The 102,686-nt window shown below is 72.4% G+C and carries 88 protein-coding genes, 1 tRNA gene and 1 pseudogene; 47 read left to right on the top strand and 43 right to left on the bottom strand.

The window, feature by feature from the left end:
* On the bottom strand, positions 1 to 2,211 hold a 2,211-nt coding region (locus tag IG84_RS0129680), incomplete at its 3' end, for a homocysteine S-methyltransferase family protein (RefSeq protein ID WP_031063664.1).
* A gap of 320 nt (positions 2,212 to 2,531) precedes the next feature.
* Between IG84_RS0129680 and IG84_RS0129675 the strand changes: the two genes are divergently transcribed.
* From IG84_RS0129675 to IG84_RS0129645, 7 genes are all read left to right on the top strand, one after another.
* Positions 2,532 to 3,296 carry an IclR family transcriptional regulator gene (locus IG84_RS0129675; RefSeq protein ID WP_031063662.1) on the top strand — a complete coding sequence of 255 codons (765 nt, stop codon included), beginning with the start codon at positions 2,532 to 2,534 and terminating at the stop codon, positions 3,294 to 3,296.
* 236 nt (positions 3,297 to 3,532) lie between these two features.
* Complete coding sequence (locus tag IG84_RS0129670) at positions 3,533 to 4,321, top strand: MIP/aquaporin family protein (RefSeq protein WP_031063660.1); 789 nt, start codon at positions 3,533 to 3,535, stop codon at positions 4,319 to 4,321.
* A 70-nt stretch (positions 4,322 to 4,391) separates the two neighbouring features.
* The gene (glpK, locus tag IG84_RS0129665; protein ID WP_031063657.1) at positions 4,392 to 5,918 is read left to right on the top strand and encodes a glycerol kinase GlpK; all 1,527 of its coding nucleotides are present in this window, start codon (positions 4,392 to 4,394) and stop codon (positions 5,916 to 5,918) included.
* Between the two features lie 3 nt (positions 5,919 to 5,921).
* Positions 5,922 to 7,535, top strand: coding sequence for a glycerol-3-phosphate dehydrogenase/oxidase (locus IG84_RS0129660; RefSeq protein WP_031063653.1), 1,614 nt, complete (start codon positions 5,922 to 5,924; stop codon positions 7,533 to 7,535).
* A 163-nt stretch (positions 7,536 to 7,698) separates the two neighbouring features.
* Entirely contained in the window at positions 7,699 to 8,370 is a 672-nt protein-coding gene (locus IG84_RS0129655; protein ID WP_031063649.1) for a FadR/GntR family transcriptional regulator, read from the top strand.
* Between the two features lie 366 nt (positions 8,371 to 8,736).
* Positions 8,737 to 9,888, top strand: a complete 1,152-nt coding sequence (locus tag IG84_RS0129650) for a PAC2 family protein (RefSeq protein WP_078649517.1) — start codon at positions 8,737 to 8,739, stop codon at positions 9,886 to 9,888.
* Positions 9,889 to 10,258: 370 nt separating this feature from the next.
* Positions 10,259 to 12,001: a S8 family peptidase gene (locus tag IG84_RS0129645; RefSeq protein ID WP_031063644.1), complete on the top strand. Its 1,743-nt coding sequence runs from the start codon at positions 10,259 to 10,261 to the stop codon at positions 11,999 to 12,001.
* 11 nt (positions 12,002 to 12,012) lie between these two features.
* On the opposite strand, the gene IG84_RS42415 is transcribed toward IG84_RS0129645, so the two are convergent.
* Positions 12,013 to 12,462 carry a hypothetical protein gene (locus IG84_RS42415; RefSeq protein ID WP_157848955.1) on the bottom strand — a complete coding sequence of 150 codons (450 nt, stop codon included), beginning with the start codon at positions 12,460 to 12,462 and terminating at the stop codon, positions 12,013 to 12,015.
* Here IG84_RS42415 and IG84_RS42410 point away from each other — a divergent pair.
* Positions 12,430 to 12,687, top strand: coding sequence for a hypothetical protein (locus tag IG84_RS42410; RefSeq protein WP_157848954.1), 258 nt, complete (start codon positions 12,430 to 12,432; stop codon positions 12,685 to 12,687). The genes IG84_RS42415 and IG84_RS42410 overlap by 33 nt on opposite strands.
* 112 nt (positions 12,688 to 12,799) lie before the next feature.
* On the opposite strand, the gene mshC is transcribed toward IG84_RS42410, so the two are convergent.
* The 4 genes from mshC to IG84_RS0129620 all read right to left on the bottom strand — a co-directional run bounded on the left by mshC (position 12,800) and on the right by IG84_RS0129620 (position 16,345).
* Positions 12,800 to 14,029, bottom strand: coding sequence for a cysteine--1-D-myo-inosityl 2-amino-2-deoxy-alpha-D-glucopyranoside ligase (gene mshC / locus IG84_RS0129635; RefSeq protein WP_031063637.1), 1,230 nt, complete (start codon positions 14,027 to 14,029; stop codon positions 12,800 to 12,802).
* 119 nt (positions 14,030 to 14,148) lie between these two features.
* Complete coding sequence (locus IG84_RS0129630; protein WP_031063634.1) at positions 14,149 to 14,985, bottom strand: SCO1664 family protein; 837 nt, start codon at positions 14,983 to 14,985, stop codon at positions 14,149 to 14,151.
* Positions 14,949 to 15,539, bottom strand: a complete 591-nt coding sequence (locus IG84_RS0129625; RefSeq protein ID WP_030252096.1) for a DUF3090 domain-containing protein — start codon at positions 15,537 to 15,539, stop codon at positions 14,949 to 14,951. Before IG84_RS0129625 ends, IG84_RS0129630 begins: the two co-directional genes overlap by 37 nt.
* 107 nt (positions 15,540 to 15,646) lie before the next feature.
* Positions 15,647 to 16,345 carry a histidine phosphatase family protein gene (locus IG84_RS0129620; RefSeq protein WP_031063631.1) on the bottom strand — a complete coding sequence of 233 codons (699 nt, stop codon included), beginning with the start codon at positions 16,343 to 16,345 and terminating at the stop codon, positions 15,647 to 15,649.
* 110 nt (positions 16,346 to 16,455) lie between these two features.
* Between IG84_RS0129620 and corA the strand changes: the two genes are divergently transcribed.
* A complete protein-coding gene (corA, locus tag IG84_RS0129615) occupies positions 16,456 to 17,466 on the top strand; it encodes a magnesium/cobalt transporter CorA (RefSeq protein ID WP_031063628.1) in 1,011 nt (336 codons plus the stop codon).
* A gap of 81 nt (positions 17,467 to 17,547) precedes the next feature.
* On the opposite strand, the gene IG84_RS0129610 is transcribed toward corA, so the two are convergent.
* Both IG84_RS0129610 and IG84_RS0129605 read right to left on the bottom strand, forming a co-directional pair.
* Positions 17,548 to 18,336: a hypothetical protein gene (locus IG84_RS0129610; protein ID WP_031063625.1), complete on the bottom strand. Its 789-nt coding sequence runs from the start codon at positions 18,334 to 18,336 to the stop codon at positions 17,548 to 17,550.
* 273 nt (positions 18,337 to 18,609) lie between these two features.
* Complete coding sequence (locus IG84_RS0129605) at positions 18,610 to 19,665, bottom strand: LLM class F420-dependent oxidoreductase (RefSeq protein ID WP_031063622.1); 1,056 nt, start codon at positions 19,663 to 19,665, stop codon at positions 18,610 to 18,612.
* Positions 19,666 to 19,822: 157 nt separating this feature from the next.
* Here IG84_RS0129605 and IG84_RS0129600 point away from each other — a divergent pair, with 157 nt between their 5' ends.
* Positions 19,823 to 20,806: an aldo/keto reductase gene (locus tag IG84_RS0129600; protein WP_031063619.1), complete on the top strand. Its 984-nt coding sequence runs from the start codon at positions 19,823 to 19,825 to the stop codon at positions 20,804 to 20,806.
* Positions 20,803 to 23,481 carry a helix-hairpin-helix domain-containing protein gene (locus tag IG84_RS38280; protein ID WP_078649515.1) on the top strand — a complete coding sequence of 893 codons (2,679 nt, stop codon included), beginning with the start codon at positions 20,803 to 20,805 and terminating at the stop codon, positions 23,479 to 23,481. The genes IG84_RS0129600 and IG84_RS38280 overlap by 4 nt, the downstream gene beginning before the upstream one ends.
* 105 nt (positions 23,482 to 23,586) lie before the next feature.
* Here the strand turns inward: IG84_RS38280 and IG84_RS0129585 are convergent, their stop codons facing one another.
* Positions 23,587 to 24,474: a hypothetical protein gene (locus IG84_RS0129585; protein ID WP_078649513.1), complete on the bottom strand. Its 888-nt coding sequence runs from the start codon at positions 24,472 to 24,474 to the stop codon at positions 23,587 to 23,589.
* Positions 24,475 to 24,521: 47 nt separating this feature from the next.
* Between IG84_RS0129585 and IG84_RS0129580 the strand changes: the two genes are divergently transcribed.
* Entirely contained in the window at positions 24,522 to 24,710 is a 189-nt protein-coding gene (locus tag IG84_RS0129580) for a DUF5703 family protein (protein ID WP_030252120.1), read from the top strand.
* Between the two features lie 238 nt (positions 24,711 to 24,948).
* Here the strand turns inward: IG84_RS0129580 and IG84_RS0129575 are convergent, their stop codons facing one another.
* The 3 genes from IG84_RS0129575 to IG84_RS0129565 all read right to left on the bottom strand — a co-directional run bounded on the left by IG84_RS0129575 (position 24,949) and on the right by IG84_RS0129565 (position 27,764).
* On the bottom strand, positions 24,949 to 25,818 hold the full coding sequence (locus IG84_RS0129575; protein WP_031063611.1) for a chaplin: 870 nt from the start codon (positions 25,816 to 25,818) through the stop codon (positions 24,949 to 24,951).
* A 172-nt stretch (positions 25,819 to 25,990) separates the two neighbouring features.
* Positions 25,991 to 26,224, bottom strand: a complete 234-nt coding sequence (gene chpH, locus IG84_RS0129570) for a chaplin ChpH (protein ID WP_031063609.1) — start codon at positions 26,222 to 26,224, stop codon at positions 25,991 to 25,993.
* Between the two features lie 193 nt (positions 26,225 to 26,417).
* Entirely contained in the window at positions 26,418 to 27,764 is a 1,347-nt protein-coding gene (locus tag IG84_RS0129565) for a M20/M25/M40 family metallo-hydrolase (RefSeq protein ID WP_031063607.1), read from the bottom strand.
* Between the two features lie 250 nt (positions 27,765 to 28,014).
* Between IG84_RS0129565 and IG84_RS0129560 the strand changes: the two genes are divergently transcribed.
* Positions 28,015 to 28,102, top strand: a tRNA-Leu gene (locus tag IG84_RS0129560).
* Between the two features lie 158 nt (positions 28,103 to 28,260).
* Positions 28,261 to 28,965 (top strand): HAD family hydrolase, encoded by a 705-nt coding sequence (locus tag IG84_RS0129555; RefSeq protein WP_031063606.1) that lies wholly within the window; start codon positions 28,261 to 28,263, stop codon positions 28,963 to 28,965.
* Between the two features lie 33 nt (positions 28,966 to 28,998).
* Here the strand turns inward: IG84_RS0129555 and IG84_RS0129550 are convergent, their stop codons facing one another.
* Positions 28,999 to 30,639, bottom strand: coding sequence for an ABC-F family ATP-binding cassette domain-containing protein (locus IG84_RS0129550; RefSeq protein WP_031063605.1), 1,641 nt, complete (start codon positions 30,637 to 30,639; stop codon positions 28,999 to 29,001).
* A gap of 385 nt (positions 30,640 to 31,024) precedes the next feature.
* Positions 31,025 to 32,425 carry a cytochrome P450 gene (locus tag IG84_RS0129545; RefSeq protein ID WP_031063604.1) on the bottom strand — a complete coding sequence of 467 codons (1,401 nt, stop codon included), beginning with the start codon at positions 32,423 to 32,425 and terminating at the stop codon, positions 31,025 to 31,027.
* A 101-nt stretch (positions 32,426 to 32,526) separates the two neighbouring features.
* Between IG84_RS0129545 and IG84_RS0129540 the strand changes: the two genes are divergently transcribed.
* On the top strand, positions 32,527 to 32,928 hold the full coding sequence (locus IG84_RS0129540) for a hypothetical protein (protein ID WP_031063603.1): 402 nt from the start codon (positions 32,527 to 32,529) through the stop codon (positions 32,926 to 32,928).
* On the opposite strand, the gene IG84_RS0129535 is transcribed toward IG84_RS0129540, so the two are convergent.
* Both IG84_RS0129535 and IG84_RS0129530 read right to left on the bottom strand, forming a co-directional pair.
* The gene (locus IG84_RS0129535; protein ID WP_051862568.1) at positions 32,906 to 34,474 is read right to left on the bottom strand and encodes an APC family permease; all 1,569 of its coding nucleotides are present in this window, start codon (positions 34,472 to 34,474) and stop codon (positions 32,906 to 32,908) included. The genes IG84_RS0129540 and IG84_RS0129535 overlap by 23 nt on opposite strands.
* Before the next feature lie 30 nt (positions 34,475 to 34,504).
* Positions 34,505 to 35,488 carry a hypothetical protein gene (locus tag IG84_RS0129530; protein WP_031063601.1) on the bottom strand — a complete coding sequence of 328 codons (984 nt, stop codon included), beginning with the start codon at positions 35,486 to 35,488 and terminating at the stop codon, positions 34,505 to 34,507.
* 305 nt (positions 35,489 to 35,793) lie between these two features.
* Here IG84_RS0129530 and IG84_RS0129525 point away from each other — a divergent pair, with 305 nt between their 5' ends.
* The 5 genes from IG84_RS0129525 (at position 35,794) to IG84_RS0129505 (ending at position 38,676) form a co-directional block, all read left to right on the top strand.
* Positions 35,794 to 36,450, top strand: coding sequence for a TetR/AcrR family transcriptional regulator (locus IG84_RS0129525; RefSeq protein ID WP_031063599.1), 657 nt, complete (start codon positions 35,794 to 35,796; stop codon positions 36,448 to 36,450).
* Positions 36,447 to 37,211, top strand: coding sequence for a glucose 1-dehydrogenase (locus IG84_RS0129520; protein WP_031063598.1), 765 nt, complete (start codon positions 36,447 to 36,449; stop codon positions 37,209 to 37,211). The genes IG84_RS0129525 and IG84_RS0129520 overlap by 4 nt, the downstream gene beginning before the upstream one ends.
* A 65-nt stretch (positions 37,212 to 37,276) precedes the next feature.
* Complete coding sequence (locus IG84_RS0129515) at positions 37,277 to 37,843, top strand: NUDIX hydrolase (protein ID WP_031063596.1); 567 nt, start codon at positions 37,277 to 37,279, stop codon at positions 37,841 to 37,843.
* A gap of 10 nt (positions 37,844 to 37,853) precedes the next feature.
* Positions 37,854 to 38,264 (top strand): YidH family protein, encoded by a 411-nt coding sequence (locus IG84_RS0129510; protein WP_107053989.1) that lies wholly within the window; start codon positions 37,854 to 37,856, stop codon positions 38,262 to 38,264.
* Between the two features lie 67 nt (positions 38,265 to 38,331).
* On the top strand, positions 38,332 to 38,676 hold the full coding sequence (locus IG84_RS0129505; protein ID WP_031063591.1) for a DUF202 domain-containing protein: 345 nt from the start codon (positions 38,332 to 38,334) through the stop codon (positions 38,674 to 38,676).
* Positions 38,677 to 38,719: 43 nt separating this feature from the next.
* Here the strand turns inward: IG84_RS0129505 and IG84_RS0129500 are convergent, their stop codons facing one another.
* Complete coding sequence (locus IG84_RS0129500) at positions 38,720 to 39,535, bottom strand: alpha/beta fold hydrolase (protein ID WP_031063590.1); 816 nt, start codon at positions 39,533 to 39,535, stop codon at positions 38,720 to 38,722.
* 186 nt (positions 39,536 to 39,721) lie between these two features.
* On the opposite strand from IG84_RS0129500, the gene IG84_RS0129495 reads away from it, so the two are divergent.
* Together IG84_RS0129495 and IG84_RS0129490 are read left to right on the top strand one after the other, a co-directional pair.
* The gene (locus IG84_RS0129495) at positions 39,722 to 40,762 is read left to right on the top strand and encodes a phosphotransferase family protein (RefSeq protein ID WP_031063587.1); all 1,041 of its coding nucleotides are present in this window, start codon (positions 39,722 to 39,724) and stop codon (positions 40,760 to 40,762) included.
* A gap of 8 nt (positions 40,763 to 40,770) precedes the next feature.
* A complete protein-coding gene (locus tag IG84_RS0129490) occupies positions 40,771 to 41,985 on the top strand; it encodes an acyl-CoA dehydrogenase (protein WP_031063586.1) in 1,215 nt (404 codons plus the stop codon).
* Positions 41,986 to 42,132: 147 nt separating this feature from the next.
* On the opposite strand, the gene IG84_RS0129485 is transcribed toward IG84_RS0129490, so the two are convergent.
* From IG84_RS0129485 to IG84_RS0129475, 3 genes are all read right to left on the bottom strand, one after another.
* On the bottom strand, positions 42,133 to 42,726 hold the full coding sequence (locus tag IG84_RS0129485; protein WP_031063583.1) for a TetR/AcrR family transcriptional regulator: 594 nt from the start codon (positions 42,724 to 42,726) through the stop codon (positions 42,133 to 42,135).
* 47 nt (positions 42,727 to 42,773) lie between these two features.
* Entirely contained in the window at positions 42,774 to 44,432 is a 1,659-nt protein-coding gene (locus tag IG84_RS0129480; RefSeq protein ID WP_031063581.1) for an AMP-binding protein, read from the bottom strand.
* 111 nt (positions 44,433 to 44,543) lie between these two features.
* A complete protein-coding gene (locus IG84_RS0129475; protein ID WP_245659640.1) occupies positions 44,544 to 45,317 on the bottom strand; it encodes an SDR family oxidoreductase in 774 nt (257 codons plus the stop codon).
* Between the two features lie 161 nt (positions 45,318 to 45,478).
* Here IG84_RS0129475 and IG84_RS0129470 point away from each other — a divergent pair, with 161 nt between their 5' ends.
* From IG84_RS0129470 to IG84_RS0129460, 3 genes are all read left to right on the top strand, one after another.
* The gene (locus tag IG84_RS0129470; protein WP_031063575.1) at positions 45,479 to 46,744 is read left to right on the top strand and encodes an exo-beta-N-acetylmuramidase NamZ family protein; all 1,266 of its coding nucleotides are present in this window, start codon (positions 45,479 to 45,481) and stop codon (positions 46,742 to 46,744) included.
* Positions 46,745 to 46,827: 83 nt separating this feature from the next.
* Positions 46,828 to 48,159: an MFS transporter gene (locus IG84_RS0129465; RefSeq protein WP_031063572.1), complete on the top strand. Its 1,332-nt coding sequence runs from the start codon at positions 46,828 to 46,830 to the stop codon at positions 48,157 to 48,159.
* 98 nt (positions 48,160 to 48,257) lie between these two features.
* Positions 48,258 to 49,589, top strand: a complete 1,332-nt coding sequence (locus IG84_RS0129460; protein WP_031063569.1) for a hypothetical protein — start codon at positions 48,258 to 48,260, stop codon at positions 49,587 to 49,589.
* 72 nt (positions 49,590 to 49,661) lie between these two features.
* Here IG84_RS0129460 and IG84_RS0129455 read toward each other — a convergent pair whose 3' ends face one another.
* Positions 49,662 to 52,484 (bottom strand): penicillin acylase family protein, encoded by a 2,823-nt coding sequence (locus tag IG84_RS0129455; protein ID WP_031063566.1) that lies wholly within the window; start codon positions 52,482 to 52,484, stop codon positions 49,662 to 49,664.
* A 222-nt stretch (positions 52,485 to 52,706) separates the two neighbouring features.
* Here IG84_RS0129455 and IG84_RS0129450 point away from each other — a divergent pair, with 222 nt between their 5' ends.
* The 3 genes from IG84_RS0129450 to IG84_RS43010 all read left to right on the top strand — a co-directional run bounded on the left by IG84_RS0129450 (position 52,707) and on the right by IG84_RS43010 (position 55,012).
* Complete coding sequence (locus IG84_RS0129450; protein ID WP_031063563.1) at positions 52,707 to 53,318, top strand: hypothetical protein; 612 nt, start codon at positions 52,707 to 52,709, stop codon at positions 53,316 to 53,318.
* Positions 53,319 to 53,537: 219 nt separating this feature from the next.
* A complete protein-coding gene (locus tag IG84_RS0129445; RefSeq protein ID WP_031063560.1) occupies positions 53,538 to 54,902 on the top strand; it encodes an L-lactate MFS transporter in 1,365 nt (454 codons plus the stop codon).
* Positions 54,899 to 55,012, top strand: a complete 114-nt coding sequence (locus IG84_RS43010) for an MFS transporter small subunit (protein WP_417828981.1) — start codon at positions 54,899 to 54,901, stop codon at positions 55,010 to 55,012. Before IG84_RS0129445 ends, IG84_RS43010 begins: the two co-directional genes overlap by 4 nt.
* 6 nt (positions 55,013 to 55,018) lie before the next feature.
* Here the strand turns inward: IG84_RS43010 and soxR are convergent, their stop codons facing one another.
* On the bottom strand, positions 55,019 to 55,510 hold the full coding sequence (soxR, locus tag IG84_RS0129435; RefSeq protein ID WP_031063557.1) for a redox-sensitive transcriptional activator SoxR: 492 nt from the start codon (positions 55,508 to 55,510) through the stop codon (positions 55,019 to 55,021).
* Positions 55,511 to 55,610: 100 nt separating this feature from the next.
* On the opposite strand from soxR, the gene IG84_RS0129430 reads away from it, so the two are divergent.
* A complete protein-coding gene (locus tag IG84_RS0129430) occupies positions 55,611 to 56,072 on the top strand; it encodes a MaoC family dehydratase (protein ID WP_031063555.1) in 462 nt (153 codons plus the stop codon).
* Positions 56,073 to 56,106: 34 nt separating this feature from the next.
* Here the strand turns inward: IG84_RS0129430 and IG84_RS0129425 are convergent, their stop codons facing one another.
* Complete coding sequence (locus tag IG84_RS0129425) at positions 56,107 to 56,730, bottom strand: TetR/AcrR family transcriptional regulator (RefSeq protein ID WP_031063552.1); 624 nt, start codon at positions 56,728 to 56,730, stop codon at positions 56,107 to 56,109.
* A gap of 126 nt (positions 56,731 to 56,856) precedes the next feature.
* On the bottom strand, positions 56,857 to 58,044 hold the full coding sequence (locus IG84_RS0129420) for an acyl-CoA dehydrogenase family protein (protein WP_031063548.1): 1,188 nt from the start codon (positions 58,042 to 58,044) through the stop codon (positions 56,857 to 56,859).
* Positions 58,045 to 58,158: 114 nt separating this feature from the next.
* Between IG84_RS0129420 and IG84_RS0129415 the strand changes: the two genes are divergently transcribed.
* Together IG84_RS0129415 and IG84_RS0129410 are read left to right on the top strand one after the other, a co-directional pair.
* Positions 58,159 to 58,791, top strand: a complete 633-nt coding sequence (locus tag IG84_RS0129415; protein WP_031063546.1) for a TetR/AcrR family transcriptional regulator — start codon at positions 58,159 to 58,161, stop codon at positions 58,789 to 58,791.
* A 103-nt stretch (positions 58,792 to 58,894) separates the two neighbouring features.
* Complete coding sequence (locus IG84_RS0129410) at positions 58,895 to 59,899, top strand: urea transporter (RefSeq protein WP_245659639.1); 1,005 nt, start codon at positions 58,895 to 58,897, stop codon at positions 59,897 to 59,899.
* Here the strand turns inward: IG84_RS0129410 and IG84_RS0129405 are convergent.
* The 6 genes from IG84_RS0129405 to IG84_RS0129380 form a co-directional block, all read right to left on the bottom strand.
* Positions 59,874 to 61,259, bottom strand: coding sequence for an MFS transporter (locus IG84_RS0129405; RefSeq protein WP_031063539.1), 1,386 nt, complete (start codon positions 61,257 to 61,259; stop codon positions 59,874 to 59,876). The two genes, IG84_RS0129410 and IG84_RS0129405, sit on opposite strands and share 26 nt — an antisense overlap.
* Positions 61,260 to 61,474: 215 nt before the next feature.
* Positions 61,475 to 62,572 (bottom strand): Zn-dependent alcohol dehydrogenase, encoded by a 1,098-nt coding sequence (locus IG84_RS0129400; protein WP_031063536.1) that lies wholly within the window; start codon positions 62,570 to 62,572, stop codon positions 61,475 to 61,477.
* A 91-nt stretch (positions 62,573 to 62,663) separates the two neighbouring features.
* Positions 62,664 to 64,082 (bottom strand): aldehyde dehydrogenase family protein, encoded by a 1,419-nt coding sequence (locus IG84_RS0129395; protein WP_031063534.1) that lies wholly within the window; start codon positions 64,080 to 64,082, stop codon positions 62,664 to 62,666.
* 102 nt (positions 64,083 to 64,184) lie between these two features.
* Positions 64,185 to 65,465 carry an MFS transporter gene (locus IG84_RS0129390; protein WP_051862565.1) on the bottom strand — a complete coding sequence of 427 codons (1,281 nt, stop codon included), beginning with the start codon at positions 65,463 to 65,465 and terminating at the stop codon, positions 64,185 to 64,187.
* Between the two features lie 3 nt (positions 65,466 to 65,468).
* A complete protein-coding gene (locus IG84_RS0129385; protein WP_031063528.1) occupies positions 65,469 to 66,905 on the bottom strand; it encodes a CitMHS family transporter in 1,437 nt (478 codons plus the stop codon).
* A gap of 148 nt (positions 66,906 to 67,053) precedes the next feature.
* The gene (locus IG84_RS0129380; protein ID WP_031063524.1) at positions 67,054 to 67,668 is read right to left on the bottom strand and encodes a TetR/AcrR family transcriptional regulator; all 615 of its coding nucleotides are present in this window, start codon (positions 67,666 to 67,668) and stop codon (positions 67,054 to 67,056) included.
* A 121-nt stretch (positions 67,669 to 67,789) separates the two neighbouring features.
* Between IG84_RS0129380 and hmgA the strand changes: the two genes are divergently transcribed.
* From hmgA to IG84_RS0129365, 3 genes are all read left to right on the top strand, one after another.
* Positions 67,790 to 69,157, top strand: coding sequence for a homogentisate 1,2-dioxygenase (gene hmgA / locus IG84_RS0129375; protein ID WP_051862563.1), 1,368 nt, complete (start codon positions 67,790 to 67,792; stop codon positions 69,155 to 69,157).
* 12 nt (positions 69,158 to 69,169) lie between these two features.
* Positions 69,170 to 69,919 carry a GntR family transcriptional regulator gene (locus IG84_RS0129370; protein WP_031063518.1) on the top strand — a complete coding sequence of 250 codons (750 nt, stop codon included), beginning with the start codon at positions 69,170 to 69,172 and terminating at the stop codon, positions 69,917 to 69,919.
* A gap of 84 nt (positions 69,920 to 70,003) precedes the next feature.
* Positions 70,004 to 71,212, top strand: coding sequence for a type ISP restriction/modification enzyme (locus IG84_RS0129365; RefSeq protein WP_031063516.1), 1,209 nt, complete (start codon positions 70,004 to 70,006; stop codon positions 71,210 to 71,212).
* 21 nt (positions 71,213 to 71,233) lie between these two features.
* Here the strand turns inward: IG84_RS0129365 and IG84_RS0129360 are convergent, their stop codons facing one another.
* Both IG84_RS0129360 and IG84_RS0129355 read right to left on the bottom strand, forming a co-directional pair.
* On the bottom strand, positions 71,234 to 72,979 hold the full coding sequence (locus IG84_RS0129360; protein WP_031063513.1) for an amidohydrolase: 1,746 nt from the start codon (positions 72,977 to 72,979) through the stop codon (positions 71,234 to 71,236).
* Positions 72,980 to 73,357: 378 nt separating this feature from the next.
* On the bottom strand, positions 73,358 to 73,618 hold the full coding sequence (locus IG84_RS0129355; RefSeq protein ID WP_030252229.1) for a hypothetical protein: 261 nt from the start codon (positions 73,616 to 73,618) through the stop codon (positions 73,358 to 73,360).
* A 342-nt stretch (positions 73,619 to 73,960) separates the two neighbouring features.
* Here IG84_RS0129355 and IG84_RS0129350 point away from each other — a divergent pair, with 342 nt between their 5' ends.
* On the top strand, positions 73,961 to 75,832 hold the full coding sequence (locus tag IG84_RS0129350; RefSeq protein ID WP_063761865.1) for a serine/threonine-protein kinase: 1,872 nt from the start codon (positions 73,961 to 73,963) through the stop codon (positions 75,830 to 75,832).
* Here the strand turns inward: IG84_RS0129350 and IG84_RS0129345 are convergent.
* Positions 75,802 to 76,608 (bottom strand): SGNH/GDSL hydrolase family protein, encoded by an 807-nt coding sequence (locus tag IG84_RS0129345; protein WP_031063509.1) that lies wholly within the window; start codon positions 76,606 to 76,608, stop codon positions 75,802 to 75,804. The two genes, IG84_RS0129350 and IG84_RS0129345, sit on opposite strands and share 31 nt — an antisense overlap.
* Before the next feature lie 302 nt (positions 76,609 to 76,910).
* On the opposite strand from IG84_RS0129345, the gene IG84_RS0129340 reads away from it, so the two are divergent.
* The 7 genes from IG84_RS0129340 (at position 76,911) to IG84_RS0129310 (ending at position 86,973) form a co-directional block, all read left to right on the top strand.
* Positions 76,911 to 78,146, top strand: coding sequence for a S8 family peptidase (locus IG84_RS0129340; protein WP_031063507.1), 1,236 nt, complete (start codon positions 76,911 to 76,913; stop codon positions 78,144 to 78,146).
* Positions 78,147 to 78,384: 238 nt separating this feature from the next.
* Entirely contained in the window at positions 78,385 to 78,798 is a 414-nt protein-coding gene (locus IG84_RS0129335; protein WP_037800988.1) for a hypothetical protein, read from the top strand.
* Positions 78,799 to 78,800: 2 nt separating this feature from the next.
* On the top strand, positions 78,801 to 79,943 hold the full coding sequence (locus IG84_RS0129330) for a GNAT family N-acetyltransferase (protein WP_031063503.1): 1,143 nt from the start codon (positions 78,801 to 78,803) through the stop codon (positions 79,941 to 79,943).
* A 315-nt stretch (positions 79,944 to 80,258) separates the two neighbouring features.
* The gene (locus tag IG84_RS0129325) at positions 80,259 to 81,071 is read left to right on the top strand and encodes a glycosyltransferase family 2 protein (protein ID WP_031063501.1); all 813 of its coding nucleotides are present in this window, start codon (positions 80,259 to 80,261) and stop codon (positions 81,069 to 81,071) included.
* Positions 81,068 to 82,177, top strand: a complete 1,110-nt coding sequence (locus IG84_RS0129320; protein WP_245659638.1) for a glycosyltransferase family 2 protein — start codon at positions 81,068 to 81,070, stop codon at positions 82,175 to 82,177. Before IG84_RS0129325 ends, IG84_RS0129320 begins: the two co-directional genes overlap by 4 nt.
* Positions 82,174 to 82,989, top strand: coding sequence for a polysaccharide deacetylase family protein (locus tag IG84_RS0129315; protein ID WP_031063494.1), 816 nt, complete (start codon positions 82,174 to 82,176; stop codon positions 82,987 to 82,989). Before IG84_RS0129320 ends, IG84_RS0129315 begins: the two co-directional genes overlap by 4 nt.
* A gap of 84 nt (positions 82,990 to 83,073) precedes the next feature.
* The gene (locus IG84_RS0129310; protein ID WP_031063490.1) at positions 83,074 to 86,973 is read left to right on the top strand and encodes a lipopolysaccharide biosynthesis protein; all 3,900 of its coding nucleotides are present in this window, start codon (positions 83,074 to 83,076) and stop codon (positions 86,971 to 86,973) included.
* Between the two features lie 88 nt (positions 86,974 to 87,061).
* Here IG84_RS0129310 and IG84_RS0129305 read toward each other — a convergent pair whose 3' ends face one another.
* The gene (locus tag IG84_RS0129305; RefSeq protein WP_078649512.1) at positions 87,062 to 88,447 is read right to left on the bottom strand and encodes a GH39 family glycosyl hydrolase; all 1,386 of its coding nucleotides are present in this window, start codon (positions 88,445 to 88,447) and stop codon (positions 87,062 to 87,064) included.
* A gap of 182 nt (positions 88,448 to 88,629) precedes the next feature.
* Between IG84_RS0129305 and IG84_RS0129300 the strand changes: the two genes are divergently transcribed.
* Entirely contained in the window at positions 88,630 to 89,742 is a 1,113-nt protein-coding gene (locus tag IG84_RS0129300; RefSeq protein ID WP_031063483.1) for a DUF5925 domain-containing protein, read from the top strand.
* Positions 89,743 to 89,973: 231 nt separating this feature from the next.
* On the opposite strand, the gene IG84_RS0129295 is transcribed toward IG84_RS0129300, so the two are convergent.
* From IG84_RS0129295 to IG84_RS0129265, 7 genes are all read right to left on the bottom strand, one after another.
* Complete coding sequence (locus tag IG84_RS0129295) at positions 89,974 to 90,936, bottom strand: pirin family protein (protein WP_031063480.1); 963 nt, start codon at positions 90,934 to 90,936, stop codon at positions 89,974 to 89,976.
* An 18-nt stretch (positions 90,937 to 90,954) separates the two neighbouring features.
* Positions 90,955 to 91,737 carry a dimethylargininase gene (gene ddaH, locus IG84_RS0129290; RefSeq protein ID WP_031063476.1) on the bottom strand — a complete coding sequence of 261 codons (783 nt, stop codon included), beginning with the start codon at positions 91,735 to 91,737 and terminating at the stop codon, positions 90,955 to 90,957.
* Positions 91,738 to 91,911: 174 nt separating this feature from the next.
* On the bottom strand, positions 91,912 to 92,301 hold the full coding sequence (locus tag IG84_RS0129285; protein ID WP_031063472.1) for a GntR family transcriptional regulator: 390 nt from the start codon (positions 92,299 to 92,301) through the stop codon (positions 91,912 to 91,914).
* Positions 92,302 to 92,669: 368 nt separating this feature from the next.
* Positions 92,670 to 93,833 carry a methyltransferase domain-containing protein gene (locus IG84_RS0129280; RefSeq protein WP_245659636.1) on the bottom strand — a complete coding sequence of 388 codons (1,164 nt, stop codon included), beginning with the start codon at positions 93,831 to 93,833 and terminating at the stop codon, positions 92,670 to 92,672.
* Positions 93,834 to 93,976: 143 nt separating this feature from the next.
* Positions 93,977 to 95,479, bottom strand: coding sequence for a tripartite tricarboxylate transporter permease (locus tag IG84_RS0129275; protein WP_031063465.1), 1,503 nt, complete (start codon positions 95,477 to 95,479; stop codon positions 93,977 to 93,979).
* A 3-nt stretch (positions 95,480 to 95,482) separates the two neighbouring features.
* Complete coding sequence (locus tag IG84_RS0129270; protein ID WP_031063462.1) at positions 95,483 to 96,022, bottom strand: tripartite tricarboxylate transporter TctB family protein; 540 nt, start codon at positions 96,020 to 96,022, stop codon at positions 95,483 to 95,485.
* Positions 96,019 to 97,002: a Bug family tripartite tricarboxylate transporter substrate binding protein gene (locus IG84_RS0129265; RefSeq protein WP_031063459.1), complete on the bottom strand. Its 984-nt coding sequence runs from the start codon at positions 97,000 to 97,002 to the stop codon at positions 96,019 to 96,021. The genes IG84_RS0129270 and IG84_RS0129265 overlap by 4 nt, the downstream gene beginning before the upstream one ends.
* Before the next feature lie 152 nt (positions 97,003 to 97,154).
* On the opposite strand from IG84_RS0129265, the gene IG84_RS0129260 reads away from it, so the two are divergent.
* Together IG84_RS0129260 and IG84_RS0129255 are read left to right on the top strand one after the other, a co-directional pair.
* Complete coding sequence (locus IG84_RS0129260) at positions 97,155 to 97,829, top strand: response regulator (protein WP_031063456.1); 675 nt, start codon at positions 97,155 to 97,157, stop codon at positions 97,827 to 97,829.
* 179 nt (positions 97,830 to 98,008) lie between these two features.
* Positions 98,009 to 98,986: a lytic polysaccharide monooxygenase gene (locus IG84_RS0129255; protein ID WP_031063453.1), complete on the top strand. Its 978-nt coding sequence runs from the start codon at positions 98,009 to 98,011 to the stop codon at positions 98,984 to 98,986.
* Between the two features lie 73 nt (positions 98,987 to 99,059).
* On the opposite strand, the gene IG84_RS0129250 is transcribed toward IG84_RS0129255, so the two are convergent.
* Positions 99,060 to 99,947, bottom strand: coding sequence for an esterase/lipase family protein (locus IG84_RS0129250; RefSeq protein ID WP_031063451.1), 888 nt, complete (start codon positions 99,945 to 99,947; stop codon positions 99,060 to 99,062).
* Between the two features lie 370 nt (positions 99,948 to 100,317).
* Between IG84_RS0129250 and IG84_RS0129245 the strand changes: the two genes are divergently transcribed.
* Entirely contained in the window at positions 100,318 to 100,929 is a 612-nt protein-coding gene (locus tag IG84_RS0129245) for a pyridoxamine 5'-phosphate oxidase family protein (RefSeq protein WP_031063449.1), read from the top strand.
* On the opposite strand, the gene IG84_RS0129240 is transcribed toward IG84_RS0129245, so the two are convergent.
* Positions 100,905 to 102,080: a DNA polymerase Y family protein gene (locus tag IG84_RS0129240; RefSeq protein ID WP_051862560.1), complete on the bottom strand. Its 1,176-nt coding sequence runs from the start codon at positions 102,078 to 102,080 to the stop codon at positions 100,905 to 100,907. The genes IG84_RS0129245 and IG84_RS0129240 overlap by 25 nt on opposite strands.
* A gap of 96 nt (positions 102,081 to 102,176) precedes the next feature.
* Between IG84_RS0129240 and IG84_RS41275 the strand changes: the two are divergent.
* Positions 102,177 to 102,686: pseudogene (locus IG84_RS41275) on the top strand (hypothetical protein); the annotation flags it as partial.

Genomic DNA, 102,686 nt, shown 5'->3' with positions numbered 1-102,686 from the left:
GATGGTGCCCTTGCCCTCGTCGCCCTCGACCTTCTCCATGTGCGGCTCCAGGTAGGCCACCGCGGTCTTCATGACCTCGGCGGACTGGAGCACGAACGGAAGCTGCATCTGTCCGGAACCGAACAGCTCACCGACCACCTTCATGCCCGCCAGGAGGGTGTCGTTGACGATGTCCAGGGCCGGGCGCTCGGCGAGCGCCGCGTCCAGGTCCTCCTCCAGGCCGTTCTTCTCGCCGTCGATGATGCGGCGCTGCAGGCGCTCCTCCAGCGGCAGGGCCGCCAGCTCCTCGGCAGCGCCCGCCTTCAGCGACTTGGCCGTGGCGCCCTCGAAGAGCTCCATCAGCTTCTGCAGCGGGTCGTAGCCCTCTTCGCGGCGGTCGTAGATCAGGTCCAGGGCGACCTTGACCTGCTCCTCGTCGAAGCGCGCGATCGGCAGGATCTTGGACGCGTGCACGATCGCGGAGTCCAGGCCCGCCTTGACGCACTCATCGAGGAAGACCGAGTTCAGCACGATGCGCGCGGCCGGGTTCAGGCCGAAGGAGATGTTGGACAGGCCCAGCGTGGTCTGCACGTCCGGGTGGCGCCGCTTCAGCTCCCGGATCGCCTCGATCGTGGCGATGCCGTCCTTGCGGGACTCCTCCTGACCGGTGCAGATGGTGAAGGTCAGGGTGTCGATGAGGATGTCGGACTCGCGGATGCCCCAGTTGCCGGTGAGGTCGGCGATGATCCGCTCGGCCACGGCCACCTTGTGCTCGGGCGTACGGGCCTGGCCCTCCTCGTCGATGGTCAGCGCGATCAGCGCGGCGCCGTGCTCCTTCGCGAGCGCGGTGACCTTGGCGAAGCGGGACTCCGGGCCGTCGCCGTCCTCGTAGTTCACCGAGTTGATGACCGCGCGGCCGCCCAGCTTCTCCAGGCCGGCCTCGATGACGGGCACCTCGGTGGAGTCCAGCACGATCGGCAGGGTCGAGGCGGTGGCGAAGCGGCCTGCCAGCTCCTCCATGTCGGCGACGCCGTCCCGGCCGACGTAGTCCACGCACAGGTCGAGCATGTGCGCGCCCTCGCGGATCTGGTCCCGGGCCATCTCCACACAGTCGTCCCACCGGCCCTCCAGCATCGCCTCGCGGAACTTCTTCGAACCGTTGGCGTTCGTCCGCTCACCGATCGCCAGGTACGAGGTGTCCTGGCGGAAGGGGACGGTCTGGTAGAGCGAGGCGGCGCCCGGCTCGGGGCGGGGCTGGCGCTCGGTCGGGGCCGCGCCGCGGACCCGCTCCACGACCTGGCGCAGGTGCTCGGGCGTCGTACCGCAGCAGCCGCCCACGAGGGACAGGCCGTACTCGCCGACGAAGGTCTCCTGCGCGTCGGCCAGCTCGCCCGGGGTCAGCGGGTAGTGCGCGCCGTCCTTGCCCAGGACCGGCAGGCCGGCGTTGGGCATGCAGGAGATCGGGACGCGGGAGTGGCGGGCGAGGTAGCGCAGGTGCTCGCTCATCTCGGCCGGGCCGGTGGCGCAGTTCAGGCCGATCATGTCGATGCCCAGCGGCTCCAGGGCCGTCAGCGCGGCGCCGATCTCGGAGCCCAGCAGCATGGTGCCGGTGGTCTCGACGGTGACGGAGCAGATGACCGGCAGGTTCGTCCCGGTGGCGTCCAGGGCGCGGCGGGCGCCGAGGATGGCGGCCTTGGTCTGCAGCAGGTCCTGGGTGGTCTCCACCAGGAGCGCGTCGGCGCCGCCCGCGATCATGCCCTCGGCGTTCTGCTGGTAGGCGTCGCGCAGGGTGCGGTACGGGGCGTGCCCGAGGGTGGGCAGCTTGGTGCCGGGGCCCATGGAGCCCAGCACCCAGCGCTGCTGCCCGGTCTTCTCGGTGAACTCGTCCGCGACCTCGCGGGCGATGCGGGCGCCGGACTCGGACAGCTCGTACACCCGCTCGGGGATGTCGTACTCGCCGAGCGCCGCGTGGTTCGCGCCGAAGGTGTTGGTCTCGACGCAGTCGACGCCCACCTCGAAGTACTCCGCGTGCACGGAGCGGACGATGTCGGGGCGGGTGATGTTGAGGATCTCGTTGCAGCCCTCGAGCTGCTGGAAGTCGTCCAGGGTGGGGTCCTGGGCCTGGAGCATGGTGCCCATGGCTCCGTCGGCGACCACGACGCGCGAGGCGAGGGCCTCACGGAAGGCGTCGATGCGGGCTGCGGGTGTCGTCGTGGGCGTATGCGAGGCCATGGAGCTGCTCCCGTGGTTGCGACGGCTGTCGGCTTTGCGCCTTCCGGTACGACGGCGCACCGGGCCAGGGTAGCTGGCGGGAACCATCCGGCGACGGGTGTCCCACGGCGTGGGACGGCACGGCACCCGTACGGCCCGGTGGCGGTCGCTCGTACGGCCCGGTGGGCGGCACCGTACGGGGCGGTGCGGAGCCGGACGGGTGGTGCGTGGGCCGTCCGGCCGTGGCGTGATCATGGAGCGATGCGCGGCCCACTCCGCCCGGGTCGGCATCGACCGATATCGTTTGGCATTGTCGAACCGCTCTTCCCGGAGGTTGCTCCATGGCACGGACCATTCAGTCGCTGGAGCGCGCCGCGGCCATGCTGCGGCTGCTGGCCGGCGGCGAACGGCGCCTGGGGCTGTCCGACATCGCCTCGTCGCTGGATCTGGCCAAGGGCACGGCCCACGGAATCCTGCGCACCCTCCAGCAGGAGGGCTTCGTGGAGCAGGACGCGACCTCGGGCCGGTACCAGCTCGGCGCGGAGCTGCTGCGGCTGGGCAACAGCTATCTGGACGTGCACGAGCTGCGGGCGCGCGCCCTCGTATGGACCGACGACCTGGCCCGTTCCACCGGCGAGAGCGCCTACCTGGGCGTGCTGCACCAGCAGGGCGTACTGATCGTCCACCACGTCTTCCGGCCCGACGACAGCCGGCAGGTGCTGGAGGTGGGGGCCATGCAGCCGCTGCACAGTACGGCGCTGGGCAAGGTGCTCTCCGCGTACGACCCGGTGGCGCACAGCGAGGCGGTGGAGAGCGCCCGGGAGGCGTTCACCGCGCAGACGCTCACGGACCTGGAGGACTTCGAGGCCGTGCTGGATCTCACCCGCGCCCGGGGCTGGGCCGCGGACGTGGAGGAGACCTGGGAGGGCGTGGCGTCGGTGGCCGCGCCCATCCATGACCGGCGGCGGATGCCGGTGGGCGCGGTGGGCATCACCGGCGCCGTGGAGCGGGTGCGGCGGGACGGGGAGCTGCGCCCGGAGATCGTCGCCGCGGTGCGGGACTGCGCACGGGCCGTCTCAAGGGATCTTGGCGCCCAGCGCTTCTAACCGTTTTGTCCGCTCTTTCCGCTTAGGTTTTCCCTCACAGAACCCTTGACGGGCTACTGGGCGTAAACAAAACTGCCGTTCGTCGGTCGGCATTGTCGAACGTCATACGACGATTGTCGTATGGTGGGCAGTGCCGGATCGCCGACAACGCCCTCACCGAGGGCTCGCACCACCGGAGGGACCCGGGGTACGGCGCATCTCGGTGTCCATCTGGACGAAGGACAAAGGAGTCGCGGGTGTCCAGCTCCGACATCTTCATCAGCGAAACCATCGGTACCGCTGTGCTGATCCTGCTGGGCGGTGGCGTGTGCGCCGCCGTCACTTTCAAGCGCTCGAAGGCGTACGAGGCCGGCTGGGTGGCCATCGCCTTCGGGTGGGGGTTCGCCGTCCTCACCGGCGCGTACATCGCCGCCAAGTCCGGCGCGCACCTGAACCCCGCCGTCACGGTCGGCCTGGCCATCCAGGGCGGCATCGAGTGGAGCCAGGTCCCGGTCTACTTCGCCGGTGAGCTGCTCGGCGCGATGATCGGCGCGGTCTGCGTGTGGCTCGCCTACTACGGCCAGTTCCGGGCCCACCTCACGGACCCGGAGGTCATCACTCCCCCGAAGGGTGAGGAGGGTCTCGTCGACCAGGCCCAGGCCCCCAAGGCCGGTCCGGTGCTCGGCGTCTTCTCCACGGGCCCGGAGATCCGGAACGCGTGGCAGAACCTCGTCACCGAGATCATCGCCACCATCGTGCTCGTGCTGGCGATCCTGACCCTGGGCCTGAGCGACGACGGCAAGGGCGTCGGCCCGATCGGCAGCCTCCTGGTCGCCTTCGTGGTCGTCGGCATCGGCCTCTCGCTGGGCGGCCCGACCGGCTACGCCATCAACCCGGTCCGCGACCTCGGCCCGCGCATCGTCCACGCGCTGCTGCCGCTGCCCAACAAGGGCGGTTCGGACTGGGGGTACGCCTGGATCCCCGTGGCCGGGCCGCTGATCGGCGGCGCGATCGCGGGCGGCATCTACCAGCTCGCGTTCGCCTGAGCCGCCGAAGCCGAAGCCGAAGCCGCCGAAAGAGCCGCACTCCCCCACCGCACCTCCTGGAGCACACACCATGAGCGACACCCACACCACCGGCCCGTTCATCGCGGCCATCGACCAGGGCACGACCTCCAGCCGCTGCATCGTCTTCGACCGCGACGGCCGCATCGTCTCGGTCGACCAGAAGGAACACGAGCAGATCTTCCCCAAGCCCGGCTGGGTCGAACACGACGCCACCGAGATCTGGGCGAACGTCCAGCAGGTCGTGGCCGGCGCGATCGAGAAGGCCGGCATCACCTCCGCCGACGTCAAGGCCATCGGCATCACCAACCAGCGCGAGACCACGCTGCTCTGGGACAAGCACACGGGTGAGCCGGTCCACAACGCCATCGTCTGGCAGGACACCCGCACCGACGCGCTCTGCCGGGAGCTGGGCCGCAACGTCGGCCAGGACCGCTTCCGCCGCGAGACCGGCCTCCCCCTCGCCTCGTACTTCGCCGGGCCGAAGATCCGCTGGCTGCTGGACAACGTCGAGGGCCTGCGCGAGCGCGCCGAGGCCGGCGACATCCTCTTCGGCACCATGGACTCCTGGGTCATCTGGAACCTCACCGGCGGCGTCAACGGCGGCAAGCACGTCACCGACGTCACCAACGCCTCCCGCACGATGCTGATGAACCTGCGCACCCTCCAGTGGGAGCCCAAGATCCTCAGCTCCATGGGCATCCCCGCCGAGGTCCTGCCGGAGATCAGGTCCTCCGCCGAGGTGTACGGCGAGACCACGTCCGGCGTGCTCGCCGGAGTACCGGTCGCCTCCGCGCTCGGCGACCAGCAGGCGGCCCTCTTCGGCCAGACCTGCTTCGCCAGCGGCGAGGCCAAGTCCACGTACGGCACCGGCACCTTCATGCTGATGAACACCGGCAGCGAGCCGGTCAACTCCTACAACGGCCTGCTGACCACCGTCGGCTACCGCATCGGCAACGAGACCCCGGTCTACGCCCTGGAAGGCTCCATCGCCGTCACCGGCTCCCTGGTGCAGTGGATGCGCGACCAGATGGGCCTGATCAACTCCGCCGCCGAGATCGAGACCCTGGCCTCCACGGTCGAGGACAACGGCGGCGCCTACTTCGTACCGGCCTTCTCCGGCCTGTTCGCCCCCTACTGGCGCTCGGACGCGCGCGGTGTCATCGCGGGCCTGACCCGCTACGTCACCAAGGCGCACATCGCCCGCGCCGTGCTCGAGGCCACCGCCTGGCAGACCCGCGAGATCACCGACGCCATGACCAAGGACTCCGGCGTCGAGCTGACCGCACTGAAGGTCGACGGCGGCATGACCTCCAACAACCTGCTGATGCAGACGATCTCGGACTTCCTGGACGCGCCCGTGGTGCGCCCGATGGTCGCCGAGACCACCTGCCTCGGCGCTGCCTACGCGGCCGGCCTGGCCGTGGGCTTCTGGTCCGGCACCGACGAACTGCGCGCCAACTGGCGGCGGGCCGCCGAATGGACCCCCCGCATGGACGCGGCCACCCGTGACCGCGAGTACAAGAGCTGGCTCAAGGCCGTCGAGCGGACCATGGGCTGGATCGAGGACGAGGAGTAAGACATGAGCACCCTGCAGAGCGTCCCGGCACTCGGGACGCACCCGGCCGACGGTTCGCACCCGAGCCGCGCCGAGACCCGGGAGCGGCTCGACAAGGCGACCTACGACCTCCTGGTGATCGGCGGCGGCATCCTGGGCATCTCCACCGCCTGGCACGCCGCGCAGTCGGGACTGCGGGTGGCCCTGGTGGACGCCGGCGACTTCGCCGGCGCCACCTCCTCCGCCTCCTCCAAGCTGCTCCACGGCGGCCTGCGCTACCTGCAGACCGGCGCGGTGAAGCTGGTGGCGGAGAACCACTTCGAGCGTCGCGCCGTCTCCCGCCAGGTCGCCCCGCACCTGTCGAACCCGCTGACCTTCTACCTGCCGGTCTACAAGGGCGGTCCGCACGGCGCGGCCAAGCTCGGCGCGGGCGTCTTCGCCTACTCCGCGCTCTCCGCGTTCGGCGACGGCGTCGGCCACGTCATCAGCCCGGCCAAGGCCCAGCGCGACGTGCCGGAGCTGCGCACGGAGAACCTCAAGGCCGTGGCCGTCTACGGCGACGACCAGATGAACGACGCGCGGATGGCGCTGATGACGGTCCGCGCGGCCGTCGCGGCGGGCGCGACCGTACTGAACCACGCCGAGGTCACCGGGCTGCGCTTCACGCAGGGCCGGGTCACCGGCGCTGACCTCAAGGACCGTACCGACGGCACCGAGTTCGGCGTCAACGCCCGCCTGGTGCTCAACGCCACCGGCCCGTGGGTCGACCACCTCCGGAAGATGGAGGACGCGAACGCGGCGCCGTCCATCCGCCTCTCCAAGGGCGCGCACCTGGTCCTCAAGCGCACCTCCCCCTGGAAGGCCGCGCTCGCGACCCCGATCGACAAGTACCGCATCACCTTCGCGCTGCCGTGGGAGGACCAGCTTCTGCTGGGCACCACCGACGAGGAGTACGAGGGCGACCCGGCGGATGTGTCGGTCACCGAGAAGGACATCAAGCAGATCCTGGACGAGGCCGCGTTCTCCGTCCGCGACCAGCAGCTCGACCGCGACCTGATCACGTACTCCTTCGCGGGGCTGCGGGTGCTGCCGGGCGGCCCCGGCGATACCTCCAAGGCCAAGCGCGAGACGGTCGTGACCGAGGGCAGCGGCGGCATGCTGTCGGTGGCCGGAGGCAAGTGGACGACGTTCCGGCACATCGGACGTACGGTCATGAACAAGCTCGCCGCGCTGCCCGGGCACCCGCTCGGCGAGGACCTGGAGCCGATCTCCGAGCTGCCGAAGAAGCTGCCGCTGCCGGGCATCGCCAACCCGCAGGCGGTCGCGCACCGGCTGCTGGTCGACGGCGGTACGCCGGGCCCGCGGATGTCCGCCGACACCGCCCGCCACCTGGCCACCCACTACGGCTCGCTGTCCTTCGACATCGCCCGGCTGGCGAATGAGGACCCGGCGCTGGCCGAGCGCATCCACCCCGAAGCGCCCGAGATCTGGGCGCAGGTGGTGTACGCGCGGGACCACGAGTGGGCCGAGACCGCGGACGACGTGCTGCGCCGCCGTACGACGCTGACGATCCGGGGCCTGGCCACGGACGACGTCCGCGCGAAGGTCGAGGACGTGCTGTCGGCACGCAAGAGCTGAGTCCGGAGGGCCGGGGGGCCCTGCCGGCCGGCGCAGGGGCGGGATTCCGGGGTACCGGAGTCCCGCCCTTCGGCGTTCGCACGCCATAATGGCTGCACTCCAGACATCCGATGTCTGTGGGCAGTTTTCGGGCTTTCAGGCGTTCCGAGCGGGGAGGTCGGCCATGGCGGTCACGGACGAGGCCATCGAGAAGATCAAGGGCATGATCGTCTCCGGCGCGCTGCGCCCCGGTGACCGGCTGCCCAAGGAGAGCGAGCTCGCCGCCGAGCTGGGACTGTCCCGCAACTCCCTGCGCGAGGCGGTCCGCGCGCTGGCCCTGATCCGCATCCTGGACGTGCGCCAGGGCGACGGCACGTACGTCACGAGCCTGGACCCGAAGCTGCTGCTGGAGGCGATGAGCTTCGTGGTGGACTTCCACCGCGACGACACCGTCCTGGAGTTCCTGGCCGTCCGCCGCATCCTGGAGCCGGCCGCCACCGCGCTGGCCACGGCCCGGATCGCGCCCGCCGAGCTGGACGCGCTGGACGCGCAGCTCGACGCGCTCGGGACGGCGCCCTCGGTGGAGGACCTGGTCGCGTGCGACCTGGAGTTCCACCGCGCCGTCGTGGCCGCGTCCGGCAACTCCGTGCTCTGCTCGCTGCTGGACGGCCTCTCCGGGCCGACCACGCGTGCCCGCATCTGGCGCGGGCTGACCCAGAAGGACGCGGTGACCCGCACCCTGACCGAGCACCGCGCGATCCTCGGCGCGCTGCGGGCCCGGGACGCGGAGGCCGCGCGCGCCTGGGCGACGGTCCACATCGCCAGCGTGGAGCAGTGGCTGCGGGCGTCGCTGTGACGACACTGTGACGGCAGCAGTCCGGTGAGGCCCGCGGGCCGCCGCGGGGGCGGTCCGTGAGCCGCGGAAACCGGACGTCGTGCCGGGCGGCCGGACGGCGCCGCAGGGCCCGCGGCGAGGCCGGTCCGGGCGGTGGCACGGAGGGACATCCGATCTGTCCCGCACTCCGATGTATGGACCCCGCTGCTTCGCCATCCCCCAGGTCGCGCCCGGCAGTTGACAGGGACAGATCGGATGAATGAGGACTCGTTAGTGCAGAGGGGCTGCGTTCGGGTACCACGGACGCCGTAGGCTGGGAGCGCACGGAACGGGAACTGCAACCGGCGGCCGCCGACGAGGGGCCGACCGGCCGGAAGGAGGCGCTGGGTGATCGAGCTGGAGGGGGTGCCCGAGCTGATCGATCCGGTCATGGTGGCCGCGTTCGAAGGCTGGAACGACGCCGGCGACGCCGCCTCCGCCGCGGTCGCGCACCTTGACCGGGAGTGGAAGGGCGAGGTCTTCGCCGCGCTGGACGCCGAGGACTACTACGACTTCCAGGTGAACCGGCCCACCGTCTTCCTGGAGGACGGCGTCCGCAAGATCACCTGGCCCACGACCCGGCTGTCCGTCGTCCGGGTGGGCGGCGAGAAGCCGCGCGACCTGGTGCTGGTCCGCGGCATCGAGCCCAGCATGCGCTGGCGGTCCTTCTGCAACGAGATCCTGGGCTTCGCGCACGAGCTGGGCGTGGAGATGCTGGTGGTACTGGGCGCGCTGCTCGGCGACACCCCGCACACCCGCCCGGTCCCGGTCAGCGGCGTCACCTCCGACGCGGACCTGGCGCGCACGATGGACCTGGAGGAGAGCAAGTACGAGGGTCCCACGGGCATCGTCGGCATCCTGCAGGAGGCGTGCACGCACGCCGGGGTGCCCGCGGTGAGCCTGTGGGCGGCCGTGCCGCACTACGTCTCGCAGCCGCCCAACCCCAAGGCGACGCTGGCCCTGCTCAACCGCCTGGAGGACCTGCTGGACCTGCGCATCCCGCTCGGCGAGCTGAGCGAGGACGCGCGGGCGTGGCAGCTCGGCGTGGACCAGCTCGCGGCCGAGGACAGCGAGGTCGCCGAGTACGTCCAGTCGCTGGAGGAGGCCCGGGACACCGCCGAACTGCCGGAGGCGTCGGGCGAGGCGATCGCGCGGGAATTCGAGCGCTATCTGCGGCGGCGGGACCCGCAGGCCGGGCCGGGCCTGGCGACCGACGGCGGCGAGGGCTCCTACCTGCGCGACTCCCCCAGCGGCCGGACCCGCCCGCCCAAGCCGCCGAAGGCGGAGGGCGGCGGCCAGGGGCCGGCCCGCGGCACGGAGGACGGCCCCGGGAAGCAGGGCGGCAAGTCCGGCGAGACCCCTGGGGGAACGGACACTCCGGAAACGCCCGGTGAGGCCGCTCCGGCGCCGCCGGACACCCCGGAAACGACCGGGGAGGCGGGCCCGGCGGCGCCGTCGGACCGGCCGGACTCCCCGGACGGCGATTCCTCGGAGGACTGACCGAAACGGAGCGGGGCGGTGCTGCGGCACCGCCCCGCTTCGTCGTTCCCGCCGCGCGACGGGTGGCGTGCGGGCACTTCCGCCTCACCCCACCGCGTACGCCTCCGTAGTGTTTGACCTGCTTGACAGCACGTCATCGCTTTCCGGTCGATTTGCCCACGGTTCCCATTCGACCGGATTCCAAACGTAGGGGGGGTCCCCGGGGTGGACGGGGGCGAGCGGAGGTAGCAGGGTGACGCTCCGAAGCCCCGGCGACACCGCGCCGCAACATCCGGTACACATTCGGCGTTACGCGGCGCGGGCCGTGCCGGGAGCAGGGCACGGAGCGGCAAGGGCACGGAGCAGCACCCCGAAGGGAGCGGTCCCAGCGATGACCGATCAGGCACCTCCCGGTTCGGGCCCCGGCATGGCGGGCCCCGGACCTGACGGAGCGGGATTCACCTACCAAGGAGCCGAACCGGAGCTGATCGTCGTCGCGCGGGCCGAGCCCGGACTCCGCGCCGGCGCGGGCGGCGTTCGGTCGGCCTCCGGTGCGGACATCTCCGCGCTGGAGATGTTCCTCAGCGACCAGCAGCTCTCTCTGGAGCCGCTGTTCGGGAGTGAGGAGCGGATACGGGCGGCCATGCCGCAGGAGCCGTCGGAGGGCACCGGCGCGCTCCCCGACCTCTCGCTCTTCTACCGGGTACGGGGCGGTGACACCCGGGCAGTGGAGCTGACGGCCCGGCTCTCCGCCCTCCCGGAGATCGAGACGGCGTACCTCAAGCCGGGCGCCGTGCCCGCCACTTCGGCGGCGCGCGGTCCGGAGGAGCAGGGGCGGAAGGAGGGCGCGCCCGCGACGCCCGACTTCACCGGCCGCCAGGGTCACCTGGGCGCCGCGCCCGAGGGCGTGAACGCCGTATGGGCGTGGCAGCGGCAGGGCGGTGACGGCGAGGGCGTAACGATCGTCGACGTCGAGGGCGCCTGGCAGTTGGGCCACGAGGACCTGGCGGAGCGGCTCGCCGGCATCGTGGTCGGCTCCCCGATCCAGGACCTGGCCTGGCGCAACCACGGCACGGCCGTCCTCGGTGTCATCGGGGGCGACCGCAACGACAGGGGCGTGGTGGGCGTCGCGCCCGGCGCGGTGACCGCCGCGGCCTCCATCCAGGGCATCGGTTCGGCGGCGGCGATCCACGCGGCGGCCGAGCGGCTCTCGCGCGGTGACATCCTGCTGATCGAACTCCACCGGCCGGGGCCCCGGTTCGACTACGAGCACCGGGACGACCAGCGCGGCTACATCGCGCTGGAGTGGTGGCCGGACGACTTCGCGGCGATCCGCTGGGCGACCGCGAAGGGCGTCGTCGTGGTGGAGGCAGCCGGCAACGGCGCGGAGAGCCTGGACGACGCGCTGTACGAGCGCCGTCCCGACCGCTTCCCGCAGTGGTGGCGCAACCCCTTCAACCCCTCCAACCAGTCGTCCGGCGCGATCCTGGTCGGCGCGGGCGCCCCGCCGCCCGGCACTCACGGCCGTGATCACGGCCCGGACCGGTCGCGGCTGGCGTTCTCCAACTACGGCACGCGGCTGGACGCCCAGGGCTGGGGCCGCGAGGTCACCACGACCGGTGGTTTCTGGGACCGGCCCGGCGACCTGCAGGGCGGTACGGAGGAGATCGCCTGGTACACGGACAGCTTCTCGGGAACCTCATCGGCCTCCCCCGTCGTGGTCGGCGCGCTGGCGTCGCTGCAGGGCATGCTCAAGGCCGCGGGTGCGGACCCGATGAATCCCGAGCAGGCGCGCGAGGTGCTGCGGACCACCGGGTCCCCGCAGCAGGACGCGCCGGGCCGGCCGGCCTCCCAGCGGATCGGCAACCGGCCCGACATCAGGGCGGCAGTGACGCACCTGGTGCCCTCCTCGGTCGGCTCCGGCCAGGCCGAGCGGTACTGGGACGAACTGATCCCCTACCCCCGAGAACTCCCTCCGCGGCTCCGGCTCTTCGTGGCCGGTGCCTGGCGGAACCTGAACCGCCCCGCGCCCGAGGTGCGGCAAGCGGTGCACTCCGCCTTCGCGGGGGGACGGCCCGACGTACGTGTGTGGTACTCCGACGACGAGGTCGTCGGCCTGGTCATCACAGGCTGAAGAGCTGGTCGTCACCGGCTGAAGCACACCCACAAGTCAGGGAAGGCAGCACTCTTATGACCACTCAGATGAACCCCCTCGCCCAGCTCTCTCAGCTCGGCCAGCAGGGCCCCAGCACGTCCCCGTTCGGCCAGCAGGGCATGGGCCAGCAGCAGCCGCAGCAGCAGCAGCCTTTCGGCCAGCAGCAGCAGCCCTTCGGCCAGCAGGGCATGGGCCAGCAGCAGCAGCCGTTCGGCCAGCAGATGCAGCCGTTCCAGCAGCAGGGCCAGGGCATGCTCGAGCAGCTCCAGCAGCTCGGTCAGCAGCAGCCGTTCCAGCAGCTCCTGCAGCAGTTCGGGCAGGGCCAGCAGGGCCAGATGGGCCAGCAGCAGGAGCAGCAGCAGGAGCAGCAGGTCCTGCAGCAGGTGCAGCAGGCCACGCAGGCCGCGGTGCAGCAGATCGCGCAGCAGGTGCAGACCCACCAGGCCGGCGTCGCGACCGCCTACATCGCCGTCCCGCAGCCCCTGCAGGGCCACCCGCAGGCGATCTACCTGATCATCAACGGTCAGGTCCGCGTGCTGACGCACCCGGTCCAGAGCACCTTCGACCTGGTCCAGGACGCGTTCGCCTACCGTCAGAAGGTCGTCGGTATCTGGGACCAGCAGACCCCGCACATCCTCCGTGCGATCCACGTCCGCAACTTCTGACCAGCGGACCGGATGGCCGCAGGGTGACCGCTGACCGGTGACCCGCGCGCGCAACGAGCGGGGCGCTTCCTCCTCGGAGGAAGCGCCCCGTTATCTGTGTCGGATCAGTGGGTCACAGCGCCACGCCGAGCAGCGCGTCCACGGTCCGGGAGACCAGGCCGGGCGCGCCCTCGTCCGTACCGCCGCCGGCCTGCTGCCGCTCGGCCCAGCGGTCGACGGCGGCGAGCGCGGCCGGCGAGTCCAGGTCGTCGGCGAGCGCCTCGCGGACCTCCTCGACGAGCGCGTCGGCGGACGGGCCGTCGGGGCGGGAGACCGCGGCGCGCCAGCGGGCGAGCCGGTCCACCGCGTCCTGCAGGACCTGGTCGGTCCACTCCCAGTCGGCGCGGTAGTGGTGGGCCAGCAGGGCGAGCCGGATGGCGGCCGGGTCGGTGCCGTCCCGGCGCACCTTGGAGACGAAGACGAGGTTGCCCTTGGACTTGGACATCTTCTCGCCGTGCAGGGCGACCATCCCGGCGTGCACGTACGCCTTGGCGAAGGGGTGCTCACCGGTCAGCGCCTGGGCGTGCGAGGCGCCCATCTCGTGGTGCGGGAAGGCCAGGTCGGACCCGCCGCCCTGCACGTCGAAGCCCATGCCCAGGTGGTCCAGGGCGATGGCGACGCACTCGATGTGCCAGCCGGGGCGGCCCCGGCCGAGCGAGCCGCCGTCCCAGCTCGGCTCGCCGTCGCGGGCCGCCATCCACAGCATCGGGTCCAGCGGGTTCTTCTTGCCCGGGCGCTCCGGGTCGCCGCCGCGCTCGGCGGACAGCAGCCGCATCGCCTCTGCGTCGAGGTTCGAGACCTCGCCGAAGTGCGGGTCGGACTCGACGGAGAAGTACACGTCACCGTCGAGCTCGTACGCGGCGCCCGCGTCGCGGAGGCGCTCCACCAGCGGCACGATGCCCGGTATGGCCTCGACGGCGCCGATGTAGTGCTGCGGGGGCAGCATCCGCAGGGCGGTCATGTCCTCGCGGAAGAGGGCGGTCTCCCGCTCGGCGAGCGCGGTCCAGTCGTCGCCGGTGGCCACGGCCCGCTCCAGCAGCGGATCGTCGACGTCGGTGACGTTCTGCACGTAGTGGACCTGTCGCTTCGTGTCGAGCCACACGCGCTGAACGAGGTCGAACGCGTTGTAGGTCGCCGCGTGCCCCATGTGGGTCGCGTCGTACGGCGTGATGCCGCAGACGTAGATACGGGCGACGGGACCGGGGGCGAGGGTCACCCGTCCGCCGGTCGCGGTGTCGTGGATCCTCAGGTCGCGGCCCTGGCCGGGCAGGGCGGGGACCTCAGAAGCGGGCCATGCATGCATGCCTTGAGCCTAACCGGACGCAGGTTCCGGATACGAACCGGAGTGTGGGTCTTGGCCGGAAAGGCCCTCTTGAGTCTTCGGCCCGGCCGTGCATCACCGGGCTGACCTGTTCAGCCTTGTCACACCGGCGGCCAGGGAATCGGCGGCCATTCCCCGCTGGGCTGCGGATGTGTGCCGGAGCTCAGCATGGTGGCGATCCGCTCGCGCAGTGCGGCGATCTCCTCGCCGGTGAGACATTCGGCCAGTCGGGCGGCGAGCGGCTCTCCGTCGGCGGTCTCCTCGGCCAGCCGCTTGAGCACCGCGAGGGCCTCCTCGGTCAGCGGCTCGCCCGCCCAGCCCCACAGGAGGGTGCGCAGCCGGTCCTCCGCGTGGAAGGTGACGCCGTGGTCGATGGCGTACACGCGGCCGTCGGCGGTCGGCAGCAGGTGCCCGCCCTTGCGGTCGCCGTTGTTGATCACCGCGTCCAGGACGGCGAGCCGGCGCAGCCGCGGATCGTCGGCGTGCACCAGGAGCGCGGTACGCCCCTCGCCGACCTGTGCGAAGCCGACGGCCTTCCAGCCGGGCCCCGGCTCCTCGTCCTCGATCAGCGCCAGCAGCTCGGGGCTGTCGTCCTCGCCGGACGCCCCGATCCACTCCTGGACCATGCCGCGCCCGTACGGGCCGTCGCGCAGCACGGTGGGCGGGACGAGGTCCCAGCCGGTCGCCCGGGAGATCTCGTACGCGGCGACCTCGCGCTGGGCGAGCGTGCCGTCGGGGAAGTCCCACAGCGGGCGCTCCCCCGCGACCGGCTTGTACACGCACGCTCCGGACCAGCCGTCGTGCTCGACGGTGCAGTACAGGACGGCGTTGGACGCCTCGCGGACCCGGCCGCGCACGGTGAGCTCGCCGTGCCGGAGGTGCTCCTCCAGCTCGGCGGGCGTCAGGCGTCCCGCCGGTATCCGTTCTGGCGCGGACATACGTGTCCCTCCGGGTCGAGCGGCAGGCTGCACAGCGGGCACGGCGGACGGCCGGCGTTCACGACCTCCAGGGCGCGCTTGGCGAAGGCGCGTGCCATGGTGCCGGTGAGCCGGACGCGGAGCATCGGGGGGCCGTTCTCGTCGTCCTGGAGCAGCCGCTCCTCGGCCTCGGCGAGGTCCTCGTCGTTGTCGGCGTCCAGCTCGACCAGCGCCTGCGCCTCGACGATCATGCGTTCCTCGTCGCCGTCCCAGGCCAGCGCCATGGTGCCGACGCGGAACTCCTCCTCCACCGGGCTCTCCAGCGGCGCGGTGTCGGAGATCTCCGAGGGGGCGACGGCCGGGACCGGGGCGTTGCCGCCGCTGCGGCGCACCACCTCGTCCAGCAGCTCGTCCATGCGCTCGGCGAGCGCGGCGACCTGGGTCTTCTCCAGCGCGACGCTGGTGGTGCGCCCGGCCGCTGTGGCCTGGAGGTAAAAACTGCGACGGCCAGGCAGCCCGACCGTGCCGGCCACGAAGCGGTCCGGCGCGTCGTAGAAGAACACCTGACGGGACAAGGTCCTGCTCCGATTGACTCGACTGCGGGGATCTGTGGTCACGGGATACGGATCACAGGATTGGCGTGGTGGGCAGCGCCGTCGCACCACCCTACTGCGCCTGCTGATCACGATGCTCCCGCGCCACCGCCGATCGCCGCGTCGCGCTCCGCCGCGGCGCCGGAGCCGTCCTCCTTGGGCGCCAGCGAGCCGAGGTCGCCGGTGTCGCCGAGCCGCACGAGGTACGGGCGCAGCGGGGTGTAGCGGACGGCCGTCACCGAGCAGGGCTCGACGGACACCCGCTGGAAGAGATCCAGATGCATGCCGAGGGCGTCCGCGACGAGGGACTTGATGATGTCCCCGTGCGAGCACATCACGTACACCGCCTCGGAGCCGTGCTCGTCCTCGATGCGCGCGTTCCAGGCGCGGACCGCGTCGACGGCACGATTCTGCATGGTGCGCATGGTCTCGCCGCCGGGGAAGCCGGCCGCGGAGGGGTGCTGCTGGACGGTCCGCATCAGCGGCTCGTCGGCCAGCTCGGCGAGCTTGCGCCCCGACCAGTCGCCGTAGTCGCACTCGTTGATGCCGTCCTCCGTGTGCAGCGGCAGTCCCGGGCGGGCCGCCAGCAACGGAGCCAGCGTCTCCCGGCAGCGCTGGAGGGGGCTGGACACCGCCGCGACGAGCGGCACGGCGGCGAGCCGGCCGGGCAGCGCGGCGGCCTGCGCAGCGCCGCGCTCGTCCAGGGCGACGCCGGGCGTGCGCCCCGCGAGGACGCCGGACGTGTTGGCGGTGGAGCGGCCGTGCCGTACGAGGAGCAGCGTGGGCATGGCAGCCACCCTACGTTCTACGGGGCGAGCGGAGGGCGGGGCCTACGGGGCGAGCGGAACGCGGGCCGCTCCGGGGGGCTCTCTGGCAGGAGCGGCGCCCGGCAGCGAGAATGCCCCATGTGATCGTGGATTGTGCCATCTACCGGAACGGCCGGCGGATCGAGAAGCCGGCGGGATACTCCACCGCGCTCGACGAAGCCCGCGCGGAGGGGCACTCCTTTCTGTGGCTCGGCATGCATGAGCCGACCGAGGAGGAGTTCGAGCAGGTCAGCCAGGAGTTCGGGCTCCACCCGCTGGCCGTGGAGGACGCACTCAAGGCCCATCAGCGGCCGAAGCTGGAGGTGTACGACGACTCCCTTTTCATGGTGCTGAAGCCGATCGTGTACGACGACTCCGACGGCAGCATCGACTCGGGCGAGCTGATGCTCTTCATAGGCGACTCCTTCGTCGTCACCGTGCGGCACGGCGAGGGCAGCCCGCTGGCCTCCGTACGCGCGCGCCTGGAACACGACCCCGAGGTCCTGGAGAAGGGCCCGACGGCGGTCCTGTACGCGGTCAGCGACGCGGTGGTCGACCACTACATCGACGTGGCCGCGGAACTCCAGCTCGACCTGGAGGAGTTGGAGGCGTCCGTCTTCGCGCCGGTGGGCCCGGACACCAAGGGCGGCGGGAGCACCCGGAGCACCGCGCAGACGATCTACGCCTTCAAGCGGGAGGTACTGGAATTCCGGCGCGCCACAGGGCCGTTGGCCGAGCCGATGGCGCGCCTGCAGAACCCGGGCGTACCGTTCGTGCACGACCAGGCGCGGCCCTTCTTCCGCGACGTGGACGACCACCTCACGCGGGCCAACGAGTCCGTGGAGGGCATGGACCGGCTGCTGTCGGACATCCTCTCGGCCCACCTGGCGCAGATGGGCGTCCGGCAGAACGACGACATGCGCAAGATCTCGGCGTGGGCCGCGCTTGCCGCCGTACCGACCATGATCGCGGGCATCTACGGCATGAACTTCGAGCACATGCCGGAACTGAAGTGGACCTTCGGCTATCCGGCGTGCCTGCTGGTCATGGCGGCCCTCGAAGTGGCGCTGTACCGCCTCTTCAAACACCGCGAGTGGCTGTAGGCGCTGCGTCTTCAGGCGCTGCTGTCGCTGCGTCTTCAGGCGCTGCGGGGACACCGCTTCCGTACTGGCGCCTCCGGGGCGTCAGGCGAACTCCGCGGCCGCCGGGGCCGGGCCTCCCAGAGGGTCCGGCCTCTCGGGCATCCGCAGGCCGACCATGCGCCGCCAGCCGAAGGCCCGCTCGTAGGCGTACACGGCGTGGATGCCGGCCGTGAGCAGCGCCCGCTTCGCGCGGGGCCAGCGCAGGATGTGCCCCATCCGCTCCATCACGGCCAGGCTGACGTCGCGGTAGACGGCGATCTCGGTCCGCACGCTCTCCCGCAGGACCCGCCGGATCTCCTCGTCGTGCCCGGCACGGGCCAGCCGCAGCAGCTCCTCGTGGCAGTACGCGAGGTGGTTGTCCTCGTCCCTGGCGATCATCCGGACCGCCTTGCCCACCTCCGGATGGTCGCCGAAGTACTTCTTGAGCAGCGCCATCTGCTCGGCGGCCCGCTGCTCGGTGACCCGGCTGTGCGCCAGGTAGGCGACGATGTCGGACTCCGCCAGCGGCTCGTCGCGCTGCAGCTTCTCGTGCGCGAGCCCGATGCCGCGGCGCTCCAGGAGCATCGTGTAGTCGGCGGCCGCGGGGACCGCGACGGCCTGCAGCCCGCGGCGGCGCAGCAGGGCGTTGAAGATCCGGCCGTGCTTCTCCTCGTCCGCGCCGTGCCGGGCGACCTTCGGGGCCATCGCGCGCTGGCTCTCCGGGACCAGCGCGGCGATCCGCCCGTTCTCCCAGCCGCCCTGCGACTCGCCGCTCGCGGCGATGGAGCAGAACAGCCGGAAGGACTCGTCGTGGTCCAGGATTTCTTCGAACAGACTCTTCGCCGTGAGCATCGACGGACCTCCAGGACGCCACCTCGAACAGGACACCCGCAAAGGAAAAGTCAAGTCCCGAGCGCCCTCTCCGGCAACACGGAGGCCGCTGAACTCGCCCGAACGATGGACCAGCGGGCGGCGCACGGGGCGTAACCACCGCGGGCGTCGGCGCGTTGTGCTGTGTGACGGCCGTGGCGGGGAAGACCCCCGAGCCCCCACCACGGCCGCAGATCCCCGGCCCTGGGGCCGCCCCCCGCCCCAGGGCCGTTCCCCTGTGTCAGGACCCTTGGCTCAGGCCAGTCCGGCCCGCTCCAGAGCCTCGGTACCGGCCCGCAGCGCGGCGATCCGCTCCTCCAGCGTGAAGCCCGCGGGCGACAGCGTCAGCGTGGTCACGCCGGCCGCCGCGTACGCCTGCATCCGCTCCGCGATCCGCTCCACCGAGCCGAGCAGCGTGGTGGAGTCGATGAGCTGGTGCGGGACGGCGGCCGCCGCCGCGTCCTTCTCCCCGGCCAGGTACTTCTCCTGGATCTCCGTGGCCGCCTGCTCGTAGCCCATCCGCCGCGCGAGCTGGTTGTAGAAGTTCTGCTTGCGGCTGCCCATGCCGCCCACGTAGAGCGCGGTGTACGGGCGGAAGGTGTCGGCGAGCGCCGCCACGTCCTTGTCCTCGCCGACGGAGATGGGCAGCGTCGGGCAGACGTCGAAGCCCTCCATCGTGAGCCCGGCCTTCTCGCGGCCCGCCCGGAGGTGCGAGATCGCCGTCTCCTGGAGGTGCTCGGCGGCCGGGAAGATCAGCAGCGCGCCGTCGGCGATCTCGCCCGTCTGCTCCAGGTTCTTCGGGCCGATCGCCGCGATGTAGAGCGGGACGCGCTCGCGCTTCGGGTGCACCGTGAGCTTCAGCGGCTTGCCCGGCCCGCCGGGCAGTGGCAGCGTCCAGTGCTGCCCCTCGTAGGACAGCCGCTCCCGGGACATCGCCTTCCGTACGATCTCCACGTACTCCCGCGTGCGCGCCAGCGGCTTGTCGAACTTCACGCCGTACCAGCCTTCGGAGACCTGCGGCCCCGAGACGCCGAGCCCGAGCCGGAAGCGGCCGTCGGACAGCGAGTCCAGCGTCGCGGCGGTCATGGCCGTCATGGCGGGCGTACGCGCCGGGATCTGGAAGATCGCCGACCCGACGTCGATCCGCTCCGTCTGCGCGGCGACCCAGGAGAGCACGGTCGCCCCGTCGGAGCCGTACGCCTCCGCCGCCCAGCAGACCGCGTACCCGAGCCGGTCGGCCTCCTGTGCCACGGCGAGGTTGTCCCCGTCCATGCCGGCACCCCAGTAGCCGAGGTTGATCCCGAGCTTCATGCGGCTCCCTCACTCGAATTACTCATCGGTAATGATGCTGCTCGGGGACTGTAACGCGGGCTCTGTGCCTGGCGTAAGACGTGCACCGGCCGCCGCCGCGCTGCCGGTTGTCCACAGGTCCCCGCAAGTCCGGGACGGGCCAGTAATCTCAGGGTTCATGGAGCAAAGGCACCTCGGCCGCACCGGCCTGCGCGTGTCCCGTCTCGGCCTGGGCACGCTGACCTGGGCGCGCGACACGGACGACCGCGACGCCGCCGACCAGCTCAAGACGTTCTGGGAGGCGGGCGGCACCCTCGTCGACACCGCCGACGTCTATGCCGACGGCGGCGCCGAGTACCTCCTGGGCCGGATCGTGGAGGGCATGGTGCCCCGCCGCGACCTGGTCATCGCGACCAAGGCCGGCAGCGTCCTGGAGGCGGACCGCAGGGTCGACGGCTCCCGCCGCCACCTGCTCGCGGCGCTCGACGACTCCCTGGAGCGCCTGGGCACCGACTACGTCGACCTCTGGCAGGTCCACGCCTTCGACCCGGCCACGCCGCTGGAGGAGACGCTCCAGGCCCTGGACACCGCCGTCAGCAGCGGCCGCGCGCGCTATGTCGGCGTCGCGAACTTCTCCGGCTGGCAGCTCGCCAAGGCCGCCACCTGGCAGCTCGCGGCGCCGGCCGTGCGTGCCCGGCTGGCGAGCGCGCAGATGGAGTACTCCCTCCTCCAGCGCGGCGTCGAGCGCGAGGTGCTGCCCGCCGCGCTCGACCTGGGCCTCGGCCTGCTGCCCTCCTCCCCGCTCGGTCGCGGCGTCCTCACGGGCAAGTACCGGCACGCCACGCCGCCCGACTCGCGCGGCGCGTCCGAGCATCTGGCACCGTTCGTCGCGCCGTATCTCGACGACGCCGCCGGCCGCATCGTCGACGCGGTCGCCACGGCGGCGGACGGCCTCGCCGTCACCCCGCTCCAGGTCGCGCTGTGCTGGCTCCGGGACCGCCCCGGCGTGACCGCGCCGATCGTCGGCGCACGCACGGCACAGCAGCTCAGAGCGGCATTGTCAGTGGAGACCCTTAGTCTTCCTGACGAGATCCGGCGTGCACTGGACGACGTCTCCGCGCCCGTGCACCGCTACCCCGACCACGACTGGAGCACCCTGTGAACACCGACCACCCCACCGGCGCCCCCGCCCCTGCCGAGGCCCCGGAGCCGCCGGCCCCGGCGGGCGATGGCGGCCCGCGGCCCGAGGGCGCTGACGCGGGCCCCGCGTCCGCGGGCGGCGCGGCCGGTACGGGAGGTGGTGCGGCGGTCGCCGGGGCCGGTGCGGGTGCCGGCGGCGCGGACGGGAGCAAGGCTTCGGCCGCCGCGCTGGCGGCCGCTGTGCGGGCCGTGGAGAGCGGCGAGCGGTCGGCGGCGTCCTTCTTCACCGAGACACCGCGCGGCCCGGCTCCGACGGGGCGGGGCGCGGCGGGCACGACGGCCGCGCCGGGTGCCTCGGGGGCACCCGGCGCTCCGGCCGGTGCGGGCGGTGGAGCCGGTGCCGCTCCCGGGGGCCGCCCTGTGGCGAACGGCGGCAGGCCGCCGGCCGGGCAGGGCCCCGGTACGGCTGCGGCTGCCGGGCCGGGGGCACCGGGTGCCGGCGGACCGGCACGCGCGGAGGTCGGGCCGACGGGCACGGACGGCGGGCCGGCGGGCGGCGCGTACGCCCCCGGTACTGCTTCTGGCGGCGGCCCGCAGGGGGCGCGGCCGGGCGGTCCGCAGGGGCCCGGGGCACAGGGCTCCGGCCCGCAGGGTGCCGCGGCGCGGGAGGCGCTGAGCGGGCCCCTCGCCCCCGGGATCGACGGGGCGCGCCAGGTCCTCGCGGCGGGCGGCGCTCCCGAGGCGCTGGCCGAGAAGGCCGTACGGGCGCTCGGCGAGCAGGCCGGCGAGACGCTGCGCGAGGACCCCTGGCGGCTCCTGGCGGTCGCGGGCGTGCGGCCGGAGCAGGCCGACACCTTCGCCCGGGCCCTGCTCGGTCCCGAGTGCGGGCCGGGCGACGAGCGCCGTGGCCAGGCCCTGATCGGCTGGCTGCTGGAGCAGGCCGCGCTGGCGGGGCACTCCGCGCTGGAGGCGAGCGCCCTGCGTGCCGCGCTGGCAGCGCGGGCCGTTCCCGACCCGGACGAGGCCCTGCAGACGGCGATCGCCGAGGGCGAGGTGCTGGTGTTCCAGGATGCCCTGGACGACCCGTCGGCGCCGCCGCGCCCGGCGGACGCCGAGGACGACGAGGAGCGGCCCGTCCGGCTGCTGTTCGGCCTCGACCGCTTCGCGATGGCCGAGGAGAGCGTCGCGGACGGCCTCTCCCGCCTGCTCAACACCTTCGAGCCGATCCCCGGGACGGACGCAGAAGCGGACGCGGAAGCGCCCGCGTCCGCCGACACCGAAGCCGCCACGGAGGCCGCCCCAGAGGGCGACGCGGAGGCGGACGCCGAGGTGGACGTGGACCTGGCAGCGGAAGCCGGTACCGACCCGGACACCCCCGCCCCGGACGCCCCCGCTCCCGGCACCGCCGACATCGCCCCGCGCCCGCCGCGGGTCTCGGCCGCGCGCTGGGATGCCGTCGCCGCGGCCGCGCCCTCGTCCTCCGCCGGGGAGCTCATCCGGGCCGCCGCGCACAGCGGCCTGGTCGCGCACACCGGCGGCGAGGCCGCCCGCGCCGAGCCCGCCGCGCTGATCGCCGCGGCCCGCGCGCTCGGCCTGCGGGCCGTCGGCGCCACCCACACCGCGGACGGTCGCCGCCGGTTCGCGGACCTGGTCACCGAAGCCACCGCGCAGTACGACGCCTCCGGCGTACCGACGGCGGCCGCCCCCGCGGCAGCCGCCGGGCAGCCCGCCGCCGTCACGCTCGGCGGTCTGCTGGCCGGCCGCGAAGGTCCCGGCCGGGACGCGGACGGCTCGCTCGCCCTCGACCTGCTCGTCGTGCTCGACGCGCCGCAGCTCGACCTGGAGACCGCCGCGCTGCTCATCGAGTCGCTGGCCGACGGCACCCGCCTCGTGCTCAGCGGCGACCCCGGCGTGCTGTGGTCCGCCGGGCCCGGCCGGCTCTTCGCCGACCTGCTCGCCGCCCGCTGCTGCCCGCAGGTGGCCTCCCGTACCCCCGACTTCGGTCCCATCGGCGAGCTGGTCTCCGGCATCGGCATCGGCGAGCTGACGGAGGTCGAGGCGCCGGAGAAGGAGGTCGTGATAGTCCCGGTGCGGGACGCCGGCGAGGCGGTGCACCGTACGGTCCAGCTCGTCGCCGACTCCGTACCGCGCGCGATCGGCGTACCGACAGCGGACACCCAGGTCATCACCGTCGGGCACGGCGGCGCCGCGGGCACCCGCGCGCTCAACGCCGCGCTCAAGGAGCGGCTGAACCCGGGCCCCGGCAAGTTCGGCGGCTTCGACCCCGGCGACCGGGTGGCGTACAGCCCGGCTCCCGGCCGTACGGTGCCGGGCCAGGTCACCGGAGCGGACGCGGACGGGCTGCACCTGGACTGCGGCGGCGCCCCCGTCGTCGTGCCCCGAGATGAGGTGGCGGGCGGCGCGCTGCGGCACGGCTGGGCACTCACCGCCCACCAGGCCGCGGGGATGCGCTGGCCGGCGGCCGTGGTGGTGGTGCCGGGCGACGCGGCCCCGGGACTGACCCGCGCCTGGGTCTACACCGCCTTCGGACGCGGCGAGCGCCATCTGTCCGTGGTGCAGGGAGCCGACCAGGCACTCCCCCGCGCGGTCGCCGAAATCCCGGCCAAGGACCGCACGACCCGCCTGCGCACGCTCCTCAACCTGCAGCAGGCCGAATGGCAGACGGACGCGTCGTGAGCACGCCGCCCCGGAGCCCCGCCGCGGCGGCCGGCGTCACCGGCCGTGCACGCGGGGGCTCCGGGGCGCGCAGAACCACCGGGCCCGGGGCCCGGCCCCCGGCCCTCAGCGCTCCCGGTCGATGACCTCGAGCTCGGGGTCGGCCGCGGTCCCGCCCCGGCTGTTCCCGTTCCCCCGGCGGGCCCCGTTCGCGCCGTTGTCCCCCTCCGAGTCCTCGTCCCCCTCCGTGTCCACGTCCTCTTCCGAGGCCACGTCCACGTCTTCGTCGTCCTCCACGCTCTCGTCGTCCGCCACGTCCTCGTCGACCTCGTCGACTTCATCCCGCTCGTCCTCGAAGTCCAGCTCTTCGTCGAAGACGGAGCTGACGTCGAAGCGGCAGACGACGCGCTGCGGGTCGGCCTGCTCGAAGGGGGCGGCGAGCCATTCGCCCGGCTCCGGCGGTTCCTCCGCGGCCGCCACCCACAGCGTGGAGTCGCCTTCCTCCAGGCCGAACTCCTTGTGCCGGGAGGCGATCTCGTCCGGCTCGTACTCCCCGAAGAGCACGCCGAGCGCCGCGTGCACGCTGCTGCCGACCACGGCGGCCGCCGCGTTCCCGCCGGGCCTGGACGGGCTCTGCGCGGCGCCCGGTTCCGTGGCCGAGCCGGGGTCGAGATCGGCGATGCGCTGCGCCTGCGACAGCAGCCGCTGCGGCTCCACGACGGTGTAGTCCCGGCGGATCAGCACGCTGAGCGCGCTCGGCTCCTCGGGCCCCGCGTACGCGGGCAGGCCGTCGCTGCCGGGGATCTCGAACGGCGTGACCTCGTCGTAAGTGTCGTAGAGCAGCTCGTCGTACGCCTCGGCCGCCGCGGCCAGCTCGTCGAACGCGGCGTAAACGGCGGCATCGTCCTCGCCCGAGCGGCGTTCCACCGCGTCGAGGTGACGGTCCAGCGCGGCTTTGACCGCCTCGGCGGCGGCACGTACCTCGGCAGCGGAGGGCTGCGCAGCATCAGACATAGTGCAGACGCTATCCGTACCCGGGCCGGTCCCGCACAATAGATGCGATGCCGGAATATGAATTCTGCGATGTGTATGTGCCGCGGGGGGTCTCCCGCAAGGCCGCCACACGCCTGCTGACAGACCACGCCGAGTACGGACACTGGGAGTTGGACCGCCTCCGCCTCAACCCCGACGGCAGCCGCAAGGTGCGGCTGCGCCGCCGGATCATCCGCCAGATTCGCGCGACCTGGTGATACGGGCCCGTGCCGGGTCCGATGACGCCCCGACCGCCGGGTCGGACGGGGCGTGAAAGGCGCCCCGCCCCGGAACACCGGTGGCGGGGCAGCACCGTAAAGCGCAGTCTTTCCTCCGGTTTTGTACCGCTTCGCGGAACTACCCGGTCCGCGAACGATCCGCCTGCCGCTCCGCCGAGAACGGCCGATTCTTCACGCGCGGCGGCCGATAATCATCCCTCGGCGGCACCCCTCCCGGTCACCCCCGCGCTCCTCCCGCCGTGCGGGCCTTGCGGTACACGAGGACGCCCGCGCCGAGCAGGGCCGCGCCGGCCGGGAGCAGCACACCCACCGGGCCCGTGCCCGTCTGCGCAAGCTGTCCGTCCGCGGTGGGCGGGGCGTCGGCCGCGGGCGTGGTGACGATCTCCTCGTGCGAGCGCGGCGGGGACTGCGGATGCAGGCCGGAGCCCTCGTCGCCACCCGGCGGCGTCGACCCCGGCCCGCCCGAATCACCCGGCTCGTGCGACGGCGGCGTCGTGCCGTCGCCCGGCGGCTGGGTCGGGGGCGTCGTGCCGTCGCCCGGTGGCTGGGACGGGCTCGGCGACTCCGGCTCACCCGGGGATTCCGGCCCACCCGGGGATTCCGGCCCACCCGGGGATTCCGGCCCGCCGGGGGGCTCCGGCTCGCCGGGGCGGGACGGCGCGTCATCCCCGCATTCGGCACCCGTGGCGGGGTTGAGCGCGCCCACGACATCCACGGTGTTCCCGCAGGCGTTGACCGGGGCGTCCACGGACACCTGCACGGTGTTCCCCGAGCCGACGCCCGGGGAGTCGTGGGTACCGCCCTTCGCCCCGGCGCTCGGGCCCGAGCCGTGCGCTCCGCCGCCGGAGCCGTTCCCGCAGCTGTTCCCCGCGGCCGGGTTGAGCAGGCCGACCACATTCACGGTGTTCCCGCAGACATTGACCGGGACATGGACCGGGACCTGGACCGTATTTCCCGACAGCACCCCCGGTGAATGAGCGGACGCGCCGCTCGTGCCCGAATCCGCGTGCGCGTAACCGCCGGAAACAGCGAGTGCGCCACTCGCGGCCACCACGGTGATCAGGCTTTTTCTCGCGACCTTACGCATAGGTCGTCCCTTCCCCTTTTCGCTTTTCGAAGGGCGGACAGAGCGTGGGTTCTCGTCCGCCGGGACGGACGGTCGTGGGTATCCGTCCGTCGAAAGCCCGACGGCCCCGGAGCGCATGGCGCGCGCTGCGGGGCCGACCGGGATCACGCCCTCATCGGGGTGATGCTCAACGTCAGTCGTTGACGCAGGTGTTGCCGAAGGCGGGGTTCAGCAGCCCGATCACGGAGACCGTGTTGCCGCAGGCGTTCACCGGAACGTGCACCGGCACCTGAACGGTGTTGCCGGAAAGGACACCGGGCGAGTTGAGGGCAGCACCCTGCGCACCCGAGTCGGCGACGGCCAGACCCGCGCCCGCGAGCATCAGACCACCAGCAGCAGCCGCAGCAGCGACGACCTTCTTGATCATTGTTCCTCCTTGTAGGCAATGCGGCCGCAAACTTCGGGCCGCACTCCATGTAACGAGGAAGATGTATTGAAGCTACGAGCCTATGGTTTCATTCACTCTTTTCAGTTAAGTGCTCACGAAAGGCTGACCCGGGTTGACGCACGGCGCCGACGGCGCCGGCCTGCGCGGCCCCGATTCCGGTCGCCGCGCGGCCTCAGCTCAGCTCGATGAACCGGTCGAGCACCCGCGTACCGAACTTGAGGGCATCCACCGGCACCCGCTCGTCCACGCCGTGGAACATCCCCGCGAAGTCCAGCTCCGGCGGCAGCTTCAGCGGCGCGAATCCGAAGCCGCGGATGCCGAGGTTGTCGAAGTGCTTCGCGTCCGTACCGGCGGAGAGCATGTACGGCACGGCCTTCGCGATCGGGTCCTCGGCGCGCAGCGCGGTCTGCATGGCATCCACGAGGGCGCCGTCGAAGGTGGTCTCCAGCGCCTTGTCCGCGTGCATCGGCTCGCGCTTGACCCGCGGCCCGAGAATCCGGTCCAGGTCGGCGTGGAACTCCTCCTCGTACCCCGGCAGGAAGCGCCCGTCGACGTGCGCGGTGGCCTGTCCGGGGATGACGTTGACCTTGTACCCGGCCCCGAGCTGCGTCGGGTTGGCGGTGTTCCGCAGCGAGGCGCCGATGAGCTTGGCGATGCCGCCGAGCTTGGCGAGCGTCTCGTCCATGTTCTCCGGGTCGAGCTCGGTGCCCAGCGCGTCCGAGAGCTCGTCGAGGAAGTGCCGCAGCGTCTTGGTCACCCGCACCGGGAACTCGTACCGCCCCAGCCGCGCGACCGCCTCGGACAGCTCGGTGATCGCGTTGTCCCTGTGGATCATCGAACCGTGGCCGGCCGTGCCGTCCACGGTCAGCTTCATCCAGTCCATGCCCTTCTGGGCCGTCTCGACGAGGTAGAGCCGCAGATTCTCGTTGACGGTGAACGAGAACCCGCCGACCTCGCTGATCGCCTCCGTGACGCCCTCGAACAGCTCCGGGTGCTCCCGGACGAGGTGGCCCGCTCCGTACACGCCGCCGGCCTCCTCGTCCGCGAGGAACGCCAGCACGATGTCCCGCGGGGGCTTGCGGCCCGTGCGCAGCCGGTCGCGGACGACCGCCAGCGTCATCGCGTCCATGTCCTTCATGTCGACGGCGCCGCGTCCCCACACGCACCCGTCCACGATCTCGCCCGAGAACGGGTGGTGCGTCCAGTCCACGGCGTTGGCCGGTACGACGTCCGTGTGCCCGTGGATCAGCAGCGCGGGCCGCGACGGGTCCTCGCCCTGGATGCGGGCCACGGTGGACGCGCGCCCCTTGTGCGACTCGAAGATCTGCGGTTCCAGCCCGACCTCGGCGAGCTTCTCCGCCACGTACTCGGCGGCCACGCGCTCCCCCGGGCCCGAGTGATCGCCGTAGTTGCTCGTGTCCATCCGGATCAGATCGCGGCACAGGTCGACGACCTCGTCCTCGCCGGTGACGGCCGGCACCTGCCTCGTCGTGTCCGGTGCGGGCTTCGACTCGCTCACGCTGCCTCCTCATGCTTCACGGCCGCGGCTCGCGCCGGTACGCGCGGTCACCGCGGCGGGGTCTGCTGCCATCCTCCCTCTCCCCCGGCCCGCACCCAAGGCCGCAATACCCCCGACACACGCTGGTCACAGGCCCGCGGCGGCGCGGCCCCCGGAACCCCCCGGCCGAGCGCGTGATCGACCACCCCCAAATGTTTGCTATGGTTTTCCACGTCGGAACGGCCCAGGCGGCCCGCCCGACAGACACCTTGTCCGGGTGGCGGAATGGCAGACGCGCTAGCTTGAGGTGCTAGTGCCCTTTATCGGGCGTGGGGGTTCAAGTCCCCCCTCGGACACCACAGTGCGGTGAGGGCCGGTCGAGTGGATACTCGGCCGGCCCTCCGCCGTGTGCGGCCCGTGTGCCGCCCCATCGATAACCCCGTGCGGCGGGCCGGGTCCGCTCACTACTGTGCGCGGTCGGACGGATGACGACCGGTGGCGCACGGGAGGAACGGCGTTGGGTGGCACGGAGAAGGTTCTGATCTTTGACGCGGATGACACGCTCTGGGAGAACAACGTCATCTTCGAGCGGGTCATCGACGAGTTCCTGGACTGGATGACGGATCCCGAGATCGGGCTGCGGCTCGGGCGGGACGGTGTGCGCGCGGCCCTGGACGCCGTCGAGGCGGCCAACGCCGAGGTGCACGGATACGGCAGCAAGGTCTTCCTGCGCAGCCTGGGCGAGTGTCTGGCGCAGCTGCACGGCCGGGACGCCACCGCGGCGGAGCTGGCGCGGATCGCGGCCTGGGCGGCGTCGTTCGACGGCGGCACCGTGGAGCTGATCCCCGGGGTCGCCGCGACCCTCGCCGAGCTGGCGGGGCGGCACCACTTGCTGCTGCTGACCAAGGGTGACGCGGAGGAGCAGCGGCGGAAGGTGGACAACTCCGCGCTGGCGCACCACTTCCGCGGGGTGCACATCGTCGCGGAGAAGGACGTCGGCACCTACCGGAATCTGGCGCGGGAGTACGCGCTGACGCCGGAGTCGGCCTGGATGATCGGCAACTCCCCCAAGTCGGACATCCTCCCCGCGCGTGCCGCCGGGATGAACGCGGTGTTCATCCCGAACGACAACACGTGGGTGCTGGAGCACAGCGAGCTGGATCCGGCGGACGAGAGGGTGCTGCGGCTCTCCGCCTTCACGGAGCTGCTCCACCACTTCTGAGCGGCACCCGTGCGCGATACCCCTCCGGGGCCGCTACTCCGCCGGTATGCCCGGCTCCGGGGCGGGGTCCTGGGGCGGGCCGCCCAGGTCCAGCGTGCGGGTGATGCCTGCCTCTGCCAGGAATCGTTCGTCGTGGCTCACCACGATCAGGGCTCCTTCGTATGCGTCGAGGGCGGTGACCAGCTGGCGCACGGACGCCAGGTCGAGGTTGTTGGTGGGCTCGTCGAGGAGCAGGAGCTGCGGCGCGGGCTCGGCGAGCATGAGGGCGGCGAGGGTCGCGCGGAAGCGCTCCCCGCCGGAGAGGGTGGCGGCCGGCTGGTCGGCGCGGGCGCCCTTGAAGAGGAAGCGGGCCAGCCGGGCCCGGACGTGGTTGACGGTGGCGTGCGGGGCGAAGCGGGCGACGTTCTCGGCGACGGTCAGCCCGTCGTCGAGCACGTCCAGGCGCTGGGGCAGGAAGCGGTGCGGTACGTGGACCAGCGCCTCGCCCGCCACCGGGGCGAGCTCGCCGGTGACCGTACGGAGCAGCGTCGTCTTGCCGGAGCCGTTGGGTCCCGTGAGGGCGAGCCGCTCGGGGCCGCGCAGCTCCAGGTCGACGCGGGTGCCGCAGCGGGTCGTCAGACCCTGGAGCGTGAGCACGCCGCGGCCCGGCGGCACGGCGGTGTACGGCAGGTCGATGCGGATCGCGTCGTCGTCGCGGACCGCTTCGGCCGCTTCGCTGAGCCGTTCCCTGGCCTCCTTGAGCTTCTCGGTGTGCATGATGCGGTGCTTGCCCGCGGAGACCTGAGCCTGGCGCTTGCGCTCGTTCATGATGATCTTCGGCTCGCGCTTGTTGGCGGACATCTTGTTGCCGTAGCGGACCCGGCGGGCCAGCTTGACGTGGGCGTCGGTCAGCTCGCGGCGCTGGCGCTGCACGTCCGCCTCGGCGACCCGCACCATGCGCTCGGCTGCCTCCTGCTCGACGGCGAGGGCCGCTTCGTACGCGGTGAAGTTGCCGCCGTACCAGTGGACCTCGCCGGCCCGGAAGTCGGCGATCTGGTCGACCAGTTCCAGCAGCTCCCGGTCGTGGCTGACCACGACCAGCACGCCGGACCAGCGCTCGACCGCTTCGTGCAGCCGGGCGCGGGCCCGGCGGTCGAGGTTGTTCGTCGGCTCGTCCAGGAGAAGGACGTCCGGGCGGCGCAGCAGCAGGGCGGCCAGCCGCAGCAGGACGGACTCGCCGCCGGACACCTCGCCCAGGGTGCGGTCCAGCTCGATGCCGTGCAGGCCGAGCTGGTCGAGGGTGGCGCGGGCGCGCTCCTCGACGTCCCAGTCGTCGCCGACGGCGGTGAAGTGGGCCTCGCTCGCGTCGCCGCCCTCGATGGCGTGCAGCGCCGCACGGGTGCGGGCGATGCCCAGTACTTCGTCGACCGGGAGGGTGGTGTCCAGGGTGAGGTTCTGCGGGAGATAGCCGATGTCGCCGGTGGTCCTGATGCTGCCGGCGGTCGGCGTCAGCTCGCCGGCGATGAGCTTCAACAGGGTTGATTTTCCGGCGCCGTTGAGGCCGATGAGGCCCGTGCGGCCGGGGCCGATGGTGAGCTGGAAGTCGTCCAGGACGGTCGTGCCGTCGGGCCAGGCGAAGGTCAGGCCGGTGCAGACGACGGAGGTGGCGGGGCCGGGGTGTGAGGACATGGACATACGGGTCTCCTGGAGGCAAGGGGGTGGGCTGTTGGAGCAGCACAGGGAGACACCGCTGGTGCGGGGGACCGTGAAGGTGCCGGCCGCCGGGGATGCGTACGGAGCTGCCGTACGCATCCCGCGCACACGGAGGTGTACGCGGGCGGCCGGACGGCCGTCGTGGGCACGATGGCACGCCGAGGTCTCACGATGCGCTGAACCAGCGCGGCGTCTCAGGACCTCAGACGAGCAACGGCCTTCTCCAATCGACGGCAATGGGGCCGGGAAAGACGCTACGCCGAGCGCGGCGAAAATGCAAACGCTATTTTCGTGGCGTTTAGGCGGAACGATTTTCGGCGCGCCCGGCGGGACCGCGGAGCGACGACGGCCGCGGCCGTGCCGGCCGCTACGCGCGCGGCCGCAGCCGGACCCGCGCCGGGCCCTTGGCCTGCAGGGTGATGCCCGCCGCCACCGGCACCTCGGCGTCGTCCGCCGCCTCCAGCTCGTATCCGCGCAGCAGCGTCGCCAGCGCCAGCACCGACTCCAGCATCGAGAAGTGCTGGCCGATGCAGGCCCGCGGGCCGCCGCCGAACGGGAACCACGCGTACCGGTGCCGCGCGGCCACCCGCTCCGGCGTGAACCGCTCGGGGTCGAAGCGCTCCGGGTCCTCCCACAGGTCCGGGTTGCGGTGCGTGACCCAGGGGGCGACCACGACGTCCGAGCCGGCCCGGATGCGGTAGCCGCCGATCTCCGTGTCCGCGACGGCCCGGCGGCCGACCACCGGAGCGGCCGGGTAGAGCCGCATGCCCTCCTTGAGCACGCGCGTCAGATACGGCAGCCGCTCCAGGTCGGCGGCGGTGGGCGCGCGGTCGCCCAGTACGTCGTCGACCTCCTGCCGGGCGCGCGCCTGCTCCTCCGGGTGGCGCGACAGCAGGTGCAGCGTGAAGGCCATCGAGGTGGCGGTGGTCTCGTGCCCCGCGAGGAGGAAGACCAGTACCTGGTCGCGGATCTCGGTCGCGTCCAGGCTGCCGTCCTCCTCGCTGCCGGCCTGCGCGAGAAGGGTGAGCAGGTCGTCACCGACCGGGCCCTCGGGGGCCGCGCGGCGCTCGGCGATGATCCGGTCGCAGACCGCGTACACCTCCGCGATCGCGGCCATCGCACGGCGGTTACCGGGGGTCGGCCACTCGCGGGGCACGTTCACCGGGGCGTACGCGCGGCTCAGGGCGTAGGAGTTGATCACCGGGAAGGAGCGGTGGATGACCTCCACGGCGGTCTCCACGTCGGCACCGAAGAGGATGCGCGCGACCGTGCGCAGCGCCAGCCGGCTCATCTCGCCGACGAGGTCGACGGTCGTCTCCTCGCCCCATCGTTCAACGACCGCGCCGGCCTCCTGCGCGATCGCGTCGGCGTACCCGTCCACCCTGCGCTTGGTGAAGAGCGGCTGCACCAGCCGCCGCTGCCGCAGATAGTCGGCGTCCTGGCTGGTCAGCAGGCCGTTGCCGAAGGCGGCCCGGACCTCTTCGTAGAACGGGTTGTCCTTGCGGAAGTTCGCCGACTCCGTGGCGAGCACCTGCTGCACGCCCTCGGCGGAGAAGACGCCGTGCAGGACCGTCCGCAGGCCGGGCGGCCCCGCCGACACCCGCACCACGTCACCGTGGTCGCGGCGGGCCCGGAGGAACGCCCCCAGGGAGTCCTGCTGCAGTTCGAACATCGACCCGAGGAGCGGCAGCCCCTTGGGGCCCGGTATGTGCGTCGCCGCACCAGAGGGCGCAGCGCCGGAGCCGGTGTGCGTATCAGTGTCAGTCATGCCACCGGTCCTACCCCAAAGGCCCCGCTGTCACCGCGAGTTGAGGGCCACACCCGTGGGCCCTCCGGAGCGGCACCGGCGCCCCGTACGATGGACGGGTGATCAACAAGCGTTCCCGCCGCCCCGCCGCCCAGGCCGCCTCCTGCCGTGTCACGGTGTGCCGCGGCTGCTGCTGCGGTGACGCGGGCAAGATTCCCGGCGTCGACCACGCGGGCCAGATCCCGCGGCTGCGCGCGGCCCTGGACGGCGCGGCCCCGGTGCGCGCTTCAGAGTGCCTGGACGTGTGCGACCAGGCGAACGTGGTCGTGGTCCAGCCGTCGCCCGAGGGGCGCGCGGCGGGCGGCCGCCCCGTATGGCTGGGCCTGGTCAACGACGACGACGCGCTGGCGGACATCGCCGCGTGGATACGGGCGGGCGGCCCGGGTATCGCCGAGCCGCCCGGCATCCTGGACCTCTACGCCATCAAGGTCTCCCGCCGCGTCAGCGCGTCCCTGGAGGGCTGAGGAGGCCGCGCCCCGGCTCCGTGCCCGGCACCCCGTCGGCGGCGGCCTTCTCCAGCCGGAACGCCTCGTTGCCCAGGCCGATCCGGGCGTGCACCTCGGGGCGGGTGGCGCGCAGCACGCGCCCGTACACGAGTCCCACGACCGCCGCGAGGCCGATGAGGGCCGGCAGCAGCCAGGTCAGCGCGGAGCCCGTACCGGCGCCGACCAGGACGCCGAAGTCCTTGACCGCGTAGACCAGGACGACCAGCAGGGCGAGCCCGGCGACGGCGGCGGCGGTGAGCCGCCCGGCCTGGGCGCGCCCGGCACCGCGGCGTACGAAGAAGGCGATGACGGCGGCGCACGCGGTGGCCATCAGGGCGATGACCCCGAGGGCGCCGAGATTGCCGCCCCAGGTGAAGAGCTTCAGTACGGGAGTGGTGGGGTCGCCCGTGGGCGCGCGGTCGGTGACGGCGAACGCCACGACGACGACCAGTGAGACGACGGTCTGCAGGAACGACCCGAGGGCGGGCGCGCCGCTGGCCTTCGAGGTGCGGCCGAGGGCGGCGGGCAGCAGGCCCTCGCGGCCCATGGCGAAGGCGTAGCGGGCCACGACGTTGTGGAAGCTGAGCATCGAGGCGAAGATGCCGGTCACGAAGAAGACGTGCAGGACGTCGGTGAAGAGGCCGCCGAGGCGGGGCTCGGCGAGCGCGAAGATCAGCCCGGGGCCTTCCTTGCCGGCGGTGGCGACGACGTGGTCCGGGCCGGTGGCGACGCCGATGAGCCAGGAGCTGAGGGCGAAGAAGACCGCGGAGAAGCCGACGGCGAGGAACATCACGCGGGCCACGACAGTCCCCGGCCGGCTGGTCTCCTCCGCGTACACCGGGGCCTGTTCGAAGCCGAGGAAGCCGGCAACGGCGAAGCACAGCGCCGTACCGAGGCCCGCGCCCCCGAGGGTCGTGGGGTCGAAGGCGTGCAGGGACAGGCCCTGCGGCCCGGGCTGCGCGGCGAACGCGAGGTCGAAAACCACGATGAGGGCGACCTCTATGAGGAGCAGGACGCCCAGCACCTTCGCGTTGAGGTCGATCTTCAGGGCGCCGAGGGCGCCGGTGAGCAGGACGGCGAGTACGGCCGGGACCCACCACACGACGGTGATGCCGAAGAACGTGCCGAGCAGGGCGGCGAATTCGAAGCCGAAGATGCCGTAGATGCCGACCTGGAGGGCGCTGTAGGCGGCGAGCGCCACGAAGGACGCGCCGGCGCCCGCGGTGCCGCCCAGGCCCCTGGCGATGTACGCGTAGAAGGCGCCGGCGTTGTGCACGTGCCGGCTCATCTCAGCGTATCCGACACTGAACAGCGCCATCACCACGCCGAGGATGACGAACAGCAGCGGCTGTCCGACGATGCCCATGACCTGGTACGTGGTCACCATGACGCCGGCCACGGCCATCAGCGGGGCGCTGGCGGCCAGTACGGACAGCAGGAGGCCGGGCGTGCCGATGCGGTCGGCACTCAGGGCGCGTTCCTGTCCCTTGAAGGTGCTGATCTCGTGCGTACTGCCGGTGGGCATGGCGGAACGGTCCTTTCGGGGACGGCGGGATCAGGTGGCGCGCAGGGCTAGGTCGCGGGCGGCCCGGAAGGCACGCGCCGGATCGCGGTCGGGATAGCCCCACGGCTCGGCGGTGACGTGCGGGCCGATGCGGTGGAAGAGGGCGGCCGCCTCGGCCAGCCGCCCTTCGCAGTACTTGGCGTGCGCGAGGAAGTTCAGGTCGACCATGCCGCGCGGGTGGCCGGTGGCGCCCCCGGTGCTGCCCTTGTGGGTACCCTCCCACTCCAGCCACCAGTCGAAGGCGGCCTTCATGGCCTGGCGGGCGCGGCGGGTGGCCCAGTGCCCGGACGCCGCGGGGTCGGCGGGCTCCAGCCCCGCGGCGGCCAGGACGCGGTAGCGCTCGGCGTGGGCGACGACGGGCAGGACGGCCAGCGGGGAGTCGGCGGGGGCCTGTTCGGCGGCCCAGGCGGCGAAGTCGTAGACCTGGTGCAGCGGGTCGTCGGTGTCGCCCGGCTGGTGTTCGGCGAGGCAGGCGGCCATGAGGTGGTGGGCGTGGTGGTGGCCTGGATGCCGGGCGCGCACCTGGTCGAAGGCGTGCTCGCGGGCGTCGGGGGTGCCGGTGGCGCGGGCCAGGAGGAGCAGGGCGAGCCAGGGGGTGGGGTCGTCGGGCGCCATCCGGGCGGCGGTCAGGCAGCTCTCGCGGGCGGCCTCGGCGGCCTCCTTGCCGCGCAGTACGCGGTGGACGGCGGCGGCCGCGGTGAAGGCGGCGGCGTCGGGGCTGTCGGGCTCGGCGAGCTGCCATTCGCGGGCCCAGACGGCGCCTGTCCTGGCGGCGCCGAGGGCGAGCAGGCGGTGGCCGCGGCGGTCCCAGTCGGTGCCGGTCGCGGCGAGCAGGGCCCGGGCGGCGGTCCAGCGGCCCTGGGCGAGCGCGTCGAGGCTCGCGGCGAGCTCGGTGTCGTCGAGCGCGGGACGGACTCCGGCGGGGGCCTTGCGGCGGGCGCGCCCCAGAGGTGGGGGTGGGGGCGGTGGAGTCATACCAGGGGTCTCTCCACGGCGCTCTTCCCTCCGGCGCCCGCACAGGGGCAGGTATGTGCAGGTTCGATGAACGGATCGACACGAGGTGATCACAGACAGCAAAGCGGCACCGGTGGTTCCCGTCAACCCCCGTCCGGTGGGCCGAGGGCCGCCAACGCCCCCACCAAGGCGGCCGGTTCGGAAGATCACGCAAGGCCGACGACGACGCATCCGTCACGAAGGGACGACCCCTCCGCCACGAAGAGACGACGCATCCCTCAGCCGGAACCATGGCTTTTAATAATGGCCAGCATTAACATGGCGCCATGGCGAGGACGTCGGGGTCGGAGACCCGGGAGAAGCTGATCCGCGCCGCGGAGGAGATCTTCGCGGCGCAGGGCGTCGACGGTGCCCAGACCCGCGACATCGTGCGGCTGGCCGGCCAGGGCAACCCGTCGGCGGTGCAGTACCACTTCGGCTCCCGCGCGGGCCTGCTGGACGCCGTGATGGCCGGCCGGCTGGCGCGTACGGAGGCGGCGCTCGCACCGCTCCTCGAGGCGCTGCCCGAGCCGTCCCTCGAGGAGCTGATCGAGGCGCTCGTCACGGCCGAGGCGACGCAGCTCACCGACCTGCGGGGGCTGCGCTGCCTGCGGATCTCCGCACAGCTCAGCCACGAGAGCGGCATCCGTACGCGGACGCCGCACCCGACCCTCGCGGGCACCGCCTACTGGGAGCTGATCGAACGGATCGAGACCTCCCTCTCGGCCGACGGGCTGCCCGAGGCGATCCGGCTGGAGCGCACGGACCTCGCGCTGACGCTGATCGGCGCGGCGCTGGCCGACCGGGCCCGGCAGTACCTCGACGGCAGCCGCCCGCTCACCACGGAGGGCGTCTTCCTCGCCGACCTCGTCACGACCACGGTGGCGCTGCTGCGCGCCCCCGCACCGGAGCGCCCCGCTCCCCGACACAGGAGTGCACGATGACCGATCTGACCGGCAGGACCGTTCTCATCACCGGCGGCGCGCGCGGGCTCGGCGCCGAGGCGGCGAAGCAGGCCGTCGACGCCGGCGCGAACGTCGTGCTCACCGATGTCCTGGCGGAGGACGGCGAGGCGACCGCGGCGGCGCTGGGCGACCGGGCGCGCTTCCGTACCCACGACGTGACGTCCGAGGAGGACTGGCAGCGCGCGGCAGACTTCGCGGTCGCGGAGTTCGGCGGCCTCGACGGGCTGGTCAACAACGCGGGCATATCCACCGGCCAGCCGCTGGAGACCCTCTCGGTCGACTTCTTCCGCAAGGTGCTCGACGTCAACCTCACCGGCGTCTTCATCGGCATGAAGACGGTCATTCCGCTGATGCGGGAGCGCGGCGCGGGCTCCATTGTCAACATCTCCTCGGCGGCCGGCCTGATGGGCCTGGCCATGACCGGCGGCTACGGCGCGTCCAAGTGGGGCGTGCGCGGCCTCTCGAAGGTGGCCGCCGTGGAGCTGGGTACGGACCGCATCCGTGTCAACTCCGTGCACCCGGGCATGACGTACACCCCGATGACGGCCGGCGTCGGCATCCAGAAGGGCGAGGGGAACTACCCCAACACCCCGATGGGCCGGGTCGGCGAGCCGCACGAGATCGCGAGCGCGGTGGTGTACCTGCTCTCCGACGCGGCGTCGTACGTGACCGGCGCCGAGCTGGCGGTGGACGGCGGCTGGACCACGGGGCCGACGGTGAAGTACGTCATGGGGCAGTGAGCCCGGAGTGAGGGGCAGTGCGCCCGGGCCCTGGGCCGGCGCCGGCCGTCTGGTTGCATGACCCCATGACCGATCAGCAGCCGGAGCAGCCGGCTTCTCAGCAGCCGCGCAACGCGGACGAGATCCTCGACATCGTCGACGAGCACGACCGGGTCGTGGGGCAGGCCCCGCGCGGCGAGGCGTACGCCCGCCGGCTGCGGCACCGCTCCACCTTCATCCTGGTCCGCGACGAGCAGGACCGGATCTTCGTGCACCGCCGCACGGCGCAGAAGCTGGTCTTCCCCTCGCACTACGACCTGTTCGTGGGCGGGGTGGTCGGCGCGGGCGAGTCCTACGACGACGCGGCGCTGCGCGAGGCCGAGGAGGAGCTGGGCGTCAGCGGACTCCCCTGCCCCGTACCGCTGTTCAGGTTCCTGTACGAGTCGCCGGAGCACACCTGGTGGTCGGCGGTGTACGAGGTGCGCTGCACGCTGCCGGTCGATCCGCAGGCGGAGGAGGTCGCCTGGCACGCGTTCCTGACGGAGGAGGAGCTGGCGGCCCGGCTGCCCGAATGGCAGTGGGTACCGGACGGCCTGGAGGCGTTCCGGCGGCTGCGGGACTGGGAGGCGGCCGGGCGGCCGGCCGCCGGATAAGGTGCGAAACATGATCTTCCCGGACCGGATGCGGGCGCTCGCCGCCGACCTGCGCCTGTGGTTCGCGCCCGCGCGGATCCGCAACGAGGGCTCCACCCCCGACTACCGCTTCTCGCTCGCCAACGAGCGCACGTTCCTGGCCTGGCTGCGCACGGCGTTCGCGCTGATCGGCGGCGGCTTCGCGGTCGACCAGTTCCTGCCGTCGCTGCACCAGACGGTGCGCACGGTCTTCACCGTGGCGCTGCTCGCGGGCGGCGCGCTGTGCGCCGTGCGCTCGGTCAGCCACTGGGTGCGCTGCGAACGGGCGATGCGGCGCGGCGAGGACCTGCCGGCCTCCCGCTTCCCGTCCCTGCTGGGCGCGGGCGTCGGGCTGCTGGCGGTGGCCATCGCGGTGGTCGTCCTGCTGGGCTGGACACGCTGATGCGGACCGGCACGGGGCTGATGGCGACGGGCCCGGGGCCGCTGACGGCCGCTACGGGAGGCTGACGATGGCCGATACGGAAGAGGACCCGGCCGCCGTCCGGGACCCGGGGCTGCAGCCCGAGCGGACCCGGATGGCGTGGCGGCGCACGACGCTGTCCTGCGCGGTGGCCGTGGTACTGGCCTGGCGTCAGGTGCTGCTCATCCGCGAACCCTCCGGGACCGAGGTCGTCCTCGTCGCACTGCTGGTCCTCGCCGGCCTGACCTTCCTCACCGCGGCACACACCCGGATGCGCACCCTGGCCACGCCCGCGTCGGCGGGCCGGCCCCGCACGATGGACGCCCGTACGGCACTGCTGGCGACGGCCTGCACGCTGGTACTGGTGGGCCTGGGCGCGGCAATCGTGCTGTAAGCCCGGTCCCGGGCGGCCGCGGTGAGCCCTCCAGGCGTCCCCTTCAGACCCCGAAGACCCCCTTCGCCGTCTCGCGGATCGCCGCGACCAGCACCTCCGGCGCGGCGGAGTTAGCGCCGTGGCCCTGGCCCGCGAGCGTCACCACGCGGGATTCCGGCAGTACGGCCGCCAGGTCGGCCACCCGCTCGTGCAGATGCGGGAAGCTGAGCTCGCCCTGCACGAGGGTCACCGGCAGGGTGAGGGCACGGTAGCGGTCCACCCCGAGGCCCAGCGCGTCGATGATCTCGTCCTCGACGATCTGCGCCTCCGCGTGCGTGGCGATGAGCGCCTGCACGCGCGGGTCCTTGAGCATCTGCTCGACCGTCTCGTCCGGCATGCCGGTGATCGCGCGGGAGTGGATGCGTATCGCCTCGGTGGGGTCGCCGGCGTCCAGCGCGGCGCGAGCGCGCGGGCCCGCCTCGCCCACGAGAAACGACCGAGTGGGTATCGGAGGGTCGTACGCGAACACGCCCGCGAACGGGGCCGGATCGCGCAGCGCCGTCTCCAGCGCCGCGACGGCGCCCGAGGAGTGGCCGACGAGCAGCACGGGCCCGTCCTCCCGCAGCAGCCCGGCGACCGCGAGCACGTCGGCCGCCTCGACCGCCATCGAATGCGTACGGCCGATGCGCACGCCGGGCTCGTAGATCCGGCGCCGGATGCGGACGACCCGGAAGTGGTCGGTGAGGAGGCGGGCGACCTCGTCCCAGGAGGAGGGGCCCCGGCCGCCCGGATGGACGACGAGCACGGTGGGGCCGTTGCCCCCGTCGTCGAGGGCGGAGATCGGGACGCCGTCCGGGGCGAGCGCGCGCAGTTCGGTCATGCGCCCGAGAATCTCCCGTCACGGCCGGTCACCGCATCCCCTTTTCCGCCTGGCCGGCGGCCTTCGTGTGACGCGCGGAACACGCCTCCTGACCAACCGGTTCACTCCGCCCCCTGGACGCCATACCGACTAGTCGGCATGATCGTGGACGGTCCCACTCCACCGGCCAGCACACGGAGGCGCACGATGAGCAAGGACAACCCGCCCGGCCTCGACCTGGGGCGGCTCCGCGCCCACCTGGACCGGGAGTGCCCGGGCCTGGTGGCGGGCCCGCTGAGCGCCGAACTGGTCCAGGGCGGCCGGTCCAACCTCACCTACCGCGTCACCGACGGCACCGGCCACTGGGTCGTCCGCCGCCCGCCGCTCGGCCATGTCCTGGCCACCGCGCACGACATGGCCCGCGAGCACCGTGTCATCAGCGCGCTGCACGATACCCGGGTACCGGTGCCGGAGACGCTGGCGCTCTGCCAGGACGAGGAGGTCATCGGGGCGCCGTTCTACGTGATGGAGCTCGTGGACGGTACTCCGTACCGCACCGCCGAACAGCTCCGGCCGCTCGGCCCCGAGCGCACCCGCGACATCGTCCTGCGCCTCGTCGACACCCTCGTCGACCTGCACGCCGTCGACCCGGAGTCGGTGGGCCTGGGCGACTTCGGGCGGCCCGACGGCTTCCTGGAACGGCAGCTCCGCCGCTGGGGCAAGCAGCTCGCCGCCTCCCGCAACCGCGAGCTGCCCGGTATCGACGAGCTGCACGAGGCGCTGGGCAGGAAGCTCCCCGACTCCCCCGCGCCCGCGATCGTGCACGGCGACTACCGCCTGGACAACGTCCTGGTCGGCGCGGACGACCGCATCGCGGCAGTACTGGACTGGGAGATGTCCACGCTCGGCGACCCGCTCACCGACCTGGGCCTGCTGGCCATGTACAGCGAGCAGGAGGAGTCCCCGGACTCGCCGGTCACCACGACCCGCAGCGCCCCGGGGCACCCCGAACCGGGCGAGCTGATCGAGCGGTACGCGGCGGGGTCCGGGCGCGACGTCTCGCAGGTCGCCTGGTACACCGCGTTCGCGTACTTCAAGCTCGCGGTGATCCTCGAGGGCATCCACTACCGCTACACGCTCGGGCAGACCGTCGGCGCGGGCTTCGACCGGATCGGCGAGGTCGTGCCGCGCTTCATCGACAACGGCCGCCGCACTCTTTCCACCCTGTCCCCCGTGAAGGAAGGCTGAGCACGCTCATGGACTTCGCATTCGACGCCCGCACGCAGGAGCTGCGCGAGAAACTGCTCGCGTTCATGGACGAGCACGTCTACCCCGCCGAGCAGGTCGCGCGCGAGCAGCGGGCCGCGCTCGCCTCGCCCTGGGACACCCCGGCGATCGTGGAGGAGCTGAAGGCGGAGGCCCGCAAGCGGGGGCTGTGGAACCTGTTCCTGCCGGACGCCGAGCACGGTGCCGGGCTCACCAACCTCCAGTACGCGCCCCTCGCCGAGATCACCGGCCGCAGCCCGCAGCTCGCGTCGACCGCGCTGAACTGTGCCGCGCCGGACACCGGCAACATGGAAGTACTCGCCCAGTTCGGCAACGAGCAGCAGAAGAAGCAGTGGCTGCAGCCGCTGCTCGCGGGTGAGATCCGCTCCGCGTTCGCGATGACCGAGCCCGAGGTCGCCTCGTCCGACGCCACCAACATCGAGACGCGCATCGAGCGTGACGGCGATGACTACGTCATCAACGGCCGCAAGTGGTACATCTCCGGCGCGATGAATCCGCTGTGCCAGATCTTCATCGTGATGGGCAAGACCGACCCGGACGGCGAGGACATCCGCCGCCAGCAGTCGATGATCCTCGTCCCGCGCGACACGCCTGGCCTGACGGTCAAGCGCGCGATGCAGGTCTACGGGTACGAGGACCACTCCCACGGCGGCCACGCCGAGGTCCTCTTCGAGAACGTACGCGTCCCGGCCTCGAACCTCGTCGGCGAGGAAGGCGGCGGCTTCGGCATCGCCCAGGCCCGCCTGGGCCCCGGCCGGATCCACCACTGCATGCGGCTGATCGGCATGGCGGAGCGGGCCATCGAGCTGATGTGTCAGCGGGCGGTGGCGCGTACCGCCTTCGGCAAGCCGCTCGCCCAGCAGGGCGTCGTCCAGGAGTGGATCGCGGACGCGCGGGTCGCCGTCGAGCAGCTCCGCCTCCTCGTCCTGAAGACGGCGTGGCTGATGGACACGGTCGGCAACAAGGGCGCGCACACGGAGATCCAGTCCATCAAGATCGCCACCCCGCGCACGGTCGTCGACATCATCGACCAGGCGGTCCAGCTCCACGGCGCGGGCGGCGTCAGCCAGGACTTCCCCCTCGCCGAACTGTGGGCCGGCGCCCGCACGCTCCGCCTGGCGGACGGCCCGGACGAGGTCCACCAGCGCTCCCTGGCACGGCGGGAGATCAAGAAGTACCTCTGAACCGTGCGTCCGCAGGCCCCCACCTGGGTAACCCCCTGGTGGGGGCCTGTGGGTCTGCGCAATCGGGGCCGGCGCCGCAGTCATACAAACGCGCCGCGCCTACGGGCCGCGCCCCCACGGCGGACGTGGGGGCGCTTCCCGTAGCCGTTACGGCCGCAGCGCCCGCAGCAGCAGGTCCGCCAGATGATCGGCGACCTCGCGTGGCGTCAGGGGTCCGCCCTCGCGGTACCACGTGCCGAGGTGGTGGACCGAGCCGAAGTGGTAGTCGACGATCAGGTCGGCGGGGACCTCGGTGGTGAAGACCCCGGTGCGCTGGCCCTCTTCGATCAGCGCGCGGAAGCGCTCGTGGTAGCGGCGGCGCTCGGCACGTACCTGCTTGTCCTTCTCCGGCGAGAGCTGGTGCATCGAGCGGAAGAAGATCTTCGTGTCGTCGAGGTTCTCGATCGTGGTGACCACGACGTCCGCGGCGGCGTCCCGCAGCCGCTGCTCCACCGGCGCGTCGGCGCCCGCGAAGCGGTCCAGGCGCTCCTGCTGGAGGCGGAGCACCCGCCCGTAGACCTCGTGCAGCAGATCGTCCTTCGAGCCGAAGTAGTGATACAGCGCACCCTTGGTGACGCCCGCCGCCTCGACGATCTCCTGGACCGAGGTCCGGTCGTACCCCTGCTCGGCGAAGAGCCGGGTGGCGGTGGCCAGCAGCCGCTGTGCCACGGGCTTCGTGCTCCCGTCCGTCGTGCCGGCCATCGCCCTCACCTGTCCTTCTCCGTACTGACGTGCTCGTTCACCGGAGGCTAGCCGCGGTTGCGCAGCTCCCGTCGGAGGATCTTCCCACTCGTCGTCTTCGGCAGTTCGGGCAGGACCTCCACCTCCCGGGGATATTTGTACGCGGCCAGCCGTTCCTTGCAGTAGGCGGCCAGCTCGGCGGGGTCCGGGGCCTCGCCGGAGCGCAGGCTGACGTACGCCTTGACGCTCTCGCCGCGGTAGTCGTCCGGCACGCCGACGACGGCGGCCTCGCGCACGGCGGGGTGGCTGTAGAGCACGTCCTCGACCTCGCGCGGCCAGACCTTGAAGCCGGACGCGTTGATCATGTCCTTCTTGCGGTCGACGACGTACAGCCAGCCGTCGGCGTCCATGAAGCCGATGTCGCCGGTGCGCAGCTCGCCGTCGGGGATCGCCTCGGCGGTGGCGTCGGGGCGGCGCCAGTAGCCGGGGACGACCTGGGGCCCACGGACCGCTATCTCGCCCTGTTCGCCGAAGGGCACGTCCCGGCCCTGGTCGTCGATGATCCGGACGATCGTGTCGGGGCCCGGTACGCCGACCGCGAGGGTGCCGGAGACCTTGTCGACGGGCGCCTCCAGTTGCGGCGGCACGCTGGCACAGGGGGCCGTGCACTCGGTGAGGCCGTACCCGTTGCGGATGTACGGGCCGAATTCCGCGCGGAACTTCTCGACCAGCGCGGGCGGCAGCGGGGCGCCGCCGGAGCAGATGGTGGCGAAGGAGGAGAAGTGGTCGCGGGTGGCGTCCGGGTGGGCCATCAGGGCCATGTACGCGGTGGAGGGGCCGACGGTGAAGGCCGGGCGGTGCTCCAGGAAGGCGTCCAGGACGACGCCTGCCTCGAAGCGGTACGCGAGCGCCAGGGTGCCGCCGCCGGTGATGCAGGAGGCCAGCTCGCAGACCATGCCGGTGATGTGGAAGAGCGGCGCGAGCGCGAAGTAGGTGGCGCCGTCGGGGAGTCCGAGGCCGGTGCGCTGGCGTTCGGCGTTGTAGGAGATGTTGCCGTGGGTGTTGGTGGCGCCCTTGGGCGTGCCGCTGGTGCCCGAGGTGTAGCTGATCAGGGCGATGTCGTCGGCGGTGAGTTCGGGGACGCCGGCGGGGTCACGTCCCTCGTGCGCGCGGGCGGTGGCGAGCAGATCGTCGGCGCCCTCGCGCGGGCCGAGGCGCTCGCCGCGCAGCACGCGGGCGTCGTCTCTGGTCTGCAGGTCCCGTTCGCAGGCGGTCAGCGCGATGCGTACGGAAGGGGCGGCGGCCGCGGTCTCGCGGAGGAAGCCGTCCCAGGTGCGGTCGGCGCAGATCACGGCGGTGACCTCGGCGTCACTGAGGACATGGGTCATCTCGCCGGACTTGTACATGGGGTTGACGGGGACGACGACGCCGCCCGCCTTCCAGACGCCGAAGAGCGCGAGGACGAAGTGCGGGGTGTTCTGCAGCATGATCGCGGCGCGATCCCCGTGCCGGAAGCCGCGGTCGCACAGGTAGGCAGCGATGCCGTCGGAGAGCGCGTCGGTCTCGGCGTAGGACAGCCGGCCGTCGAAGTAGGCCAGCGCGGTCCGGTCGGGAACCCGGCGGACCGCTTCCTTGAAGGCGTGCAGGGTGGAGGGGTGCGGGTGCACGGGGGCGCGCTGTGCCTCGTTCAGCTGCGACAGCCACGGCATGTCCTGGTACGACGTCATCGGCGTGCGGCCCTTCTCTCTTCTCGTCCCGGTGGTGTCGGTGCTCGGTTCCGGTGTGCCGTACGGCGCGGTCGTCCCCGCCGCGCCGTACGGGTGGTCGTCCCGCGTCGCTCAGGCGCCGGCGTCCGTGGCGGCGTCGAGCTTGCGCTGGAGGTGGTTCATGCCGCCGAGCCAGCGGTCGGGGTCGGCGGCGCGGGCGGCGTAGTAACCGGCGACCTCCGGGTGCGGCAGGACCAGGAAGCGGTTCTCGGTGATCGCCTCGAAGAGCGCGTCGGCGACGGCGGTGGGCTCGATGGCTCCGGAGGTGAGGACGAGGTCACCGGCGGATCCGGTGTTGCTGAGCATGTCGGTCCGTACGCCCTGGGGGCAGATGGCGTGCACGTCGATGCCGCGGTGCCGGTAGGTGGCGGAGAGCCATTCGGCGAAGGCGTACGCGGCGTGCTTGGTCACGCTGTACGGCGCGGAGCCGATCATGGTGAGCAGGCCGGCGGCCGAGACGGTGGCAATGAAGCGGCCGCTGCCGCGCTCCAGCCACTCCGGTATCAGCTCGCGCGCGGCCCGTACGTGGGCCATGACGTTGACGTCCCAGGCGAAGTCCCAGTCGCTGTCGGGGGCCTCGGGGCCGCCGCCGGTGCCCACGCCCGCGTTGGCGCAGAAGATGTCGATGCGGCCGCCGAGGGCCTCGCGCGCAGCGGGGACGATCGCCGAGGCGTCGCCGGGGAGGGCGATCGCACCCAGTTCGGCGGCGGTGCGCTCGGCCTTCTCCTTGTCCAGGTCGTTGACGACGACCCGCGCGCCCTCGGCGGTGAAGCGGGCGGCGAGCGCGGCACCGATGCCGCCGCCCGCCCCGGTGACCACCACGGTCTTGTCCCGCACGGCTTCCACGTGTGTCTCCCTCGGCTCGACCGGCATCACGACCGAACGGCAGACTAACCAGTCGGTATGTACAAAGGGAAGGGCCCGACGCACCCCGTGCGGTGCGTTCCCGTGCGCCCTCGCGCGCGTTAGCGTCACAGCACACGAACCCCGATCACGGAGGTGTGCGCATGGCCCTGTCCAGACGGACCCTGTTGACGGTCACCGGCGCGATGACCGGCGCGCTCGCCGGTTCCCCGGGCACGGCGTCGGCGGCTCCCCCGCCCTCCGGCGGCCGCCGGGTGCGGACCGGTTTCGACCGGCTCTCCGCCGACGGCTACGCACTGCTCTCCGGGCAGAAGGCCGGCGTCGTCACCAACCCGACCGGCATCACCCAGCACGTCGAGCACCTCGTGGATGTGATGCACGCGGACAAGAGCGTGCGGCTGACCGCGGTGTTCGGGCCCGAGCACGGCTTCCGCGGCACGGCGCAGGCGGGCGGTTCGGAGGGGAAGTCCACCGATCCGGCGACCGGGCTGCCGGTGTACGACACGTACCAGAAGAGCGGCCGGGCGCTGGCGGACATCTTCACCGAGTCCGGGGTCGACACGGTCGTCTTCGACATCCAGGACGTGGGCGCGCGCTTCTACACCTACATCTGGACGCTGTACGACTGCATGGTGGCGGCGGCCATGGCGGGGAAACGGTTCGTCGTACTGGACAGGCCGAACCCGGTGACCGGGCGCGACGCCTCCGGGCCCGTACTGGACAAGAAGTACGCCTCGTTCGTCGGCCGGGAGCCGATCGCGCAGGCGCACGGGATGACGGTGGCGGAGCTGGCGCTGCTCTTCAACGAGCGGTTCGTGCCCGCGGCGGCCGGCAAGGCGGTACGGCTGGACACCGTCCTGATGAAGGGCTGGCGGCGCGCCGATTTCTTCGACGCGACCGGGCTGCCGTGGGTGCCGCCCAGCCCGAACATGCCCACCCCGGACACCGCGCTGGTGTACTCCGGCACGTGTCTCTTCGAGGGCACCAATCTCTCCGAAGGGCGCGGTACGACGCGGCCGTTCGAGCTGCTCGGCGCGGAAGGCATCGACCGGAAGTGGGCCGAGGCGGTCAACGCCGAGCGGCTGCCGGGGGTCCGCTTCCGTGAGGCGTACTTCGCGCCGACGTTCTCCAAGTTCCAGGGGAAGACGATCGGCGGGGTGCAGCTGCATGTCCACGACCGGGCGGCGTTCGACCCGGTACGGACCGGCATCGCGCTGCTGGTGACCGCGAAGAAGGTGTGGAAGCAGTTCGCCTGGCGCCCGGACAACGGAATCGACCGGCTCGCGGGCTCGGACAAGGTACGCACGATGATCGACGCGGGGGCCGGGACGGACGAGGTCGTCGGCGCCTGGCAGGCGGAGCTCGCGAAGTTCCGTGCGCTGCGCGCCGGTTACCTGCGCTACCACTGAGCCGGGTCGGGCCAGAGACCACCGTCTCAGCAGTCGAGACCACACGTCCCACCTATTGACTGCCCCATACAACGACCGTGAGCATGCGGCTCGTGCACAGCGAAGCGACAGCAGAAGAGACCACGGCCGGGCCCGCCGGCGACGAGGGCAGCTCCGAGAGCCTGCGGCGGGTGGCCGTGGCGTCGTTCATCGGAACGGCCATCGAGTTCTACGACTTCTACATCTACGGCACCGCGGCCGCGCTCGTACTGAACCAGGCGTTCTTCCCGACCCTGGACCCGGTCAACGCCACCCTCGCCTCCTTCTCCACCTACGCGGTGGCGTTCGCGGCGCGGCCGCTCGGCTCGATCGTCTTCGGGCACTTCGGCGACCGGGTGGGCCGCAAGTCCGTACTGGTCGTCTCGCTGCTGCTGATGGGCCTGTCCACGGCCTTCGTCGGGCTGCTGCCCGGCTACGCCACGCTGGGCATCTGGGCCCCGCTGCTGCTGATCCTGCTCCGCTTCGTGCAGGGCATCGGCCTGGGCGGCGAGTGGGGCGGCGCGGCGCTGCTCGCGGTCGAGCACGCCCCGAAGAAACGGCGCGGATTGTACGCCGCCTTCCCGCAACTGGGCCCGTCCGTCGGGTTCTTCGCCGCGACCGGCATCTTCTGGCTGCTGTCCGCCTCGCTGGACGACGCGGCCTTCCGGTCCTGGGGCTGGCGGATTCCGTTCCTGCTGTCGTTCCTGCTGGTCGCGGTCGGCCTGTTCGTCCGGCTGAAGATCAGTGAGACGCCGGTCTTCGCGAAGGTGATGGACGCGCAGGAGGCCAGCAAGGTCCCCACGCTGGACGTGATCCGCGGCCACTGGCGCGAGCTGCTGCTCGGCGCGGGCGGCATGATCGTCGCGTACGGGCTCTTCTACACGGCCACGACGTACTGCCTCTCCTATGCCACCGGCACCCTCGGCATCTCCCGCAACACCATGCTGGCGCTGTCCCTGGTCGCCTGCCTCTTCCTCGCCGCCGGCACCTGGCTCGCCGCCACCCGCTCCGACGGCGCGGGCCGCCGCAAGCTCATCCTCGCCGGCTGCGGCCTCGCCGTCGTCTGGGGCCTGGTCCTCTTCCCGCTGCTGGACACCGAGTCGCCGGTGCTGGTGGCCCTCGCCCTCGGCGGCGCGCTGTTCTGCATGGGCGTGGTCTACGGCCCGATGGGCGCCTACCTGCCCGAGCTGTTCGGTACCAGGGTCCGTTACTCCGGCGCCTCGCTCGCCTACAACCTCGGCGGCGTCCTCGGCGGCGCGGTCTCCCCACTGATCGCCACCCGTCTGCAGGCCGCCTTCGGGTCCTCCTCCGTCGGCTGGTACGTCTCCGCGATGGCCGTGGTCTCGCTGCTGTGCGTACTGGTGCTGCCGGAGACCAGGGAGCGCGAGCTGGCCTGATCCCGGGGCCTCCTGGCGTTCGCCGCAGCGCTGCGTATGGCGGGAACGGCCGATGCGCAGGACGATGCGCTGCACGGGCGGCAGCGAAGGGGTTCGTCATGGCGGGTGTCGGGGTCAAGCCGTACTGGGAACTGACGTGTGATGCCGACGGGGACGTCGATCAGCGGCAGCGCGACGCCCTGCTCGCCGGTGTGGCGCGGGAGCGGCTGACCGATCTCGTGGTGTTCGCGCACGGGTGGAACAACGACCGCTCGACGGCCACCCGGCTCTACACCCGCTTCTTCGAACCCTTCCCGGAGCTGCTGGCGGGCAGCGGGGCCCGGGTGGGGTACGTCGGCGTGATCTGGCCGGCGATGCGCTTCACCGACGAGCCGATCCCCGACTTCGACCCCTCGCCGCCGGCCCGGGCCACAGCGGGAGCCACGGCCGCCGGCGAACCGGTACTCGAGGACGCCCTGCGGCACCAGTTGGCGCAGGCGTTCCCGGGCCGGGACATGCTGCTGGAGCGGCTCGCGCAACTCCTGTCGGAGCGGCCCGACGCGCGCTCGGCGTTCGACGAGTTCGCGCGGCTGGTGCGGGAGCTGGTCTCGGTCCGGCAGGACAGCCCGGACCTGCTGTTCGCCGCGGACAGCGGGGACGGGCTGCCCGGCATGCTCACCGACGACCCGCTGGAGGTCTGCGAGGTCTTCACGGCGGCGCTGCGGTCGACGGGCGTGGCGGTGTGGCCGGGCGATGCCATGGACGCCGAGCAGCGGCCGCTGTTCGGCGGCGGGCTGACCCGGAAGTGGAGCGGCGCCCGCGAACTGCTCCGGCAGGGCGCCTACTACGCCATCAAGCGGCGTGCCGGGACGGTGGGCCAACTGGGGCTGGGCCCGGTGCTCGGCCGGCTGCCGGGCGAGGCGGCCGAGTTGCGGGTGCACCTGGCCGGGCACTCCTTCGGCGCCCGGCTGGTCTCGTACGCGCTGCGCGGGCTGCCACCGGACGCGCGGCACGTGAAGTCGGTGACGCTGCTGCAAGGGGCCTTCTCGCACTACGCGTTCTGCGCGGAGCTGCCGCACGACCGGACGCTCGCCGGGACGCTGGACGGCGTGCAGGACCGGATCGACGGCCCGCTGGTGTGCTGCTACTCCCGGCACGACGAGGCGCTGCGCACGTTCTACCCGCTGGCGTCGAAGCTGGCCGGGGACTCCGCCAGTTTCCTCGGCCTGTTCGACCGGTGGGGGGCGAACGGGTTCGACGGCATCCAGGCGGTGCCCGGGACCCGGCGGGTCCGGCTGGGCGAGGAGCTGCCGACGTCGCCGGGGTGCGTGAACGTGGACGCCTCCGCCGTGGTCCGGCGCGGCGCGCCGCCGGCCGGCGCGCACAGCGACATCTGCCACCCGCAGCTGGCCCGGGTGATCCTGGAGGCGGGCCGGATCGGCCGCGCCTGACAGGACGGAGTGCGGAGTGCGGTGCGCGAAGCCCCCACAGCTCCGCGCACCGCACCGTTTCCCCCGAACCCCCTACCGGTGGCTCGGGAACTCCACCACCTGCTGGTAGGTGGGCCGGTTCTGCCAGCTGATCGGGTCGTGCGTGATACCGCCGACCGCGCGCTGGATGATCACGTCCGCGCACCACTGGTCACCGGCCTTGCAGGCGTCATCGCCCGGGTAGACCTGCTCGGCGGTCTTCGCGGCCGCCTCGCGCAGCGTGCTGACGAGGGTGTCGTGGCAGGCGTCCGGGTCGCCCTTCCCGCAGTACTGCTCGGCCAGGCCGCCGCGCACCTTCTCGCCGAGCACGGCGCGCAGGTCCTTGTCCGCGTAGGACCACCAGCCGTACTGGAAGGCGGAGCCGGCGTGGCTGCCGGTCGGCCCGTGCCCGGCCGAGGGCGACTCGTCGACGGCGATGTTCGCCTTCAGCGCGTCGTAAAGGCCCTCCCCCAGGCCCGGCTTGAAGACCTTCTCGATCATCAGGGGCCACCAGGCGTCCATGATCCGCACGGCGTCGGAGTGGGCGTACGTCTTCGAGCCGGGGCTGGTCTCGTGGCGCTGCGCGCCGTCCTTGCGCCATGCATCCAACTGCTGGACGGCGGTCCTGACCCCGGCGTCCTCGACCGGCGCCGAGCGCAGCACCTTGAGCAGCTCCGGCAGGACGTCCTCGCCGCGCAGATCGGTGACGGCGGCCTCGCTCATCGCGCGGGTCAGGGAGGCGCGGGTGACGCCTCCGTCCCGTACGAGCTCCTTCACCCGGTCGTCGAGGAGATCGCCGCGGTGCACGGAGCCGTTGCCGAAGCCGGCCGAGTCGTAGTCCCTGGCCTGCTTGTTGTTCCAGGAGATGTAGTAGTCCTGGCCGACCGACCGCGGGTGCTGGGCGGGCGGGGTGTAGGCGGAGGTGTTGGCCTTCGGGTCCCAGCCCTTCCACTCGTACGCCTTCTCGGCGCGTACGGGGAGGGACGGGTCGACGTCCGGGTTGCGGACGGGGTTCAGTCCGCTGTTGTAGTACGCGACGTCCTTGGAGTCGGCGTAGAACCAGTTGAAGGCGTACCCGATGTGCTGGGCGGCCTGCTGGAAGGACTTCGCGTCCTTGACGTAGGACGGGTCGTTGAACATCTGGAAGCCGATGATGGAGTCGGCCTCGTGGCGGTAGGTGGAGCGCTGCGCGGTGTAGGCGACGGGCTTGCCCTTGAGGGTCGCGCGGTGCGTCACGACGCCGTGGTCGGTGCGGTAGACCTGCATCCGGTAGGAGCCCGCGGCGGTGGGGTCGGCGACGGTCGGCTGCCAGGAGTTGGTGCGCTCCAGCTTCTCCATGGGGACGCAGCGGCCGTCCTTGCGGTACCCCGTGGAGTCCTTGGTGGGTGCCGAGCCGTCGGTGTTGCACAGCTCGACGGCGTAGGTGTCGGTGATGTCCTGGCTCGCGGAGGTGGCGCTCCAGGCGTAGTCCTGGCCGCGGCCGAGCTGGACGTACATGCCGACGCCCGCGAAGGACGCGCCGCGGGCGCTGATGCCAGGGCCCTGGATCTCCTGGAGCATCAGGAGCTGCGGGGCGAAGTAGCCGGTCTGCGGCCCGAAGACGGCGACCGGGTGGCCGCTCGCGGTGTGCTTCCCGGAGACCAGCAGTGCGTTGGACATGCCGCGGTGCTGGGCCGCATCGAAGCTGCCCTTCGGGAGCACGCCGTCCTTGAAGACGCCCTCGAGGGGCTTGAGTTTCTTCGGGGTCTTCACCTCCGCCTGCGGCGGGTCGCTCTTGGCGGTGGCCGCGCCCTTGCGGTCGTACACGAGTGGTTCGGGGGTGACCGAGCCGCGGTCGGGCAGCGCCGTGCCCTTGGCGTTCTCGGGTTTCACCGCGTACGGGAAGGACTGGCCGTCGTGCAGCGTCATCGCGGCCTCGGGGTCGTTGCGTTCGCGGAAGGACTCCCAGACCGCGGTGCCCTTCTCGACGCCGTACTTCTGCTGCGCGGAGAGCAGCGCGAGCGCCTGCGGTACCTCGCCGCCGCCCCCGTTGCCGAACAGCCCGCCGACGACGGACGCGAGGGCGATCAGGTCGGTGAGCTCGAAGGGCTTGATCTCCCCGGCGTTGGTGACCGCGTTCACGTGCCCGGTCAGCACGTACTCGCCGGGGAAGTAGCGGCCCTTCTTGGACTTCTCGCGGTAGGCGTTGATGCCGTCGACGTACGCCTGCGCGTCCGCCATGGCCTGCTCGCCGCGCGGCCCGTTGTTCTCCCGGATTGACTCGACCTGGTCCTTCAGGTCCTGCTCGGTGTACGGGGCCTTCGGCCAGAACTCCTGCTCCAGCCCCTGGTTGGCGAGCGCGCCGCCGGCGAAGGAGGTCAGCTCGCCGCGGCCGATGTGCCGGAAGAGGTCCATCAGCCAGAGCCGGTCCTGGGCGGCGGCGTAGCCCGCGCCGTACTCGGTGCCGTAGCGGGTGGTGCCCTTGATGTGCGGCACGCCCGTCTTCTTGTCCCGGGTGATCGTGACGTCGTCGCGCGGCTGGGTGACCTTGCCGACCTGGCCTTCGGGGACGCCGAAGGAGGCGTCGTTGAAGAAGTTCGTCAGGGTGTCGTCGGTCAGCGACTGGTAGCCGCCGTTCAGATCGCTGTACGGGCCGAGTTGGTCGGAGGCGTGCGCGGGGCGGGTGCCGAAGACCTTGTTGCCGAGGATCTCGGTGAGGGTGGCGTTGCCGTTCTCGCCGGGCGGCAGGATGTCGGCGCACTGGCCCTGGCAGTGGTCGGTGACGGGTGGGGGGTCCGCGGTGGCCGCCGCGGCGGGGAGGGGTGCCAGGGCGCTGGCCCCCAGGGCGCACACCGCTGCCACGGCGGCAGCGGCGCGTCCTCCGGTACGTCGTCGCATTCCTGCTCCTTGGGAGGCGGGTGCGCTGGACGTTACCGTCGGTAAACTCGCGGCGGAAGATGAACAACAGTCAACTTTCGTTCAACCCTCACTTCTCCCATGCATCACCTCTACACCCCAGGTAACACCCCTTTCTCGCACGGCAGTTCGATGGATCCGGATGCCGTTCCGTTACGTCCATTCCATGTCCAGTCGGGTTCCTCCCCACGGAGGTGGGATGAATTGGCCGGTTTCAGAGCTCTCGCCGAGCAGGTCCGCAACCCCGGGCTCGTCGCGACCCAGCGGCGGACGGCGCTGCGCAAGTGCCTCGAACGGTTCGCCCCGTACGGGCACCGGGCGACGTGGCACCACTTGTGCACCCGTGCAGGCATCGGGACGCAGGACCGCAACCCTGACCCGGGCAGGCTCATGGCCGCCCTGGCGGAACTGGAGGAGGCACGCAACCTCTGGCTCGCTTATGAAGAGGACTTCGCCGCCCGCAGGCGGCGTGAGAAGCACGAGGGCATCCGGCAGCCGGGCGCCCTGCACGAATGGCACCTGCGCACCTGGGGCGGGTGCGACATCGTGCCCTGCGAGTCACCGCACCGGCATCCGACCGCACGCCTGGCCGAAGTGCTGCGCCGGGTGATCGCGGCCATGGAGTCGGGCCGGCAGCGCGAGGACTGCCCGGTGTGCGGGGGCCGGCGCTTCGTCTGGCACTCGGACGGGGCACACCCGGTGAACGGGCCGGTCTGCCAGGAATGCGGAGTTGTCACCCCGTCGGCGGTCCTGACCACCGCCACGCTCTCCGCCGCCCGGCGCGCCAACGCCGACCGGGCCTTCGCCGCGGCCTGAGTCACGGGCAGCACGCGACAGCACCCGGCAAACAGGGTGCAGCACCAGGGGGAAACGGCAGGGCGCCGGGCGCGCATCTGCCGCATCAGGCGGACGTGGGACCGGATGCGCCGGTACGGGGGACCCGCGCCGCACCGCCCACGGAAGGCCAACAGGTGTCTGCGACCGCGAACTTAGGGCCTCTTCCCGCGAGTGCATGAAGGTTGTACGTTCCGGTGCATGCTCGCGCTCGCCCGTTCCGCCACCGTCGCCCCGCCGGGCTGGAGCCGCTGGCTCGTCCCGCCCGCCGCGCTCGCCATCCACCTCGCCATCGGCCAGGCATACGCCTGGAGCGTGTTCAAGCCCCCGCTGGAGTCCTCGCTAGGGCTCTCCGGCACCGCCTCCGCGCTCCCCTTCCAGCTCGCCATCGTGATGCTCGGCCTGTCGGCGGCGTTCGGCGGCACGCTCGTCGAACGGCGCGGCCCGCGCTGGGCCATGCTCGTCTCCACCCTCTGCTTCTGCTCCGGTTTCCTCGTCGCCGCGCTGGGCGCCGCCACCCGCCAGTACTGGCTGGTCGTGCTCGGCTACGGCTTCATCGGCGGGATCGGCCTGGGCATCGGCTACATCTCCCCCGTCTCCACGCTGATCAAGTGGTTCCCGGACCGCCCCGGCATGGCCACCGGCATCGCCATCATGGGCTTCGGCGGCGGCGCGCTGATCGCCTCGCCCTGGTCCAGCGGACTGCTGGCCGCGCTCGGCACCGACTCCGCCGGCATCGCGCAGACCTTCCTCGTGATGGGCCTGGTGTACGCGGTGTTCATGTCGCTGGGCGTGCTGCTGGTCCGCGTACCACCGGACGACTGGCGGCCCCCGGGCGCAGCGCCCGCCACGGCCGCGCCCCGCGCCCTGGTCACCACCGCCCAGGTCTCCGCCCGCAACGCGCTGCGCACACCGCAGTTCTGGTGCCTGTGGGTCATCCTCTGCATGAACGTCACGGCCGGCATCGGCATCCTGGAAAAGGCCGCGCCGATGATCGCCGACTTCTTCGCGGACACCGCCACACCCGTGAGCGCGGCAGCGGCGGCCGGCTTCGTCGGCATGCTCTCGCTGGCCAACATGCTCGGCCGGTTCGCCTGGTCCACCACCTCCGACCTGGTGGGCCGGAAGAACATCTACCGCCTCTACCTCGGCGTCGGCGCGCTGCTGTACCTCGTCCTGGCGCTGACCGGCGACGCGTCCAAGCCGCTCTTCGTGGCCTGCGCGGCCGTCATCCTCTCCTTCTACGGCGGCGGCTTCTCCACGGCCCCCGCGTACCTGAAGGACCTCTTCGGCACGTACCAGGTCGGCGCGATCCACGGGCGGCTGCTCACCGCCTGGTCCACCGCCGGCGTCCTCGGCCCGCTGATCGTCAACGCCATCGCGGACTCCCAGCACGCCGCCGGGCGCAGCGGCCCCGACCTCTACACCACGTCGTTCTTCATCATGATCGGCCTGCTGGTGATCGGCTTCGTCGCCAACGAGCTGATCCGGCCGGTCCACCCGCGCCACCACGAGCCGGTATCGCCGGACCGCCATGAAGTACAGGAAGAAGGAGCCGCCCGGTGACCGGCCGCCGCACCGCCCTGCTCGTCCTCGTCTGGCTGTGGGTCGGACTGCCCTTCGCCTACGGGCTGTACGAGCTGACGCTCAAGATGACGCAGCTCTTCACCGGCTGACGGCGCTCACCCCTCGGAGGCCGGGTCTGCCGGGCGTCCGTCGCGGTCCACGCGCAGCCGCCGCGCGCCCGTCCCCTGCTCGCCGAGCTCGTCGTAGGGGTTGGAGAGCGCGCACCGCTCCAGGGAGAGGCAGCCGCAGCCGATGCAGTCGGTCAGTCTGTCGCGCAGCTCCTGGAGCTGGCTGATGCGCTCGTCCAGCTCGCTGCGCCAGGCTTCGGAGAGCCGGGCCCAGTCCTCGCGGTTGGGCGTGCGCTCCTCCGGCAGCTCGGCGAGCGCGTCACGGATCACCGCGAGCGGGATACCGACGCGCTGCGCCGCCCGGACGAACGCGACGCGGCGCAGCGCGTCACGGGTGAACCGGCGCTGGTTGCCCGCCGTCCTGGTGCTGCTGATCAGCCCCTTGGACTCGTAGAAGTGCAGGGCGGAGACGGCGGCGCCGCTGCGCGCCGAGAGCTGGCCGACGGTGAGTTCGTGGACCTTACGGGAAAGCTGGGGCACGTCGGCCAGCCTAAAGGGTGCCTGATGCGACGAGCCGTTGACAGCGGAGGATCTGCACAGCAAGCTGAGCAAGCGCTTAGTCGATCAGGAGGACACGGACATGGCAGACCCCCGAGTGTTTGGATCGCTGGACGAGCTGCGTGCCGCGGTCGGCGAGGAGCTCGGCCCGAGCGACTGGCTGGAGGTCGACCAGAAGCGGATCGACCTGTTCGCCGATGCCACCGGCGACCACCAGTGGATCCACATCGACCAGGAGAAGGCGAAGGCCGGGCCGTTCGGCACGACCATCGCGCACGGCTACCTCACGCTGTCCCTGCTGCCCGCGCTCGTACCGCAGCTCATGCGCGTCGACAACGTCAAGATGGGCATCAACTACGGCACGAACAAGGTGCGCTTCCCCTCCCCCGTGCCGGTCGGCTCGCGGGTGCGCGCCACCGCGAAGATCGCCGAGGTGACCGAGGTACCGGGCGGCGTGCAGCTCACGACGGCCGTGACCGTGGAGCGCGAGGGCGGCGACAAGCCGGTCTGCGTCGCGGAGTCGGTCAGCCGCTTCTACCTGTAAGTCCAGCGGCTGCTGCCGGTGGGCCACTCGGCTTTTACGGGCGCCGCGCCCCCACCATGCCCAGCACCAGGTCGGCGTAGAGCTCGCCGACCTGGTCGGGCGTGCGCTTGCCGTCCGCGGTGAACCAGCGGGCGACGTCCACGCACAGCGACAGCACCGCCAGCGTCGTGCCGGGCACGTCCCGCACGGTGAACTCCCCGGCGTCCGCGCCGTCCTGGATGATCTCCCGCAGCAGCCGGTCCGTCTGCCGCCGCAGGTCCGCGATCTCGGCGTAGTGCTCCTCGCCCAGCGCCTTCAGCTCGTACTGGATGATGCGCGCGGTCGTGTGCCGCTCGGCGTGCCAGCTCGCAAAGGCGCGCACCGCGCAGCACAGCCGGTCGGCGGCCGTGCCCTCGGCGCCGGCCGCGGCCGCCATGATCTTCAGCGCCCGCTCGTGGCCGGTGACGCTGATGCGGTAGAGCAGCTCTTCCTTGGTCTTGTAGTGGATGTAGAGCGCGGCCGGGCTCATGCCGGCCCGCCCGGCGATGTCACGGGTGGTCGTGGCGTGGTAGCCGCGCTCCGCGAACGCCTCGACGGCAGCCCCGACCAGCCGCTGGGCCGCGTCCGGAGCCACCTCGGCCCATTCCCCTGCGGCCTCGTCCGCCCGCTCCGCTCCCATCGCGCACTCCGATCCTGCGGTCCGCCGCGGTCCGTCCGCGGCGGGCCATCAGATCGAACACCATACCCCAGCACTGAGCAAGCGCTTAGGGGTCTTGGGCTGTGTCCTCGGGAGGCGGGGTTCCGGTCAGAACGCGGAGACTCCCGTCAGCGCGCGTCCGATGACCAGCTTCTGGATCTGACTGGTGCCTTCGTAGAGCGTCATCACGCGGGCGTCCCGGACGAGCTTGCCGACCGGGTACTCGTCGATGTAGCCGTATCCGCCGAAGACCTGCAGGGCGTTGTTGGCACAGCGTACCGCCGCCTCGGAGGCGAACAGCTTCGCCTTGGACGCCTCGGTGACGAACGGCTTCCCGCGGTCGATGAGGTCGGCGACCCGCCAGGTCAGCAGCCGGGCCGCGTCCACGTCCAGCGCGATGTCGGCGAGCAGCTCCTGGACGAGCTGGTGGTGCGCGATCGACTTGCCGAACTGGTCGCGCTCACCGGCGTACCCCACCGCCGCGTCCAGCGCCGCCTGCGCGATGCCCACGCAGCCGGCCGCGACCGACATCCGGCCCTTGGCCAGCGCGGACATCGCGACGGAGAAGCCCTTGCCCTCGGGGGCGATCATCGCGGAGGCCGGCACCCGCACGTCCTCCAGGACCAGCTCGGCGGTGACCTGGCCGCGCAGGCCCAGCTTGCCGTGGATCTCCCGGCGGGACAGGCCCGGGGTGTCGGTGGGGACGAGGAAGGCGCTGACGCCCTTGTGGCCGGGCTCAGCACCGGTACGGGCGAAGAGCAGCACCACGTCGGCCCAGGTGCCGTTGGTGATGAACATCTTGGTGCCGTTGATCACCCAGTCCCCTCCCCCACTCTCGGCTGCGCTCGAGCGGGAGGTACCCCCACCGCGGACGGCGCGGGTGGTGAGGTTGCCCGCGTCGGAGCCGGTACCGGGCTCGGTGAGGCCGAAGCAGCCGAGGGCCTCGCCGGAGGTCAGCCGGGGCAGCCACGCCTGCTTCTGCTCCTCGCTCCCCCAGGCGGCGATGGACTTGGCGACCAGGCCGAGCGAGACGGAGACGATGCCGCGCACGGAGGAGTCGCCGCGCCCCAGCTCCTCGGTGACCAGCGCGTACGCGAAGTGGTCGCCGCCGGAGCCGCCGTACTCCTCGGGGATCGTCAGCCCCAGGAAACCCAGGTCGCCCATGGTCTTCACGATTCCGCGGTCGACCTGCTCGGCGCGGTCCCACTCCGTGACGTGCGGGGCGACCTCGCGGTCGACGAAGTCCTTGGCGAGCTGCCGGACGGCGGCCTGCTCCTCGTTGAGTTCGAGGTTCATGATGCGTCTTCCTCTGAACGGTGGCGGTGACACGGCGGGCGGCGCCGACAGGAGGCGCCGTCCCCGTTAATTATCACTGCTAGTTTTTCGGCGGCAGCCTCTACTATGTGCGTCATGGCCCGACCCCGCAAGCCCCTGCTGAGCCGTGAGCGCATCGTCACGGCAGCCCTCGCGCTCATCGACGAGGAAGGGCTCCAGGCGCTGTCGACGCGGCGGCTCGCCGCCGAGCTCGGAGTGAGCGGGCCCTCGCTCTACAACCACTTCACGACCAAGGACGAGATCCTGGACGCCGCGGCGGACATGGTGATCGCCAAGGTCGACGTCTCCGGCTTTGGCCCGGACGGGGACTGGCGGCGCGGCCTGACGGAGTGGGCCCGCTCCTACCGCGCGGCGCTCGCCGCGCACCCGAACTTCGTGCCGTTCCTCGCCCAGGGACCCGGCCGCCGCCCGGCGGGCCTGAAGATGGCCGACGCGGCGTTCGGCGGCATGGTCGAGGCCGGCTGGCCGCCCGCGCAGGCGACCAAGGTCTGCGCGATGGTCCGGTACTTCGTGGCGGGCTCGGCGCTGGGCTCCTTCGCCCGCGGTTTCGTCGACGACGCGGCCGCCTACGACCCCGCCGACTACCCCCACCTCGGCCAGGCCCATCTCCTCGCCGAGCACCAGCAGCAGGTCGACGAGGGCGCCTTCGAGTCCGGCCTGCGGGCCCTGGTCGACGGGCTCGCGCTGCAGCACCAGCCGGTCTCCTGACCTCACGCGCCGCGATACCGCGACCCTCCCCTGTTACCTACATGTAACACCCATGTAATATCCGGTCCGCCCGTGACGTACCGCGCGCGACAGGAGAAGACAGGTGCAGCAGCCGATACCGGACCGCCGGTCCTACGCCTTCCTGCTGCGCGTGCTCCGCGGCCAGGCACAGGTCGACTTCCTGCCCAGCGCGCTCGCCGGCCTCGTCTTCACCGTCGCGCTGTGCGCCGCCGGCTGGCAGTACGGCGTCTACGGACTGTGCGGCACCGCGCTGGGCACGGCCACGGCGCAGGTGCTCGGGGTGGCCCGCGACCGGGTCACCGCGGGCCTGGAGGGCTTCAACTCCTGCCTGGTGGCGGTGGGTTTCGCCGCGTTCCTGGGCGCGGGCCACCTCTCCACCGCGCTGCTGGCGGCGGGCGGCTGCGTGGTCGTCACCGTGCTCACCGGGGCCGCCGCCACGCTGCTGCGCCCGTGGCACCTGCCCACCCTGACCCTGCCGTACTGCGTCACCGCCAGCGCCATGACCATCGCGGCGCCCGGCTTCGTCCGCGTCTGGCACCAGGGCCCCGGCCTGGCCACGCTCACCCGCCCGGCATCCGGCCGGACCGCGCTCACCTGGCCCGACCTCTGGCACGCCTTCTTCTCGAACATCGCCCAGATCTTCTTCATGCCGCAGTGGTACGTCGGCGCGCTCTTCCTGCTCGGCATCTTCGTCGCCGACCGCCGGCTGGGCGCGCTGGCCTGCCTGGGCAGCGTGGTGGGCATCGCGGCGGCCTGGCTGCTGGGCGCGCCCGCCGGGCAGATCGCCGACGGCGGGATGGGATACAACGCGGTGCTGGTCACGATGGCGCTGGGCGGCGTATTCCTGGCCACCGACCGCTGGTCGCTGGCGTACGCGGTGACCGGCGCGACCGCGGCGACCATCCTGACCCCGGCGGCCGCCGCGCTCTTCGCGCCCTCCGGCGGGCACACCTTCACCTGGCCGTTCGTGCTGACCACGCTGGCGTTCCTGGTCGCGGTGCCGGCCTTCCCGAGACTGCGGAAGGCCGGCGAGCCGCAGCCTGTCGCGGCGGCGGGCGGCGCTACTCCGCCGGCCGCGGCTGCGTAGCCGGGACCGCGGCCGGCGCCGCCGCCTCGGCGGCCGCCCGCCGGGCACGCTTGGCGAGTACCGCGATGGAGCCCAGGGCGATCACCGCGAGCACCATGATGTAGCCGGAGACCGCCATCGAGGTGCCGCTCGCCTCCAGCAGCAGGACCATCAGGAAGGGCGCCAGGCCGCCGCCCAGGACGGCGCTGATCTGGTAGCCGAGCGAGGCGCCGGTGTAGCGCATCTCCGCCGAGAACAGCTCGGCGAACAGTGCGGCCTGCGGCCCGTACATGATGCTCAGGAAACAGCTCGCGACGAAGGTGCCGACGGCCAGCCACGCCAGTGAGGCGGTGTCGATCAGCAGGAACATCGGTATCGCCCAGACCAGCAGCCCGATCGCGCCGAGCGTGTAGACGCGCAGCCGGCCGATCCGGTCCGAGAGCGCCGCCGAGGCCGGGATCAGGGCGAGCTGGGTGAGGCTGACCAGGAGGGAGACGGTCAGCACGGCCGTGCGCTGCATGGCCAGCTCGCGGGTGGCGTAGTCCAGTACGCCGGTGATCAGGATGTAGAACGTCGCCGTGTTCACCGTGAAGCTGCCGCCGGCCAGCAGGACCGTGCCGAGGTGGTGGCGGAGGATCGAGCGCAGCGGCGAGCGCTGGGCGTCGGCCTGCTTCTCGGCGGTGGCCAACTGCCGCTCCGCGGCGCGGAATTCGGGGGTCTCCTCGACGCGGGTGTGGATGTACCAGGCGAGGACCAGCACGAGGATGCCGACGAAGAACGGCAGCCGCCAGCCCCAGGAGGCGAAGCCCGCGTCACCGACGACCGCGCCGGCCACGAGGAAGACGGTGTTGGCGGTGACCACGCCGATCGGCACGCCGAGCTGGACCAGTGAGCCGTACAGTCCGCGCTTGCCCTCGGGGGCGTACTCGGTGGCCATCAGCATCGCACCGCCCCACTGGGCGCCGACGGCGATGCCCTGGATGATGCGCAGCAGCACGAGGAGGATCGGCGCGGCGATGCCGATCGTCTCGTAGGTGGGGAGCAGGCCGATGCCGGTCGTGGCCAGGCCCATCAGGGTCAGTGCCAGGACGAGCATGGGCTTGCGGCCGCGTTTGTCGCCGAGTTGGCCGGCGATGACGCCGCCGATGGGTCTGGCGAGGAAGCCGACGGCGAAGGTCGCGAACGCGGCGAGCACGCCGGCGACCTGGCTGCCGGAGGGGAAGAAGGCGTGGCCCAGTACGAGGGCCGCGGCGATGCCGAAGACGAAGTAGTCGTACCACTCGACGGCGGACGCCAGAGCGGCCGCGGTGGCCACCTTGCGGCGGTGCCGGGCGGTGGGGGCCGGGGTGGGGCTCGGTGTCGCGGGGGAGGCCGTGTCCATGCGTGCACGCTCCGAGGGGTGCTGGGGAACGGGGGGCGGCGCCGTGATTGCGGGTGACCGTACCGACCGGCTGGTACGGGCGTCAACGGACTGCACAGCAGGAGTTTTTACGGCGGGATGGGCGGGGCTTTGCCCGGCCGGAGCGACCTGTTCCGGGCAGCCCGAAAGCCCCCGGGGCGGTCGCTCCCGGGGGTCAGGCGGACCGTGTCGGACCGTCAGAAGACGATCAGCGCGCGGCCTCCCTTGCCCGCGAGCATGGCGTCGAAGGCGGCCGGGATGCCCTCCAGTCCGATCCGCTCGGTGACCAGCCCGGACAGGTCCAGCGCGCCGCTGCGGACGTGCTCGGCGATGACCGGGAGGTCCTTGGCCGGGTCGCTGTTTCCGTAGACGCAGCCGGAGAGGGTGCGGCCGAAGTAGAAGAGCTCCAGCGCGGAGAAGGTGACCTGCTGGTCCTGGCCGCCGACGCCGACGACCGTCGTCCGGCCGCCGCGGCGGGTCGAGGACCAGGCGGTACGGATCGTGTCGGCGCGGCCGACGCATTCGAGGGCGACGTCGGCGCCGATCCCGCCGGTGAGCTTGCGGATGCTCTTGGCGCCCTCTTTCTGAAAAGACTCAGTGTCGGCCGCCACCAGGAAGTCCGTGGCGCCGGCCGCGCGCGCCAGCTCCTCCTTCGCCGGGGAGACGTCGACGGCGATGATCGGGCCCGCGCCCGCGATCCGCGCGGCCTGGAGCGTGGCCAGGCCGACGCCGCCGACGCCGAAGACGACGACCGACTCCCCGGCGCGGACCTGCGCGGAGTTGTGCACCGCGCCCCAGCCCGTGAGGACCGCGCAGCCCAGCAGGGCGGCCTCGGTCAGCGGTACGCCCTCCGGAAGCGGCAGCGCGGCGTGGGCCGCGACCACCGTCTCCTCGGCGAACACGGCCGTACCGAGGCCCGGGTAGAGCTCGCTGCCGTCTCCGCGGGTGGCGTACGGCTTCGCCGCGGCCGCGGCCGAGTTGGCGCACAGCCACACCTCGCCCAGCCCGCAGAAATGGCAGTCGCCGCAGGACGGCGCCCAGTTGAGGACGACCGGGTCGCCGGGCGCGAGGCCGGTGACGCCCTCGCCGACGGCGGTGACGGTGCCCGCGCCCTCGTGACCGAGGACCGCGGGGACGGGCTGCTTGAGCGTGCCGTTGGACAGCGACAGGTCGGAGTGGCAGACCCCGGCCGCGGCGAGCTTGACCCGGACCTGGCCGGGTCCGGGATCGGGCAGCTGGATCTCGGCGATCTCCAGCGGGGCGTTGACGGCGGGCAGTACGGCAGCGCGGACCACGGTGCGGTCTCCTCGGTGGGGAGTGCGGTGTACGGGCGGGAACTGCGGGTGAAAGGGCGGGGCGCCGGTCAGGGCCGGCGCCCCGGGCCGCTCAGAGCTGGAGCGACTTGGTCTGGAGGTACTCGGTCAGGCCGTGCGGGCCCAGCTCGCGGCCGACGCCGGACTGCTTGTACCCGCCGAAGGGCGCGAGGAGGTTGAAGCGGCCGCCGTTGATGTCGACCTGGCCGGTGTCCAGCTTGCGCGCGAAGGCCACCGCGGTCTCCTGGTCCTTGGCCCAGACGGCGCCCGCGAGGCCGTAGACCGTGCCGTTGGCGATCTCCAGCGCCTCGTCCTCGTCCCGGTACTTCAGGATCGAGATGACGGGTCCGAAGATCTCCTCCTGCGCGATGGTCATGCCGGGGGTGACGTCGGCGAAGACCGTGGGGCGGACGTAGTAGCCGGACGGCAGGCCCTCGGGGGCCTCGGCGCCGCCGGTGACCAGGCGGGCGCCCTCCTCCTGGCCCTTGGCGATGAAGCCGCGCACCCGGTCGCGCTGCTTGGCGTTGACCACCGGACCGAGGCGGCTGGCCTCGTCGTTCGGGTCGCCGGGCACGTACTTGGCGACGATGTCGGCGGCGAGCCGGACGGCCTCCTCGTACTGGTCCTCGTGGACGAGCATGCGGGTCAGCGCGTTGCAGGACTGGCCGGAGTTGCGGATGACGTCGGCGACGTTGACCTTCACGGCCTTGGCGAGGTCGGCGCCGGGCAGGATGACGTTGGCGGACTTGCCGCCCAGCTCCAGCGCGACGCGCTTGACGGAGCCGCCGGCGATGGCGCCGATCTTCTTGCCGACCGCGGTGGAGCCGGTGAAGGAGACCAGGTCCACGCCCTCGTGCTCGGCGAGCGCCTGGCCCGCGACCGTGCCGAGGCCGGTGACGAGGTTGAAGACGCCCGCCGGGATGCCCGCCGCGTCCACGCACTCGGCGAAGAGCTGGGCGGTGAGCGGGGTGTCCTCGGCGGGCTTGAGGACGACGGTGCAGCCCGCGGCGAGCGCCGGGGCGACCTTGTTGGTGATCTGGTGCAGCGGGTAGTTCCAGGGCGTGATCGCGCCGACCACGCCGACCGGCTCGTGCAGCACGGTGGAGGTGCCGAGCTGCTCCTCGAAGGAGTGCTCGGCGGCGAGCTGGGCGTACGAGGCGGTCACCGCGATCGGCATGCCGGTCTGCACGTTCGCGGCGAAGGACTTCGGCGAGCCCAGCTCCGCGGTGATGGTCTCGGCGATCTCGTCGGCCTGCGCCTTCAGCTGCTCGACCAGCGCGGCGAGCTTGGCGGCGCGCTCGGTGGGCGCGGTGGCGCGCCAGCCGGGGAAGGCGGCGCGCGCCGCCCGTACGGCGGCGTCGATGTCGGCGGCGGTACCGGCCGGAACGGTGGCGATCACCTGCTCGTCGGCGGGGTTGCGCACCTCGATGGTGTCGCCCCCCACCGCGTCCCGCCAGGCTCCGTCGATGTACATGCCGTCGTGCGCCTTCATCTCGGCGTCCTCCCGTGCGGTTCGGTGCGGGCCATGCGTCGCGCCCTCACAAACTATCGGTGCTAATTTTCGGGCGCCACCCCCGGGCGGGGGTGGGGCGCATCACGCGCCGCTTCTGCCCGAGGAGGCACCGCACGAATCCGACGGGCGCACGGTACCGGCCTTGCGCCGCGCACCGCCCGCCTCCCGCGGCGACCGCAGGGCGACCGCGGCCGAGCCCAGCAGCAGCACGCCGAGCAGGACGAAGGGCGCGGCGGCTCCCGCGACACCGGCGGCGAGCCCCGCCCCCGCGGGCGCCGCGACCTGGCCGAGACGGTTGCCGGTGAGGCGCAGCGCGAGGGCGGTGGAACGGGCGTCGTCGGGAGCCGCCTGGACGACGGTGGTCATGGACAGCGGCTGGCCGACGCCCAGGCAGAAGCCCAGCGCGGCGAGGACGAGGGCCAGGGCCCAGACCGGGAGCGGCACGGCGATGGCCGCGCACAGGAGGGCGGCCGCCGCGCAGGTGGTGGTCAGCAGCGCGGTACGGCCGAGGAGCCGCAGCATCGGGGTCATCACCAGCCGGCAGGCAATGGTGGCGGCGGCGCGCAGGCTCAGCAGCAGTCCGATGGTGGCGGGCGCGATGTGGTGGGCCTCGCCGACGACCGGGAGGTAGGCGGTGAGGATGTCGGTGGCGGAGAGCACCGAGAGGCTGATGAAGATGCCGGCGCCGACGCCGCGGGTGCGCAGGATGCCGAGGACCGGGACGCGGCGGGCCTCGGCGCGCGGCGCCCCGCCCGCGGGTACGCCTTCTCGCCGTTCCTGCCCTTCCCGCCGTTCCAGGCGCCACAGGGCGGTACAGGCGCAGGCCGCGGCGGCCGCGGAGACCAGCAGCGCGGTGGCGCTGGTGCGGGCCATGGCGCCGTCGTGCTCGGAGATCAGCAGCCCCGCGCCGATCGGCCCGACGAGCTGGCCGAGCGAGGCGCCGATGGTGAAGTGGCCGAAGTTGCGGTCGCGCTCCTCGGGGGCGCTGCGCCGGGCGACGATGGACTGGGCGCCGATCACGAAGCACAGGTGACCGAGGCCCATCACGCCGCTCCAGGCGGCCATCGCGGGCAGCGAGGCCACCACGCCGCTGAGCGCGCAGCCGCCGGTGATCAGCGCGACGCCGACGGCCAGCAGGGGTGTGCAGCGGCCGCGGTCGGTGCGGCGGCCCAGCGGGACCGCGACCAGCAGCGGCAGCAGCGCGTACACGCCGGTGATGACGCCGACGGCGGTCTCGTCGGCGCCCAGCGCGAGCGCCCGGTAGGAGACGGCGGGCCGTGCCATGCTCACCGCCGCCTGGGCGAAGGAGAAGGTGAGCACCAGGCGCAGCAGCCAGCCCCTGCCGGGCGTCGCGTTCCTCATGGGTCAGATGATTCCGTACAGCAGTCCGGCGCCGAGCACCACCAGGGACGTGAGGGCCGCCCATTTCACGGTGAACCTGGTGTGGTCACCGAACTCGACCTTGGCCATGCCGACCAGGACGTACACGGCGGGGACGAGCGGGCTGGACATGTGCAGGGCCTGGCCGACGAGGGAGGCGCGGGCGATCTCCAGGGAGGAGACGCCGTGCGCGGCGCCGGCCTCGGCGAGGATCGGGACGATGCCGAAGTAGAAGCCGTCGTTGGACATGAAGTACGTCAGCGGGATGGAGAGCAGGCCGGTGACCAGGCCCATGTGCGGGCCGAGCGCGTCGGGGACGTTGCTGACGAGCCAGCGGGCCATGTGCTCGACCATGCCGGTGCCGGTGAGCACGCCGGTGAAGACGGCGGCGGCGAAGACCATGCCGGAGACGTTCAGGACGTTCTCGGCGTGTGCGGCGATGCGGGCCTTCTGGTCCTTCATGTGGGGGAAGTTGACCGTCAGCGCGACGGCCGCGCCGAGCAGGAAGAGCACCGGGATGTCCAGCACCTGCAGGATCAGCAGGGTGAGGAGCGCGACGGTGAGCGCGGCGTTGAACCAGTACAGCTTGGGGCGCAGGGTGGCGCGCTGCGGGTCCAGACCCTGGAACTCGCTCTCGGGGGCCGGGTCGTGGTCGCTGCCGGTGCCGGCGGAGCCTCCGGTGGGCAGGGTACGGGCGGTGGTGCCGCCCTTGGCGCCGGCGCCCGCGCCGACGAGGACCGTCTCCTTCTCGCTGACCTCGGTGTCCTCGGCGATGACCTTGGCGCTGCCGGGCTCGTCCAGGGTGAGGAGGCCCAGCCGCTTGCGCTCTCGGCGGCCCAGCACGTAGGCGAGGGCGAAGACGGCGACCAGGCCAGTGGCGAGGGCGGGGATCATGGGGATGAAGATCTCGCCGGCGTCCAGCTTCAGCGCGGTCGCGGCGCGGGCCGTGGGGCCGCCCCAGGGGAGCGTGTTCATGACGCCGTTGGCGGTGGCGGCGACGCCGGTCATCACCACGAGGCTCATCTTCAGCCGCTTGTAGAGCGGATACAGCGCCGAGACGGTGATCATGAAGGTGGTGGAGCCGTCGCCGTCCAGCGAGACGATCGCGGCGAGCAGGGCCGTGCCCACGACCACGCGCACCGGGTCGGCCTTGCAGAACTTCAGGATGCCGCGGACGATCGGGTCGAAGAGGCCGACGTCGATCATCACTCCGAAGTAGATGATCGCGAACATCAGCATCGCGGCGGTCGGGGCCAGGTCGCCGATGCCCTTGATGACGTAGTCACCAAGGTTCGCGCCCTGCCCGACCAGGACACAGAACAGCGCTGGAATGAGCACGAGTGCCGCCATCGGCGACATCTTCTTCATCATGATCAACACCAAGAAGGTGGCAATCATGACAAACCCGAGGATGGTCAGCATTGGGGGTACCTCACGTTCGCCCTTGAACACCTGCCAGGGGGTGGCGGTCGTGGTGACGTTAGGGGCGGCGAACTTTTGTTAACAAGACCTTGACGCGCGAGCAATACGAGCAAAACCCCAGGTCAATAGGGGAAGCGGTGCGGCGCGCTCAGTCCAGCACCCGCCCCAGGTACGCCCGCAGCAGCTCCTTGGTCTCGGCGACGATCGCCGGATCGCCCTCGGGCGCGACCCGGAAGGCGAGCTGCACCAGCGCGTCCGCCGCCTCCACGCCCACCAGGAACGCGGTCCGCAGCCGCTCCTCCGCCGGGTCCAGGCCGAGCGGCCCGGCCAGCAGCGCCAGCAGCCGGTCGGCGACGCGGTGGTTGGCCTCCCGGGTGGCCTGCGGCGCGGGCACGGTGAACTCCACCAGCGCGAAGCCCGGCACGGAGCGCTTCATGGCGAGGTACTCCTCGATGACCACGTCCATGGCGTACCGCCAGTCCAGCCGGTCACCGGCGGCCGCGAGCCCGGCGGTGACCCGCTCCGCGTACCTGTCGAGGTTGCGCAGCGCCAGTGCCTCGGCCATCGCGCGCTTGTTGGGGAAGAAGCGGTAGACCGAGCCGATGGGCACCTCCGCCCGGGCGGCTACCGCGCGGGTGCTCAGGTCCTCGTACCCCTGCTCGTCGAGGACGTCGGCGCACGCGTCGAGGATGCGGGTCAGGCGCTCGGCGCTGCGTCGCTGGACGGGGGCGCGGCGGAGTGAGGGGGTATCCACGTACTCCATCCTGCACGCACTCCGGCCGGTTCCCGCCGCGCGCGGGAGCGTCGTCGGGCGTTTCCGTTGACGGGCCCCGGCGCCAATCCTAGGGTCATGCACAGGATTCCTTGAGCGGCGGGAGCACGCGATGACAGGCACGGGCGAGGAGCGGGCGAGGAAGACGGCCGAGGGACTGGCCCACTCCTCGGGGTTCGGGAACGCACACACCTCCGAGGCCGTCCCCGGCGCGCTGCCCACCGGCCGCAACTCCCCCCAGCGCGCCCCGCTGGGCCTGTACGCGGAGCAGCTCAGCGGCACCGCGTTCACCGAGCCGCGGGCCGCCAACCGCCGGTCCTGGCTGTACCGCATCCGCCCCTCAGCGGCCCATCCGCCGTTCGTGCGGGCGGACAACGGCGGCGTGCGCGCCGCCCCGTTCACCGGGACGGTGCCCGACCCCAACCGGCTGCGCTGGGACCCGCTGCCCGAGCCCGCGCCCGGCACCGACTTCGTCGCCGGACTGTGGACGCTAGGCGGCAACGGCGACGTCACCGAGCGCAGCGGGATGGCGGTGCACCTCTACCACGCCAACTCCTCCATGGAGCGCAGGGTGTTCAGCAGCGCCGACGGTGAGCTGCTGATCGTCCCGGAGCGCGGCGGACTGCTGCTGCGGACGGAATTCGGCCTGCTGCGCGCCGAACCGGGGCATATCGCACTGATCCCGCGCGGCGTGCGGTTCCGCGTCGAACTGCTGGCGGCGAGTGCCCGCGGATACGTCTGCGAGAACTACGGCCGCCCCTTCCAGCTCCCCGACCTCGGCCCGATCGGCGCCAACGGGCTGGCGAATGCGCGGGACTTCCTGGCTCCCGTCGCCGCGTACGAGGACGTCGAGGGCCCGCACGAGGTCGTCAACAAGTTCTGCGGCAACCTCTGGACCGCGACCTATGACCACTCCCCGCTGGACGTCGTCGCCTGGCACGGCAATCACGTGCCCTACGTCTACGACCTGCGCCACTTCAATGTGATCGGGTCCATCTCGTTCGACCACCCGGACCCGTCGATCTTCACGGTGCTCACCTCCCCCTCCGACACCCCGGGCCTGGCGGGCGTGGACTTCGTGGTCTTCGCGCCGCGCTGGCTGGTCGGCGAGGACACCTTCCGGCCGCCCTATTTCCACCGGAACGTGATGAGCGAGTACATGGGCCTCATCGAGGGCGCGTACGACGCGAAGACCGGCGGCAAGGGGGGCTTCGTGCCCGGCGGCGGATCGCTGCACAACATGATGTCCGCGCACGGCCCCGACCGCGCCACCTACGAGAAGGCGAGCACCGCCGAGCTGACGCCGCAGAAGGTCGACGACGGGCTGGCGTTCATGTTCGAGACGCGCTGGCCGGTGCTGCTCACCGAACAGGCCCGTACCGCCGACCACCTGCAGAGCGGCTACGACGACGTGTGGCAGGGTCTCGAACGCCAGTGGGGACCCGGGGGAGGATTCCCCGGAGAACCCAGCCGCCCCTGACCGGAGCCTGCCGTGACGACCTTCGCGCCCGACTCGCTCGCCCTGAACCGCAAGCTGCCCCTGTGGTACCAGGTCTCGCAGTCGCTGCGGGCCTCGATACTGGGCCGCTCCCCCGAGGCGCCGCTGCGGCTGCCCACCGAGGAGACGCTCGCCGCGCACTACGGGGTGAGCGTGCTGACCATGCGGCAGGCCCTCAAGGAGCTGGAGACCGAGGGGCTGATCAGCCGGCACCGGCGGCGGGGCACGTTCATCGAGCCCGCCGCGCGGCGCGGCGCCCCGGTACGGCTGCTGGGCTCGGTGGACGCGATCGTGGCCCAGCAGTCCGGCATGGTGAGCGAGCTGCTGGAGCACGGCACGGCCCCGGTGCCCCCGGAGCTCGCCGAGCACTTCCCCGGGCTGCCGGACGTCGGCGTCTACCGGCGGCTGCGCAGCGACGAGTCGACCGGCGAGCCGACCAACCACGCCGTCAACCACGTCCGCCCGGACGTCGCCGCCCGCATCGACCCGGCCGAGCTGGAGCGCCACCCGATGACGAAGGTGCTGCGGGACGCGGTCGGCATACGGATCGGCCGGATCACCGACACCGTGGAGGCGCGGCTGGCGGACCCGGAGACCGCGCGGCTGCTCGAGGTCCCGCTGCTCAGCCCGATCCTGCACTACACGGGCATCACGTACGACGAGGCGGGGCAGGTGGTGGATGTGGCGCGCATCCATTACCGGGGCGACCGCTTCTCGTTCACGGTGACGCTGGACGCCCACTGACGCTGCGCTGAGCGACCCTGCCGCCGGTTCCGGGGGCGTGGTTACGATGCCGGGGTCATCCGAACCGTCCGGGAGGGTTGCCGCGTGACGGCGAAGCAGGACGTGCCCCTGCTGTCCGACCTGATGCCGTGGTCCGTCGCCGCGCCACGGCTCGGCCGCGCCTGGATCATGGCGCCGGACACCGGGTCGCTGCGGGCGCGCTGGGACGCGCTGCTGCGGGCCGACGGCCTCGCGGACCGCGAGCGGCTCTTCCACCCCTCCAGGGTCCGCACCCTGCACACCGCGGTCGGCCAGCTCCCCGGCCAGGCCACCGCGACCGGCCGGCTGGCCCGGCTGACCGCGGGCGACGCGCCCTGCGCGGAGCCGGTGCGGGTCCGGCACGGCGTGTACGACCAGCTCTGGCTGCTGCCCGACCACCGGCTGATCGACGCGGCCCGGCCCGAGCTGTGGCGGGTCGCGGACGCCTCCCAGCTCTTCGCCGTCGAGCAGCCGCGCGTCCCGCAGGATCCGGGCCCCGCGCTCGCCCTCTCCACCGTCCTGCCCGTCGGCCGCCAGGGCCGCGTCCGCCCCCTGTACCGCCGCCCCGCCGGCACCGAACCGAACCTCGCGCCCGGCCTCCTCGGCCACCTCGGCGACCGTCTCGGGCACCCGGTCACCGCCGGGGACGCCTTCGCCTACCTCGCCGCCACCGCCCGGCACGACAGCGGCGGCATCGCCGTCCCGCTCACCGCGGACCCGGACCTGTGGGCGCGCGGGGTGGCGCTGGGGCGCGAGCTGATCCGGCTGCACACCCGGGGCGCGGGCACCGGCGAGCGCCCCCGGCTGCCCGGTGGGCGCCGCCCGTACGTGCGCGCCGCGCTGCCCGCCCGGGGGCTGCCCACGGAGCTCGCGTACGACCCGGAGGAGGAGGCGCTGGACATCGGCAGGGGCCGGATCTCCCCCGTACCGGCCGCCGCCTGGGACGCGCACGCGGGCGGCGTCCGCGTCCTGGAGGCGTGGCTGGAGCGGCGTACGGGCGCCGTCGAGCCGGGCACGCTGGAGGCGGTACGCCCCGCCGCCTGGCCCCAGGAGTGGACCACCGACCTCCTGGAGCTGATCACCGTACTGGCCCTGCTCGGCGAACTCGCCCCCGAGCAGGACCGTTTGACGACCGCGCTCGCCGAGTCCAGTACCGTCGGCGCCGCGGAGCTCACCGCCGCGGGCGTCCTCCCGGCCCCCGCGGCGGCGCTCCGCCCGGCCTCCGTCCTGGACCACCAGGAGGAGGGCCCGGAGGGCCAGTTCGCGCTGCTGTGACGGGACCGGCGGCCCGCAGGGCTACTTCTGCGGCGCGAGCTCCGGCCCCAGCGAGCTGAACTTCTCGTTGCTCACCACGCGCTTCGGGGGCCAGGTGATGTTCGGCGGCGGCCAGGACTGGCCGGTGCGCTCCAGGAACCACTGCGGCGGCTCGTACATGGGCGGCTCGTAGCCGTCCGGGAGGGCGGTCTTCCAGCGCACGCCCTTGGTCCGCTCGGCGAACTCGTCCTTGATCGCCTTCAGCCGCGCGGGCTGGGTGATCAGGTCCACCGCGGTCGCCGCGAGGTACTTCGCTGCCGCGAGCAGGGCCGCGTGGCCGGGCGCCGCCGCGGCGCAGGCGGCCGTCGACCAGGTGTGCATCTTCGTGCCGATGGGGGCCAGCGCCGCGCCCATGGAGACCGTGGGCACGTTCCAGCTGATGTCGGCGACATCGGTGGAACCGCCGCCCATGAAGACCGGGTTGGGCGGGGTCAGCTCGCCGATCTTGTCGTGCAGCCCCTTCTCGGGCAGGCCGAGCGACTTCTGCAGGTCCTTGGCCAGCCGCTGGGCCTCGTCGCTGAACTCCGGCGGGCCGATCTTCCGCATGTTGTCGTGCATCAGCTCGGCGAAGGACCGGGACGGGAGCTGGTTCCAGCACGCCGAGGTGATCCGGTGCCGGACGGTGGTCCGGCTGGCCTTGGCGGCCGCCTCGGACACCTCGATGACCTTGTCGAGCAGGACCTGGACCCGCTCCGGGCTGCCTTCGCGCACGTAGTACGAGATCTCGGAGATCTCCGGGGTGACGTTCGGGATGTCACCGCCGTTGTTGATCACCCAGTGCAGCCGGCCGGACGGCGCGAGGTTCTCCTCGCGCAGGAACTCCGACATCGTCGCCATCATCACCGCGGCGTCCAGCGCGCTCTTGTTGCCGAGCGGGGTGCCGCCGTGGCCCGCGACACCGAGGAAGGTGAAGGTGACCGCGGTCATCGCGGTGGACGAGCCCCAGCCGGTCGCGTTGGAGGTGGAGGGGTGCCAGTCCAGGAAGGCGTCCAGCCCCTCGTACACGCCCTTGCTGACCGCGTACGTCTTGCCGATCAACTGCTCCTCGGCGGTGGAGCCGAAGAACTTCACCGTCACGTCGAGGCCGTGCGCGGTGGCGGCCCTGGCGACCGCCGCCGCGGCGGCCGCCGCCGCGGTGCCGAGGGCGCAGTGCCCGCAGCCGTGGCCGGGCCCGTATCCGGGCGCGAACGGGTCGTGGACGTACTCCAGCGGGTCGTGGTGGCCCACGCCCCTGCGCTGCGACAGCCCCGGCAGCGCGTCGTACTCGCCGCTGAAGCCGAGCACGGGGCCGCCCTTGCCGTGCCGGAAGGTGGCGGTGAAGGCGGTCGGGAAGCCGGCCGTGCCGAACTCCACGTCGAAGCCGGCGGCCTTGAGGAAGTCCGCCTCGGCGAGCGAGGACTTCCACTCGCGCAGCGAGAGTTCGGCGTTCTCCCAGATCTCGTCGTCCAGGCCGGTGATCTTCGCGCGCTGATCGTCGATCCAGGCCAGCGCGGCGGCCTTGGCCGGGGAGTCCTCGGCCAGCCCCTTGGGCGCCCGGTATCCGTCGGGGTCCGCGGCGGCGTCGTCGGACGCCGCGGCCATCGCGGGGTCGGCGGCGGCGCTCATGGCCGCCGTGCTCACCCCCGCGGCCCCCAGGAGCTGAACGATTCTGCGTCTGCTGAGCCCGCCGGGGGCCGCCCCCGCGTCGTGCCCGTGCTTGTGCTCGTGGTCGTCGTGCAGATCACACACCGGCGCCTCCCGCGGCAAAGATGGTTGTACGGGGCAAGCGACTGCACCCTGGCGCGGAATGATCGTCACGTCAACAGCCCGGCGAGAGATCACCGTTACGAGTGAGGTGGTGATCCGGTACGAGTGAGCGGGTGATCCGGCGTGCCGATACCGCTGCTCACCGGACGCCGTTACCGCTCACCGGCCGCCGGAAACGCCGAACGCGCCCGTCCCGCCCCGGATTGCCGGGAGAGGGACGGACGCGTACGACCGTGACACTGGACTGCGATGGCCGGGGCCGGGCGGGGTCCGGGGGTCCGCGGGCGGGGCCGGATCAGCGGCGGGGAGCTGACGGGGCGCACTCGGGGCGCACCGGAGCACCGCTCGGCGCGGCCCCGCTCAGCCGTGACCGCCGAAGAGCGACCGGCGCAGCCGGCGCAGCGGCGCGAAGAGCGACACCCGCGCCCCGCGGCTCTTCCGCGTCCGCGCGTGGTCACGCTTGGTGATCTCCTGCATCAGCGACGTGGCGCCTTCGGTCTCCCGCTGCGGTATCGCCGGTCCGCCGAGCACCGCGAGATGGCGGTCCAGACGCGCACTGGACGCGCCGCCGCATGTGATGGCAGGCACTCGCGGCCTGCTGCGTACTGCAATCTGTTCCATGACACTCCCCACCCGTACGAGGGCACCCGGCCCGGGCAGGGTAACCCTATCTCTCCCGCACGTCCTTCGCGCAGCCCGGTATCAGTATTCACCTGCCCCGCAAGGGCGTTGACGAACACCATACGGAACGTCCGCGTACCGCACCTACTCCAGGTCGAGTTGACGGCGTACGGAGGCACGTGGTGGCCCCGAGCGTGCGCCCCCATGACGGAGCGTCACCACGGGGCGCCGCGTCTCTCCCCGCACCGCTGCCGGATTGCCGCCGAGGGGGCGGCAACGGCGGCGTACGGAGGTACGTTTTCCCCACATCGCTCCTTTTGCGGGGTCGAGGGGGCTCGTGCCATGGACACAGGTGCGGGGAACGAACGGGTACTGGCGGGCCGCTACCGCCTGCTGGACGAGCTGGGCCGCGGCGGCATGGGCGCGGTGTGGCGGGCCCGGGACGAGCTGCTGGGCCGCGAAGTGGCCGTCAAGGAAGTGCGGGTGCCGCGCGAACTGCCCGCGCACGAGGAACGGTTGCTGTACGCGCGGCTGGAGCGGGAGGGCCGGGCCGCGGCCCGGATCGCGCACCGCAACGTCGTGACCGTCTTCGACGTGGTCACCGAGAGCGGCCGCCCGTGGGTCGTGATGGAGCTGGTCCGCGGCCTCTCGCTGGCCGAGGCACTGGCGGCCGACGGGCCGCTCTCCCCCATGCGCGCGGCCCGGATCGGTGCCGAGGTACTGGCCGCGCTCCGGGTGGCGCACGCGGCGGGCGTGCTGCACCGCGACGTCAAGCCGGGCAACGTCCTGCTCGCGAACGACGGCCGGGTGGTGCTCACCGACTTCGGGATCGCGACGGTCGAGGGGTCCTCCGCGCTGACCCTGACCGGCGAGCTGATCGGCTCGCCCGAATTCCTCGCGCCGGAGCGGGCGCTCGGGCGGACGCCGGGCCCGGAATCGGACCTGTGGTCGCTGGGCGTGATGCTGTACGCGGCGGTGGAGGGCGCGCCGCCGTTCCACGAGGAGACGCCGCTGGGCACGATGCGCGCGCTGGTCGACGAGGAGCTGCCGCCGCCGCGCCGGGCCGGCCCGCTGGCGCCCGTACTGGCGGGGCTGCTGCGCAAGGACCCGCGCGAGCGGCTGGCGGCGGAGGAGGCCGCGGGGATGCTGGCGGCGGTGGCGAGCGGCGGACAGCCGGCCACGGTGACGGCCGCCGCGCCACCGCTCCCGTACTCCCCGACGCTCGCGGCGCCCGGCCCGGCCGAGAAGACCGTCGCGAGCGGCCGGGCGCCGGGGGCGCCGCCGCCGGGCACCTACGGCCCGCATGCCGCGCCGCCGCCCCGCCGCCGGCGCCGTTCGGCCGTCGGCCTGGCCGCGACCGCCCTGGCCGTTGCGCTGGCGGCCGGCGGCGCCGCCTGGGCGCTGCTGGGCGGGAACGGCGGCCCGGGGCCCGGAGCGGCCGACCGCACCGCCTCCGCGAGCGCGCGGCCGGGTTCCTCCGCCGGGCAGGACGCGGAGCGGGGTTACGGGAGCGAGGAGCCCGGTGCGGACGGCGCGGGCGAGCGGGAGGACGGCGACGGGGGCGGGCGGCGCACGGCACCGCCCGCGGTCACGGTCGCGGTCGTCGTCTCGACCGTACGCGGCAGCTATACGGGGAGCTGTCCGCCGGCCGCCGGTGCGGCGCCGGCCTTCTCGGCGGTGATCACGGTGAGCCGCGGTCCGGCCGAGGTGGTCTACCGCTGGCGGTCCGACGGCGAGCGCGGCCACGACGGGAACTGGCGGCGGGCCCGCTTCCCCGGCCACGGGTCGCAGCGGGTGACGGTCGGCCATACGGAGACGGCGTACGAGGCGGACGGCACGCGGGCCGGCCGGGTCGGGGTGCAGGTGCGGAGCCCGAAGGCGGTCGCCTCGAACCGCGCCGCGTTCTCCCTGACGTGCGAGAGGGAGGCCCCGGGCGGCGGGGCCTCCCCTGCTCCCTCCTCCCCGGAGCCCGTCCCCACGGACACGCCCCCGGGGCCGCCTCCCACGGAGACGACCCCCTCCCCTACAGACACGGGGCCTTCCCCTACGGACACCGGGCCCTCCCCTACGTACGGCGGGGGCTCGCCTTCAGGGGGCGAGAGCGCGCCTTCGGAGGACGAGGGCTCGGCCTCAAGGGGCGAGGGCGCGCCTTCGGGAGGCGATGGCTCCTGGTACGGCGGGAGTCACGCGGTGGCGCGGAACACCGGCAGGTAGCCGCTGGACTGGCCGGTGGCGGTCGGGTGGTAGGACTCCTCGACGGGATAGGCGACGCTGTGCAGCCAGGAGCTGCCCGAGCAGATCTCGTGTCCGGCGAAGGTGGTGTTGGCGTCACCGAAGGCGAAGCCGTGGTCGGCGGCGCGCTTGGCGGTGACGGCGTTGATGTCGTCCGCCGCGGCGTTTATCGCGGCGCGCTCCTTCTCCGTGAGCCCGGCGACGCAGCTGCCGCTCAGCTTGTAGAAGCGGGGGTAGCCCAGGACGGCCACCCGGGCGTTGGGCGCCTTGCCGGAGATGGCGCTGTACACCTGGTCCAGCTTTCCGGGGAGGGTGGTGTTGATGTACGTGCGCGCCTGCTGGACCCGGGACAGGCAGGTGCTCTCGGAGTACAGGACGCAGGTGGTCATGGTGTCGGCGAAGCCGGCGTCGTTGCCGCCGACGGTCAGGGAGACCAGGGTCGTGTCGCCGCTCACCGACGTCAATTGGCTGTTGAGGACATCACCCGTACGGGCCCCCGAGCAGGCCGCGAAGGTGAACGAGGCGGGTGAGTTCGCGGCGGCCCAGAGGGCGGGGTACGCCTTGCTGCTGCGCTTGCAGGAGCCGCTGCCACTGTCGTAGCTGCCGGCTCCGAGGCCGGAGGAGTAGGAGTCGCCGAGCGCCACATAGCGGGCGGCGCCGTCGAGTTGGGCGGCGGAAGCGGGAGCGGTGCCGATGAGTGCCAGGGACGAGGCGGCGAGGAAGGCGGACAAGAAGCCCGCGCATCTGGAAACTCTCATGGAACCTCCAATAGCAGGATCTCTGCCGCAACCGTGGTAGCAGTACGACACGGGTGACGGAAGTGTTCATGCCAACTTTGCTACCCGCGTAGAGCATTACTGGCCACGCGCCTCGACGGATTGCCGCACTATGTCGTGCATATGACATCAAGCCAGGCCCTCTTGAATATCGCACTACCTCTCGGCGAATCTTTCGTCCGGGCGGCCCCTTGCACCCTCAACAGCCGCCCGTAGCGCACGAATCCGTGCGCCACCCCCCATGCGCACGCACCACGCGCACCTGATGAGGAGGACCCCCTCGCATGGCAGTGATGCGTACCACCACGAAGGTTTTCGGCCGGATTCCGGCCAGGCTCCGGATCGCCACCGCGATCACCGCCGCGTCGGCCGCCGTCACCCTCGGCGTCACCGCGCTCCCGGCCCAGGCCGCGCCCGCCGAGGGCACGGTCATCGGCGCGGGCGCGAAGAACGCCGTCCAGGGCAGCTACATCGTGACCCTGAAGAAGGCGGCGGGCCTCAAGGCCGCGTCCGCAGACGGCAGACGCCTGATATCCGCGCACGGTGGCACCGTGCGGCACACGTACACCGCCGCGCTCAACGGCTACGCGGCCCACCTCTCCGCGGCGGAGGCGAGACGCCTCGCCGCCGACCCGGCCGTGGACCAGGTGTTCCAGGACACGACGGTGCACGCCACCAGCACCCAGGCCAATCCGCCGTCCTGGGGCCTGGACCGCATCGACCAGACGAACCTCCCGCTGGACCGGAGTTACACGTACCCGGACAGCGCCGGAAGCGGTACGACCGTGTACGTCATCGACACCGGAGTGCGGGTCACGCACCAGGACTTCGGCGGCCGCGCCGTGAACGGCTACGACGCGGTGGACAACGACAACGTCGCGCAGGACGGCAACGGCCACGGCACCCATGTCGCGGCCACCGCCGCCGGCACCACCTACGGCGTCGCCAAGAAGGCCAGGGTCGTCGCCGTACGCGTGCTCAACAACGCGGGATCCGGCACCACCGCCCAGGTCGTCGCGGGCATCGACTGGGTCACCAAGAACCACAGCGGCCCGTCGGTGGCGAACATGTCGCTGGGCGGCGGGGTGAGCACCGCGCTGGACAACGCGGTGAAGAACTCCATCGCGAGCGGCGTGACGTATGCGATCGCGGCCGGCAATTCCAACGCGGACGCCAACACCTCCTCCCCGGCCCGCGTCCCCGAAGCGATCACCGTCGGCGCCACCACCAGCACCGACGCCCGCGCCAGCTACTCCAACTACGGTTCCCGCCTGGACCTGTTCGCGCCCGGCAGCAGCATCACCAGCGCCTGGCGGACCTCCGACACCGCCACCAACACCATCTCCGGTACGTCCATGGCCACCCCGCACGTAGCCGGCGCGGCCGCCGTCTACCTCGCCGGGCACCCGTCGGCCTCGCCCGCCTCGGTGTCGAGCGCCCTGGTCGCCAGCGCCACGTCCGGCGTCGTGACCAGCCCGGGCAGCGGGTCACCGAACAAGCTCCTGAAGATCGTTCCGTAACCTCCGGGCGCCGCGCGCACGCCGGCGCCCGCCACACTTCCGACACGACCGGAACATGCCGTTCCGCAGCTCGTACCACAGCTTGCCGGCGAGCCACGTCCACCGCGACCAGTGCGGCGGACGTGGCTCGTTCACGTCTCCTGCGCACCTTGACGGGCACCCGGCAGCCGGGCCACATTGAAGCCCGGCATCGGGTGCTTATGAGCATCAGGCCGCTTTATGGGGGGCAAAGCTGCCAATGCAGACCAAGACCATCAACAGCAACAGATCGAGCGGCAGCAGACCGGTCCGGGGGGAGCCGACGCCACTGCTCGCGGGCGCCGCCGTCGCGGTGGGGGGTGTGGGTGCCGTGCTGGCGCTCGCCGACCTCGCCTCGCCGCTGCGCGCACCCTTCACACTCTTCTTCCTGCTCGGCGCGCCGGCGGCCGCCATCGCCGCCGCCCTGGGACGCCTGGACCCGCTCAGCCGCACGGTGGTCGCGGGCGCCGGGGCGCTGGCCGTCGACATGCTGGTCGCGCAGACGATACTGTCGCTGCACGTGTGGTCGGCGCGCGGCGGGGTCGCGGCCGTGGCAGTGCTCAGCGGCACCCTCTTCCTGCTGGCGAGCGTGCGGCGCCGGGGGGCGTCCGCGCCAGACGCACGGACGGACTGAACGTGGACATCAGCGTGTACCGCCCCGGCGAACTGCGCGGTGCCGACCGGGCGGCGTGGACCGCCGTGCAGTCCCAGGCACACCTCCTGGGCGCACCGGCCCTCGCCAACCCCTTTCTCGCACCGGAGTTCGCGCTCGCGGTGGGCCGCTGCCGCCGCGGCGTGCGGATCGCGGTGATCCGGGAGGACGGCGAGCCGGCCGCGTTCCTGCCCTTCCAGCGGACCGCGCTGGGCGTCGGGCGGGCGATCGGCCTCGGTGTCTCGGACGCCCAGGGCCTGGTGCACCGGCCCGGCTTCCAGTGGGACGCGCGCGAGCTGCTGCACGCGTGCGGGCTGGCGGTGCTGGAGTTCGACCACCTGGTCGAGGGTCAGAAGCCCTTCGAGACGCAGCCCCTGCAGTCGTTCCCGTCCCCGGTGATCGACGTCGACCAGGGCTTCGAGGCGTACCTGGCCCGGCTGCGGAAGCAGTCGCCGAAGTTCACCCGCACCACCCTCGCCAAGGAGCGCAAGCTCGGGCGGGACGTGGGCGAGGTGCGGTACGTCCACGACGAGCGGGATCCGGCCGTTCTGCGCAGACTCATCGACTGGAAATCGGCGCAGTACCGAAGAACGGGACGCAGCGACCGCTTCGCGCGGCCATGGATCACGCACCTGGTGGAGCAGCTCTTCCACACCCGCACCGACTCGTTCGCGGGCGTGCTGTCGGTCCTGTACGCCGGCGGGCGGCCGGTCGCCGCGCACTTCGGGCTGCGGTCGGAGCGGGTGCTGGCGTGCTGGTTCCCCGCCTACGACCCGGAGTTCGCGAAATTCTCGCCGGGACTGATCCTGCATCTGCGGATGGCCGAGGGGGCCGCCGCGGATTCCATGGCGTATCTGGATCTCGGCCGCGGCGAGAAGGAGTACAAGGACTCTTTCAAGACACGAGAAATTCAGGTTTCCGAAGGGTGGGTGACGCGGCGCCATCCGGTGGCGCTGGGACATCGCGCACGGCGCGCTCCGGTAAAGGCACTGCGCAACACCGTGGTGACCCGTCCGGAATTATTCGAGCCGGCCGACCGACTGCTCAAACGGATGGGCCGAATCCGCACCGGAGACCACGGAATGGCCCGCTCCCTTTCCACCGACAAGACAAAAGGGGATTTGTAGTTCCAGCTCTTGCCATAGAATGCCAATCATCAATACGGTCGTACAATCCACCCGCAACGGAACGTCATGAAGCGGCTCTAGGGGAGGGCTCAAGCGCCGCGACGAGGCCCGGGGCGGGGCGCGGTAGGGGGGTGCCGTGCTCGATACGTGTGCCAGCGTCGAGCCACGAGCCGCGGAAACACGCATGCCAGCTCGCTCTGTCCGTCCGGTGTTCCATGCCGTGCTGAGCAGAGTGTGAACCCCCCTTTCGAACCGGAAACACATCCGGGCTGCCCGGGGGTGGGCGGCCTACCGGACGAGAGGGAAAAAAGACTCATGAGCTCGTTCCTTCGCCCTGCGGAGACGGATCAGAAATCCGCCGCGCGAATTCCCGCACAGGCGCAATACCGACCCGTTTCCTCGCACTTGGCGATTGCCCCGCCGGTCAGCGTCGTCATACCGGCGATGAACGAAGCGGAAAATCTCCCGTACGTCTTCAAGACACTTCCGGACTGGATCCATGAAGTGGTCCTGGTGGACGGGAATTCCACCGATGACACCGTGCAGGTGGCACGGGACCTGTGGCCGGACGTCACGGTCGTGAAGCAGCGCGGAAAGGGCAAGGGGGATGCCCTGATCAGCGGCTTCGCCGCGTGCACCGGCGAGATCATCGTCATGATCGACGCGGACGGCTCGGCCGACGGCGGCGAGATCGTCTCCTATGTCTCGGCGCTGGTCGGCGGCGCCGACTTCGCCAAGGGCTCCCGCTTCGCCAACGGCGGCGGCACCGACGACATGACGCCCATCCGCAAGCTCGGCAACCGTGTGCTGACCACCCTGGTCAACACCAAGTTCGGCGCCCGCTACACCGACCTGTGCTACGGCTACAACGCCTTCTGGCGGCACTGCCTGGACGAGATCGCGCTGGACTGCGCGGGCTTCGAGGTCGAGACGCTGATGAACATCCGCGTCGTGAAGGCGGGATTGCGCGTCCAGGAGATCCCCAGCCACGAGTACAACCGCATCCACGGCGTCAGCAACCTGCGCGCGGTCCGGGACGGCATCCGCGTCCTGAAGGTCATCCTGCGCGAACGCGGCACCCGTAAGCGTGCGGTGCGCCCGGCCATGATCGCGGGAGAGGTGTCTTGAGCGTCCGCATCTCCGTGGTGATCTGCGTGTACACCGAGGACCGCTGGGGCGACATTCTCGCCGCGGCGGCCTCGGTGCGTGACCAGCTCCACCCGGCACACGAGATCCTGCTCGTCGTCGACCACAACCCCGCCCTGCTGACGCGGCTGCGCACGCAGTTCGCCGGGGCCACCGACATCAGCGTGCTGCCCAACGCCGGGCCCAGAGGTCTCTCCGCCGGCCGCAACACCGGCGTCGCGGAGTCCACCGGCGAGGTCATCGCCTTCCTCGACGACGACGCGGTCGCCGAGCGCGAGTGGCTGCTGCACTTCGCCGAGGGCTACGCCGACCCGAAGGTGATGGCCATCGGCGGCCGCACCGAACCGGTCTGGGCCTCCGGGCGCCGCCCCGCGTGGTTCCCCCGGGAGTTCGACTGGGTCGTCGGCTGCACCTACCTCGGCCTGCCGCCGGGCCGGACCCGGGTGCGCAACGTCCTCGGCGGCAACGCCTCGTTCCGCCGCGAGGCGTTCGAGATCGCCGGCGGGTTCGCCACCGGCATCGGCCGGGACGGCGACAAGCGGCCGCTGGGCTGTGAGGAGACCGAGCTGTGCATCCGGCTCACCCGCGCGTGCCCGGACGCCGTCCTGCTCATCGACGACCGCTCGGTGATCCACCACCGGGTGCCCGCGGGCCGCGAACGCTTCGCGTACTTCCGCACCCGCGCCTACGCCGAGGGCCTCTCCAAGGCCCTGGTCGCGCGCAGCGTCGGCGCGCAGGAGGGGCTGGCGACGGAGCGCCGCTACACCACCCGCGTACTGCCCGCCGGGGTGGCGCGCGGCGTCCGCGACGCGCTGCTGCGCAGGCCGGGCGGCGCCGCCCGGGCGGGCGCGATCGTCACGGGCGTGGCGGCCGCGGCCGGCGGCTATCTGGTCGGCACCGCCCGCACCCGCCGCTCCGGCGGCGGCTTCGTGATCGCGGCCGTACCGGGACCCGTGCCGGACACCGGGAGCGAGCCGCCGCCGGCCGAACCGGTACGGCTGACCGTACGGACCGAGAAGCCCGCGCGCGGCGACGCCGCAGCCCCCGGCAACGGAGTGCTGCGCGGCGACGAGGGGGCGGTCGCATGACCGGCCCCGAGGACATCGTCCTCTCCCCCGTGCCGATCCTCATGTACCACGCGGTCGCCCACAAACCGGCCCCCGCGACGCACGGCCTGTCCGTCGCGCCCGGCGCGTTCGCCGAGCAGATGGCGGTCCTGGACGACGAGGGGTACCACCCGCTGACCACCGCGCAGCTCGCGGCGGTCTGGCGGAACGGCGCCCCGCTGCCCGACCGTCCGGTCCTGATCACCTTCGACGACGGCTACGAAGGCGTGCACCGCCACGCCCTGCCGGTCCTGGCCAAGTACGGCTTCCCGGCCACCCTGTTCGTCTCCACCGGCTGGCTGCCGGGGCCGTACGACACCGGTGGCGCGCTGGACACCATGCTCGGCTGGGAGCAGGTGCGGGAGCTGGCCGCCGCCGGGGTGGAGATCGGCGGTCACAGCCACACCCACCCCCAGCTCGACCAGCTCGCCGACGACCGGCTCTGGTCCGAAGTGCTGCGCTGCAAGGCGATCGTGGCCGAGCAACTGGGCGCGGCCCCGGTGTCCTTCGCCTACCCGTACGGCTATTCCAGCCGGCGGGTGCGGCGGACGGTGCGCGCCGCCGGCTTCCACCAGTCGCTGGCCGTCGGCAACGATCTGGCCGGCCGCCGGCAGGGCCCGTACGCGCTGCGCAGGCTGACCGTGCGGCGCAGCACGGACCTGGCGGAGTTCCGGCGGATCGTCGCCGGCGAGGCCATCGGCCGCACCTTCGCCAAGGACCGCGTCCTCACCAAGGGCTACGCCCTGCTCCGCAGATCGCGTCAGGCGATCCGGCTCTGCACGCCCGGGGGCTGACCCCGCGCGCCGCAGCGCCGACGAAAGGCCGTCAGTGGGGCCCGGTGACACAGTGCCGGGCCTCAGGAAAGGGAACCCGAGCCAGTGTCTGACACGACCACCCGGACCGAGGAACGCCCGCAGGACCAGGCACCGGACGGGCGCAAGCTGCGGTTCCCGGGGCGCGGCGGCGGCACGCCCCTCTTCCGCAACGCCTACGCCCTGATGCTCAACACGGGCATATCCGGGCTGCTGGGCCTCGGCTTCTGGCTGGTCGCCGCGCGCTACTACACCGAGTCGGCGGTCGGCCAGGGCTCGGCGGCGATCGCCGCGATGAAGCTGCTGGCCGGGCTCACCGCGGTGACGCTGACCGGCGCGCTGGCCCGCTTCATCCCGGTCGCCGGGCGGGCGACGGGCCGGCTGGTCTTCCGTACGTACGCGGGCAGTTCGCTGGTCGTGGCGGTGGCCGCCGGCGTCTTCCTGCTCACCCTGGACCTGTGGGGCCCCTCGTACCGCTTCCTGCACGGTCCGCTCAACGGCCTGGGCTTCATCGTGGCGGTGGTCGCCTGGTCGGTGCTGACCCTGCAGGACGGGGTGCTGACCGGGCTGCGCAGCGCCCTGTGGGTGCCGGTGGGCAATCTGGTCTTCTCGGCGGTGAAGCTGGCGCTGCTGGTCGCGATCGCGGCGGCGGCCCCCACCGCGGGCGTCTTCGTCTCCTGGGTCGCGGCGATCGCGGTGTCCGTGATCCCGCTGGGCTGCCTGGTCTTCCGGCGCCTCGTGCCACGCCACATCGCCGCCACCGCGCGCACCGTACGGCCGCCCTCGCTGCGCGAGATGGGCCGTTTCCTGGCCGGCGACTACACCGGCTCCCTCTTCTCGCTCGCGGTGGTCTACCTCGTACCGGTCCTCGTCGCCTCGCAGGTCAGCGCGGCCGACAACGCGTACTTCTACATCACCTCCACCATCGGCGGCACGGTCAACCTGCTCGCCATCAACATGGGTGCCTCGCTGACCGTGGAGGGCTCGCACGACCCGGCGCGGCTGGCGGAGAACACCCGCGCGGCGCTGCGCCGGATGGCCCGCATCATGCTCCCGGTCTGCCTCTTCCTCTTCGTCTGCGCGCCGTACATCCTCGGTGTGTTCGGCAAGGGGTACGCGGACGCCGCGACGCCGCTGCTGCGCTGGTTCGCGGTCGGCGCGGCGCTGCGCGTGGTGATGGAGACGTACTTCGCGGTGCTGCGCGCGCAGAGCCGGACCTCGGGCCTCGCCTACCTCCAGGGCCTGCTGTGCCTCCTCGTGCTCGGCCTGACGCTGCTCCTGCTGCCGCGGATGGGGCTGGCCGGCGCGGGCGTCGCGGAGGTGTGCAGCCTGACCGTGATCGCCTCGATCGCGATGGTCAAGCTGTACGGCGTCGTCCGCGGCCGCCCGGTGGCGCCGCTGGCCAAGGCGCCGGCCGACGGGGTGGCCCCCGACGGCGACCTGGCGGACCTGGCGATGCACGGCGACCTGGGCGACGCGGTCCGCACGCCCACATGGGCACAGCGCGCCCTGCTCGACGTGGACACGATGCCGCTGGGTGTCCACGTGGACTTCGACCACATGGAACGCCGCCCCGATGTGCGGCCACCGCTGACGGAGGAGCCGGTGAGGGACGCGTACCGGGAGGCGGCGGGCGCCGGTGCCGCCGGTACGGGCGCGGCGCCGCCCTCCGGGAAGCCGTCGTGGGCGAAGGAGGCCGCGCAGGAGGCCGGTGACCCGGGAGAGGCGCACACGCTGCCACTGCCGGTCGTCGCCCCGCCGAGCGCCTCGGAGGCGCATACCGTACGGCTGCCGAAGGTCACCCCGGCGGCGCCGGCCCCTGCGGCCGCGGCCCCGGCCGCTCCTGCCGCGGCGGGCGGCACGGCCGGTACGAGCGGTGCGGCCCCGGCCGCGCGCGGCGGCGTGGCCGCCCGCCTCGCCGCCCGCCCCGACATGGGCGTCTGGGCTCTGCTCGCCCTCGCCCTCGCGCTCTTCTGGCTGCCGCTGCACGGGATGGGCGACGCCGACCTGGACCGGATGGGCGGGCTCGGCCTGATCTCCGTCCTGCCGGTCGCGACGCTGATCGGCGCGGCCCTGCTCGCCGTGGCCTTCGCCGCGGCGCTATGGCTCTCCCGGCCGCGCCGCGTCCTGCTGGCGGCGACGCTCCTGCTGACGGTCGTGGCGCTGCACGCGCTGCCCGCCGTCCTGGAGGCCGAACCGCGCTTCGCCACCGCCTGGCAGCACCTGGGCTTCCTGGACTACATCGGCCGCACCGGCACCGCCGTGCCGGATCTGGACGCGCGCTGGAGCTGGCCGGGCTTCTTCGCCGGGGCGCAGTTCCTCGCCGAGGCGTGCGGCGTCACCGACTTCGACGCGCTGCTCCGCTGGTGGCCGCTGACCATCCAACTCCTGTACCTCCCCCCTGTGTTCCTGCTGCTGCGCTCCGTACGGGCGGACTGGCGGGCGAAGTGGAGCGCGGCATGGCTGTTCGCGCTGTGCGGCTGGGTCGGCCAGGACTACTTCTCGCCGCAGGGCTTCACGTACCTGCTCTACCTCGTCTTCGTCGCGGTCCTCCTGGTGTGGTTCCGCGACCCCCGGGTGCTGCGCGGCAGGCTGCGCCCCGGTGAGGCCGAGGTGCGCCCGGCCGGCCGCAGGCAGCGGGCGGTCCTGCTCGGCGTGCTGATCGCGCTGTTCACGGTCTCCGTGGCGGGCCACCAGCTCACGCCGTTCGTGATGCTCGGCGTGCTCATCTTCCTGGTGTGGGTGCGCCGTTCGACGCTGCGCGGCCTGCCGCTGCTGCTCGGTGTGCTGGTCGTCTTCTGGATCGGCTTCCTCGCCGAGCCCTACTGGTCGGGCCACTTCGACGAGCTGTTCGGCGGCATCGGCGGCATCGGCTCCAACGTCACCTCCTCCGTGGCGGGCCGCATCGAGGGCGGCAGCAGCACTCACAAGCTCGTTCTGTACACCCGGGTCCTGCTGGCCGGTTCGGTGCTCGCGCTGGCCTGCTGGGGCGTGCTGCGGCGGCGCATGGCGGGCTTCGCCGAGCGCTCGCTGCTGGTGCTCGCCTTCGTGCCGTTCCTCGCCTTCGGCATGCAGTCCTACGGTGGCGAGATGGCGCTGCGCGTCTTCATGTTCGCGCTGCCCGGCGCGTGCGTGCTCGGCGCGCTCGCGCTCTTCCCGCGCCCGGCCGCCGACCGCCCCGCCGTCGACCTCCCCACCACGGATCTCCCCACCACGGATCGCCCCGCCGCCGGCCGCCGCGGTCTCGGGCCGCTCGCGGCCCTGCTGGCGGGCCTGGTGCTGGTCTTCGGCTTCCTCGTGGCCCGCTGGGGCAATGAGCCGTTCGAGCGGACCCGGTCCGGCGAGGTCGCGGCGATGGAGTACGTGTACGCGCACGACGAGCCGACCGTACGGCTGCTGTGGATGACCGACGACCCGGTCGACAACGTCACCCCGGACATGCCGTGGGGCGCCAAGGACATGGAGCGCGTGCAGTACGAGCCGACCCTCGCGCCGCGCGACCCGGTGCTCGTCGGTCCGCTGGTCAAGGCACTGAAGGACGCGGGCCCGCAGTCGTACCTGATCGTCAACACCGGCCAGTCCGAGGCGCTGCGGCTGGACGGCGGCTACCCGGAGAGCTGGGAGCGGCAGCTGCGCGCGAACCTGGACAGCCGCCCCGAGCTGCGGCGGGTGGTCGTCAACGCCGACGCCGTGCTGTACGAGCTGAAGGACCCGCCGGCCGGCCCGGTACCGCAGCCGGCCCCGGGCCCGGCGGGCCCGAAGGTCACCTGGACGCCGTGGTCGGTGGCGGGCGGCCTGGCGGTGGTGGCGCTGCTCCTGCTGCTGGGCACCCGCGAGATCGTGCGAGTGGCGCTCCCGCCGAGCGTGGGCAAGCAGCGCTGGGTCCAGGGCTCGTTCTGGTTCTCACTGCCGCTCCTGGTGGTCTTCCTGGCGGCCCTCGTGCAGCGGTTCGTGACGCTGTCGTAGGAGGCGCTCCCCCAGGAGACGTCTCACAGGAGACGCTCTCGTAGGAACGGCCCCCGCCCCGTAAGTACGGGACGGGGGCCGTCGCCCTTCAGCGCTTCAGCCAGCGCAGCCCGTAACCCGGCATGTCGAAGGTCCTGCCGTCGATCTTGGCCTGGATGAGGCGGTCGAGGGTGTTGATCACCAGTACGGAGTCGTCGTCGGCGAGCACCCGTACATTCGGCCGGTCTTCCGGCGCGACGGAAACGGACCGGAATGTGGTCCCCGGCGGGAATTCCTTCCCGAATTTCCCGAGCAGTTTCATCATCGGCAATTCGCCGCCGCCGTCGTCCAGTTGCGTACTGCGCCACAGGCAGCCGGGGCAGTCCTTGCCCTCGTTCTGCGGATTCCAGTACAGCGCGGTGGCCACGCCGGACCGCGCCATCTCCATCATCGCGGCGGCCTGGACCGCGGTACGGTGCGGCTCGCTCCAGCCGTTCCGGTCGTCGTTCTCGTCCGCGACCTCGACGTACCACTCCGACCACCACACCGGCAGTCCGGTCTCCTGGCGCAGCCACCGCGTCACGTCGCCGAATTTCTCCGTCGCCCGGAATTCGTCCGGCGCGTACTCATCGTCCTTGGTGTAACTGGAGCCGTCGACGGCCAGGAAGTCGGCCCCGTCCTTGTGCTCGTTCCAGTACGACACCGCGTCCAGAACGCGCTGGTCGACCGAGCCCCAGGGTCCCGCGAGATCGGACGCGTACGAGTCCTCACCGGGGCCGTAGCTGTCCATCACGACGTACGGCCCGCCGACCTGGATTCCCGGGTCGACCTTCTTCAGCTCCTTGTACACGAGGTTGTACAGCCGCGTGTACCCCTCGTAGTCCCAGCGGTTCTTGTCCTCGTCGAAGAAGCCCTTGAATTCGTTCCAGACGATGAAGTGCCGGACCTCCGGATAGCGTTTCGCTATCTTCCCCGCCAGCTTCGCGAAGTCCTCGTAGTGATCCGGGCTCGGCGCCTTCTCCAGCTCGCCCCAGTCCGTTTTCCCGGCCTTGCCGCCCTTCATCCAGTCCGGCGAACAGCACAGGGTGAGGACGGGCGTGCCACCGGTGCTCCGCATCAGCTCCAGTCGCCGGTCCAGATCACGGAAGTTGTATGTCCCGGGGCTCGGTTCCGGATTGCGCGCGCCCCAGCCCATGATGTGCTGGTTCTGCGGCATCGGGTCGCCGGTGAGCAGCCGGTCGGCCGCCACCTTGGCTGTGTGCTCGCCGCGGTCGGCGCTGAACTCGGTGTGCGTGAACCCCCAGCCCAGTTGAGCCATCGGGTTCGCGCTGCCGAACACTCCGTTGTTCGCGCCCCTGCCTTCCTGTCCCCCCGGCGGAAACCCGCACATGACCAGGAGCAACGACAGAACTGTCACCCCCGTGCCGAGAAGCGCGGTGATCGCCCACCGCGTGCGCCCCGGTATTGCCACCCGTAACCCCCCATGACGTCCCACAACGGGCAACCCTAGTCAGATTACCGGCTGTTGAGCCGCGATACCGCGTAACGGTTGCGCTGTGGACGGAACTACCACGCCGCCTGTCAAGTGCCGGTCAAGCCCGCGTCCGTCTCGGACCCGGCCCGGGTAATCCCGAAATTCCGTGTACGCCACGCGAGTCATGCCGGATCATGGCCGGCATGTGTGCCGATCACCTTCCGCCGGCCGCCGCCGAGGAATCGCTGCCGATCCGTCTGACGATGGACGACAGCGACTCCCCGTCCGATGTGGTGGACGCCCTCTTCCTGGGGCGGTTCGCCAACGGACGGCAGCCGTACGCCCGCAGCCGCTCCGTGGAGCGCGTCAAGGCGGGTCTGACGCTGCTGCCGCCCGGCGCCGAAGTACTGCGTTCAGCGCGCGACGACGACCGGAGCGCGACCCTCGCCCAGGGCGAGGGCTGGACGCTGCTCGTCTCGCGCTGGAGCCGCGGCGCCGACATCACGGTCACGGCGGTCAGCGACGAGCTGGCCCAGAAGGTGCTGGGCCAGTCCACGGACGGCGCCGAGGACGAGCCGGATCCGCAGCCCGCCAACGTCACCATGGGCTTCTGGTACTACTCCCCGCGCCGCGGCCCGTACCGCACCACCCGGCAGATCTCCGCCGGCACCTGGGAGGAGATCCGGCCGAACTACACGGCGCCGGTCGCCGACGCGCTGGACGGCCTGATGAAGGTCACTCCCGAGGAGATCGCCGGCCGGCTGCTGCTCCTGCACGGCCCGCCGGGCACGGGCAAGACGTCCGCGCTGCGCACGCTCGCCCGCTCCTGGCGCGACTGGTGCCAGGTCGACTGCGTACTGGACCCGGAGCGGCTCTTCAACGACGTCGGCTATCTGATGGACATCGCCATCGGCGAGGACGACCCGAGCGGCCGGGGCCGCTGGCGGCTGCTGCTCCTGGAGGACTGCGACGAGCTGATCCGCGGCGAGGCCCGGCACACCGCCGGGCAGGCGCTCTCCCGGCTCCTCAACCTCACGGACGGCCTGCTGGGCCAGGGCCGCAACGTCCTCGTGGGCGTGACCACCAACGAGGACCTGGAGCGGCTGCACCCGGCGGTGGTCCGGCCCGGCCGCTGCCTGGCCCGTATCGAGGTCGGCCCGCTCACGCGCACGGAAGCGGTGGGCTGGCTGGGCTCGGACGAGGGCATCGGCCGCGAGGGCGCGAGCCTCGCCGAACTGTACGCACTGCGCCGCGGCACCCGCCCCGCCGCCGTCCCCGCCCAGGACACGGGCGCGGACTCGGGGCTGTATCTGTGAGAGCGCGGGTGGCGGCGCGGGGCGCGGCTTCGGCGGGGCGGCCCGCGCCTTTGGTGGTGCGGCCGGCGGCGCGGCTCGTGCGTGCGCCGGTACGGCTTGTACCGGTGGCGGTGCGGCTCGCGCCTTCGTTGGTGCGGGCCGTGCCTTCGGCGGTGCGGCCCGCGTCTTCGGCGGTACGGCTTGTACCGGTGGCGGTGCGGCCCGTACGCGCGGCGGTGCGGGCCGGCCGCCTCACCGCCGGCGCCCCCGCGGCTTGAGCGGCACCGGCGGCAGGGCCGGGGCCGGCAGCGGCGGCCCGTCGTAGCCGTGCACCGTCCCGAAGCGCTCCCCCGCCATCCACGCCTCCCGCGCCGCCGCCACCTCCTCACCGCTGCGCGCGACGAAGTTCCACCACATGACGATCCGTTCCTCGAACGGCAGCCCGCCCAGCAGCATCAGGCTGCTGTGGACGTCCGAGCGCACCGGCAGCTCGCCGCGCCCGCACCCGAGGTACAGCAGCGAGCCGGGCCCGAGCCGTACGCCGTCCACCTCGGTCTCCCCCTCGATCGTCAGCACGGCGTACTCGAAGTCGCTCTCCAGCGGCAGCCGTACGTGCGTCCCCGCGCCGATCGTGATGTCCGCGCCGACCAGCGGCGAGTGGATCGTGCCGGGCGACCGCGCGCCCGCCAGCTCCCCGAGGATCACCGTCGCGCTCAGCCCGCCGCCCCCGGTGATCACCGGCAGCTCGGCATGGTGCTCGAACGACGGCGCCTTCCCCCGCTGTTCGTTCGGCAGCGCGACCCAGAGCTGCGCGCCGTGCAGCACCCGGGTGTGGTCGCGCGGCGACTCCTCCGAGTGCGCGATCGCCCGGCCCGAGGTCATCAGGCCCAGCTCCCGCGGCCGTACGGTCTGCAGGGAGCCGAGGCTGTCGCGGTGCAGCACCTCGCCCTCGCGCAGCCAGGTGACCGTCTGCAGCCCCATGTGCGGATGCGGCGGCACCTGCATCCCGGGCTCCCCGGCGATGTCGTCCGGACCGTAGTGGTCCACGAAGCACCACGCGCCCACCATCCTGCGGCCCAGGTTCGGCAGCAGTCTGCGGACCAGCGTGGACTCCCCCAGCGGAACCTGCTTGCCTGGCTGGACGTCACGGACCGGCCCGGTCCGGCCTCCGCCCCCGCAGAGACTGGCCGCGGGCTTGAGATCGAGGTTGCTCATGCGGTCACGATATGGCGGTCACGCGGGCAGCTCCCGCAGGCGTACGGACAGACACGTCACACACCCCTCCAGCTTCTCGAACTCACCGATGTCGACGGGCACCGGCGTGTACCCGAGGTCGGCGAACAGCTCGGCGCTCTTCGGCGCACTGGCCGCCATCAGCAGTTTTCCACCGCCCAGCAGCACGACGTGGGAGCCGCTCTCCTCCGGCACGGCCAGGAAGCGCGGGAAGAGTGCGCGCGCCTCGTCGTCGACGAGCGGCGGGTATCCGATGACGGTGCCGTCGGGAAGTGCGGTAACGGCCGACTTCAGGTGCAGGACCTTGCTGACCGGTACGGCGACGACCCGCGCCCCCAATGGCTCGAAAGCAGCCCGAATTTGGCGCACTCCGTCCCCGTTGGTGCGCCCGCCGCGGCCCACGTACACCGTGCCGCCGATTTTCAGCACGTCCCCGCCGTCCAGCGTCCCCGGCGCGCGGACCCGGGCCACGAAGCAGCCGAGCCCCTCGACGGTCTCCGCGGCCGCCGCGGTCTCCGGCTTCCGCTCGTCCGCGCCGGGCCGCGAGATCAGCGCGGCGTTGCGGTACACCACCATGGTGTCCTCGACGAAAACGCCGTCCGGGCAGTCGTCGGCGGGCGGCACCTCGGCGGTCTCCCAGCCGTGCGCCTGCAGCGTCCCGACGTACGCCTCCCACTGCCGCAGCGCGAGCCCGGCATCCACCGGCCGCCGGTCGATGTGCGTGACCAGCCCTTCCGCGAGCCGCGGACTCGGCCGCCGAACAAGCGCCTTCTTGCTGGCCATGACGCGCCCACCTCCGGATTCCTCGGCACGGACTCCGCAGTGAGGCTGCCCGGAATCCGTACGGCTTACTGAACGACGGGTTAGCAAGGCCACCTTACGCCTCGGCAGTCCCGATGCGGGTGGGTGGTGGCTGGTGGAGTGGTCACCCGGGGTGGGTGGTGGCTGGTGGGGTGGTCACCCGTCCTCGCCGTACGTGGCGCGCAGGGCCGTCACCGCGGCGGTCAGCGCGGTCTGGTGGTCAAGGCCGAGCCGCTGCGCCCGCTGGGCGAAGGCCAGGGCGGCCTCCGCGGCCTGCTGAGCCCCCGCGTCCCCGGCGGCCGCGACGAACGTACCGTTACGGCCCCGGGTCTCGATCACCCCGTCGCTCTCCAGCGCCCGGTACGCCTTGGCCACGGTGTTCGCTGCCAGTCCCAGCTCCCCCGCCAGCCCGCGCACCGTCGGCAGCCGGAACCCGGCCGGCAGCCGCCCGCTCCGGGCCTGCTCGGCGATCTGGGTGCGGACCTGCTCGTACGGCGCGTCCGCCGCTTCCGGATCGACGACAAGCTGCAGAGGGTGCAGGGCCACGGTGACACTCCCGGTAGAGGTGAGGCTACAGAACCTTTGTCCCAGCCATTGTGCTCCGCCCCCGCTCCCGCACCGGCCCACCACGCCCCACGCCCAGACGCTCCGCGTCTACATGCCCCGCGCCCAGACACCCCACGCCCACACGCCCCGCGCTCACTGGCCGGGCACTGCCTTCGATCGGCGCGACCGCCCCCGTTCTCCTCTCCGTCATCCTCGTCGCCCCCGCGTTCCTCGCCGCCACCCTCGTCGCCGCCGCCTGACTCGCCGTCACCCACGTCGCCTCGTCCGACTCGCCGTCACCCTCCTCGCTATCGCCCTCCTCGCCGTCGTCTCCGCATCCCGCGTGCCTTCCTCATCCCCCGCCCTCCTCACCCCTCCGTTTCCGCGATACGGCCGCCCGTGCTCTGCGGCAGCGGCACCGCGCGGTCCGGGCCCGCCGGGTCGTACGCGAGGGAGTCGCCGGGCCGGTGCCAGTGCAGGACGAAGCGCCGGCCCGTGCGGTACGCGTCCAGGCCCGCCCTGCAGTACGCGACCATGTCGTCCGGCAGCGCGTCGAGCGGGAACCACGCGAGCTGGGAGCACTTCTCCGGCTCGCGGTTGACCGGCTCGCCGCCCGCGCCGTACGCCGCCTCGAAGAACCAGCCGATCCGCGGCCGCCCGTCCGGCGCGCGGTGCTGCATGACCAGCGCGACCCGGAGGTCCGACGCGGTCAGCCGCAGCCCGGTCTCCTCGGCCGCCTCCCGGATCATCGCCTCCCGGACGTCCTCACCGTCCTCGGCGTGCCCGCTGGGTGCGTGCAGCAGCCCGTCCGCGTATCCGGTGTTCGCGCGCCGGGCGAGCAGCACCTCGTCCCCGCGGCGCAGGATCAGATGGACATCGATCACCTCCGTATGGCGGGCCGGCGGCGCGGGGTGGACCACCAGCGCGTACCGCTCGTCCCGCACCTCCCTGCCCCACAGCACGGGATCCGCGAGTCTCTCCAGATGCGTGCGGCGGGCCAGCGGAGCGGTCAGCCCCTCCAGTTCGGCGGCCGTGATGCCGATCGGGTCGGACTCGCCCCACCGGCCCTCGATCAGCACCAGCCGGCCCCCGGGCCGCAGCAGCCGGACCCACCGGCGCAGCACCGCCTCCGGATCGGGCAGTGCCCACAGCAGATGCCGGACCAGGACCGCGTCGAACTGCCGCTCCCCCACCGGCGGTTCGGCGGCGTCGCCGACCATCAGCCGCGCGGCCTGCGTCCGGTCATCGGGCCGCGCCGCCGCGAACTTGGCGCGGGCCTTGTCCACCATCCGCGGCGAGCGGTCGATCCCCGTGACGCGGTGGCCCTGCTCGGCGGCGAGCAGGGCCAGGCTGCCCGTGCCGCAGCCGAGGTCGAGGACGTCGGACGGCCCGGCCGGCAGCCAGTCCCGCAGCCGGTCCGCCCAGGCGGCCCGTACCGCGGGATCGCGCAGCCCGTGATCGGGCTCGTCGTCGAACCGCTCGGCGGCGGATTCCCAGTAACCGGCGTCGGTGACCGGCATGTCGGTAGTCATGCACAGATCGTGACAGGCGCCACTGACAATCGCTCTGACCTGTGGATAACCCGGTCTTTCGCCCGGGCGCCGGGCAGGCGGAGGGCGGAAGACCGGCCGCCTGCCCCGCCGGTGTTCCGCCCCGTCCGGCTCCCGTCCCGCTCTCAGTCCTCCGCGCGCGCGGAACGCCCGCGCGGGAGCGCCCGCTTGATCCAGGGCCAGGCCAGCAGCACCGCGATCACGGCGTAGACGGTGACCGAGAACGGCGTGTTGACCAGGCCGGTGACGCTGCCGTCGCTGATCTGCAGCGCCCGCCGGAGCTGCTGTTCGGCGGCCGGGCCGAGGATGACCCCGATGACGGCGGGCAGCACCGGCAGCCCGTACCGCCGCATGCCCAGCCCGATCAGCCCGATGATCAGCAGGATGACCAGGTCCAGCGGCTCGCCGCCGACCGCGTACGCGCCGACCGCGGCGAAGAAGAGGATCCCGGCGTACAGGTACGGGCGCGGGATCCGCAGCAGCTTCGCCCAGACGGGCGCCAGCGGCAGGTTGAGGACGAGGAGCAGGACCATGCCGACGAACAGCGAGGCGATCAGGCCCCAGACGAGCTCCGGTTCGCGCTCGAAGAGCAGCGGCCCGGGCTGGATGCCGTACTGCTGGAAGGCCGCCAGCATCACCGCGGCGACGGCGGTCGTCGGCAGGCCGAGGGTCAGCATCGACACGAGCGTGCCGGCCGCCGACGCCGAGGACGCCGACTCGGGCCCGGCGACGCCTTCGATGGCGCCGCGGCCGAACTCGTCGCGGTGCTTGGAGAGCCGCTTCTCGGTGACGTACGAGAGGAAGGTGGGGATCTCGGCGCCGCCGGCCGGGATCGCGCCGAACGGGAAGCCGATGAGCGGGCCGCGCAGCCACGGCTTCCACGTGCGCCGCAGCTCCGCCTTGCCCAGCCAGGGACGGCCCACCGGGATCGACTCGCCCGCCGTGCGCCGCAGGTGGGCCGCCACCCACAGCGCCTCTCCGATGGCGAATAGGCCGACGGCGACGATGACGACATCGATGCCGTCGGCGAGTTCGAGGGTCCCGAAGGTCAGTCGCTGCTGTCCGGTCATCTGGTCCAGGCCGACGAGCCCGAGGGTGAGGCCGATGAGCAGCGAGGCGAAGCCGCGTATCCGGGAGCTGCCGAGCACGGACGTCACGGCGATGAAGGCGAGCACCATGATGGCGAAGTAGTCGGGCGCGCCGATGTCCACGGCGAGCGCGGCGACCGTGGGCGCGAGCACGACCAGCAGGATCGTGCCGATCATGCCGCCCGCGAAGTGCCCGCAGGCGGCGGCCGCCAGGGCCTGCGCGCCGCGCCCGGCGCGTGCCATCGGATTGCCTTCGATGGCCGCGACCACCGCCGCGCTCTCTCCGGGTGTGTTGAGCAGGATGGAGGTGGTGGAGCCGCCGAACATGCCCCCGTAGTAGATCCCGGCGAACATGATGAACGCGCCGGTCGGGTCCAGCCCGTAGGTGACGGGGAGGAGGAGGGCGACGGCCATGGCGGGGCCGATGCCCGGCAGTACCCCGATGGCTGTGCCGAGCAGCACCCCGATGGCGGCCCACAGCAGGTTGAGCGGCGTCAGCGCCGTACCGAAGCCGTCGATGAGTGAGGACAGGGAGTCCATCGTCTACAGCACCCCCATGAGCGGGCCGCCGGGCAGCGGCACGCCCAGCAGATTGTTGAACACGACGTAGGTCACGAGGGACAGGACGGCTGCGATGAGCGGGTCCCGGGTGAGGTTGCGGCTGCCCAGTGCGTACGCGGAGCCCCAGAAGAGCAGTGCGCCGGAGATGGGGAAGCCGAGCGGGCCGATGAGGACGGCGTTGGCGAGGAAGACGCCGGCGAGCAGGGCGACGGTGCGCCAGTCGCCGGGCTCGGTGAGGTCGATGTCCTCGCCGCCCTCGGCCTCGCCGCGGCCGCCCCGCAGGACGTCGACGGCGAGGAGGACGGCGACGACCAGGAGGAGCACCCCGACGACGATCGGCACGGTGGTGGGCCCAATGGGGCCGCGCTGGGTGATGTCGGTGTCCATCGTGACCGCGTCGGTGAGCACGAGGACGCCGAGGACCAGGAGGATGAGGCAGACGCCCAGTTCGGAGCGGCCGCGCAAGGAGGCGCGCAGCCCGCTGCCCTTCGGGGGCGCGGTGGGTTCGGTACCGGTGCTCACAGCCCCAGCTCCTTCAGTACGGTGTCGACGCGCCGGTCCTGGGCGTCCAGGAAGCGGCCGAACCTGTCGCCGGTCATGAAGGCGTCGCTCCACCCGTTGCGCTTGAGCGCGTCCTTCCACTGCTTGGATCCGTGCAGCTCGGTGAAGAGGGTGGTCAGCTTCTGCCGTTCGACGTCCGTGAGGCCCGGGGGCGCCACGATGCCGCGCCAGTTGGTGAACTGGGTGTCCACGCCCGCCTCCTTGAGGGTGGGCGCGTCCAGGCCCTTGACCCGCTCCGGGCCGGTGACGGCCAGCAGCCGCAGCTCCCCGGACTTGATCTGGTCCAGGTACTCGCCGACGCCGGACACCCCGAAGGCGACCTTGCCGCCCAGTACGGAGGCGAGCAGCTCACCGCCGCCGTCGAACGGCACGTAGTTGACGGACTTGGGCGTGATCCCGGCGGCCTTCGCCATCAGCATCGGCGCCAGGTGGTCGGGGCCGCCGGCCGAGGAGCCGCCGCCGACGGGCATCTTGCGGGGGTTCTTCTTCCAGTCGGCGAGGAGCTGCTCGAACGTCTTGTACTTGGAGTCCTTGGCGACGACCACGATGTCCGGCTCCTCCGTGAGCCGCGCGATGGGCGTGGTGTCGCCGAGCCCGGAGGGCGAGTGGTTGGTGTGGACGGCGCCGACGACGCCGAGCCCCATGGACATCGCGAGCTTGCCGTTGCCGTGCTCGTTGACCATCCGGCTGAGGCCGACCGTGCCGCCGGCGCCGGGGAGGTTGAAGACCTCGACATTGTGGTTGAGCCCGGCGTCCTCGATGCTCTTCGCCGCCGTACGGGCCGTGATGTCGTATCCACCGCCCGGCGTGTTGGGCACCATGAACTGCAGGCCCGGGATCCGGGTCCCGGCGTCGGCCCCGCTGCCCGATGTCAGCAGGGGCGGGCCGAGGAGGACGATCAGAACCGCCCCCAGGAGGGCGAGGGGTGTGCGCGCACGCACAGATGACACCACCCTTCTCTTGCGTGTGGCTTCATGGCTCTGTGGGGGGGAGATCGTGGTGAGGGCCACATGTTGCCCGGGGGTTAACTCGGCGTCTCGCTTCCGGTATTAAGGGTCGTTGTGAACGTTGTGGTCGCGGAAGGGATCGTTCGATGACCAAGGTGCTGGTCGTCGACGACGACTTCATGGTCGCCAAGCTGCACAGCCACTACGTGAACGCCACCGAGGGCTTCTCTGTGGCCGGCGTGGCACATACGGGGGCCGAGGCACTGCGCGCGGCCGAACGGCTCCGCCCCGACCTCCTCCTGCTGGACATCTACCTGCCGGACATGGACGGCATCAGCGTGCTGCGCCGGCTGCGGGCCCTGGAGGGCGGGACGCACGCCGACGCGCTCTTCGTTACGGCGGCACGCGACGCGCACGTCATACGGGACGCGTTGCGGGCCGGTGCGCTGCACTACCTCATCAAGCCGTTCGACCGGTCCTCGCTTCAGGAGCAGCTCCGGCACGTGGCCGCGTTGCGCACCCGTCTGGACAGGATCGGTGAGGCCAGCCAGGAGGACGTGGACCAGATCTTCGGCACCCGCCCGCGCGCCTCCAGAGGTCTGCCCAAAGGTCTCGCCGCCCATACGGCGGACCTGGTCGAACGCACCCTGCGCCAGCACGAGGACGGCCTCTCGGCATCGGAGTGCGCGGCGGCGGGCGCGCTGTCCCGGGTGAGCGCGCGCCGCTACCTGGAGTACTTCACGGGCACCGGGCAGGCCGAGGTCTCGCTCCGGTACGGCGGCACCGGGCGCCCCGAACGGCGCTACCGATGGATCGCCTGAGGACCGCCCGCTCCTTGGGACTTAACCACCGCTGAGCGGTTCCTTAAGCCACCCATAAAGATCGCCAAGGGTCCGTTCCGGGCGGCGAATTCGCTGGTCGGCGGGGCTAGCGTGCTGCCCGCCGGGTGCACCCGCCACGTACGGCATGAACTCCGCACGTCCTGAAGGAGACCCCCACAATGACCGCTCGCCGCAAGACCGCAGGGCGCGCCCTGACCACCCTCGCTCCGCTCGCCCTCACCGTGCTCGCCGCGGGCCCGGCGGCCGCGCACGGCTCGATGACGGACCCGGTGAGCCGGATCTCCGCGTGCTACGCCGAGGGCCCGGAGTCACCGGACTCCGCGGCCTGCAAGGCGATGGTCGCGGCCGGCGGCGTGCAGGCCCTGTACGACTGGAACGGCGTACGGGACGGCGCGGCGGGCGGCCAGTCCAGGACCCGCATACCGGACGGCAAGCTCTGCAGCGCGAACAGCGAGGAGTACAAGGGCCTTGACCTGGCCCGGGACGACTGGCCGGCCAGCCCGATGGCGGCGGGTGCCCACACGTTCCGATACAAGGCCACCGCGCCGCACAAGGGCACGTTCGAGCTGTACCTCACCAAGGACGGCTACGACCCGAGCAAGCCGCTGAAGTGGTCGGACCTGGAGGCGAAGCCGTTCGCGAAGGTCACCGACCCCACCCTGACCGGCGGCGACTACGTCTTCGAGGGCAAGGTGCCGGCCCGCTCCGGCCGCCACCTGATCTACAGCATCTGGCAGCGCTCGGACAGCCCCGAAGCCTTCTACACCTGCTCGGACGTGGTCTTCGGCAAGGACGGCGGCAGTACGGGGACGGCAGCGGCCACCGCCCCGACCGAGCACCAGCTCGCGGCCGGCGCGGACAGGTCGTCGATGGACCACACGCAGATGCACCACGGGAACACGAGCAAGGACGCGCACTCTGCCCCGGACGCACATGCGGGCGAGGACACCCACGCGAGCACGAACGGCGTGCGCCCGGATGGCTCATCGGGCAAGGCGGTGACCACGCAGCTCGCCGAGACCGGGGGCGATGGCTCGACCGCTCCGCTCGCCATCGGCGGCGCGGCCGTGCTGGCACTGGGCGCCTCGCTGCTCTTCGCCGTCGCCCGCCGCAAGGCCGCCCGGAACGGCGGCTGAGGACCGGGCGACGGTGCGGCAGGTCATGCGGTGCGCTGCTCCCCGGGGAGCAGCGCACCGCACGGCGATGTGGTCAGCGCGACGTGCAGGTCGTCGGCGTCGCGTGGGCCGGGTCCAGGGCGTTGGCCGTCTCGTGGAAGGCGACCCGGTCGGCCAGGCCGATGACCAGGTGCTCGGAGAAGTCGGTCGGGCACAGGTCCTGGACCAGTACGTTCCGCACGTCCGGGCCGCTCAGGAACTGGCTCTTGTAGGGCGTGACCACCTCGTCGTACTTGCTCGCGATGACCGTGTAGCGCACACCGGGGACGGTGTCGCCGCCCTCGTTGAGGCGGTTGAGGAAGTCCGAGCCCACCATCTGGTCGTTGAGGCTCGGCGCGAGCGAGTCGAGGTACTTCTTGGCGCCCGGGAACTGGTCCAGGAGCCGCGTCAGCCCGTTCACGTCGGTGCCGTGGTTGTCGGGCGCGATGCCGACCAGCGCGTTCACCTTCGCCGCGCCGCCGAGGAACTTGAGGTAGTGGCGCGGCATCATGCCGCCCTGCGAGTGGCCCACGAGGTCGGTCTTCGGCGCGCCCGTCGCGGCCAGTACCCGGTCCACGTACGCGGAGAGCTGCTCGGCCGACTTGTCGACCGGGCCGAGGCCGTGGAAGAGGGGGACGCCGGGCAGTTGCCCGTAGTCGAAGGAGAAGACGCAGTAGCCGCGGGCGACCAGGTACGGCGCCAGGCCGAGCCAGTTGTCCACGGAGTTGCCGAAGGTGCCGTGGACGAGGACGACGGGCCGGGGGTGGGCGGCGGACGGCTTGCAGGAGTAGTCGTTCCAGCCGGCGGAGACGGTGGCCTCCGACGCGGTGGCGGCTGCCGCCGTGGGGGTGGCCGCGGTGGCGGCGCCGAAGGCGAGGGCGAGGGCGGAGACGGCGGTGGCCGCACGTCTCCAGGGCAGGGCTCGGTGCGTGGTCGTGTTCATGCGATGCTCCTTGCGGGAGGTGAGGGGACTCCGAAGTGCTCGCCGAGTCATCACCTGCGATCCGGATCGCATGGCTCAACGCTGTGATCGACCGTCAAGTTACGGCTGAGTAAGGTCAGGGGTCCAGTCGTGCGACGGTGAAAGAAGTGGCACACGATTCTCACCGGACGTACGGGTTATCCACAGGCTCCGGCCGCTGTCGGCGGTCCGGCGTAGAGTCGTTGCCATGGCGCTCGCGAGCCGCGCGGGCCCGCCGTGACAGGGGGAAACGGCAATGAGCACTGCATCAGCGGAGCCGACGGAACCGACGGCCGATCAGCCGGTGGACAGGACGCGGACGGCGTCGGCGGGCGGGCCCTTGGAGAGTCTGGTGGAGGTCACCTCGGAGGCGGAGCTGCGCGAGCTGGTCGGCGAGCCGAACGCCCGCGCCGCCCACAAGACCCGTCCCGCGCTGCACGAGCTGGACCGGCAGTGGCTGGCCAACTCCCCGTTCTGCCTGCTCGCCACGGCCGACGCCGAGGGCCGCTGCGACGTCTCGCCCAAGGGCGACCCCGCGGGCTTCACGCTCGTGCTGGACGACACCACGATCGTCATCCCCGACCGCCCAGGCAACAAGCGCGTGGACGGCTTCCGCAACGTCCTGGCCAACCCGCACGTGGGCCTGGCGTACGTCCTGCCCGGCCGCGGCGACACCCTGCGCATCAACGGACGGGCCCGGCTGCTGCGCGACGCGCCCTTCTTCGACGAACTGGTCGTCAAGGGCCACCGTCCGGCGCTCGCGCTGCTCGTGGAGATAGAAGAGGTCTTCCACCACTGCTCCAAGGCGTTCCTGCGATCCGGCCTGTGGCGCACGGAGACCTGGCAGCCCGAAGCCCTCCCCACCCGGGCCCGCATATGCAAGGCCCTGGAGGCCCCGGACCTCCCGCTCGAAGCCCTCGAGGCCCACTACGGCCCGCGCTACGCCGACCGCCTGTACGGCTGACCGTAAGGCCGGCCGTGGGGTCGACGTCCCGCGGCCGACGCGGGGGCGGCCGAGGCCGCGGCGGGACGGGCGGCGTGCGGACCGAAGCGGGTGCGCGCACGGTCGACGGCGGCTTCGATGCGGCGGGCCTTGTCGTCCGCCGGGTCGAACGTCAGCTGGCGGGCGGCGCGTTCGGCCCGGCGGAGGTCCTCGGCCCGTAGCGCCACCGCCCGTACGCGAGCACGTTGCAGGCCGAGCGCGGCGTGCAGCGCGTAGGCGACCTCGGTCAGCGCGGGCCCGTGCGCGGTCGGCTCGGCCAGCCGCCGGGTGCGGGTCGTGGTGGAGCGGTCGGCGTAGCGGACGGTGAGCGTGAGCGCGCCTGCCACCTGACCGCCGCTGCGCATCCGGGAGCCGAGCTCGTCCGCGAGCGAGAGCAGCGCTCTGCGGCGCCGTGCCTCGTCCAGCTCGTCGTGGGCGAAGCGGTGTTCGGCGGCCATCGAGCGGGCCGGGGCGTTCGGGGTCACCGGCGTCGGGTCGATGCCGCGGGCCCGCTCGGACACCCGGCGGCCGGCCTTCGCGCCGAGGATGCGCTGCAGGGTCGCGGGCGGCGCGGCGGCGATCCGCCCGACGCTGTCGAGCCCGTACGCACACAGGGCGCGGGCCGCGGCGGGACCGATGCCGTGCAGGGCGGCAGCGGGCCTGCGGTCGAGGAAGGCCGCGACGCCCTCGGGGTCACCGGGGACGACGCGTACCTCTCCGGGGGCCGCGTCCTGGGCGGCCATCCGGGCGAGCAGGGGGTTGCCAGCGATACCGATGACGCACTCGGCGTCGTACCACGCCAGGGCACGCAGCCGGAGCAGCTCGGCGATGCCGGCGGCGTCCCGGCCGAAGTACCGCTGCGCACCGCGCACGTCGGCGAGCGCGGCGTCCGGCGGCAACGCCTCGACCACGGGGGTGAACTCCCCCAGCAGCGCGATCAGCCGCTCGTACGTCTCCTCTCCGAGGGGCGCGACGGCCCCCGCTCCGGCCGCCGCGGCCGGACGGAACCGTACGTACAGCGCGACCCCGGCCCTGGGCACCCGGCCCCGGCCCGAAGCACCGGCGGCACCCGCCGGAGAGTTCCCGGAAGGAGGTGAGGAAGGAGGAGAGGAAGGGGGCTTACGGTAAGTCATCCTGCGCTCCCTGGGCTGGCGTGCCACAACTTGCGACCGGTGGCAGCACGTTCACCCGCGGGCTGAAGGTCGGCCCACGGGTGCAGGGTGTAGCCGGTGGGCAGACGAATGACCCGCTCGTCGTCCGGCGCCACCGAGTCGTCCGGCGTCGGCGAGTCGCCCGGCGCTGCCGAGTCACTCGGCGTCGCCAAGCCGCCCGGCATCGCCAAGCCGCCCGGCGTCGGCGAGCCGGCAGATGGGGTGGGAGCGCCGTCCCCTCCGGGCGCCGTGCCAGTGCCCGCCTCCGCGGCGGCGTACCGCTCGCGGTCGGCGGAGCCGCTCCGGCTGTGGGGGTGCCCGGTGACGCGCGCACCCGGGCTGCGCCCCGCATCGACGCGCCCCGCGGCAGGTGCGGGAGCCGGGTCGGACGCGGAGGCCGGGGTGGGCGCGGAGGCCGGGGTGGGCGCGGAGGCCGAGGCCGGGGCCGCTCCCGAGGCCGGGGCTGAAGCGGGCACGGGAGCCGTGACGGGCTCGGGGGTCTGGGTTGTCTTGGAGGTCGAGGCGGTCTCTGAGGAGGAGTTCGCGGCAGCTGCCGGTACGGGGGTGGGGGGGGCGGGGGTGGGGGAG

The organism is Streptomyces ochraceiscleroticus, assembly GCF_000720485.1.
Taxonomy (GTDB): domain Bacteria; phylum Actinomycetota; class Actinomycetes; order Streptomycetales; family Streptomycetaceae; genus Streptomyces; species Streptomyces ochraceiscleroticus.
The sequence above is the reverse complement of the archived record's forward strand: the minus strand, read 5'-3'. Positions and strand labels throughout refer to the sequence as shown.

Excerpts from the sequence above, each read along its gene's own strand:
- IG84_RS0129675 (WP_031063662.1), top strand. The coding sequence starts at position 2,532 with ATGGCACGGACCATTCAGTCGCTGGAGCGCGCCGCGGCCATGCTGCGG.
- glpK (WP_031063657.1), top strand. The coding sequence starts at position 4,392 with ATGAGCGACACCCACACCACCGGCCCGTTCATCGCGGCCATCGACCAG.
- IG84_RS0129660 (WP_031063653.1), top strand. The coding sequence starts at position 5,922 with ATGAGCACCCTGCAGAGCGTCCCGGCACTCGGGACGCACCCGGCCGAC.
- IG84_RS0129655 (WP_031063649.1), top strand. The coding sequence starts at position 7,699 with ATGGCGGTCACGGACGAGGCCATCGAGAAGATCAAGGGCATGATCGTC.
- IG84_RS0129645 (WP_031063644.1), top strand. The coding sequence starts at position 10,259 with ATGACCGATCAGGCACCTCCCGGTTCGGGCCCCGGCATGGCGGGCCCC.
- mshC (WP_031063637.1), bottom strand. The coding sequence starts at position 14,029 with ATGCATGCATGGCCCGCTTCTGAGGTCCCCGCCCTGCCCGGCCAGGGC.
- IG84_RS0129630 (WP_031063634.1), bottom strand. The coding sequence starts at position 14,985 with ATGTCCGCGCCAGAACGGATACCGGCGGGACGCCTGACGCCCGCCGAG.
- IG84_RS0129620 (WP_031063631.1), bottom strand. The coding sequence starts at position 16,345 with ATGCCCACGCTGCTCCTCGTACGGCACGGCCGCTCCACCGCCAACACG.
- corA (WP_031063628.1), top strand. The coding sequence starts at position 16,456 with ATGCCCCATGTGATCGTGGATTGTGCCATCTACCGGAACGGCCGGCGG.
- IG84_RS0129610 (WP_031063625.1), bottom strand. The coding sequence starts at position 18,336 with ATGCTCACGGCGAAGAGTCTGTTCGAAGAAATCCTGGACCACGACGAG.
- IG84_RS0129605 (WP_031063622.1), bottom strand. The coding sequence starts at position 19,665 with ATGAAGCTCGGGATCAACCTCGGCTACTGGGGTGCCGGCATGGACGGG.
- IG84_RS0129600 (WP_031063619.1), top strand. The coding sequence starts at position 19,823 with ATGGAGCAAAGGCACCTCGGCCGCACCGGCCTGCGCGTGTCCCGTCTC.
- IG84_RS0129585 (WP_078649513.1), bottom strand. The coding sequence starts at position 24,474 with ATGTCTGATGCTGCGCAGCCCTCCGCTGCCGAGGTACGTGCCGCCGCC.
- IG84_RS0129580 (WP_030252120.1), top strand. The coding sequence starts at position 24,522 with ATGCCGGAATATGAATTCTGCGATGTGTATGTGCCGCGGGGGGTCTCC.
- IG84_RS0129575 (WP_031063611.1), bottom strand. The coding sequence starts at position 25,818 with ATGCGTAAGGTCGCGAGAAAAAGCCTGATCACCGTGGTGGCCGCGAGT.
- chpH (WP_031063609.1), bottom strand. The coding sequence starts at position 26,224 with ATGATCAAGAAGGTCGTCGCTGCTGCGGCTGCTGCTGGTGGTCTGATG.
- IG84_RS0129550 (WP_031063605.1), bottom strand. The coding sequence starts at position 30,639 with ATGTCCATGTCCTCACACCCCGGCCCCGCCACCTCCGTCGTCTGCACC.
- IG84_RS0129545 (WP_031063604.1), bottom strand. The coding sequence starts at position 32,425 with ATGACTGACACTGATACGCACACCGGCTCCGGCGCTGCGCCCTCTGGT.
- IG84_RS0129535 (WP_051862568.1), bottom strand. The coding sequence starts at position 34,474 with ATGCCCACCGGCAGTACGCACGAGATCAGCACCTTCAAGGGACAGGAA.
- IG84_RS0129530 (WP_031063601.1), bottom strand. The coding sequence starts at position 35,488 with ATGACTCCACCGCCCCCACCCCCACCTCTGGGGCGCGCCCGCCGCAAG.
- IG84_RS0129525 (WP_031063599.1), top strand. The coding sequence starts at position 35,794 with ATGGCGAGGACGTCGGGGTCGGAGACCCGGGAGAAGCTGATCCGCGCC.
- IG84_RS0129520 (WP_031063598.1), top strand. The coding sequence starts at position 36,447 with ATGACCGATCTGACCGGCAGGACCGTTCTCATCACCGGCGGCGCGCGC.
- IG84_RS0129515 (WP_031063596.1), top strand. The coding sequence starts at position 37,277 with ATGACCGATCAGCAGCCGGAGCAGCCGGCTTCTCAGCAGCCGCGCAAC.
- IG84_RS0129510 (WP_107053989.1), top strand. The coding sequence starts at position 37,854 with ATGATCTTCCCGGACCGGATGCGGGCGCTCGCCGCCGACCTGCGCCTG.
- IG84_RS0129505 (WP_031063591.1), top strand. The coding sequence starts at position 38,332 with ATGGCCGATACGGAAGAGGACCCGGCCGCCGTCCGGGACCCGGGGCTG.
- IG84_RS0129500 (WP_031063590.1), bottom strand. The coding sequence starts at position 39,535 with ATGACCGAACTGCGCGCGCTCGCCCCGGACGGCGTCCCGATCTCCGCC.
- IG84_RS0129495 (WP_031063587.1), top strand. The coding sequence starts at position 39,722 with ATGAGCAAGGACAACCCGCCCGGCCTCGACCTGGGGCGGCTCCGCGCC.
- IG84_RS0129490 (WP_031063586.1), top strand. The coding sequence starts at position 40,771 with ATGGACTTCGCATTCGACGCCCGCACGCAGGAGCTGCGCGAGAAACTG.
- IG84_RS0129485 (WP_031063583.1), bottom strand. The coding sequence starts at position 42,726 with ATGGCCGGCACGACGGACGGGAGCACGAAGCCCGTGGCACAGCGGCTG.
- IG84_RS0129480 (WP_031063581.1), bottom strand. The coding sequence starts at position 44,432 with ATGACGTCGTACCAGGACATGCCGTGGCTGTCGCAGCTGAACGAGGCA.
- IG84_RS0129470 (WP_031063575.1), top strand. The coding sequence starts at position 45,479 with ATGGCCCTGTCCAGACGGACCCTGTTGACGGTCACCGGCGCGATGACC.
- IG84_RS0129465 (WP_031063572.1), top strand. The coding sequence starts at position 46,828 with ATGCGGCTCGTGCACAGCGAAGCGACAGCAGAAGAGACCACGGCCGGG.
- IG84_RS0129460 (WP_031063569.1), top strand. The coding sequence starts at position 48,258 with ATGGCGGGTGTCGGGGTCAAGCCGTACTGGGAACTGACGTGTGATGCC.
- IG84_RS0129455 (WP_031063566.1), bottom strand. The coding sequence starts at position 52,484 with ATGCGACGACGTACCGGAGGACGCGCCGCTGCCGCCGTGGCAGCGGTG.
- IG84_RS0129445 (WP_031063560.1), top strand. The coding sequence starts at position 53,538 with ATGCTCGCGCTCGCCCGTTCCGCCACCGTCGCCCCGCCGGGCTGGAGC.
- IG84_RS0129430 (WP_031063555.1), top strand. The coding sequence starts at position 55,611 with ATGGCAGACCCCCGAGTGTTTGGATCGCTGGACGAGCTGCGTGCCGCG.
- IG84_RS0129425 (WP_031063552.1), bottom strand. The coding sequence starts at position 56,730 with ATGGGAGCGGAGCGGGCGGACGAGGCCGCAGGGGAATGGGCCGAGGTG.
- IG84_RS0129420 (WP_031063548.1), bottom strand. The coding sequence starts at position 58,044 with ATGAACCTCGAACTCAACGAGGAGCAGGCCGCCGTCCGGCAGCTCGCC.
- IG84_RS0129415 (WP_031063546.1), top strand. The coding sequence starts at position 58,159 with ATGGCCCGACCCCGCAAGCCCCTGCTGAGCCGTGAGCGCATCGTCACG.
- IG84_RS0129405 (WP_031063539.1), bottom strand. The coding sequence starts at position 61,259 with ATGGACACGGCCTCCCCCGCGACACCGAGCCCCACCCCGGCCCCCACC.
- IG84_RS0129395 (WP_031063534.1), bottom strand. The coding sequence starts at position 64,082 with ATGAAGGCGCACGACGGCATGTACATCGACGGAGCCTGGCGGGACGCG.
- IG84_RS0129390 (WP_051862565.1), bottom strand. The coding sequence starts at position 65,465 with ATGAGGAACGCGACGCCCGGCAGGGGCTGGCTGCTGCGCCTGGTGCTC.
- IG84_RS0129385 (WP_031063528.1), bottom strand. The coding sequence starts at position 66,905 with ATGCTGACCATCCTCGGGTTTGTCATGATTGCCACCTTCTTGGTGTTG.
- IG84_RS0129380 (WP_031063524.1), bottom strand. The coding sequence starts at position 67,668 with ATGGAGTACGTGGATACCCCCTCACTCCGCCGCGCCCCCGTCCAGCGA.
- hmgA (WP_051862563.1), top strand. The coding sequence starts at position 67,790 with ATGACAGGCACGGGCGAGGAGCGGGCGAGGAAGACGGCCGAGGGACTG.
- IG84_RS0129355 (WP_030252229.1), bottom strand. The coding sequence starts at position 73,618 with ATGGAACAGATTGCAGTACGCAGCAGGCCGCGAGTGCCTGCCATCACA.
- IG84_RS0129350 (WP_063761865.1), top strand. The coding sequence starts at position 73,961 with ATGGACACAGGTGCGGGGAACGAACGGGTACTGGCGGGCCGCTACCGC.
- IG84_RS0129345 (WP_031063509.1), bottom strand. The coding sequence starts at position 76,608 with ATGAGAGTTTCCAGATGCGCGGGCTTCTTGTCCGCCTTCCTCGCCGCC.
- IG84_RS0129340 (WP_031063507.1), top strand. The coding sequence starts at position 76,911 with ATGGCAGTGATGCGTACCACCACGAAGGTTTTCGGCCGGATTCCGGCC.
- IG84_RS0129335 (WP_037800988.1), top strand. The coding sequence starts at position 78,385 with ATGCAGACCAAGACCATCAACAGCAACAGATCGAGCGGCAGCAGACCG.
- IG84_RS0129325 (WP_031063501.1), top strand. The coding sequence starts at position 80,259 with ATGAGCTCGTTCCTTCGCCCTGCGGAGACGGATCAGAAATCCGCCGCG.
- IG84_RS0129315 (WP_031063494.1), top strand. The coding sequence starts at position 82,174 with ATGACCGGCCCCGAGGACATCGTCCTCTCCCCCGTGCCGATCCTCATG.
- IG84_RS0129300 (WP_031063483.1), top strand. The coding sequence starts at position 88,630 with ATGTGTGCCGATCACCTTCCGCCGGCCGCCGCCGAGGAATCGCTGCCG.
- IG84_RS0129295 (WP_031063480.1), bottom strand. The coding sequence starts at position 90,936 with ATGAGCAACCTCGATCTCAAGCCCGCGGCCAGTCTCTGCGGGGGCGGA.
- ddaH (WP_031063476.1), bottom strand. The coding sequence starts at position 91,737 with ATGGCCAGCAAGAAGGCGCTTGTTCGGCGGCCGAGTCCGCGGCTCGCG.
- IG84_RS0129280 (WP_245659636.1), bottom strand. The coding sequence starts at position 93,833 with ATGACTACCGACATGCCGGTCACCGACGCCGGTTACTGGGAATCCGCC.
- IG84_RS0129275 (WP_031063465.1), bottom strand. The coding sequence starts at position 95,479 with ATGGACTCCCTGTCCTCACTCATCGACGGCTTCGGTACGGCGCTGACG.
- IG84_RS0129260 (WP_031063456.1), top strand. The coding sequence starts at position 97,155 with ATGACCAAGGTGCTGGTCGTCGACGACGACTTCATGGTCGCCAAGCTG.
- IG84_RS0129255 (WP_031063453.1), top strand. The coding sequence starts at position 98,009 with ATGACCGCTCGCCGCAAGACCGCAGGGCGCGCCCTGACCACCCTCGCT.
- IG84_RS0129250 (WP_031063451.1), bottom strand. The coding sequence starts at position 99,947 with ATGAACACGACCACGCACCGAGCCCTGCCCTGGAGACGTGCGGCCACC.
- IG84_RS0129240 (WP_051862560.1), bottom strand. The coding sequence starts at position 102,080 with ATGACTTACCGTAAGCCCCCTTCCTCTCCTCCTTCCTCACCTCCTTCC.